A 115,343-nucleotide genomic window follows, 5' to 3' on the forward strand; every position below is an offset into this window, starting at 1 on the left:
CTTTGCACCCGCAAAACAGAAAACGCCTCTTTAGCTCAGTTGGCCAGAGCACGTGATTTGTAATCTCGGGGTCGTTGGTTCGAATCCGACAAGAGGCTCACTCATCTTTTAAACGTTTTCCGAATATCGGAAAACGTTTTTCATTTATCGAAACTTTTCCACTTTTCGTACCTATTTAGTTTCAAAGTTACAAAATCAGAACCGCTATTTCATTTATAGTGTTCATTCAGAAGCATTATACCCGACTTTTTCACCCCTCTGTTTTGTTATATAATCAGGGAAACAATAAATATATCTGCATTATGGAAAAAGCAAGAATTGGAGAAAATTCAGGCAAAGTATGGCGGGTACTTAACGAGATGAAGAAAATCTCCGTTCACGAACTATGTACAATAACCAATCTGGCTATTGAAGATGTAATGTTGGCTATCGGATGGCTGGCAAGAGAAAACTGTATCTTTATTGAAAAAAGAGAAGATACCCTCTACATCAGTAACGGTTCGGAATATTACTTCTGTTTCGGATAAGAACACGAAGAAATAATCCGCTACAAATTCAATAAAAGAAAGTGTATTCTGTTACATATTACCGTAACAGACCACTTTCTTTTTGAATAGCACCTTCCTTCTAACGACATATACCAATCACATTCAAAATGGCTGTCACATAGCAATGAAGTGGTATTTGCACAAAATTACAGGTAATTCACACAAAATTGATAGCTTAATAAACATTCCATTGAACAAAAAGGACATAAATATCAATCCAAACAGACAAAAAAGAGTAACTTAGCAATCAGGAAAATAATCCTCCCAAAGATGATTTATTTATCAAAACTAAATAACATGGTAAAACCTATTTCAATGAAGTATCTGGCATCACTCTCTTTGTTATGCCCCTCTGTGGCTTTTGCCGCCGAACACCCCAACATTATCTACATCTTCACTGACCAACAAACAGCCAATGCCATGAGTTGTGCCGGAAATCCGGATTTACATACTCCTAATCTTGACAGGTTGGCTGCTGCCGGTGTGATGTTCAACAATGCTTATTGTACCTCTCCCCTTAGTGGCCCTTCACGCGGTGCAATGTTTACGGGCCACTATCCCGGCGCAGTAGGATTATCCGTAAACGGCTCACCAATGCCCGATTCACTCAAGAACCAAACATTGGGTACATTGATAAAAAATGCCGGATACGATTGTGCTTATGGTGGCAAATGGCATATCCCTTTGCTTGATATACCCGATAAGGAATATGGCTTCGACAATATATATAAACATAGCGATGACGGATTGGCGGAAGCTTGTGCCGAATACCTTTCACGCGAACACAAGAAACCATTCTTTTTGGTCGCTTCGTACGATAACCCGCACAACATCTGTGAATATGCACGAAGTCAGAATTTACCTTATGGAAATATAGACACACCCGACATTCGGGATTGTCCGGGCCTACCCGCCAATTTTGCAAAAAGTCCTTATGATGCTGATATCATAGAAAACGAAAGAGCAAATAACTATAATGTATATCCTACAGCTAACTATACCCCCGAAGACTGGCGCATGTATCGGTATAACTACTACCGCCTGGTAGAAAAGGTAGACAAGGAAATCGGAAAAATTATTGATGCTATCGACAAGAACAACCTTTGGAAGAATACAGTCGTTATCTTCTCCAGCGATCATGGAGATGGTATAGGTGCTCACCACTGGAATCAGAAATCTGCCTTATATGAAGAAGTGGTTAATATTCCTCTCATCATCACATTACCAGGTAAGAAGCATGCAGGTAAAGTACTGCCTCAGCTCATCAGCAATGGTATAGATTTCTTTGCTTCTATCTGTGATTGGGCAGGTGCTGAAATGCCAAAGGGTGCAACCGGAAAATCATTTCGTAAAATTGTGGAAGAAGGAAACCCGCAAAGCCCGCATCAAGACTATATCATCACCGAAACACAGTTTGATGGCAGCAAAACCAGAGGTTGGATGGTACGTAGCAAACGTTATAAATATGTACTTTACGATAAAGGGAATCATCGTGAACAACTATTTGACATGCAAGAAGATAGAGGCGAAACAAGAAACCTGACAATGGAAAATACTTACAATAATGAGTTACAAAAGCATCGTGATATTCTTGAAAATTGGATGAATACCTATAATATCCGCCCAACTCGTCCGAAATTACACGATGTCCCCGGAAAGAAACTTAAAAAATAAAACCAATATCATATAATCTCTTACATTCAGGCTGAAAGCTGAGCACAATGTTTTTTTGTGTTCAGCTTTTAATCTTTAGTATTTGGCCACCGTTTCATAAACAAATGAAAAAAGCAAGCAATTAGATGTTGACCTCATCTTCCTATTTTATAGCTTTGGAACTCTACAATTCGAACCATTTTTTTTATTTATAACAAAGGATAAGCAACTATCTTCACTCAAAAAATTCTATATACAAGGCTCGTAAACTACTTAAAAACAGCACTTACCGAAGTTAGTGCTGTTAAAGATACTAATTTGAAAGCTAATCACAACTTTGCTTTCTTTGCCAATAAGATGCGTAAGGCTGTTAAAGATACTAATTTGAAAGCTAATCACAACCAGATGCGTCATGTTCATGCGCTTTACTCCGCTGTTAAAGATACTAATTTGAAAGCTAATCACAACTATTTGCAAGAGGTGTACCAGTCTTTACAGCTGTTAAAGATACTAATTTGAAAGCTAATCACAACGTGTTTGTGTTTCCAAGTGGACGGTTCGTGGCTGTTAAAGATACTAATTTGAAAGCTAATCACAACTATAGTAAATCCTCTATTTCTTTATTTATTGCTGTTAAAGATACTAATTTGAAAGCTAATCACAACTAAATCATGGGTCACACCGCAAGAGGAAGCGCTGTTAAAGATACTAATTTGAAAGCTAATCACAACACAACATTGAACAGTTCCGGAAAGACTTTGGCTGTTAAAGATACTAATTTGAAAGCTAATCACAACCATTTGGATCGTATTCAATTTAGAAGTACTGCTGTTAAAGATACTAATTTAAAAGCTAATCCCCCTGGTTATTGATACTTTTACATCTTCAGTTGTTAAAGCATGATCCCAAATGGCCCCCACAAAGAAAAATCCCTTGAAAGTTAAGTACTTTCAAGGGATTTAGAGTAATAATTGAGGTTCCTGGCGGATTCGAACCGCCGTACACGGTTTTGCAGACCGCTGACTAAGCCACTCATCCAAGGAACCTTATTTCCTCGTTTGCGGTTGCAAAGGTAATACTAATTTTCAAATCTCCAAACTATCCGCAGCAATTTTTCTTTGGACGACTTTTGGTTTCTTTACATTCCTGTTGCTTCTTTTCAAGCTGACGCTTTAATTCACAGCCACTTGCACAGTTTGCACAAGGATTCTCATTATTTTTCGTGCGACGAAAAAAATTATAAATTCCATACACAATGCGAATCACACAAAGAACTAATAATACAGCAACAACGCATTCCTGCCAGTTCAAAGTCATAAAAATAATCCTCCTATCTGATAAACAGCAAAAGTTAATACCCATGCTAACACAGTAGTATATCCGGCTGTGAAAAATGCCCATTTCCAACTTCCAGACTCTTGCTTAATAGCTGCAAATGTAGCAATACATGGAAAATATATCAGTACGAACAACATATAGCAGAAAGCTACAAATGGCGTAATAGGGATTCGTTCGCCCAAAGTGGTATCATCCACATTAGCATCATTTGTATAAAGTACACCAAGCGTACTAACAACCAACTCCTTTGCACCAACTCCGGAAATCAGTCCAATACCTAATTTCCAATCAAAACCCATAGGTTCGATAACAGGTTCAATGGCTTTTCCAATCCGCCCGATATAAGAATTTTCCTGTTGTTCGGCTACGGTTTCATAGGCATCGTGATTGGGATAATATCCCAGGAACCAAATAACAACGGATGCAATCATAATAATTCCTCCCATTTTACGAAGATATTGTTCGCCTTTATCCCAGGTATGCCGGAAAATAGATTTCATAGTTGGCATACGATACGGCGGTAATTCCATCACAAACGGGGTATCATCTCCTTTAACCAGAAACTTACTGAACAGACGTGCCAATAACACTGCCAACAATATGCCAATACAATAGATAGAAAACAATACCAGCCCCGCATTGTTCGGAAAGAATGCACCCACCAACAGTAGATAAATAGGGAGACGAGCACTACACGACATCAATGGGTTAACAAGCATGGTAACAAGACGGCTCTTCCGGTTCTCAATGGTACGAGAGGCCATAATAGCAGGCACATTACACCCGAATCCCATAATCAGAGGAATAAACGATTTACCATGAAGTCCCATCTTATGCATTATCTTATCCATAATAAAAGCTGCACGAGCCATATATCCGGAATCTTCCATCAGAGAGATAAAGAAATAGAGAATAAGAATATTAGGCAGGAAAACAATAACTCCTCCTACTCCACCTACAATACCATCGACCAACATGTCTTTCAACGGACCTTCGGACATGTTATTATTTATAAGATTTCCTAATGCCTCTACCAACCACTCAATCCCCATCATCGGATACTCTCCAAGTACAAACGTACCCTCAAACATGATATACATGAAAAGGAAAAAGATTGGATACCCCCATATACGATGTGTCACAATAGAATCAAGCACTTTCGTCATCTGTGCCTTTTCCTGGTGGTTATCTGTGAAGGTTTCTTTCAGTGCACCACTGATAAAACCATACTTAGCATCGGTTATAGCAGATTCACTATCCTCATTCAATGCAGTCATCACACGTTTCGCCGCTTTTTCGCGTATACGGATAATCTCTTCTGCATTGGGCAAGGTTCGGATAATCCGTTCAACATCCGGATCATTCTCTAAAAGTTTGATGGCAAGAAAACGGGTAGAATATTTAGACCGGATGGCTTCATTTTTTGAAATCTCCTCTTTTACCGCATCAATGGCCTTTTCCAGATCGGGCCCATGATTAATATGTATATGGCGGAAAACACGTTCACCCGATTTATGAGGATGAATATAATCTTCAAGATGTTCCTCATGATGAGTTTCATCGACATGCGTACGATGCCAATCCTGCAATTCTTTAACTACCTCAGGATTAATATTACCATTTTTATCAAAGAAATCCCCCCCTTCATAAAGATTAATAATCACATGAAACAGATGATCAATACCTAAATTCCTCTTACAAACAGTGGGAACCATAGGTACGCCGAATAGTTTACTCAACAGACGATAATCGAGGGTATTGCCACTGGCTTCAAGCTCGTCATACATATTAAGAGCAATTACCATACGGACATTCATATCGATAAGCTGAGTCGTAAGATAAAGATTACGTTCCAGGTTGGAAGAATCTACAACGTTAATAATTACATCGGGAGTTTCGTCAATAATATGACGACGTACATATATTTCCTCCGGTGTATATGCCGAAAGTGAATAAGTACCGGGAAGGTCGACTATTTTAAAATGATAACCTTCAAAGTTGAAATAACCTTCTTTTGCATCGACAGTCACCCCGCTATAGTTGCCAACATGCTCATGGGCACCGGATGCAAGATTGAACAAAGAGGTCTTTCCACAGTTCGGATTGCCAACCAACGCAACATTGATTGTTCTTCGCTTACCAAGGGCCAGACGCTTCAATTCCTCTTCACCCGGATGAACATTCTCGCTGATACTCTGGTGATAATTCTCTTGTCGCTGTGCCTGTTCTGCCGCTTCTTGTTCACCTATAATTTCGATCATCTCAGCTTCTTGCCGACGAAGCGAAATTTCATAACCTAATACTTTGTATTTGATGGGATCTTTCAAAGGGGCATTGAGTAACACTTCTACGGTCTTACCTTTAATAAAGCCCATCTCGACAATACGTTTACGGAAACCTCCGTGGCCGAGTACTTTGACGATAACGCCCTTCTCTCCTGTTCTTAATTCGGACAAACGCATACTTTGTTCTCTTAATTTTCGGCAAAGATAACAGATTAGTTCCGAGGAGACAAATTATTTAGAATGTTTTTAAATAGCGCCCCGCATAGGGAAGTACCCGGATGATGGAAAAGAATATTTAATTATTAATTATTAATTTAATCACATTGTTTATCTTTGCGATATGATAGAAAAAAAGATTGCACAATATATTGATAATGAGAGGTTGTTCCCCTTAAATGCCCGGATAATAGTGGCGTTGAGCGGTGGCGCTGATTCGGTAGCACTATTACGTATACTTCACACATTAGGATATGACTGTGAAGCCGCCCACTGTAATTTTCATTTGCGGGGAGCAGAATCAGACAGGGACGAAATGTTTGTCCGAAAGTTATGCAAAACAATGAGAATTCCATTATATACCATTGATTTTGCAACAGAACAATATGCTATTGAAAAGAAAATATCGATAGAAATGGCAGCGCGCGAACTACGTTATCAATGGTTTGCGGAAATAAAAGAGAAAACCAAAGCGGATGTAATCGCTGTAGCCCACCATCAGGACGATAGTGTAGAAACTGTATTACTCAACCTCATACGAGGAACGGGTATCAACGGATTATTAGGAATACGCCCTAAAAACGGAGATATTGTACGTCCGCTCCTATGCATCAGTCGCAAAGAAATTACAGACTACCTGCAAAATGCCGGACAAGAATACGTGACGGACAGTACAAACCTACAGGACGAGTATACACGCAATAAGATACGTCTAAACCTACTGCCACTGATGCAGGAAATCAATCCTTTAGTCAAAGAGCATATTATTGATACAAGCAATTATCTGAATGATGTAAATCGGATATATAATAAAGGTATAGAAGAAGGAAAGCAACGGGTTATAGAGAAAGGAAATATCCGTATCGTCCCCCTTTTAAAAGAGCCTTCACCAGGAGCTTTATTATTCGAGATACTCTATCCACTTGGATTCAATGCAGCACAAACAAAAAATATTCTGGCTATACTGGAAGGGCAAACCGGAAAACAGTTTATCAGTAAAGACGGCTGGAGAGTAGTCAAAGACAGAGAGTTATTATTAATCGACAAGAAAGAAAAGCAAGAAATCCCTCCTTTCTGCCTGATTAAAGAAGAGAAAGAATACACAAGAGATTTTATTATTCCCCATGAGAAACATATTGCCTGTTTCGACACCGACAAACTAATCGGAGAACTTAACTTAAGAAAATGGCAAACGGGAGATATATTTATTCCCTTCGGTATGAAAGGCAAAAAGAAAGTCAGTGATTATCTGACAGACAGGAAGTTTTCAATTATCCAGAAAGAAAACCAATGGGTATTATGTTGTGGAGACAAAATAATCTGGATCGTAGGAGAACGAACTGACAATCGCTTCCGGATAGACGAAAAAACCAAGAAAGTAACAGTATTCAAGATGAGTGAGAAAGCAACAGATAACCCACTAATAATCAACACTTAAAAGAATGTACACTTTTGTATAACAAGAATGTACAACCTTGCACCACAAAGGTGTACACTCTTGTATGACAGAAGTGTACACTCTTGCAATATCTATTATTCGAGCCTTTTTGCAACCCTTATTACAAGATTGTTCTTGGCTCTTTCTGACGGGTAAAACATTGGGAAAGCAACACAGCAAACGGAGTATCATAAACCCTCGCCTGTTGTGTACATGATTTGACACAGGCACAGCACTTAATACATTTTTCAGCATCCGTATGCACTTCATCTCCTTTTACAATAGCGCCAACAGGACAATGACGTACGCATGTACCACAATGCGTACAAAGACTTTCATCATCCAGCCACGGAGTACGTGGCAAGGGTACCCCACTCTTACGTAGTTTTATTACTTTACGTAAAAAACGGAATAAAGGGAAAAAAGGTTGTTGCGGACGAGGAATAGAACGAAGATTAACCGGATACAGAGTCTCCAGGCAAGAGGCTGCCTCAACTTTTGCCCTCAACTTCTTACCAAAATCTCTGGCAAGCTCTAAATCATGAGTATCAGGACGGCCTGCTGCAATGGGACATTTAGTACTGCTATAAGAATGCTCTCCAATAAAAGTAGCTCCAGCTATTACTTTAAAGCCATTCAGTAAAACAAAAGCATCCAACTCCGTCAGCGCATTTTCGTAGGCACGATTCCCATAAACTACTACCAAAGCTACCGGAGTATCCGTACCACGGATATTCTCCAGGCGCTCCATAGCCAAAGGAGCTACATGTCCACCATATACCGGGACAACAACAATAGCCAATGCCGAAGTAGGAAGTTCCATTTCATCAACCGATTTTAAGGTCAAATCCGTCGTCAACACATTTGTTGCCCCCGTTCCATGAACAATTGCCTCTCCTACTTGTTTAGAAGTATGGGTAGGTGAAAAATAAATAAGATGAGCTTCAGTAATTATCATAATGTTATAATTTGAGTAACAAAGATACACTTTATAAATGAAAAAAATGATGATTTATTTATGAAACCAAAATTATTTATTATCTTTGCGCCGTTGAAATACTTTGCCATCTCTCATAGGAGAGAAACAGGTAGATATCCAATTCAACAGAAACATCCCTGATTCATAATAATTAAAGCATATGTTCGCATAACCAATGACTGGTGAAGTTGTGTTGTGACGTCCGTATTCCAGCTGAACAAAAAATATTAATAACTTACTATACTGTATGTATAACATTATCCAATTAAACGACAAAGATTTGTCGGAACTACAAACTATTGCCCGCGAACTGGGTATAAAAAAGACAGACTCACTAAAGAAAGAAGAACTTGTTTACAAAATCCTTGACGAACAAGCTATCGCAGGCGCTACTAAGAAAGTTGCCGCAGATAAATTGAAAGAGGAGCGTAATGAAGACAAGAAAAAACGTTCACGGGTAGCAATGAAGAAAGAAAACAAAGTATTCTCCGCTACCAAAAATGGTGAGATAACCAAAACTGAAACAACTGCTCCCACTCCGACTCCGGCAGCCAAAGTACAACCTAAAGAAGCTGAGCCTGTAAAAGCAGAAGTTATAAAAACTGAAGTTACTACTCCTGCAACAGAAAAAACAGCAGTAACTCCCAAAAAGAAAGTAGGTCGTCCTCGTAAAAATGCTACAGAAAACAAGCCTAAAGAAGAGCAAGTAGCTCCAGTTGCAGCAGCCGAAACTGAAAAACCGGTTGAAGTAAAAAAGACAGAGGCAAAAAAGGTTGAGGTAAAGAAAATAGAGACAAAACCTATTTCAAAGCCCATTATTAAACCCAAAGCACCAGCAGTTATCGATGAAGAAAGCAATATCTTATCCGAAGGTGCTGATGACGATTTTATCCCAATAGAAGATCTCCCTTCTGAGAAAGTAGAATTACCAACAGAACTTTTCGGTAAATTCGAATCAACCAAAACAGAGCCTGTGGTTACTCCTGTTCCTGAACAGGCACAGAACCAACAGCGTCCCCGCGTTATCCGTCCCCGCGATAACAACAATAATCCTAACAACAATAACGCACCAAGAAATAATCCCCCCCGCCTGCCTATGCAGAGACCTGCCCAACAGCAGAATATGGGAGAGAATGCTCCGGCTCCGGAACGTAAAGTGATTGAGCGCGAAAAGCCTTATGAGTTTGATGATATCCTCACCGGTACAGGAGTTCTGGAAATCATGCAGGATGGCTATGGTTTTCTTCGTTCTTCTGATTATAACTACCTTTCATCTCCGGACGATATCTACGTATCTCAATCACAAATCAAATTATTCGGTCTAAAAACCGGTGATGTAGTAGAGGGTATCATTCGTCCTCCTAAAGAAGGAGAAAAATACTTTCCGCTGGTAAAAGTATCTAAAATAGATGGTCGTGATGCCGCATTCGTACGTGACCGTGTACCTTTTGACCACCTGACTCCCCTCTTCCCGGATGAGAAGTTCAGACTCTGTAAAGGCGGATACTCCGATTCGATGTCCGCACGCGTAGTAGATCTGTTTTCACCAATTGGTAAGGGGCAACGTGCTTTGATCGTGGCTCAGCCTAAAACAGGTAAGACCCTGTTGATGAAAGATATTGCTAACGCCATCGCAGCCAATCATCCGGAAGTATATATGATAATGCTATTGATCGACGAACGCCCGGAAGAAGTAACCGATATGGCACGTAGTGTAAACGCCGAAGTTATCGCCTCTACTTTTGATGAACCGGCAGAACGCCACGTGAAGATTGCAGGTATCGTACTTGAAAAAGCAAAGAGACTGGTAGAATGTGGACATGACGTAGTTATCTTCCTGGACTCTATCACACGCCTGGCACGTGCTTACAATACCGTTTCTCCGGCATCAGGTAAAGTATTGTCCGGTGGTGTGGATGCCAATGCATTGCACAAACCCAAACGCTTCTTTGGTGCTGCACGTAATATTGAGAATGGCGGTTCGCTAACCATCATCGCAACAGCATTAATCGATACCGGTTCCAAAATGGATGAGGTTATCTTCGAAGAATTCAAAGGTACAGGTAATATGGAGCTGCAGCTTGATCGCAATCTATCCAACAAGCGTATCTTCCCAGCTGTCAATATTGTGGCTTCAAGTACACGTCGTGACGACTTGTTACTTGACAAGACAACACTTGACCGCATGTGGATCCTACGCAAATACCTGGCAGATATGAATCCGATAGAAGCTATGGATTTCGTAAGAGATCGTCTTGAAAAGACAAAAGACAACGACGAGTTCCTGATGAGTATGAATAGCTAAACATATAATCTCTTAGTACTCAAATGCCGGACCCAAAATGACTATTACAGCCTAAAAGTAGACACAGATAAACACTGGCGTAGTCACCTTCGGTTATCCCAATCATGAAGGTCCTGGAGTACAGAACCTGATAGACAGAAAATAAATAAGTAAAAAGAGTGAAGATATCGTGATATCTTCACTCTTTTTACTTATTTTTGCACCAAACATCGCGAACAGGACATCAAACAGTGAGAATTTATATCTATTACATATTAGGAATGCTGGCCGGTTTTCTATATTCTGTCCCAGTCTATTCTGTGAATAACACTTCGGAACACCTTGCCGACTTACAAATTCTCATAGACAACAACTTACCTTATGCAAAAAATATAACTGCCGACAGTATTATTTTATGGGAGAAAGAGCTTGATCCACAACTAGAAAAAAACAAACAATATAGTAGCCTTTTTCATCTGAGACAATTGGTATCCAGTGCATATGCTATTCGTGGTGATATTACAATAGCTGTAGATAAAGCACACACCATGTATGAGAAAGCCAAGGAAATGAACTATGATAAAGGCATTGCCCTTTCCCTTCGTGCTATCGGAGACGCCTATCTGGGTGCAAATATGAGACAACAAGCCATCGATTCTTACACAGAAGCATTAAATATTCTAAACACTTCGGAAGATGCAGATCATCTGAAAATACATATTTTCCCAAATCTGATTCTCACACTGTTAAAGATAAGAGATACAGATAAGGCACTTACATATTTAAAACAGTTCGAAGCTCTTTTCGACAAATACCCAACTACTTCCACTCTTTTTTACGTTTCGATATGCCGGGCCTACTATTATGTCGCAATCAATCAACCAGACAAAGCACTCATATATATCACACAGGCTACAAAAGCAAACTCTGAACATAACAATCTATATATGCGTTTTGTTTTGAATTACCTGTATGCCAGCTATTATAAGCAAAGTAGTCAATATGATCTGGCTCTAGAGAAATATAGCAATCTCACCAAAGAGATAAATCCAGCCTACTCTCCTAACCAGCACATACAGTTAAATCTTCAGCAAGCCCAACTTCTGTCCAAATTAGGACAAACTGACAAAGCATGCCTCATTTACCAAACGACCAATATATTGCAGGATTCTTTGGATAATCTTAGCTATGTGCGTCAGATTAACGAACTGCGAACCATTTATCAAATAGATCAAATGGAAATTCAGAACCAACAGGAACGTAACCAGACTATCCTATGGGGTATTCTGGTAGTACTTTCTCTATCAATTCTTATCACAGTACTCATTTTCCACATACGAACAGAAAACAAACGCTTGCGCCATTCAAAAGAAGAACAGGAAAAAGCACAGAGACATGCAAGAAATTCCATCAAAACCAAAAGTCTGTTCCTTTCAAATATGAGTCATGAGATTCGCACTCCATTGAATGCTCTATCGGGGTTCTCCGCCATTCTCACAGATGATTCTATTGACAATGAAACACGGCGGCAATGCAATGATATCATACAGCAAAACTCCGAATTACTATTAAACCTGATCAACGATGTAATAGACCTGTCCAATCTGGATATGACTAAATTGGTATTTAATTTTAAAAAGTGTGATGCAGTAGTCATATGCCGTAATGTTATCGACACCGTAAAGAAAGTAAAGCAAACGCAAGCCGATGTTCACTTTGTCACCACACTGGAATCATTGCCATTGTTAACCGATGATTCACGCCTGCAACAGCTACTTATCAACCTACTAATTAATGCTACAAAGTTCACTACGGAAGGTTCCATTACTCTTGAGATACAAAAAGAATCAGATGATACCGCCATCTTTTCGGTCACTGATACCGGTTGCGGTATTCCTCTGGAAAATCAAAACCGGATATTCAACCGCTTCGAAAAGCTGAATGAAGGCGCCCAGGGTACAGGTTTGGGACTTTCTATCTGCCAGCTTATTGTTGAACAGATCGGAGGAAAAATATGGATTGATCCGGAATATACAGCAGGTGCCCGTTTCATGTTCACCCATCCTATAAAACCAGATGCAGCAACCAAAAACAAAAAGCTACAATGAAACGACTGATCTTCATATTCGCTTTATGCTGCCATATCCTGATAAGTCTGGCAGTTCCGTCAACAACCAATGCTGATAGTCTGGAAAGACTGTTGCCCGACATGCCGCATGATTCTCTACGCCTGCACACTATACAAAGCATAACACGGATGGAACAGACAAGCCCCAAATGCATCTATTACTCAAATATGTTGTTAAAGGAGGCTATCACTCAAAACAATCCCAAGTATGCCGGAATCGCACTCTACTTTCAGGTTATTTATTACTATAATCAGAATGAGCTGGATAGCGTAGTCAAAAAGATATCGGACATGGAGCCTTACGCCCGGCAAGCTGGTTTGTGGGATTATTACTTCGATTCACAAAGATGCCAGATAGATCTATACTCCTACAGAGAGCAAATCGAGCTTGCTATCAACAAGTCGCTTGAAATGTATAAGAAAGCACAAGAGGCCAAGAACATACGTGGTCTGATAGGCGCCAAGCAATGTCTCGCCAATGCCTATATGGGTACAGGCCGATGGAAAGAAGGTAAACAAGCTTTGGAAGAAGCTCATAAACTTCTTCCTCAAATGAATAATGTGATTGTAAGAAACTCCGTACTTTGCCAACTTATCTCACTCAGCAAAGCCAACAAAGATCTCCAGGATCAGAAAAAGTATCTGGATGAACAAAAGAAAATTCTTTCTGATTATATCGCAGAAAATCCAACGATGAAAGAGGCTTTTCAGGATCCGATGATTTTCAATGATATCTACTATACATATTATTATGTAGAGATGAAACAACCTCTGCTGGCCCTCCAACATCTTGAAAAAAGCACCGAATACCTCACTTCCAATACTTATTTTATGTATCGGGTACTTTATCACGATGCATATTCCTCTTATTACCGTCTTTGCAAAGAATACAACCGTGCTATCAACCAATTGGATTCTACTGTTGTACTATTAAAAGACGCTTTCAGCAGCGATTACGTCAATCAACTGTCCGCCAAAGCTGATATTCTAACCGAAGCCGGACGTAGTCAGGAAGCAATACCAATCTACGAAAAGGTTATACAGATGAAAGACTCACTGATTACCGAACTGTCCGATAAACAAATGAATCTGATACAAAGCAACTACCATATAGATAAAATGGAGCTTGAAGAAGAACAGTTGAAGAGTAAAATCCAACTTCTGGTATTCTGCATTATCGCTATTGCCCTGATCATATTAATCTTCTTCACGATACGTGCCTACCAGGTGCGAAAAGCTTTGAAGATAGCAGAAAGCGAAACCCGTAAAGCCACCCTGATGATTGAGAAAGCTAACGAGACTAAAAATCATTTTCTCTCTAATATGAGCTACAATATCCGTATCCCTCTCAACGGAGTTGTTGGTTTTTCACAACTTATAGCTTCGGAACCCAATATGGACGAAAATACGAGACAAGAGTATTCGGCCATCATCCAGAAGAATTCTGAAGAACTGATACAACTGGTAAATGATGTACTCGATCTATCCCGCCTCGAAGCCAATATGATGAAGTTTCAAATACAGACTTACGATGCAATTGCACTTTGTAATGATGCCATCTATATGGCACAGATGAGAAACGAGGGAGTCATAGAAATTCTGTTCAAGGCTAATATCAGCACACAGGACATCACAACAGATACCGGACGGATAACACAAGCCTTGCTCAGCACATTGATCTATCCGGACAAAAGCAAAGAAAGAAGAAAAATTACCTTTACAGTAAACCAGAGCGATACTTCAGGAATCATTCATTTCCAAATTATCAATAGCCCACTGGCTGATCCGAAATACCATTCACAACAAGCAAGCATCCGCCATGAAATAAATAAGCTGTTATTGAAACATTTCGGAGGTGATTATATCGTCACTACCGATAAACACGGCAAACACACAATTGATTTAACTCTTCCCCCCGACAGTATATCCGGATAAAAGCGTTATCTTTGCAAATTGCAAACCTAAACGCTCATTTATGTACACTAACAAGCAAATTTGGAGTGTCAGTTACCCGATACTTCTTAGTTTACTGGCACAAAATGTTATTAATGTCACTGACACCGCCTTTCTCGGACGTGTAGGTGAAGTAGCACTCGGAGCTTCGGCTATGGGTGGACTTTTTTATATCTGCATCTTTACTATTGCTTTCGGTTTTAGCACCGGTTCGCAAATTGTGATTGCCCGCCGCAATGGCGAAGGTCGCTATTCTGACGTAGGACCGGTAATGATACAAGGTGTTATGTTCATGCTGCTGATGGCATTGCTATTATTCAGCTTTACAAAAGCTTTTGGGGGCAATATTATGCGGATGCTGGTTTCCTCCGAATCCATATACGATGCCACAATGGAATTTCTGGACTGGCGTATCTACGGATTCTTCTTTTCGTTTATCAACGTAATGTTCCGGGCACTTTATATCGGCATTACGCGTACAAAGGTACTTACCATCAATGCCGTCGTCATGGCACTGACAAACGTAGTGATGGACTATGCAATGATATTCGGACATTTCGGCTTCCCGGAAATGGGTATCAAAGGCGCTGCCATTGCCTCTGTAGTAGCAGAAGCCAGTTCCATTCTGTTCTTCCTCATTTATACGTATATCACCGTCGACCTGAAAAAGTATGGCCTGAATAAATTACGTTCTTTCGATCCTCAGTTACTGATGCGTATACTTAGTATCTCCTGCTTCACTATGTTGCAGTACTTCTTGTCAATGGCTACCTGGTTCATATTCTTCGTAGCTGTAGAAAGGTTGGGACAACGTGAACTTGCCATTGCCAATATTGTGCGAAGCATATACATCGTAATGCTCATTCCGGTAAACGCACTGGCCACCACTACTAATAGCTTGGTCAGTAACGCCATTGGCGCAGGAGGAATACAATACGTAATGACACTCATCAATAAGATAGCCCGTTTTTCATTCTTCGTTATGCTGGCATTGGTCGTCATCACCGCAACATTTCCGCAAGCTATGCTCTCCATCTATACAAATGAAGCTGCCCTGATAGCCGAGTCTGTTCCATCTGTCTATGTCATCTGCATTGCCATGCTCATAGCCTCCGTAGCCAATATCGTATTTAACGGAATATCCGGTACCGGTAACACACAAGCTGCCTTGTTACTTGAAGTAATAACCATCGTCATTTATGGTTCGTATATAATCTTCATCGGAATGTGGTTGAAAGCTCCCATCGAATGGTGCTTTACCATTGAGATTGTGTACTATACATTGTTACTTACCACAAGCTATATTTACTTCAAAAAAGCAAAATGGCAGAATAAAAAGATATAAATACAAGAGATTTTTGTACATTTGCATCCCGGTTTACCACAGAGGATACAGAGGGTACAGTTTTTTAGTGAGTAGTGATAAGTGATTAGTGATTAACTGACTGCACTATCATGCTGCATGATACTAAATTACTTATCGCTATTCACTGCTCACTAAAAATTTTGTATCCTCTGTGGTAAACCGGTCTATAAGTTTAGTAATCAGTAATTAGTATAAGATATGTTCGATAATTTAAGCGAGAGACTAGAGAGGTCGTTTAAGATTTTGAAAGGTGAGGGTCAAATCACCGAGATCAATGTAGCAGAAACACTGAAAGATGTGCGTAAAGCCCTGTTGGATGCCGATGTTAACTACAAGGTAGCAAAAACTTTTACCGATGCAGTAAAAGAGAAAGCACTGGGACAAAACGTACTTACTGCCGTGAAACCAAGCCAGTTGATGGTGAAAATCGTTCACGACGAACTTACTCAGTTAATGGGTGGAGAAACTGTTGAAATTAACACAGATGGTCATCCGGCTGTTATCCTGATGTCTGGTCTGCAAGGTTCAGGTAAGACTACCTTTTCCGGAAAGCTGGCCCGGATGCTCAAAACTAAAAAGAATCGCAAACCGTTGCTCGTAGCCTGTGACGTGTATCGTCCTGCTGCTATCGAACAGCTCCGTGTACTGGCTGAACAGATTGAAGTACCGATGTACTCTGAACCGGATAGTAAGAATCCGGTAGAAATTGCACAAAATGCAATTAAAGAAGCTAAAGCCAAAGGATACGATCTTGTAATCGTCGATACAGCCGGTCGTCTGGCTGTAGACGAAGAGATGATGAACGAAATTGCTGCTATTAAAAAAGCCATCAACCCGAATGAAATCCTTTTCGTGGTAGACTCCATGACCGGACAAGATGCTGTTAATACTGCAAAAGAATTTAATGATCGCCTCGACTTCAATGGTGTAGTATTGACAAAGCTTGACGGTGACACCCGTGGTGGTGCAGCACTCTCCATCCGTTCGGTTGTCAACAAGCCCATCAAGTTTGTAGGTACAGGCGAAAAGCTGGATGCTATTGATCAGTTCCACCCTGCACGTATGGCAGACCGTATCCTAGGTATGGGTGACATCGTTTCACTGGTAGAACGTGCACAAGAACAGTACGACGAAGAAGAAGCAAAACGTCTGCAAAAGAAAATTGCCAAGAATCAGTTCGACTTCAATGATTTCCTTAGCCAAATAGCTCAGATCAAGAAGATGGGTAACCTCAAAGAGCTTGCATCTATGATCCCTGGTGTAGGAAAGGCCATCAAAGATATTGATATTGACGATAACGCTTTCAAGAGCATTGAAGCCATCATTTATTCTATGACTCCTGCAGAACGTTCCAATCCGGAAATACTGAATGGTTCGCGCCGTACCCGTATCGCTAAAGGTAGTGGTACAACTATTCAGGAAGTAAACCGCCTGCTGAAACAATTTGATCAGACTCGTAAAATGATGAAGATGGTAACTGGCAGCAAGATGGGTAAAATGATGCCAAAAATGAAACGCTAATCTTTTAAGGAGTAAACGTTTGACTTTGGTCTTTTTATTTTGTGCCCTTGGCATCGTTAATCATAAAGTAGATTGAAACAAAACCAGTATATAAGGAGAGAGCTATGGCTTTCTCCTTTTTTCGTACCATTAATTCACAAAAGAGTTCCAATCAAGCCGATTTCAAATAAAAAGTGAGTGAGTTTCACATATAACCGTTATTTTGATGAAATACCGACTCCTCTTCTCCAAGCTTTTCGCTCCATTAATAATCTATAAATCGGCTATTGACAAAAAATGAATTCCTTTTGGCTGATTCAGTTATTTATTTTACTTTTGTCCTTCACCAAAATACTATTGAACATGACCCTTATAGATGGAAAAGCCATTTCCGAGCAAGTAAAGCAAGAGATTGCAGCTGAAGTGGCAGAAATTGTAGCCCACGGTGGCAAACGTCCTCATCTGGCTGCTATCCTTGTTGGCCACGATGGAGGTAGCGAAACGTATGTAGCTGCCAAAGTAAAAGCCTGTGAAGTTTGCGGCTTCAAATCTTCCCTCATCCGCTACGAAAGTGATGTGACAGAGGAGGAGCTGTTGGCCAAAGTACGCGAACTCAATGAAGATGCGGACGTAGACGGCTTTATCGTACAATTACCCCTACCCAAACACATCTCCGAACAAAAAGTAATCGAAACCATCGATTATCGGAAGGATGTAGATGGCTTTCATCCCATCAACGTGGGACGTATGTCCATCGGATTGCCTTGCTACGTGTCTGCCACCCCGAACGGTATTCTTGAACTGCTGAAACGCTATAAGATAGAAACCTCAGGGAAGAAGTGCGTAGTGCTGGGACGCAGTAACATTGTCGGTAAGCCCATGGCTGCCCTCATGATGCAAAAAGCCTATCCGGGCGATGCTACAGTGACTGTCTGCCACAGTCGATCCCGCGATCTGGTAAAAGAATGCCAGGAAGCTGATATCATCATTGCCGCTTTAGGACAACCGAACTTCGTAAAAGAAAATATGGTAAAAGAAGGTGCAGTAATCATCGACGTAGGTACCACACGTGTACCCGACGCTACCAAAAAATCCGGTTTTAAGCTGACAGGTGACGTTAAATTTGACGAAGTAGCACCCAAATGCTCATACATCACTCCTGTGCCGGGAGGTGTAGGCCCGATGACTATTGTTTCTTTAATGAAGAATACATTGTTGGCGGGTAAAAAAGCCATCTATAAATGAGAAATATCTCTTTGGTAATCCTCTTCTTTCTCTCCTACTCCTGCACATCCATGTCGCAGGAAAGGAGAGATTCTGTTATTAATACTTCGGATTCTATTTCCTGCCCAAAAGATAGTATTACCACCTCACGGATCACCCTCCTCTTTGCCGGAGACCTTATGCAACACCAGGCGCAGATTAATGCCGCCCGTACCTCTACAGGATACGATTACTCAGATTGTTTTAAATTCGTTAAGGAAGAAATAGACCGGGCAGACATTGCAATTGCAAACCTTGAAGTAACATTGGGGGGGAAACCCTATCGTGGCTACCCTGCCTTTAGTGCACCGGATGAATATCTTTTCGCCATTCGCGATGCAGGTTTCGATGTTTTGATAACAGCTAATAACCATTGTCTTGATAAAGGTAGAAAAGGATTAGAGAGGACCTTGCTAATGCTCGATTCATTACAAATTCCACATGCAGGAACTTATGTCAATACTGAATCACGTGACCAACAATACCCTTTATTACTGGAAAAGAATGGCTTTCGCATTGCCCTTTTAAATTATACTTATGGTACAAACGGTATCAAAGTAACCTCTCCCAATGTGGTAAACTATATCGATAAAGCAGTAATGGCACAAGATATTGAAGCTGCCAGGGCACAACATCCCGATGCCCTCATTGCCTGTATGCATTGGGGTGATGAATATCAGTCACTTCCCAATAAAGAACAAAAGAATCTCACAGACTGGTTATTACAGCAGGGAGTTACCCACATTATCGGTTCGCACCCACACGTAGTGCAACCCATGGAGCTCCTTACGGACAGCATAACCGGAAATCAGCATGTGATAGTCTATTCTCTCGGAAATTTCATCTCTAATATGTCTGCCCGGCGTACTGATGGTGGTTTACTATTTAAGTTAGAACTCGAAAAAGACAGTGTCACTCGTGTAGCCAATTGTGGTTATAGCTTAGTGTGGACATCACGTCCCGTTCTCTCCCGAAAAAAAAATCATATATTATATCCCATTAATTATCCTGCAGACTCACTTTCTGTTACAGAGCGTAACCACCTGAAAATCTTCATAAATGATGCTCAATCACTATTTAGGAAGCATAACAAAGGAATAAAAGAGTACACTTTTTATTAAAAAAATCTCATGGAATATTTGCAGATTAAAAGTTTATATCTATCTTTGCACCGCGTTAGAGAAACGCAAACATGGTGGATGTAGTTCAGTTGGTTAGAGCGTCAGATTGTGGTTCTGAATGTCGCCGGTTCGAGTCCGGTCTTCCACCCCCCAAAGAAAGAGGAATTTCAGTAATGAGATTCCTCTTTCTTTTTGTTTATAAGACATTTGCGGATGTATTTCTACTTTTTCATACTTTCGTAGATTAGATTCAACAACAATTATTAGATATGATAAAGACCAAACTACTATTGAAGCTTCTATGTTGCCTTCTTTTCCTATCAATTCAGGCACAAAACACAAAAAGAACTCTTCTCCCGGCTCAATATACCTCCATAAAAACGGGTGATACTTTGACATTACGTCAGATGTTGAATGAGGGAGTCCCGATGGATGCTGCAGAGGAAGACGGAAAAACACTGTTGATGAAAGCTGCCGCCAAAGGCGATTTAGTACAAATAAAATTCTTACTCGAAGCCGGTGCCGATGTGGAGCAAAAAAGCAATAAGGGGTATACTCCATTATATTATGCAGCCAGTGAAAACCAGAAAGAAGCCATTGATATGCTACTGAAGGCTGGTGCCGACCTGAACAAAAAAGGACCATTAGGATTATCCATCACTGCAGAAATCAGTTTTTTCCACAACCTTACTATGACGCGTTATCTGTTGGAAAAAGGAGCCAAAGTGGATGAAAAGGAGATAAAAGAGTTATTGTGTTACCTGACCTACCAGCATAATGAAAAAAAACACATGAGAGCAGATGTTTACACGCCGGCATTAAAACTCTGGTTGCAACAGGGTGAAAAAATAACAGTCAGCCCACAGGACATTAAAAACAGTAAACTTCTGAGCATGTATGCTATTTCTTCCGAACAAGCTACGAAACTTAGCCTTAAGTTCAGATTGTTTCGACTGCAATTCATAGAAGAGGCCAAACAAGAACAACAAAAAGAGCAACAAAGAAAAGAACGAAAACTGGCAGAATTGCGCGAACAGGATAGCTTGCGCAATCTGATGGAAACCGGAAACTATGATCATAAAAAGTGGGAACTAAATACATCTATCCGCATTATCATAGAAGAAGACGGGACGAGCAGGACGGGAAGCTGGATCCATGCTTCTCCCCGGGTAGATTACCTGCACAATCATATTGGAGAAGGTGCTGCGCCAACGCTCGTGCTACTTTCAATACTCGTTGCAGTCATCTTTGTCTGGGTGATGTCCAAAAAAGTATTCCCTTCTATCCGCAAAGAAGAAGGCATGTTTTTTCTCATGCTATACTTTGTCGTCATACAAAGTATCATACTTTATTTTATGTTTTCTTCCCTATATACTGATTTTGACGAACTAATCGTAAGGAATACAGGAAAGGAATATGCCGCCAAGTATGATTACACTGGTTTCCACTTTATCACAGCAGACAGTATCGCTGTTGTAGTAAAAGGAGTATGCACATTCGATGGCGGAGTAGACTCAGAGACATGCATTCCCATTCGTTACGATGATACAGCAATGAAGCTGGTTGTCGATATGCAGAAATACACGCTTCGAAATTGGAACCAGATACTCCTTACTGGTATTCTCCTGCTGCTGAACTTCCTGTTGTGCTATGGTAAGTTCAACTTCCTATTAAAGAAGGTATTTCGCACCCGGCATTCAAAACATGATACTCCCTATCAAGATTATATCTATTTCCCATGGCACTTCAAAAATAAGAAGTACGAAACATTCGACCAATTCAAGAGTGAACTGGAACATTGCCGTGCAGAATGGGACATGGAGGATTATTCTGATAAAACATATGAGACACCCTGTATTCTAATCCGATACAATAGAATGACTGAAAAGAACTCACCTCACTTTGAAATAGAAATCCTTCCCGATAACGGAAAATACATTTCTATGGACGAATGGATATATAAACTTCAGAATGAACTCGCTCCTTATATGGAAAGCCTGGGAGAACCTGACAGTGCGAATGTATGGATTCTTAAAGGATGGACAGCAAGAAAGGAAATGAAATGCGATTTATCACTCTTCTCGTCTTTGGAAGATAGTGATGTGATATTGGCAGATGTCATCTGGAAGTTTACAGAAACGGAATATACGGATTACCGCACCTTTATAAGAGAAGTAATCGTATTTCAATCGGAACACGGAAACCATTTCTGGAATCCGGATGTTGTCGTGATTAAACAACCATCCTTCACCCTTTGCTATTACAGCCCGCAAACAAGGCACATGGAGGTATATGATATGGAAGCAGATAACGGTGCAACCTTCACAGAAGGAGAAATTCTGTATAAAATACACAACCGGATGAAAGATATACTGCCCGGTCAGGAGTTTTGCTATCTCCAGTATCTTATCTTCAGATCGTTCGAAGCAGATACGCTGGAAGAATTAGAAAAAAAACAAAACGAAAAGGAACTTTATGACCTGTTTACGACAAATGAGATATAAGCATCTGATGAATTGAAAGGGACGTTTCTAAAAGTATGCAACTCTACAAAGCAGCATTAAATGTAATGCCCCGTTACATATATTATTATCCATGATAACATATATTGTAACGGGGCATTACATATATTGGCTTAATCTTTACAACTTACACTAATATAATTCCAACCCGAACTCCTCCTTCAAATGCAACAGCGCTTCGTTTTTCTTTGCCATCATCTGGAACTTCTCCACACGACTAAACGCCCGTACATTTTCTGCCGCCTCACTGACACGGACTGTCATTCTCACTTTCCGGTTCTTTAAACGGCTTCGAAGATAGTTCTGTACATCCGGAATCATAGAAGTGAAATCCTTTGCTACAATCTCATTATCTACCACAACCTCGAAAGTAATAGCATCACTAAGCAATGTCAAACGTATATTCTGCATACGCATAGCAAGTGCTTTATGCTCCACAGGAAGACGACCGGCATACTCCTGCCAGTAATAATTCAAATCCTTTTCATTGAATATATAATCCTCTTCAGGTTGAACCTGTGCGTGAGCAGGTGTCTGGACAGCTGTTGTACTCTGCGCAGCAGCTTCCTTTTGAGGATGCCTGATAGACACTCCAAGACTGGACTTACTCATTACAGGAATTTTCTTCTCTTCCTGCACAGCGGCTTTCACCACAGCATCAGGTACACCCGCAGGAGACGAAGTAGAAGATCCGACAGCAGAAACAGGTTGAACCGGAGCAGCCTGAGCCGGTTGAGCAGTTGTAGTTTGTTGCTGAGTTTGAGGTGCAACAGGAGCAGTCTGTGGTTGCTGAGCAGCTACAGATTGCGTAAATATGGGTTTTATAGCTTGTTTAGGGCCACGCCCACCACCCACATCATCCCCCTCGATGGTAAGCTGGGCAACCTGTATCAAGGTCAGTTCTACCAGCAAACGCTTATTTTTGCTGGCCCGGTAATTCAGATCACAATCATTACAGAGCTTCATAGCCCGATACAAAAAAGGTAACGGACACTTCTGTGCCTGCTCCTGATAACGCTGACGAATACTTGCTCCCACTTCAAGCAATGCCAAAGTAGCGGGATCTTTACTCACAAGCAAATCACGAAAATGTGACGAAAGCCCTGTTATGAAGTGACTGCCATCAAAGCCTTTATTCAATACATCGTTGAACAACAGCAATGCATCACTTACTTTATTTTCGAGAAAACAATCGGTCAGCCTGAAATAATATTCATAATCCAGCACATTGAGATTCTCAATAACACTTTTATAGGTAATATGCCCACCGGTGAAACTAACTACCTGATCAAAGATAGAAAGAGCATCACGCATACCACCATCTGCTTTCAGTGCTATTACATTCAGCGCTTCGGGTTCGGCTGTTATATTCTCTTTGGAAGCAACATAAGTTAAGTGTTGTACCGTATCGTCCACACTGATACGATTGAAATCATAAATCTGGCAACGCGACAAGATAGTAGGAAGTATTTTATGCTTCTCCGTTGTAGCCAAAATAAAAATAGCATGACGGGGAGGCTCTTCCAGCGTTTTCAAGAACGCATTAAAAGCAGAAGCAGACAACATATGCACCTCATCAATGATATACACTTTATACTTACCTATCTGAGGCGGGATACGCACCTGCTCTACCAACTGACGGATATCATCCACCGAGTTATTGGAAGCTGCATCAAGTTCATGAATATTATACGAACGTTGCTCATTGAAAGCCACACAAGATTCACAAGCATTACACGCTTCTCCATCCGCAGTAAGCGACATACAGTTGATAGTCTTGGCAAAAATACGGGCGCAAGTTGTTTTTCCTACTCCACGGGGACCACAAAACAGATAGGCATGAGCCAGTTTCTGTGTGGCGATGGCATTTTTCAGTGTAGTAGTCAATGCCCGCTGACCTACCACCGACTCAAAGGTGGACGGACGATACTTACGGGCAGATACAATATAGTTTTCCATACGTCAGAATCTCTCTGTTTTTTTTGAGTTTATACAAAAATAGCGCAATGAGAACAGAGGCAAGCCTGCCTGAGCTATGTCAAGTGAACCTATTTTTGCTTTCACTGCAAATGTACGCAAAAAAAGTAAGAAGTAATAAGTGACGAGTGAGAAGTTTTAGGCAAGAAGTGGCAACTTTTAAGTTATAAGTTTTATCTTTGCATTCAGAATTAAAGGAGAAATCATGGGCAATTTACTAACAATCTGGGAGTTCATCGGTAAGCATAAATACCTTATCACTATTCTGATTTTTGCAGCCATCATTGGTTTTCTGGATGAGAACAGTGCCATTCGCCGTATTGGATACACGCGTGAAATCAGCCGCTTGCAGAGTGAAATTGATAAATACCGTGCCGATTACGAAGAGAATACAAAGAAGCTCAACGAACTAAGCAGTAATCCGGATGCCATTGAGCAGATAGCGCGTGAAAAGTATCTGATGAAGAAACCGAACGAAGACATTTACGTATTTGAAGATAAATAATGAAGCAACTCATACCCGCACTTTTCGCCGTAGGCGCTCTCATGGCTCTTGTTGGAGCAGCAGTATTCATCACCGGATGGGTTTATGCACCTTATATATATACCATTGGTGCAGGCTTTGTAGCACTGGCACAAATCAATACCCCCGTTCGCGGTAAAAGTAAAACACTGAAGCGCCTCCGTATTCAACAAATATTCGGAGCAATTGCACTTGTACTAACCGGAGCTTTCATGTTTTTCACGCGTGGTAATGACTGGATCGCATGTCTCACTATCGCCGCTATTCTCGAACTCTACACAGCTTTCCGTATTCCACAGGAAGAAGCCAAACTACAACAATAATATTTCCGGCATCGGAAGGTACATCAGTAATGGTCATTATTGACGCAGATTAGTGCGATTTTGATCAATATTTCACCACAGAGAACGCAGAGAACACGGAGTTTTAAATCTTTATTAAAACGCAGATGAACGCAAATTCTCGCAAAGGGAAATAACGATAAAATAAAGAACTACAGTTTTTTAATCTGTGTTCATCCACGATCATCCGCGTTTCATCAGAGAAAATAATATCTCTGTGCCCTCCGTGTCCTCTGTGGTAAACTGATTCATTTCCGGTCAGCTTTGAACTCATTACTAATAAAGAAAAAAGGCAACCCCGTTTATCACGAAACTGCCTTTAGCTCTAAGTTTTTTATCTATTACTTCTTAGCAGCAGAAGTATATCTTGCATTCAAACCGTCGATAATCTCTTGTGTGATATTAAACGAACTATCGGCATAAAGCAGATTATCAAAACCTGTATTACTTAAAATCAGATTATAACCTTTAGTCTTGTTATACTCTTTCAAGAAAACGTTGATAGAGTCACGCAACTGCAAACTATTCTTCTGATTCTCTGTAGCCAGCTGATTGGACAGGTTATTTTGTAATACCTGCAAATCCTGTTGCATCTTCATCAAACGGTTATACTCCTGTTGAGCTCTTTCCGGAGAGATGAATGCATTGTTTTCATATTTCTTTTGGAATTCTTTCTGTTCCTTATCAAGAGCAGCAGCCTTCTGATTCAACGTCATACGGATGTTCTCTTCCTTTTTCATCATGGCCTCATTCAGGTCAATGCAAAAATTATATTTGGAAAGCAATGTATCTACTTCAACGTAAGCGATTTTTAAATCACCGGATACAGTAGCAGTTGCTGCTTCTCCGCCAGTTGTCGTAGTTTGTGTGTCAGCTTTACCTGCGCATTGTGAAAATAAAACGATGATCGCAAGAGCAGCAAAACCGTTAATGAGGCAATTTATTCTCTTCATAACTTGTAAAATATAGTTTTTAATTAATTAGTTCATACTATCATTTAAGGCTTTTTCAAGATCAGCAATAGAACGACGCTTTTGTTGCGCTTCACGGTCCTGAGACTGAGCACAGCCAATTCCCTTTTCTCTCAGTGATTTATTACCACTCACATGTCCATTAGGGAATTTTCCACCCTTTACAAAAAAGACTTTGAGACCTAATAATACGAGACAAATAGCAACTATTAACAGAGTAAACAGTATTGTATTAAGCATTTCTATTAATTTTGTGGGTGCAAATATAGACTTTTGTATGGACTCAACCGCCTTTTTTATTATAAAAAAAGAGAAACGTGCTCATAAACCTCAAGAGTTTTAACCATATTTAGCAGAATGACGTTAAATTTTAATCATTCACTTAAATAAAAAGAAAAAGAATGGAAAAACAAGAACTAAAGCCGGCAGGCGTATTCAAGTATTTCGCAGAAATATGCCAAGTGCCACGTCCTTCAAAGAAGGAAGAAAAAATTATTGCATATTTAAAAGAATTCGGAGAAAAACATAATCTGGAAACAAAAGTAGACGAAGCCGGAAACGTATTAATCAAGAAGCCTGCTACTCCAGGCAAAGAAAACCTGCAAACCGTAGTATTACAATCGCATGTAGACATGGTATGCGAAAAGAATAATAATGTGGAGCATGACTTCCTCACGGACCCTATTGAAACAGAAATAGACGGTGAATGGTTGAAAGCAAAAGGTACAACACTGGGAGCAGACAACGGCATCGGTGTAGCCACCGAACTTGCTATCCTTGCCGACGATACTATTGAGCACGGACCATTGGAGTGCTTGTTCACTGTAGACGAAGAAACCGGACTCACCGGAGCATTTGCCCTGAAAGAAGGATTTATGAACGGAGATATCCTGTTGAACCTCGATTCAGAAGACGAAGGAGAACTGTTTATCGGGTGCGCAGGAGGAATTGATTCTGTTGCCGAATTCACATATAAAGAGGTAGAAGTTCCAGCCGGATATTTCTTCTTTAAAGTAGAAGTGAAAGGCCTGAAAGGTGGACACTCCGGTGGTGATATCCACTTGGGACGTGGCAATGCCAATAAAATACTAAATCGCTTCCTTAGTCAGATGAGTACGAAGTACGACTTATATCTGTGCGAAATCAATGGAGGAAACCTACGCAATGCCATCCCTCGCGAAGCATATGCCATCTGTGCTGTTCCTGAAGATGCCAAACACGACGTACGGGCAGATCTCAACGTATTCACAGCTGAAGTAGAGAACGAACTTGCCGTAACAGAACCTGATTTAAAACTTGTATTAGAATCAGAAGCTCCCCGTGCTAAAGCAATTGATCAGGATACTACCGCCCGTTTACTCAAAGCACTCTATGCAGTACCTCACGGAGTATATGCCATGAGTCAGGATATTCCGGGATTGGTAGAAACATCTACTAATCTGGCATCTGTCAAGATGAAACCGGATAACGTCATCCGCATTGAAACCAGCCAACGCAGTTCTATCCTTTCTGCCCGCAACGACATGGCAAATACAGTTCGTGCAGCTTTCCAACTGGCAGGTGCAAAGGTCAGTTTCGGAGAAGGCTACCCAGGCTGGAAACCCAACCCACACTCAGCCATCCTTGAAGTGGCAGCCGCCTCTTACAAACGTTTGTTTGGTGTAGACGCTAAAGTTAAAGCTATCCATGCCGGTCTGGAATGCGGACTCTTTCTCGACAAATATCCCTCATTAGACATGATTTCCTTTGGTCCTACATTGACCGGAGTTCACTCACCGGATGAGCGTATGCACATTCCTTCGGTAGATAAATTCTGGCGTCATCTGCTGGACGTACTGGCAAATATCCCGGAAAAGAAATAATAAACCAACGCATTTGCCGTTAATATTAGGCACGGATTCCTCTATCCGTGCCTGATTTTTATATATAAGATTAAGGTATGAAAAGAAATCTGGTACATATTCTCCTCTTTCTGTTTACAGGTCTGGCATTGTTTTCGGCTTGTGACGATGAGAACTTTTCTACCGATTCTTCTCTCAAACTGGCTTTCTCTTATGACACCCTGCGTATGGATACTGTACTTGCAGGTATCGGTACCTCCACTTATCAGCTAAAAGTGTACAATCGCAATAAGGAGTCGCTGGTCATTTCATCCATCACCTTAGCAGATGCAGCCAACTCCGGTTTCCGTATCAATGTAGACGGAGCTAAAGGCAGCCACTTTTCAGACGTTGAATTACGGGGCAAAGATAGCTTGCTTATTTTTGTAGAAGCTACGTTAGCTCCCGGAGACCGTGATGTTCCTTTTTTCAAAAAAGACTCCATCGTGTTTATCACGAATGGTAACTGGCAGGATGTTAAATTACAAGCATACGGACAAGACTTTCTTTCTTTACGTAAAAAAGAAATCACCCAGGACACACTAATCAGCTCGTCCCGCCCTATCGTTATTTATGATAGTTTAAGCATAAAAGAAGGTGCACGGCTTACTCTTGCCGCCGGAACACGCCTTTATTTCCATGGTAAATCAAGTATACAGGTACATGGACAACTTGTGGCAGAAGGCACACTGAATGCTCCTGTTGTATTCCGGGGCGACCGTACTGATAAAATGTTCTCTAACCTCCCCTACGACCGTTTGCCGGGTCAATGGGATGGTATTCGCTTCCACACCTCCAGCTATGAGAATTCACTGAACTTTGTCGATATTCACGGAGGAATATATGGTATCCGCTGCGATTCGGCTGCTGTAGACCGAAAGAAACTCACACTTACTAATTCTGTTATCCGCCAGGTATCGGGCAACGGATTGGAAATGACTTCCTGCCAGGCAACCATAGGAAACAGTGAGATTAGTAATGCCGGCAACCACTGTGTCAGCCTGCTTGGAGGTGATTATGAATTCGTACACTGCACACTGGCCAATTATTACAGTTGGGATATCAAGCAAGGGGTCGCCCTTGCCCTCAGCAACGAGAAGAAAGAAATTGCTTACCCACTGACATTAGCTGCGTTCCGTAATTGTATCATAGCCGGTTCGTCCAGTGATGAGATTAGTGGCGGACGTTCCAAAGACTCTTCTATACCTTTCAATTATTATTTCTCCTATTGCCTTATAAACTCAATAGAGGAGAAAAATGATAAGATAGTGAATGTTATATGGAAAAAAGATGATAACTTCCAATTGATAGACAAACGCGGAGAACAATTGTACGATTTCCAATTAACTCCAAAATCAGCAGCCATCAATATAGGATTGGCTGAAGATGCCCGTAACTATCCGCAGGACTTAAAAGGAATGCCCCGTCTTGAAGATGAAGCACCGGATGCCGGATGTTACGAATGGAAAGAAAAAACAGAAGAAAATGAATAAAGGGATAATTATCTTATTATTCCTTTTCTTATCCCCCTCCTTACTCACAGCGCAAAAAGAAAAGAATTTCCGTGTGATGTGCTGGAATGTGGAAAACCTGTTCGATACCCGTCATGACTCTCTAAAGAATGATTATGAATTTCTCCCCAATGCGCTTCGTCACTGGAATTACAGCCGTTACAAAAAGAAACTGGTAAGTATAGCACGTGTTATTACAGCGGTTGGAGAATGGACTCCTCCTGCATTAGTAGGACTTTGCGAAGTAGAGAATGACAGTGTCATGCGGGATCTTGTACATTACTCCCCTTTAAAAGAACATGGATATCGTTATGTTATGACTCACTCTCCCGACGAACGGGGTATCAATGTGGCCTTGCTTTATCAGCGTGACCGTTTTAAATTATTATTCCATCGATCTGTTCCAATAGACAACGTCCATTTACACAAGCGCCCTACAAGAGATATTCTCCACGTATGCGGACTTTTATCCACCGGAGACAGCCTGGATGTATTGGTAGTTCATCTTCCTTCCCGTTCAGGAGGAGCCAAAGAATCGGAACCTTATCACCTGTCTGTTGCAAAGAAAATCCGATTGGAAGCAGACAGTATACTAACCTCCCGCCATCATCCACAACTGATCATCATGGGAGACTTCAATGACTATCCGGAAAATAAATCCATTGCGGAAGTCCTTGCAGCCATTGCACCTCCTCCCTATCCCCAGGCATTAAAACTCTATCATTTATTAGCCGGAAAAGCCAAAGCCGGAAAACATACATTCGGCTCTTATAAATATCAGGGAGAATGGGGGCTATTGGATCACATGATTGTTTCCGGCACTCTTCTGAATGTTTCTGCACCTTTCTTTACCAATGAAGAAAGGGCAAACGTAAGCCGCCTGCCCTTTCTGTTATCCGATGATGATAAATATGGTGGAAAACAACCTTTCCGCACTTATTATGGTATGAAATATTTAGGTGGATACAGTGACCATCTACCTATATATACTGATTTTGAACTGAAAGAGATACATTAAGAAACTGTTTTGATTTTATTTTAGCTTTCTTCTGAGAGTTATTTTTGAGGATTTCATCTGTTTTAATGAGGAGCATAGCGGGCTATGTGACAAATGAAAACAGGTAAAAAGACCGAAAATAAACTCAGAAGGTGCTAATAAAAACTTTTAAAAAGAAAATCAAAACAGTTTCTAATATTCCATTATTCCACTCCTGCCCCATCCGGGTATTTCACAAAATCTCCGGTAGCTTTTACTACAGGCATAGTAGCATTTGTCTTCTTTAAATGGCGGGTCAAATCCTTTGCCAGTTTCAAAGCTATCTTCTGATATGCTTTTTCGCCGATAAGATTATGTTGTTCCGAGATATCTTCTTTCAGATTGAACAGAGCCGATGTCTGCGATTCATAGTAGTAAATCAACTTCCAGTCTCCTTCAATAACAGCACTTTGCGGAGCACCGGTCGTTTCGTGCCGTTCTCCCCAGTTATTAGGATAATGAAAATACAAAGGTCTCTTTTGATCTCCCTGTTTCCCTTTTAACTGTGCAACAAAACTTCTACCATCAATAGTCTGTGGAGTATGTATTTTCCCTTTCATACCGGCTAACTCCAGTATACTGGGAAAGAAATCTTCTATAATCACAGGGGTTGTATTCACAGTAGCAGGTTGTGTGACTCCCGGCCAATAAACAATCATTGGCTCACGAATCCCACCTTCTTTTAATGAACCCTTCCCTCACTCAACGGGTAATTTTTATTTGTACGTCCAATGGTATATCCCCCGTTATCGGACATAAAGATAATAACTGTGTTTTGAGTAATACCTTTTATTTCCAGATAATCCATAAGGTCTCCCAAACTCTTATCCATGCCTTCCACCAATCCGGCATACTGCGCTTCCTTATGCGATAACCCTTTGGTTACGTATCTATCATAAAACCTTTTGTCAGTAGCAAAAGGAGCATGAACAGCATAATGGCTCATGTACAAAAAGAATGGTTTTTCTTTGGCAAGTGCTTTGTCCATAAGCCCTTTGGCTTCCAAAGTCAAAGCCTCAGTCAAGAAAGTATCCGTACCGTGATATTTCTCCAGATCCGGTACTGCCCATATCTTTGCCCATTCCGGATTTCCGCTTGCACCATACCCTTCTTCTCCCAGATAGCTTCCCATAGCCCCGGCAGCATGTCCGGCGATGTTATAATCGAAACCAATAGTCAACGGATCAGCAGCCGGAGTATCCAAGGAGCCAAAATGCGCCTTACCTACCATCATGGTCGTATATCCGTTTTCACGAAGCAATTCCGGCAGACATTTAGCATAAAAAGTGTAAGGTATACCTTCCTGCGGGCACAAGCCATTATAATTCCAATCACCAAATGTCAACAAATCATCATTACGATCTGTTGAAACATCTTTTTTCAAGGTCCAGTTAGTCACCCGGTGCCTTGCTGCATTAGCTCCGGTGAAAAGGCTCACCCGTGATGGTGAACTGATAGAGTTGGCATAAGCATGAGTAAACTTAACCCCCATTTGTGCCAGTCGCTCCATATTGGGCGTATGATAAATCTGGTTTAGTTCCGTTGTCTCTGTCCAGAAAGGAACCGAAGTATCCTGCCACCCCATATCATCCACCAAAAAGAGAATGATATTAGGCTGTTGCTGGGCTGTTAGCGGTCCGGATAAAATCAAGACAGAAGCAGCAGTCCATAATTTACGCTTATCTACATTCATGGTATTTTCTTGTTTAATAGATTTTTTCTGTTACAACTTAGAAACTGCTTTAATTTACTTTTCAGCAGTTACACCAATCTCATTTATTTCCACCTTTGCAGGAGTGTCGGTCGGCGTAGTAGCTTCCAACCTGATAAAACGTGCTTTCACTTTTTCCTTAAATGGTACTGTTTGCGGAAGAGGATTGTGCATAATATTACTAAATTCACCATTTACAGGTACTTCCTGCCAATTATTTCCGTCTGTACTTACAAAGAATTTATACCTGAATGCCATAGTCGGTTTTGCCTCTGCCTTAGCAGGAGCATATGTAAAAGCACTTAATATTACCGATTTACCTAAATCAATGGTAAGTGGAGAATCAGACACCTGTTTCCAGGTAGTACGCGGCAAATTATTCCAATCCACCTCTTCACTTTCTTCTTGCAAAGGAGCCACATAGAAAGCTGCTACCCGGCTGATATTAGCAGTCAGACGACAATTTTTAATTTTAATTCTTAACTGATTGGCCTTTACATCAGGAAAGCGCAACAAACGTTTATAACCAACCGTAGTCCCTTGAGCTATCTCTTTCCAACCATCAGCAGTCTGTGCCTCCACAGAAAAAGCTTCCACACGCTGTCCTCTTGCGATATCTTCCTGCAACATCACTACATTTATTTCCGAACCGGATTTCAGTTTATAGGTACGCTCTCCATTCGGAGTAGCCTCCCATAACTTCTGCCCCTCTTTCACCCTGTCATCTGCAAAAGCCTGTTTACGATACTCGGCAAACTCTTTCAAACGAGTCACATCCGCCTCATTAATCAATCCGAGACGATCCGGCGGAATATTCAATAACAAGACAGAATTGTAACCAACGGATTGGAAATAAATATCCGCCAGATGCTTCAGACTTTTCACCTTGCTATCCTCTTCTTTATGATAGAACCATCCCGGACGAATAGAAACATCCACCTCAGACGGGTACCAGAAGAGTTCGGTTGCATTCTTCAGTATATCACGACTCCCTAAATCTTCTGCCTTACTGAACACTCCCAACCGTTTATTATTTTCCTCCGAACGGGTATAGATTCCCGGAGTAAGTACCGTAGCATTCCATTCCGTTTCACGGCCAATTCCTTTTTCATTGCCAACCCAACGTACATCATCTCCCATTATAGCCATCACAGCCTTGGGCTGCAACTTCTGAATCGTTTTATAAAATGCATCCCAGTCATAGACCTGTTTTTTCCCGTTAGGACCTTCACCATTTGCACCGTCAAACCACACTTCGTGTACTTCTCCGTAGTTAGTAAGCAACTCCGTCAATTGTTGAATAAAAAACTGATTATATTTCGGAGAATCACCATAACATGAAGCGTTTCTGTCCCATGGAGAGAGATAAACACCGAACTTCATTCCATATTTATCACAAGCGTCACGAAGTTCTTTCACAACATCCCCTTTACCATTCTTCCAAGGAGAAGAGGCTACGGAATGGGTTGTAGTTTTGGTAGGCCACAAACAGAAACCATCATGATGTTTAGCCGTTAAAAGGACCATTTTAAAACCGGCATCTTTCAGTGTACGTACCCACTGCTCTGCATCCAACTGTGAAGGATTAAACAAAGCCGGATCTTCCGTCCCGTCTCCCCATTCACGCCCGGTAAAAGTATTAATACCGAAATGCAGGAATGCTGTCAGCTCCATCTGTTGCCAGGCCAATTGCTGTGGAGTCGGCACTAACCTCGCCGCCATATCTACTTTCTCCTGAAGCGTGGCATTCTGTGGAAACTCCAGATGCTTCACATAATACCCTTTCTCATTTTGTGCCTGTCCACTACAAATCGAAGCGAACAGAATGACTGATAATAAAAGCTTTTTCATTGGTTGAATATTTACGTTTACTTCACTATATTTACCACAGCGTCTCACAGAGTACCACAGAGTGTTATTGTTGAAACTAAATTAAATAAAACTCTGTGTGACTCTGTGAAACTCTGTGGTGAATATTATCTTTTTTCTCCGAAATCAGTTTGTTGCTGTTCCACTTCTTTTAATTTATATTGATTCAGCTCCATCTGCAACTTCTTAACTTCACGGGCGCAATCTTCATCTCCCACTTTATCTGCACTTTTCTCCCGAACCATTTTAACGGCTGCGTTTTCTTCCGCTACATCAAAAATTAAAGGATAAGTGACCGGATGTGTTTCTATCTCAATCGTTTCACTGGCAGGCATCTGCTTACCTTCTATCAATACAGAAGCACGAATTTTAATTTTTCCCGGAGTGGTCGTGGACTTCACAAGCACAGGTGCCGTACCCCACTGTACAGGACGCGGATTGGCCATCACATCCTCTCCACCCAAAATTACACCTTCACCCTCTATTTCAAAACGAATAAAATAATTATTCAAACGCTTAATATTTCCATTATCATCGGCAACAGCAGCAATCACCGTCACAATGTCCGAACCGTTAGCCTCCATATTCATACCTTCATTATCAACCCATAACAAAAGCCTGGAAGGACGACGCGACGGCGACACCTTATGAGTAGCCACTACTTTTCCATCCACAAGTCCTTCTGCAAGCATATATACATCTGCTTGTTTTCTCTGACGGGACAAAGCCTTATCCTGCATAAAATCATATACATCTTTAAATGTTATCACAGGCGAAGGCATCCCTTTCTCTCTTTTTTCTTTTTTATAATTATACTGTTTACCATCCTTAAATACCGTCAGGCGAACTTCTTCACAATTGGAGTAAACCGTCACATCCTTTGGTGAGAAAGGAGTCATAGCATGCGCAATAAATACCATTGGCCCGGTTTCGGCAATCAAATCTGTCTTTTTCGGACTACGCTGTGACTTAAACATATAATATGAATATTTGGGCTGGCGGAAAGCATCCATAATCCCTCCATAAAACGGATCGGGATGATATCCCCGCTGATGATCGAATGAATGCCACAAACAGCCTCCGATATGTTGACGGGTTGTTTGGAACAACGTTTCATAGCAAGTATACGGATAAGAAGGATTAGCATATCCCTGTGCCTGGATCAACATAGGTGTTTCTCCCCAGGCACGGCTGGCGCGACTGGGAGAATTATGCGAACTCCAATCATCTACATTATCGCCCCATTCACGAGTGAAATACGTTATTTCCGGATGTTCTGCTTCCTCTTTATCTACTCCTCCCAAATAAGGATGTTTGAAAAGCACAGGGAAGTATTCATGCCCTTTAGCCTCAGAATCACAACCTGTATAGCAATAAGGGTATGGATATTCTTCCATCACAATATCTCTCACTTTCTGTGCAAAGTCGGCTGGATACCAGGTCTCATTCAGAATAGGTTCCCACATCCATACAGAAGGATGGTTACGATCTCGCCGCACCATGTTCCGGATATCCGAATATACCCGCTGAGCAAACTCGGGAGCCTCATTCCAGAACTGCCATCCCGGAGTATTGACTATCACGAAAAGTCCAAGTTCATCACAAGCATCCATAAAAGCCGGATCTTGTGGATAATGGGCGTTCCTGATCACTTTCAGTCCTGCATCTCTCAACTTCTTCGCATCCCGCCAGTGCATACTGTTAGAAAGTGCATTGCCTACAACAGCAAAATCCTGATGGCGATTGGCTCCAATCAATGGAGCATCATAAGGTTTTCCATTCAGCCAGAAACCGTCTTTTCCTTTAAATTCGATACTGCGTACACCAATACGGCGCTTATATCCATCAATCGTATTTCCGTAGTTATCCTGTACATATACATGCAGTTGATACAAATAAGGAGAATCCGGCGACCAAAGGTGAGGGTCAGAAATTCTGATCTTATTGGCAACAACCGCAGCCTTTTGTTTTCCAACAGAAAGTTTGTGAGTAGCTTCACCTACCTTTTCAGCATCTGCATCCAACAGTTCATAAACGACTCTCCCGTTAAAAGACTGTTTACGGTCATTTCTAACTTGTATACTCAGTAAAATATCTGCTGTCTGCTCTGACACTTTATCAAAAGCCACAAACAAACCACCCCCTGCTATCTGATTCTCATAATTCGGATCAGTTATATAAACATCATTGTGAGCTATCAACCAACAATCCCGGTAAATACCCCCGCAATAGGTAAAGTCCAATACATCCTGTGCCTTACCGGGAGGATAAGAAGGATCATCGCTATTATCGGCCCATACCGCTATTACATTCTCTTTTTCAAAAGTCACATAAGGAGTTATATCGGCAATTACGGGCAGAAACCCTCCGAAATGTTCATTAATCAACTGACCATTTATCCATACCTTTGACTTCCCCATAATAGCTTCGAAATGGAGAAACAGCTTTTTACTTTTAAGACTATTGTCAGGAGTGAAATGCTTACGATACCATACTTCCCCCTGATAATTTATACATCCACTTGCTTCAGTCGGTAAATATTCTATTCCGTCCGGCAATGAAACAACCGCCCAGTTATCATCATCAAAATCTACCCGATAAGCCTCCGGAACACTTCCTTTATAAAAACGCCAGACCGGATTCATCGAATATACTTCACGCCCTGTGTGCTCCAGCGGATAAAAACCTGCCACAGAATATTGAGGCTGATAAGCTGATCTCACCGGAACTGTCCATAGTAGAAACAGAAATAATAAATAAAAAACTTTTTTCATATTATTCTTGGAATTAGTTATGCTATCTATACAATCAAACCTTCAAAAATAACCTACATTTATACATTGCCCTCAGAAGTACAAAGAGAATAAAATAATTGGCAAAAGTCAACCACACTGGATAATAATTTCCAAAATATTGCTCCAAACCATAACTAACCGAAGCTGCAATACAACGGAAATTCACTACCTCACCGAGCACGTAGGCAGTAATAGAATTCATGCCATACACTTTCAACCAATTCAATCCCCGTGTATGCCCTTTATAATCAATCCAGTAATAAAACAATGCCATGAGCAAAAAGCAATATCCACCGGACAGTAACGTCATACTGGCTGTCCATAAACGCTTAATGACAGGCATTTGCAAACTCCACAATTCTGCCAGACCGATCAATAACAGACCGGTAAGCAGTAATATTTGTACCACCTTTTTCCGGTTCGTCTTGCCCTCTTTCATTATCTTTCCGGCAAAAGCTCCAAGCATCACAGTAACCCCAAATGTCAGGCTACTCCATATCCATGTATAATTGTATTGGGATGAAAAGCTCCAGGTTCCGTCTTCATTCCAAAAAACTCCATCCCGGAAACGTCCCAGAACCCATCGATCTACCTGCTCTGCAAAATTTCCTGCTGGGGTAAAATCACCCAAAAATGTCATAGGAATCCAGTAGACAAGAAGCAATAACAGCGTTATTATTATCTGCCATCTGAATGAAAAATGTAATTGGATAACTGCTGCAATAAAATAACCAACAGCAATCGATTGTAATGTATTAGAATAGAAATAAATGTGCTTGCCATCAAATCCAAGCAAATTTCCCTGGACAATCATTCCGAAGATAAAAAGTAAAATAACCCGTTTAAGAATCCGTCGGTAAACAGGCCAATAATCTACAGAAGCAGTTTTGTATTTAGATAAGGAAAAAGGCATTGAAGCCCCTGTCATAAAGAGAAAAAGCGGCATTACAAGATCCCAGAAACGAAACCCTTCCCAGACTTCATGGTCGAACTGATATAGAACCTCATCGAGAAATGGCAGATTCAACTGTCGTGCCAGTGCAACGAACACCGGCTGAAAAAAGACAAGAAGAAATAAGTCAAAACCTCTAAGTATATCCAATGAGGCTAATCGGATAAAATCATTTTCCGGTATTTTGTTCATGGTATTTTATAGATTTAACCCCGGAAGAAAAACAGAAAAACCAATGAGGTACCTCCTTCCGGAGATATCCTCATTAGTATATATCACTCTCTCTCTTTTTACTTCACAGGATAAATAGTGAAATCAAAGGTTTGCTTTGTCAATGGAACCAGATAGGAAGGCAAAACTCCCGGACCACAAGTAGCAGTACCTACTCCAGCTTGTTCAGCATCCAGATGTATTGTTATTTTGCCGTCCCGTTTCAATTCATTAATATGACGTGCCTTCTCTAATATTACATCTGAGAAAGGAACAGTGCTAAACTGGAATAAAGAATTTGCCTCTATCCAGCAACCTTTCCCATGTTCGTCAGTCAGTTGCATCCACCGGACATCCGTCCGGTTACCTGTAGACTGAGGAACAACGTAATAATGGAACATCCGTTCAGGAATTGTTTTATAAACACCTATTTTTCCCGATTGATTCCGGTCAGTATAGGTTTCATGTTCCCCACGGCCCAGATAAGTTACATTTTCGTAGGTATCCTTCATTTCAAAAGTAATTCCCAATCGAGCCATCGATTTTACCAATGAAGTATCCGGCTCAAAAGTAGTCTGCACTTTCATAGAACCATCACGGTTCAAAGCATATATAAACTCGGCATTTCCTATTTTCTTTCCTTCGGCATTCAGAATATCAGCTTTCACAGTCGTCTTATTCTTACCTTCTTTCAAAGAAACCACCTTTTGTGTCAAATGGTCCAAACCAGCCTGTCTCCAGAGTTTAGCTCCATTCTGATCGCGGTTATCATTATCCGTAGCCGGACGGAACAAGCTCAAAGTTATCGGACTTGCCAATAATTCTTCTCCATCCAGACAAAGAGACTTCAAAGCACCGGTAGCCTCATCAACTACAAACGTTGTGTTCCCCGCTTTGGCAGGTTTGCCGGACCAACTGTTTTTAGATACAGGAAGTACAAACTGATCATAGGCAACCTCCCAATCGGATGTTACTAACGGAGTAGCCTTCACCCGCGTCCAACTCAGATTCAGATAAGCCTCACGAAGCGTTTTAGGAAGTTTCACAGCTCCCAAAGTGATATCCACTACGGCATGCGGAGCACAAGTCACCTCTTTACTTCCTTCAGCAACAATCGTTCCGTCATCTCCCGTCACACTCCAATGAAGAAGATACTCATTCAAATCCGAAAAATCGAACCAATTCTTCACACGGATAGTCAGGTTCTTCTTATCAACCAATGTACTCTTGATATTCTGATAGATCTTCTTCACCTCCAACAGATGCGGATGGGGCTCACGAACGGCATTCACCAAACCATTACAACAGAAGTTGCCAAAGCTCGGCACGTCTTTAGGGCCGTAATCGCCACCGTACGTCCAATACCAGTTGCCATCCTTGTCTACCTCACGGAAAGACTGGTCCACCCAATCCCAGATGCAACCACCCTGAGCCATCGGTTCATTTTCAAAAACATCCCAATATTCCTTCATGCCACCGCAACTATTCCCCATTGCATGCAGATATTCGCAAAGAATAAAAGGACGGTAAATATCCTTACGGGCTACGTACTCTTTAATGACATCCACACTGCGGTACATACGGCAATAGATATCCGTATTGTAATTTTCTTCCGCACGTTCATATTGTACGGGACGATTCTTTTCTACCGACTTCAGCCAGTCATACGTACGCTCAAAATTAATTCCATTACCGGCTTCATTGCCTAATGACCAAATCACAATGGCAGGATGATTCTTCGAACGCTCATACATACGATGCGTACGATCCATATGAGCCGTAAGCCACGTACTGTCTTTTGCCAAAGAGGCAGGTCCGTAGCCCATACCGTGAGATTCGATATTTGCTTCATCAATCATATAAAGGCCATACCGGTCACAAAGCTGATACCAGTAAGGATGAGCAGGATAATGGGAATTACGGACGGTATTGATATTATGCTGTTTCATCAGCTTGATATCCTCTTCCATCAGTTCCTTACTTACTGTCCGCCCCAACTGTGAATGCTCATGACGGTTTACCCCTTTCACCAATACAGGCACACCATTGATGCAGAAACGACCGTCCTTTATTTCAGAAGTACGGAAACCGACTTTCGTCCCGGTCACCTCAGTCACTTTTCCATTAGCATCTTTCAATTCCAATATCAATGTATACAGGTTCGGATGTTCTGCACTCCATTTTTCAACATCCGGAATACGTTTCTCATCAAAAGTAATCAAATTGCTCAAACCACGGGATTTAACCGGTTGACTACCATTCAATACCGTTTTTCCGGCCTCATTCTGCAATTCATAGGCAATGGTAGCTATTCCGGTTGCCGCTCCTTCTACAGTCACATCAAGTTCGAAAACGCCGTCTTTATAAGTATTCTTTTCAAGGATAGAGGTCACTTTATAATCGGCAATATATTGCTTGGGAGTACTGTAGAGATACACATCCCGCTCAATACCGCTTAACCGCCACATATCCTGACACTCAAGATAAGCACCCGCACTCCAGCGGTAGACTTCAAGGGCTATTGTATTTTCCCCTTTTTTCAGTTTGTCGGTAATATCCCATTCGGCAGGGGTCTTAGAATCCTGATTGTATCCTAAAAACTCTCCATTTACCCATGCATAATAAAATGAAATGACCCCTTCACAGCAAAGTATCACGCGACGGCCTTCCCAACCGGCAGGAATCGTAAAAGTACGACGATAAGACCCCACCTCATTCTCTTCAGATGGAACCAACGGCGGATTCTTCCTGAAGTTGAACATCTTATCATCAAATTCATAAGTCTCGTTTACATAAATAGCCGTACCATACCCCTGACGCTCCCAGTTACCCGGTACATTAATATCGGCCCATCCTCCGGTATAAAACGAAGGTTTATAAAAATCTTTCGGACGGGTATCGGGATTCTTCACCCAATGGAACTTCCATTTGCCATTCAGACTCATATAATAAGGAGATTCTTCATAAGCCCCTTTCTGCACATCAGCAGCAGTTGCATACGGCCAGACATAGGTATGGGGATTCAGCTTATTCAATCCTACCGCATACTGGCTCTGCCATTCGGGCTGTTGTTGTGCCGCAGCGGGAATGATAACCAGCACTGCCAGTATCATCAGATAAATTCGTTTTAATAAGTTATTCATGGTTTTATGTTTTTATAGTACTTAACTACTAAAATACTTACTACTGGGCTACTTACTACTAAATTACTTCACTATCACTTCATCAAACATCACTCTGGATTCCTGTCCCGGGCGTACATGATCTTCCGGGCAAGCCCCTGGTCCTTTGGCAGTCACACGGATATAGCGTGCCTGTTTCCCGTTGATATTCAAAGACAGATCTTCCACAAAATTCCACTCCCGGAAGATCTCCTGAGGAGTAAAGCTTAATGTCCCCACCTTCCTGAATTTACGGTTATCATCTGATATTTCTACTTCTATCGATGCCGGTTTATGTATTGCCATTCCATAATTTGTAATACACCCTACTGTAACCGTATGGAGTGTTTCCTTTTTCAATAAATCAATAGTAAAAGATACCGTATCACTTTTTTCCCAGGAAGCCCATTCATAGTCTGTTTGTTTCAGGCTTCCCCGTATCCCGTTGGTTACTACTTCCACATTTTTATTATCGGCAAGAACAGGCTTACCGGTAGCCTTATTCCAGATAACAGGTAAAATCAATGTTTTTCCCATTTTCTTATCCCCCACAAAGGTAGCACACTTTAAAGTTTGTACGCCCCGAATAGTCAATTCTTTGATATAGCGGGGGGATTTTGCAGAAGGCTCACTATCATCCAGCGTATAACGAATTTCCACATCCGGACGTATACATTCCAGATTAACCTTTAAAGCCCCGTTTTCAGGTGTTATTGTATGCTGAATATTATACATTGAACGAGAATACCCCACTCCTTTAGCTGCAATATGGCAGTTATATACATCCAATCCTTTTAAAAAACGATTCCAATCTTTCAATTCCGGTTTAACCCAGCCCCCTTCGGCCACTGCTGCCAAACGTGGAAAGAGCAGATAGTCCACATCCTCAGGTTTATTACAAAACTCAGTCCACATGCAACCCTGTATCCCCATCAAAAGAGACTTATATTCAGGTTTCCAATCATCCTGTATCGGTTCATAATCAAATACATCCCTCAAAGTTATATTACCAAAATAAGTCACAGGTTCAAACCACTGAGGTCCCTGATAGCGTATCAGATACATAATACGCGCCGGAGTCATAATAAACCGGTGTCCCTGCTCTGCAGCTTTCAAGGCAGCAGTACCCAATCCCTGCCAACCTAAGATGATGGTTCCGTCCGGTATAGTCGTATTCGTCAATTCATCCCAGCCTATCACTTCACGGCCTTTACTCTGTACATATTCGCACATCCGTTTCATAAAGTACCCCTGCAAATCTTCTTCATTGGCCAGATGCTCTTTTTTCATTCGTGCCTGGCAAAGCGGACATTTTTCCCAGTTCGTTTTTCTGGCCTCATCACCTCCCAAATGAATATAACGGGAAGGAAACAATTCCAGCACTTCATCAATCACATCTTGTAAAAAAGTAAACACACTGTCATTCCCGGCACAATAGATAACCTCAGCATGTGCACCTCCCAACCCGGGTAATACACCTATGAAATTCTTTACTACCGGACAAGCCAATCCGGGATAAGAGGCCAAGGCAGCATTGCTATGTGCCGGCATCTCTATTTCAGGGATCACTTCTATCTGGCGATCGGTAGCATACGCTATTATCTCCTTCATATCTTCCTGAGTATAAAATCCACCAATTGGAGTAGATTCTCCTAACATCGGATTCCTTCGGGAATGAAAAGGAACGTCGGTACGATCTACCCGCCATGCACCTATATCTGTCAGACGAGGGTGTTTCTTTATTTCCAGGCGCCAACCGTTATCATCACACAAATGAAAATGCAATTTATTTATTTTCAGCATTGCCATACAATCTATGATGCGCAATACATTCTTTTTGGGTATAAAAAAGCGGGCAGCATCCAATAATAACCCGCGATAGCCAAAGCGAGGTTCATCACTGATTTTTACCGAAGGAATGGCCCAGTCAACATCTCCGCCTACATTTCTTGCATTCTCTATAGAAGCCGGCAGCAACATACGGATCGTCTGCAAGGCATAGAAGAAGCCTTTTACATCCGAAGCATTAATCACAATCTTATCCGAAGTGACATCCAACCGATAGGCCTCACTCTTCAAGCTACGATCTGTTATAAAACAAACATCCGCGGTGTTACTTCCTTCTTTCAACAACGGAGTGAATCCGCCAGCACAAGTAAAAAGACCGATAAAATTACGAGCGATTTCTGCTTGCCCTGCATTCTCTACAGCAAATACCGTATTCTCCGAAAAACGATAGCTCCCCTCCCCTGGCACAACTTGCACAGGGGTGGGTACTATAGAGATCGTTTGTGTTAAATCTTCAGCCTGTACTGCTATCATAGGGGAAAACAGTAACGCTATTATAATTGATAAGGTGTATTTCATCATAAATCAATATATTCCTTTTTTTTACTCTTTATCTCTTTCCGGTGAAAAACGAACCGGATCGTTGTATTGCTCCTGCAACTTCAGCATTTCTTCTTTAAGTTCTCCCACTACAGGTTCATACTCTGCTTTTCCATATAAGTTATGCATCTCAGCAGGATCTTTCTGAAGATCATACAACTCCCACCAGTTTATATCATTATAAAAGTGAATCAACTTATATCGTTCCGTGCGAACACCGTAATGGCGTTTTACCATGTGTTCGGCAGGATATTCATAAAAGTGATAATACAACGCTTTTCTCCAATCTTTGGGATGCTCTCCTCTCAGCAAAGGCAATAGAGATACTCCCTGGATATCATCAGGAACAGGAGCACCTGCCAACTCAAGAAAAGTAGGTGCATAATCGATATTCTGTACCATTTCCGTTATATCACCTTTCCGGTCGAATCCTTTAGGTAAACGCATTATAAGCGGAGTACGCATAGATTCCTCATACATAAAGCGTTTGTCAAACCAGCCATGTTCGCCCATATAAAATCCCTGATCGGAAGTATAAACCACCAACGTATTGTCCAGCATTCCCTTTTCTTTCAGATAGTCGAGTACACGCCCTACATTATCATCCAGAGATTTCACTGTCTTCATGTAGTCGCGCATATACCGTTGAAACTTCCAGTTGGCCAGTTCTTTTCCTTTTAGGTTCTGCTTATAAAAATCATCAATCACCGGACCATAAAACTTATCCCAGGCAGCCCGCTGCTCCGTATTCATACGTCCGAGGAATTTCTCATACAAAGATTTCAAACGTGAATTCTTATTCGGGCGAAGCATTTTCAGGTCATAGATCATATCCATATCCTTCACAATACTCATTTCCTGTGCAGCAGCAGCCGGACGGCCTTCATAATCATCAAAGAAGTTTCCGGGAAGAGAAAATGTCTTATCTTCATACAGTGCCAGATTACAGGTATCTGCCATCCAATTACGATGAATAGCCTTATGGTGAATCAACAGACAGAAAGGTTTATCCTTATCCCGTTTGTTCTCCATCCAGTCAATAGCATCATCTGTGATAATATTTGTGACGTAACCTTGTTTCTGAATCGTATCATTATCCTGAGTAATAAAATCCGGATTATAATAATCGCCCTGGCCTGGCACTATCTCCCAGTAGTTGAACCCTGTAGGCAGACTCTCTAAATGCCACTTCCCTACCAAAGCAGTCTGATAACCAGCCTTCTGTAACAACTTCGGAAAAGTTTGTTGTGCACTATCAAAAACACAAGTCGTGTTATCATAGAATTTATTGGCACAACTATGCTTACCGGTAATCATACAGGCACGGCTTGGACCACTCAGCGAATTAGCAACAAAACTATTGGTAAAGCGTACACCATCATTGGCTATACGATCCAGATTAGGAGTTTCCATATAACGGGTATCATAACAACTCATCATTTGAGCCGTATGGTCGTCCGTCATAATATATACAATATTATATGGTTTTGCTTCTTCCTTTTTTTGTTGTTGACAAGAAGTTACGACAGCCAATGTTGCCAATCCGGCAAAGGGATAAACTATTTTTAAGTCTGGTCGGTTCATGGTAAAACAAGATTAATATAAATACAATAATTTCTCTACCCTTTATTATTTAGTAGTTCTATGTTTCTTTTAAATACAAATTTACGACAGCAGGTACTAATCCAATGTTCGAAAATAATTTTATATATTCCAAAAATGTCCCAAATATGTCTTTTTTTGAATTTTATTTGAAAGAAAGAACAAAAACAATAAACGATAGCTCTTAAATAGAGTAGTAGCAAACCATGCTACTACCCCTGTTGCAGAAAACAAAACTCTTTCGGATGTTTCTGCTGCTTCATTACAAATCAACAGAATAATAAAATTAGTATCCGTAATTTTGATCGCTGGCAGATATTGACTCGTTAGTATTCAATTCTTCCTGTGGTATAGGTAACCGCAAATTTTTCTTCAAGAAATTTTCCGTTAAATCTCCATTATTAAACAGACGTTCTTTAAATCGATGTTCACCTAATTCCTTGTTCTCAACAATAGCTCTTGTAATATGATGATTATTCTGAATTTCCAAAACCTTCTTCAAATATTCAGTTCCTCGTCTGCGTGCATCACAATACATCGTTTGTTCACCAGCCAATTCAACCAAACGTTCCCAGAATATTTTATCTCTCACCTGATCTTTAGTAAGATTAGTTTCCCAGTCCTTAGGGTAAACAGCATTCGGCGTACCTGACTGCCGCGCTCTCTGTAATACTTCTTTCACCAGACTAATAGCCTTTCCTGTTTCACCAGATTCATTCAGCACATCCGCCATCATCAATAAGAAATCAGCATAACGATATACAATAAGATTCATATGCGAATTTTGAGCAGTAGAATTCAAGTCCATCGCTTTCTTATAATAAGACCATCCGTAATGTTCTCCGGTAGGCTGTACAAAACGTTTCACCAACTTATCATCAACCGCCTCTAACTCTTCAACTGTAGGATTGGTAGGATCGTTACATATACTATAATTTATTTCTACATTATGAGTAACCCGACCCTCTTTGTAACTCAATTTCGGATAAGCAAACTGATTTTCACCATTACTCTTATTTACCCATGTTGAAAGAACAGTTGCACCATATCTCGGATCGTCCGGATAGGTACCTTTCAGATAGTCATGAAAAGCTTTTGAAATACGAATACGTCCCCATGATATACCGGCTGTAGAGTTTTGAGGAGCAAATATCCAACTTCCACGATTACCGGTAGTAGAAGATTCTGTTGAAAAATTGAGTTGGAATATAGATTCTTTCGAGTTTGAATGTTGTACAAACAAGTTTGAATAGTTTGGTTCCAATTGAAATTTTCCATATACAAATTCACATTGTTCCAAAGCTAACTCCCAATAAGTCTTGCTACCCGAAGCTTGTTTTCCCTGGCATGCCAAATACCAATATAGTTTAGCCAAATAAGCATGCGCTGCAAGTCCCGAAGCTTTTCCGGCATCTGCGGTTTCAGTCAATCCACCAATAGCATCTTTCCAATCACTTTCAATCTGTGCTGCAATCTCTTCTTCAGTAGCTCTCGGAATAGAAAGCGACTTGAGAGATGGAATTGTATTACGCAAAGGTACTCCACCAAAAGTAGTCAACAGATGGTAATATGAGAATCCCCTCAGAAATTTAGCTTGTGCTACTAATCCGTTTTTAAAGTCCTCGTCCAATGGGCTCTCTTTCATATTCTCTATAAAAAATGTTGTCTCTGAGACCGTTTTATATAAACTTCTCCAAAACATCTTGGTTATCACACAACCAGAAGATACGTTCAGAGATACGTAACGGTCCTGATCACTGGCATTTGTCTGTGCCCATCCCAAACCGGATGCTCCCACCAGTAATTCCTGAGCAGCCTGCCCAAAACCATCATAAGTAGTCAACTGTCCATAACAGGAAAGCAATGCCAACTGAGCTGTATTCTCATCCAAAAACACAGATTCACTATTCAAAGCATATTGCGGATCTTCATCCAGGCAGGAAGAAAAAGTACAAATAGCTAATAAGAAATATATTAATTTTAATTTTTTCATAATACCTGATTAGAATGTTACACTTAAACCAAAGATATAAGAACGTGACTGAGGAAATGAGTTCATATCAACGCCTCTTTTTAAACCATCGAATGCAAAAGTATTCACCTCCGGATCATATCCAGAATAATTGGTAATAATGAATGCATTTTTTACAGAAGCAAAAATATTTATATTCTCGAAACCTATTTTACTGACAATACTTTTCGGCATAGTATATCCCAATGTTATATCCGAACATCTCAGGAAGCTACCATCTTCAATATATCTGTCAAGTACAGCTGAAGACGGATTTGTACTATTTACTCCCGGATAAAGGTTTGTAGGATTATCAGCCCTCCATATATTAGCATAAACCTCTTTACGAATATTATTAGATGAATTCTTGGCAGGCATAGCTTCATAGCGCAGATTACTATTTAATAAATCATTTCCGTAAACTCCATTAAAGGAAGCTGATAAAGAAATGTCTTTATAAGTCAATCTGGTTTGGAAACCATATGTAAAATCCGGATTCGGATCTCCCAGAATTACTTTATCATCTTCAGTAATCATACCATCACCGTTACTATCGACAAATTTAATATTACCCGGGTCCGTACTACCTGCAATCGTATTCTTGTTTTCACTTTTCTGAGGAACATCATCTCCCTCCTGAATTATACCATCTGTTTTATATCCCCAAAACAAACCCGGAGCTTTTCCTTCAATAAAGATATTTGCAACACCAAAATGGTCACCTATTGAGTTCCCTAAATAAGCTGAATATTGATTATTGCCATAAAAAGCAAGAGGTAATCCTAATTTTCTGATCTTAGAACTGTTAAAACCGATATTACCCGATACATTCCAAGTGAAATCTTTAGAACGGATAACATCTGCATCCAAAGAAATTTCAAACCCCCTATTTGACAAAGAACCTTGATTCATCAGGATATTCGCAAAACCTGTAGTGAAAGAAACAGAACGATCGATGAGTAAGTCATCTGTACGTTTATAATACCAGTCTAATGTACCGGACAGGCGATTATTGAATATAGCAAAATCAAGACCAATATTATAGGAAGTTGTCGATTCCCATTTCAATTCAGGATTCTGCAAATTACTTACAGCCAAAGCCAACTCTTTATTACCGTTAGCATCTGCATAATCAATTGTCTTTTTATAATTATAAAAACTATTGTATGGATCTATAGACTGATTTCCTGTCTGTCCATATCCTAAACGAAATTTCAACTGATCAATCCAAGGAGTATTTTCTCTGATAAAGTCCTCTTGTTCCATACGCCATGCCAAAGCTGCGGAAGGGAAGTATGCCCAGCGGTTGGATTTCACAAACTTACTTGTACCATCCGCACGGAATGTAGCCGTCAGCAAATAACGTCCTTCAATAAAAGATAAATTTAAGCGTCCCAGATAAGAGAGCAACTGATAGTCTTTCTGAATGGGTTGCTCTTCATTAATGGTACCTGCCATATGTAACCCTTTGGTACGGAACGAATGATTTTCAAAATTACGAGCCGAAGTAACTTTGTTCAAATATCCATAGTCATCATAAGTGACACCTACAGTGGCTGCAATATCAACAATGTTTTTAATCTTCGTATTGTAATTTACAATATTCTCAACCGTATAATGGTTCTTTTCCAAATTTGTCAGACCAAGAGAACCATTATCATTTTCTCCTTTAAATAATTGGAGTCCAAACCAGCGTCCGCGATTTTGTGTAAAGATATCACCTCCTACACGTGCATTATATGAAAAACCTGCACCGATATTCCATGTCAGATCTGCCGAAGCTCTGAATGTTTTCTCTGTCGTAATATCATCATAATCATTAATCCAGCTCCATACAGTTGTTTTTTGTTCTGCCGACAGATTTTGCTCACCCGATGGAGCCACATAAGGTGCCGAGTCAAGAGCTGTACGAGTAACAGATCCGGTTGCTCCCCCTCTGGTATCTCCTCCCGACATCATATCATTCTGTTTGATAGAGCCATTCAGTGCCAAATTAAGTTTCACGCTCTTAGACAAATCCATCGAAAGATTTGTACGCAGGTCACCCTGTTTTAAACCTGTATTATAAACAATACCATTGATATCTTTAAAAGAAGCAGAAACATAATAAGTAGTTTTATCGTTACCACCATTAATAGTGGCTGAATAATTCTGAGAAAAAGCACTCTGATAGATCTCTTTTTGCCAATTATGATAAGTTAATACATTGTAAGATTCCGGATTTTCAGGATCATACTCTCCACCGGAATAAATATAACGCACTTCATTGTTTTCAAAAAAGAATTGTGCAGCCTTTTCTCCCAGTTGCTCGTTACGAAAACGTCCATACTCTTCCAGATTCAACATATCCTTCAGTTTCGTAGCATTCGCTATTGTAAAGTTGGCACTTAAACTTACTTTTGGTTTCCCGCTCTTTCCTTTCTTCGTCGTGATAAGGATAACTCCATTAGCACCGCGCGAACCATAAATAGCCGTAGCCGATGCATCTTTCAGAATCTGGATATCTTCAATATCCTGTGGATTCAAACTGGTCAATGGATTTTGAGCTGTCTGAAAATCACCATCACCAAATGCACTGGCAGCAAACTCACCGGTTGAAGCCTGCGGTATGTTGTCAATTACATACAAAGGCTGATTATCACCACGCAGAGAGTTGGCACCACGAATTGTCACCGAAGAAGCTGCACCTGGAGTAGCTACAGTGGCTCCTACATTTACACCAGCTATTTTACCTTGTAACAGATTATCGATAGAAACAACTTTTGCTGCTTCATTCTGATCAGGTTTCAAAGAAGAGATAGCACCGGTAACATCTCCCTTACGAACTGTTCCGTATCCTACAACTACTACTTCATCTAATACTTCTGAATCCTCAACCAATTTGATATTAATAGTTGTTTGATTACCAACTTTTATTTCCTGGGTTTTATATCCGATAAATGAAATTACCAAAACAGCATTACTGCCAGATACAGAGATTGAATAATTACCGTCAATATCTGTAATGACTCCATTTGTAGTCCCTTTTACCAAAACATTTGCACCAATAACTCCCTCATTTGACTCGTCTGTGATCTGTCCTTTCACTACCTTAGACTGCTGTACATCGTCAACAGCAGCATGTAACGATAGAAAAGGAATAATCATAAACAGAGCAAAAGCCAATAAACTAAATTGCCATTTGTTTTTCATACGTTATTATATTAAGTTTCACTGTTATTTTATCTGTACTTTCGCTGTAGCTCCACCCGTAGAAGAACTTACTTTCAGTACGTATAATCCCTCCCAAAGGGAATCTAATGAAAATCGAATTTGTTTTTCACCTACTGTACTATATACCTTATTACCGGATATAGAAAACAGATCACACACAACTTTACCTTCAAAAGGTACGTCTACCTGAAAATTACCATCAGAAGGATTGGGATATACATTGATCTGAGCTGATTGGGAATATTTTTCTTTTATTATGCCTACAGGGCCTTTATCCACCTTTGTTACTAATGTATCTACATTGGAATGAATAGCCATACTCAAAGCACGCACCAGACTCAACTCATTCTGTACACTCAAATCATTTCCCATATCAAAATACATACACCCACCAGTATTATTATCAACCAATAACTGCATTTTCTTTTGTACTTCCTTCACTCCATTAAATGTATAACTCACACCACTGATAGTGCCTGTATTCGATTCCGGTGTCACTGTAGAAAAATCCAAGTCTTTATATCCTTTTACATTTTTTGCAGAGTTATCACTCATAACAGCCGTTGTTGCCATAGAAAGACGAATCTTTTCTGCAGGATAACCATAATTCACAGCAGTAGTATAAAAAGAAGAATAAGCATCCCATACCAAACTGCTCTTTCGTGGTCCATAATTCTGGAAAGTAACAAAGTCAACTGCTTCAATAGCATCCAAAGGCATTGTGTATGAAACCGGATGCAAACTTACACTAAAAATTTTATTATCCGGCATTACTGCACGTATAGCTTTTACCATTGCTCCATAAGATGCCCATTTAGAATTATTCGGATTATTATCCAACCACTCCAAATCAATATCCACACCATCGCAATAAGGAAGTAACGCCTCAATTCCTTTAGCTATATTAGTACGCCAGAATTCATTACCTATATAGTTAGGCCAGTTTTTATTTCCACTCGCGTCACTATCCGAACTGATCAGGCCTATTCTTATTTTAAATCCTCTGTAACCTTCATATAAATTCCGGGTCTGTTCGATCATCGCTTTCCAACCTCTGGAATTATATCCAATATTATTTTCCCGGTCAAATCTCCAATAACCATCAAAGTATATCGCATCACTTCCACCACCCGGAAATTTTGCAGCAGATAATGTTCCATCCATATCTGAAGCAAAAGAAGTACGCGCATTTCTCCAAACCATCAAATCATCCATTTTCCCTATAAAACCAGAACCTGCTATAGCATCAGCATCTATATCCTTAAGAGTATACATCGTACCATCAGAAGGCTTTGTAATGGTTCCTTTAGCATTTTGATTATTAACATAAAGACGAATCGGATTACGGGATGAATTGGGATCCATTGTCACAGCAATATGTTGCCATTGACCTACATTGAAGATGTCATTACATTCCATCTGCCATCCATCTGCTTTAATAATCAACTGTTTGTTTTCCTCTTTTCCCAGATATATACCAAATAAATTAGCATCACTCTCTTTTTGCTCAAATAGAACAGCATTCTCTGCCCATTCTTTCACATTAAACCAGCCTTCAATAGTTGCCGCTGCACTTGCTGGTGCCCCTTCACGAAGCGCTTTACCTAAATTCACTTCGCCGGTGCCATCTAAAACTAAAACGCCCGAACGTTCTCCATCCATAGCCAGATAGGTAGCTCCTCCTGTCACAGTAGCATCGTCTAAAGCTGTCATCGTCACTTCACCGGTTTTTCCATTCACCGAAGCATTCAAAAAAATCAGATCATTTGTCAATAAATGCATATCCTGATCGATCTGTAAACGGTCGGAATGACGATTAAAATCAGAATATCCACTCACAACACGATAACGGAAATAATCGTTATCTGTCACTTTTTCACGTTGAGCAATACCATTTAAAGTACCATGATGTGTAAATTTGTAATCCACAATATCCGGACACTGCTCCTGGTCAAACTTGTAATACAAAACAAGGTGTTCCCACTGCGGATGAAATTTATTAACCGTATTCTGAAACATCAAAAGTTCCTTACTATCACTCGGCATTGCAGTATTCCACAAACGAAATTCATCCAAACGCCCTTTAAAACCTTGACCTAATACCAGATTTTCATTAGATGAAGGCATTTGTAGTTTATTATTGGCATTCCACGTCTTCACTCCATTCACCCAAGTATCTGCTCCGTTTGCAAATACTCCGAACGAAACCTGTGTCCATCCATTAACAGAAATTCCTGTAACCGTAATTTCCTGATCTGCTACTTTGAAAATGATATTTCCCTGAACAGAGGATAATCTAACTGAAAATTCACTGGTCCCAGAACCCCGCTTAAAAATATAAGCACCCGTACTCCACTCCTGTGGAGACATCAGAAACTGAACGGCATATTCATTTTTTCCATCCACTTCAGATACTTGTCCACAAGTAACATAATCACTTCCAGAAAGTCTTAAAGCATAATTAACGACTTGTGCCTGTACCCAAGAGAAACAGAAGCAACAGCCCACAACCAATGAAAATATCTTCCCTACCTGTCCCATAGTTATATTAAATTTAAAGAAATAGAAATTAAAAGAGGCCGGAACTATACCGGCACCCTTTTTCTTTGTCACCTGAAATAATATTCAACTGATTACAATACTACTTTGGTTGATTTAGTACCTACTTTTACAATATAAGCTCCTGAAGTCATTGGAATTTCCATAAATCCGGGTGTTGCTTCAGCACTATAAACTAACTGTCCAACCAAATTATAGATATGAACCTCTTCACCGTTGTTTGCATTATTTACATAGATTGAATGACGATCCCAGGCAACAAACGGAGCATTTGTATCTTCCATTGAGCCAATACCTACAGAACCACCACCTTCTGCCCCATTCGGTTTGTCCATACCATGCATAGAGTCATCTGAATTTGGAGTACCTTCTGTATTTACAAAGTCTCCTTCCGGATTTTTTATAAAAGTAATTTCATAAAGATACAAAGCGGACTCTCCCATCATTTGCCCATCAAAGCCAACACGAGCACGGAAAGGATCTGTAGTACCAGTGACTGCACCAACCTGGAATTGCCACCAACCGGTATCTCCAGTATACAATACTTCATTTTTTGATCCAAGCAGTTTATTATTACCACCACCGGAAACTAACTCTAAATTTATTTTTTTAGCACCTACCGCCAGACTGGAAGCTAATTTCATCTGAAAAGTAACACGATAATTGTTTCCTCCCTCAGCACTTGCCGGTCCAACAAACGCCAAGTTAAACCAACCCATAGATAAATTTCCCGTAGAAGCCGGGCCTGCTACAGACGCAGGGGCATCCTTCCCTTTTAATAATAAAAGATGTCCAAACTCACTATCAACAATGGAGAGACCAGAAGATATGGCTTCTTCAGTTGTAATGTTCGCAGGAGCCACACCTGCAACAATAGAACCTGCTACATTCAATTCTGCAACACTGGGATTAGCCCCGGTTCCCCAATACATCTGGACGGGTCCTACCGGAAGATCTTTAAACTTAAATGATGCAGGAGTTACATCTTCTTGTGCGAAAACATTAGCAGCCATCATCAGTGCGACTGCTGAAAGGAGTACATTTCTTCTCATAATAATAGAAAATTAAAAGTTAATAATTTGACTCCAATCGTTCTTTACTGATTTTCACTAATCAAATACATAACGACTTTTGTCTTTGCAAACATATGACTTGAATCACAAATCAATGTTCAAAAACAACTTTTTATACTTCCAAAAACATCTAAATTACCCATTAATAGCAAGTTTTAGATATTCCTGGAAGTGAAAATAAGAAATAGTGGAGATACCACAAATACGTATCCTTAAATCTCCTGCCCCTAATGTACTTATGTTGAATAATCAAAGCCTTCCGGAATGATTATATCATGACAGCAAACAGTATAATGAGGCAATCGAATACAACAGAAAGTAATGAAGAATGCTGGGCAGAAGGATTAATTTACCGAATAACCCTCTAATAGTTGTTTTTTCAACAACTATACTATATTCTGTTTTTTCCCAATGAAAGCTATTTTATCTGGAAATCCTTTAAGAGAAGTAGCTTTACTGCTTATAATCAACACTATAAACAATACATAATTTAGAATGAAAAAGTACGTATTTAATAGTGTATTAATTACTATCTTTTAGGATACAAAGTAACGCTACTTTGTATCCTAAAAGATAGTAGTTTTACATTGCTAAGGTTGTATATTTAAATTTCCCATTAACAATGTTAACAGATTTTCTATTTTCATTTTTCACAAAAACATTACATACTACAAACTACTCATATTCTAAAATTATAAATTAATCATTATTTTATAGGCAAAACATAAATCATTATCATACTCTGTTAATAAAATAAATATGACCAAGATTTACTCCTTTGTCCGAAAACAATAATCGATCAGGGATTGTTGGTTGAACAGAGAAAGCAAAAGTTTTCAATCAAAAAAATAGTATTAACTAAACGCTTCAATTATGAAAAAATTATTTTTAGCATTTATGATAGCGATAGCAGCTACTGGATTAAATGCCCAAACATTAAAAGGTGAAGGTTCTCTTCTTGGGAATGTAGGTTATCAGACCAATTATGAAAGGTTTGGATTGGGAGTACAAGGACGTTATGTAATAGCAAAAAATCTTCGGATAGCCCCGGATCTTACATTTTTCTTTCCTAAAGATAAAGTTACGGGATTAGATGTAAATATCAATTTTCATTATGTCTTTAATTTCAGTAAAGACGGGCAGGGATTTTCTGTTTATCCCCTTGCCGGGTTTGGTATGCAAAACAATTTTTATGGGAAACAAGATACTGAAATTGATGGGCAGCATGTAAAAGTAGGCAGAGACAATACAAGTAAATTTGCCTTCAATCTTGGTGGTGGTATAACGCTGCCATTGTCTGAACACAGTTACTTAAATGCAGAAGCGAAGTTCATGTTTGCCCACGATGACAATGTCGTTATCATGTTGGGATACGGATATAAATTCTAAATACTGATAACTAAAGCTACACCAATCGCTTTCTATACTTATAACTATGAGGCTATTTCCTTACGGGAGACAGCCTCTTTTTTGTGGTAAAGCTCCTATGGAAAAATGCATAAGGGAAAAGGGGGGCATCCTTTTAGCATTCTGTCAAAATGATATTCTTAATCCTGTAAAATAAGATATTTAAGGCATAAGTATGGGGTAGTGTAAAAAATACCCGTATTTTCCCGGTTAGATAATTCAGATAGTTTGTATCATATTTCACTTCGTGTTAATATACTATGTATATCGTCTATTTTTATTACATTTTATTTGCAAACAATTTACATATCAACCATCTTGCTATTTTCCACTTATACACATACCGAGGGCAACCAGCAAAAAAGAGCCTCTTTTGAGGACAAATAAACTTTTCCCGTAGAGCATCGGGGTGATCTCCGTAGAGTTTCGAATCGTTCCTCGTAGAGGAAAAAACTTATCCCGACATCATAAGAGAGATATGACACCGGGATAAGTAGAATATATATTCAAATAGAATCAAAATATACGAAACAAGATGTATTTTTTTGCACTCTTTTGCATAATTAATTTTCTTGTTGCATCTATTTTCGTTATTCACCTGTCAGGAGAATAGATAGATTCCAAACAAAATAATAGTATATCTAAAGTTTATACAGCTTTATGTAATCTTCCTTTTCAGAGATTATTTTGATTCATCAATCGTACAGATACTTACGCGATTCCAGTCCGGTTCTGAGAACATATCACCAATCCCCTGACCTTCGGCCGTAATTCGTGCAGCATCAATCTTATACTTTTTCACCAAAATAGTCTTAATAGCTTCGGCACGTGCTTTTGCCAGTTTCTCATTGAATGCCAGATTTCCTTCAGGAGAAGCATATCCTTTGATAACGACAGTTGTATTCACATGCTTATTCATATAAGAAGCTACTCGTTCTACATTGGGTAACTGCGATGCATCAACGACTGATTTACCCTGTCGGAAAGTAATGATAGATTCAGGAATCCGGTTGGTCTTTACAACCGTTTCAACAGGAACAACCTTATTGCGACATTCATTCAGCTCACTTTGTAACTCGTTGACCTGCTGGTTGGCATTGATTAACTGGTTATCCTTGTTGTTTACCTGTGAACGAAGATCATTAATAGCAGAATTCAGATCGGCTATCTCAGCAGGATCATAAGGTTTGACTTTCGTAAAATGATGTGTCCCGTTACTTGTCATAAAATGGTAAGTGATTCCGGCTGTCAGTTCAAAAGCAGCGTTATTTACGTTAAAGCGGCTCTTTGCTGTATTAAAATCGCCTTCCATATCATATACAATAACTGGTCTTACTCCTAATGTCCATGCCTTAGTCTCTCCTAAATTGAAGTTTAAATTCATGCCGAAACGAGTAGACCAGGAATTCTGATCTCCAGGGCCGTTCATATAATAATGCAGCCAGCCCATACCAGCCAAAGCTTCAATCTCAAATAGACGGGGAGTTCCCTGATATCCTCCAAACAAATTCATCAAATTGACTTTACCTAACAAGCTGACATCAGAAGCATCGAATGCTGTCTTACTTTGGGTCGTGTTCACATATCCCATACCCTGAATACCCAAACCGAAGACAGGCGTAAGTTGCTTAGTTATTCCGAATCCGAAAGCCGGACGGGCATCTTTAAAGAATGAACTGTGAGTCAGAGGGGTCACAGCACCAGCATTAATTCCTATAGACCAGTTATCACCAAATTTAGTTCCCTGAAGAGCAGTCTCGCCTGTTTGAGCATTTGCAGTAAATGCTCCCAGTACAAAAGCAGATACAATAATAAATTTTTTCATAATTAAAATGCGTTAAGTTGGTTATAAAATAAACATATCATACATTTCATGTTGAAAGTTTATTTATGAAAGTAAAGTCCATATATTTATAATTCATGTATCCAAAACATTATCAAGCAGATACATTGTTTCAAATTAAGAGACTAAACTTTCTTTTTAATTCAATATTTAAAACAATATTCAATATCGTTTTCATATTAAAGAACATAATATATTTAATTTTAGTTCAGGGTATTAAAATGAAATTAACAACTATTTTGTTTTAAGAAGATACAGAATCAACCTTCTGTACTGCAAGAATACTTATTTCTACTTGTATTTAATCATGATTTGTGATGAATCAACTATCTATCAAACACTGGTTAAAGTTATAGTTCTTTAATAAATTATCGGTTAAAATAAAACACATTATTAACACTCGATATTAACAATTACTTTTGTTATGCAAGAATGTACACTTTTGCTACACAAACTTGTACACTTTCACATAGCAAAAATGTACAATTAACACAATAAAAAGTGTACACTCTTGAATCCAATGAAACAGCGCCTTTATTTCAGTTGATAATCAATAATTTAGACTAACCACAACATTCAAATATCACTTTATATCTTGTTTATATAAAAATCCATACTTACTTTTTTAGCAACTAAGTAACTTCTCTAATTATTTTCAACAATAATTTTATAACAATACATTGAAACAAAATTTTAGAAAAAATAAAAAGGCTCCCAACGTATGGAAGCCTTTTTATTAAAGGTGTGTTTTATTCAAATCAATAGCAATCTCAGTACAGCGGCAACCCATATCGCCCATCTACCACCTTTTCCAATTCAGTACTTAACTGTTGTACGCGTTTGGGCTGCTCTTTTGCCAGATTATTCTTTTCACCGACATCCTTTTTCAGATCATACAATTGTGGTTCCATACTGTTACCTAATTCGATATTCACAGTCTTATTATAAGCAGGGCCCTGACCGGGACGAACATATTTCCAACGCCCGTCTGTAATAGAGAGGTTGTTTTGTGCATTCTGCAACACCAGATAGTCACGTCCTTTTTTCTCTTTTCCCATCCAGGCAGCTTTCATTGGACGACTGTCCGGTGCTGCACCTTCGGGAAGAGACTGATTCAGCATCTGGGCAAAGGTAGCAAACCAGTCAATCTGGCAAAGCAATGCGTCGGATACTCCCGGCTTAATCTGTCCCGGCCATCTCCAAATACAGGGAACACGTGTTCCGGCTTCATAAATACTGTATTTACCACCCCGATATTCACCTCCGGGTTTATGATCGCCCAATAGTTCTACGGCCTGATCTTTATAACCGTCATCAACCACAGGACCATTATCACTGGAAATAATGACCAATGTGTTCTTATCCAATCCCAACTCTTCAAGAGTATTCAGAATTTCACCCACACTCCAGTCAAATTCCAATAAACAATCGCCACGAGGCCCCATGCCACTCTTACCTACGAATTGTGCTCCGGGAACACGAGGTACATGAGCATCTTGTGTGGCAAAATAAAGAAAGAAGGGAGCATCTTTGTGCTTTTCAATAAAAGATACGGCTTTCCCGGTCAGTGTTTCGGCTATTTTATCATCTTTCCAAAGTGCCGACTTTCCACCTTTCATAAACCCGATACGGGAAATCCCGTTGACAATGCTCATATCATGCCCGTGCGAAGGGTGCATAACCAACAACTCCGGATTATTCTTACCGGTAGGTTCACCCGGGAAGTTCTTTTTGTAACTCACCTGGATAGGATCGGCAGGATCAATATTGATCACCTGATCGTTTTCTACAAATACACAAGGCACACGATCACCGGTGGCAGCCATAATAAACGAATAGTCAAAACCAATATCATTGGTACCCGGTTTCAAGGGTTTATTCCAATCCTGTTCGCCTCCCTTATCTCCCAGGCCAAGATGCCATTTACCTACCACTCCGGTTGCATAGCCGCTTTGCTTGAACATATCCGGCATAGTATAACGCTCCGGACGGATGATTGAAGCAGCGTCACCATCGGCAATACCTGTTCCGGCTTTACGCCAGGCATATTCGCCCGTAAGCATAGCATAACGGGAAGGTGTACTCGTAGCCGCCGCGCTATGTGCATTGGTGAAACGCACACCTTGAGCAGCAGCACGATCTACATTAGGAGTGTGGATCGTTTTTGCACCATTACAACTGAAATCACCGAAACCAATATCATCGGCATAAATAAAAACGACATTGGGACGCTGAGGTTCGTTATTTTGCGCAACAATCTGTTGAGCCAGACAAGGGGTTAAAACAAGAGGAAGTACAAAATATCTTTTTTCCATAATTAATTAATATTAGATTCCGAAACAAATATCGTCATTTACAAAGAGATTTACATCCTATATCAGTCAATACTTTTTCCGTACAATGAAAAAAAAGACGTTTATGGACATATTGATAGACAAATTTGGAAACAGAGAAAGGTTGTTTTTGATAATCTTGGAAATGGATAAACAAATACTTATCTTTGGACGTTAGATAGTTAACCACTAAAACTATATAAGTTATGAAATTTTTTATCGACACAGCCAATCTGGAGCAGATACGCGAGGCATATGCACTCGGAGTGCTCGACGGAGTTACTACCAATCCTTCGCTCATGGCAAAGGAAGGAATCAAAGGTTCCGAAAATCAACGTAAACATTATGTTGAAATATGCAATATTGTAGGCGGTGATGTAAGTGCGGAAGTGATAGCCACCGATTACGAAGGAATGATTCGCGAAGGTGAAGAACTTGCAGCACTCAATCCGCATATTGTAGTAAAAGTGCCTTGTATTGCCGAAGGTATTAAGGCTATTAAATATTTTACAGAAAAGGGTATCCGTACCAACTGTACACTGGTCTTCTCTACCGGGCAGGCACTATTGGCAGCCAAAGCAGGAGCTACCTACGTATCTCCCTTTGTTGGTCGGCTGGATGATATTTGTGAAGATGGCGTAGGCTTAGTTGCCGAAATCGTACGAATGTACAGATTTTATAACTATAAAACTCAGGTACTGGCTGCTTCGATACGCAGTACAAAAAATATTATGGACTGTGTAGAGGCCGGTGCAGATGTAGCCACTTGTCCGCTAAGCGCCATCAAGGGGTTGCTTAACCATCCATTGACAGATTCCGGACTCAAAAAGTTTCTGGAGGACTATAAAAAGGTAAACGGATAAGAGCCTATTTAAAATTTTCCTCAAAAGTTTTTTCTTCAGCTTCTTTTGAGTTTATTTTCGGTCTGTTTTCCCGTTTTTATTAGCTTCGCACAAAACCTCTTTTGATCATTTCATTAAGGTATAGTCATCACATAGCCCGCTATGCTCCTCATAAAAACAGAAAAACATCCTCAAAAATAACTCTCAAAACAATGCTGAGCAAAATTTAAACAGGCTCTAAAAATCCGGGGTAAACAATTTCCTGAGTCTGCCGTTATACTTATAAAAACAAGATATAACTATGGACTTAGGAAATTGGATGAATAAGATTCTCATCGGATGGGGAGTAGACCCAAAGATAGCTAACACTTTCGATGAGGCTATTATCGCTGTTTTAATGATTTGTATTGCTGTGGGGCTTGATTATCTCTGCCAAAGTATTTTTGTTGGCGGGATGAAGAAGTACACCAAGCACTCTCCGCATGTATGGAATACATTATTGATGAAACGACGTGTATTTCATAACCTCATACATACCATTCCAGGCATATTGATATATGTAATGCTTCCGATGGCTTTCGTCAGAGGAAAAGAGTTACTGCTCATTTCGCAAAAGATATGTGCTATTTACATTATCATGTCTTTGTTGCTCGCTCTGAACGGGGTTCTGCTAATGATACTGGATGTATATACAGAGAAGGCGACAGCGAAAAACCGTCCGATGAAAGGCTTCATCCAAGTATTACAGGTTCTTCTCTTCTTCGTTGGTGGTATTATCATGATTGCTATCCTCGTTAATAAATCTCCTGCCAGCCTGTTTGCCGGATTAGGTGCTTCGGCAGCCATTCTAATGTTGGTATTTAAAGATACAATTCTTGGTTTTGTAGCAGGTATTCAGCTTTCTGCCAACGATATGGTACGTCTGGGCGACTGGATCACTCTCCCTTCAGGAAATGCCAATGGAGTGGTGCAGGAAATCACATTAAATACTGTAAAAATTCAGAATTTCGACAATACGATCTCTACAGTTCCTCCATACAGCTTGGTGAGTAACCCGTTCCAAAACTGGCGTGGAATGGTAGAATCGGGTGGACGGCGTGTTATGAAGAATATCACACTCGACCTCACCACTCTGAAGTTCTGTACCCCGGAAATGCTGGATAACTTTCGGAAAGAGATTCCTTTATTGGCCGACTACCAACCGGAGGAAGGGGTAATACCTACAAACTCACAAGTTTACCGCGTCTACATAGAACGTTATCTATGCAGCCTGCCTGTAGTCAATCAGGACCTGGACCTGATTATCAGCCAGAAAGAAGCAACCGAATATGGTGTACCCATCCAGGTATACTTCTTTTCCCGCAACAAGATATGGAAAGAATATGAACGAATCCAGTCTGATATCTTCGACCATCTGCTCGCAATGGTTCCGAAGTTTGAACTCAAAGTATATCAATATTCAGATTAAGAGGTCCGCTTATGGCTCTCTTTATACTGAGTAGGTGTCTCTCCTGTGTATTGCTTGAACGCTGTACTAAAATAACGTGAGGTAGAGAATCCAGTACGCTCTGCTATCTCTGTAAAGTTGAGGTCAGTAGTAGTAATAAGCTGTATCGCCCTTTCCAGTCTGAACTTATTGATGTAATCATTGGCTCCCATATCCGTCAAGGCTTTCAGCTTATTATACAATGTAGCGCGACTCATATACATCTCTTTACAGAGAAATGCAATATCCAGTACTGAACTATCCAGATTTTCTACAATAACTTTATTCAGCTTCAGAAGGAAAGTTTCATCTGCCTGGCTGAAAGTACTTTCCTCCGGTGCCGGCAATAATCCTGCATTGAGATAACGTACTTTAGTTTGCTCTCTGTTGCGCAAACGACTGCGAATCAGTTCCAACAACATTTCTTCCTCAAACGGTTTGGTCAGATAACCATCTGCGCCAATCTTGTATCCGTGCAACTGACTTTGTTCGTCATCACGTGCAGTGAGCAAAATAACCGGTATATGGCTGATGTCAATATTCTCTTTTATCTGTTTACAGAGTTCATATCCGTTCATACGTGGCATCATCACATCACTGACTACAATGTCGGGCTGGTACTTCCGAACGATTTCCAAAGCCTCTACACCATCTGCAGCAGTATATACTTGCTTGAAGTGTACTTTCATCGTATCTCTCAGGAAATCAATCAAATCCTGATTATCATCTACTACAAGCAATGAATAATCCTTCGTTTGGAAAGTATTTGTTTCTGTATTCTTTTCTTCGTTATCATCCGTTATCAATTCGTTCAGATAGGCTTTGGGCTGACAAATAATCTCTTCTGATACTACCTGAAGCGGAAGTTCAAAGAAAAAAGTGGCACCTGCTGTATCATTGTCTCTGGCACCAATACTACCTCCATGCAACTCTGCCAATATTTTAGAATAAGACAAACCAATGCCCGTACCATTCCTTTCACCACTTCCCTGGTAGAATCGGGTGAAGAGTTTACGTATATTTACCTGCTTCAATCCACAGCCCTGATCGGATACGGAAACGCGAACCGACTGCTCATCCGGCAGAAGTTCCGTTTGAATCAAAATTTCACCACCCTCCGGACTATGTTTTAAGGCATTAATCAATAAATTGGTAAGGATGATCTCACATTTCTCCCTGTCAAAACTAACCACTGTAATCTGTTCATCCAACTGATAGCGTATATGTACGTTCCGTGCTTCTCCTTCACTTATAAAATCGGCAGAAACCTCTAATACCCAATCATTCAACTGCTGTGGGTAGACCTGCAACTTACTGACTCCAACCTCCATTTTTCGTAAATCCAACACCATGTTAAGTAAGTCTCTCATACGCTGTGACTGCCTGTAAATTCCTTTAAGCGGAACATAATTGGAATCTGTAGGTGCCAAAGATTTCAAAATACGATTGAGTGGTGCATGTATCAATGTCAATGGTGTACGGAGCTCATGACTGATATTAATAAGAAAACGTACTTTTTCTTCATACATTTGCTTTTCATGCTCCTTCATCGCCCACTTTAGCTTGTTTTCTTTACGGCGCATAGTGACCAGAAAAACCTGAATAATAACGCCGGATACAAGTAATATACAACATAGGATAAACCACCACGTCTGATACCACGGTGGTAATATGGTCAAGCTCAAAACTTGTTGTAAAGGAGTCCAGTTTCCGTCTTTTGTACTACATGAAGCCATAATCCGATAATCTCCGGGAGGTAACGAACGAATGACTAACTCCGAACTATAGGAATCAATGTACTGGTTATTCAATCCGACAATCTGGTAACGATATATTTTCTGACGGAAAATATCTTTCTCACAAGACATTACACGAACCGCAATAGACTTACTGCTCCAGGATACGGAAATACCGGTGGGATTTGCACTTAACGCATCATTTACCGACTCTCCGTTAATCAGTACATCCGTCAACTGCATTTGTGGATACTCTGAACTTTCTACCGGCAAATTCTTGTCTATCCTCAACAGTCCTCTGATGCCACCCATATAAATATTTCCCCGGGTAGAAATCAATCTGGGTTTAGACAAATATTCGTTTATAAAAACTCCGTCCGACTCACCAAACAGAATAAACCTCTTTTCATTGACAAGCCATGCAAACAACATATTGTCCGCACCTATCCATATTTTACCTCTCTGATCACACATTATGGAGGTGATCTCACCAAAAAGCGAGGTAGGTAAATGATTGTACTGACGGGTTGCCGGGTTATAACTGCTCAACCCCTGGTTGCTGCCAATCCAGAAGACACCGCGTTCGTCCCGTGATACGGCATTGATAAGCGTATCTTTGCCACAGGTATACACCGTATGTAGCTTATTAGTAGAGTGATTTAATACATAAATCCGTCTCAAATCACAAAAATAACTTACATCTGCTTCATGAGCTACCGGAAGAATTGTCCCAACCAAATCACTTCCTTCCTCTTCGATAGCTGCTTCAACCTTTCCGGAAGCGATATCATACCGGTAAATATGAGAGCCAAGCAATAGCACAGAACCCGAAGATACCTGACAAACATTTACTGTCTTCCCACTATACCGGAGCAGATTGTTTATTTCTTCGTTGTCAATGACCAACGGTTTGAGAGTTCCCGTCGATTTGTTAAAGACAAATAATCCTTTGGAGAAAAGAGAAAGTAACAATTCATTAGACGTATAGCCGGTAACAGAGGCAACCTTAGCCTTCCAGGTAGTAGGATAATGCCGGAATTTCTCTGATTCAGGATTTAATCTGTTCAACCCACCTCCATCCGTACCAATCCATATATCATCGGATACAGAATCCTGGTATAAACTAAGAACAGCATTATCACTTAACCCGTCATCATTCCCTGGTACTACATCCGTATAGGTTTTCATCGATATTTCACGAATATTGATCAGACCACCCCGGATACTACCTGCCCACATATTATTATTGACATCATTGTGCAGATATAAAATAGAATTTACAGGCAGGGAATAGCTATTACCGGGAATATGCTCAAGAATAGACATTTCTTTTGATTCGGGATCTAATATATTAATTCCTCCCCCATCGGTCCCTATCCAGAGATGATCATCTCTTTCGGTCATACATAGAACAACATCGTTATTGAGCTGAGAATTCTGAGTTGTATAAGAGGCCAGTAAAGTACCGTCTTTTGAGAAACACCGGATTCCATTATTATAGGGAGCCACCCAAATACGCTGCCGGGAGTCTATCATTATTTCCATAATCTCCTTGCCACAATCAAAAGGAGGAGAAGTTACTTGCCCGGAACGGAGATTAAGCAGTAAGACACCTTGCCAGCGACTGGCACAAAGCAGTGTTTCTGCATCCCACATGCCAATAAACGAAATGGAGAATTGAGTATCGGAAGTAAAATCCTGAAGAAGAGTGAAGGAATCATCTTTATAGCTATAAAAGTAGATTTTATTTCGTGCACCAAACAAGATCCCCTGATTTATTCTACATGAAGCATTAACTATTATATTCTGATTGTTCCGGTTTTTAATAACATCAAAATCATCGCTTTTGCGTCGGTAACGGGCTATTCCTTTATCTGTCATAATCCAAATGTTATGCAGACTGTCCTCCATGATCTGATGAACATGATTATGAGGTAATGAATTGGGATTGTCAGACTGATGTATATAACGTTTTAACTCATGCCCGTCGAAACGCCCCAAACCAGCTTTTGTCCCGATCCATACAAATCCTTTCTTTTCGGCATAAATACACCGCACCGTAGAGGGTAAACCCTCATTTAAGGATATCTGTTTGAAATAATAATGACTGGCTTTCAGATTATTAGAATAAAGAAACAAGCCTATTATCAAACAAAAGAGACGAAAGTTATTAGATATTTTCATAAGTAAGATTCGTATGTGATCAGGGCAAAAATAAACGTTTCTTTCTCTTCTACCAAAAAAAGAGTATTAAAAGAGCGGCCAGTTCGGATCATCCGTATGAGCTTCCAACATGATAGCTTTCAATTCTTCTGCCTTTTCCGGATATTTATTCAGTAGATTATACTTCTCAGAAGGATCTGACGCCAGATTATAAAGTTCATAATATGGCTTTTCACCACGGATATTCATATGCACTAATTTCCACGACCCTTTACGTACCGCCTGACGCCCATTCAGTTCCTGAAACTCGAAATACAGGTATTCATGCTCTTTCTGCCCTTTTCTATTTTCAAGCAAAGGAAGCATGCTCACACCATCCATCTCTTTGATAGCAGCTTTTGGATTCAAAAGCTCTTCAAAAGTAGGCATAAGATCCCAAAAAGAACACATAAAATTTGTTTCCGTACCCGCCTGGATATGTCCCGGCCAGGAAATGATCATAGGAACACGAATTCCTCCCTCATACAAATCGCGCTTATAGCCACGCCAGATACCGTTACTATTAAAGAAATCCGGATCGGCTCCCCCTTCTCTATGAGGCCCGTTATCACTGGCGAAGATAATAATCGTATTATCGTATATTCCTTTATCCTTCAGCTTTTGTACCAATTGACCAACGTATACATCGAGCCGGTAAATCATTGCAGCAAATGTAGCACGGGGATTGAGTTGGGTACAATATCCTCCTTTACGAAATGCAGGACTTCCGGGTTCAAAGCCTTTGTATGGAACCTCCGGAAATTTACCACGAAATTTATTTATAATACTATCTTCGGGTACAATCAGTTCGGCATGTGGAATGATAGTAGGATAAAATAAGAAGAAAGGTTCTTCCTGCTTCCTGTTATCTAAAAAAGAAAGTGCTTTAGAATGAATCAAATCCTGAGAATAGGTTCCTTTGCCATATTCCACTTCCAACACATTATCTTTGAGTTCAATACGTTGATCGTTTTCCCATAAATGATCGGGGTAATAACTATGAGCCAGTAACTGACAGTTATAACCATAAAAATGATCGACACCTTGTTTATTGGGGTCACCTGTGGAACCTACGAATCCCAACCCCCACTTACCAAACGTACCGGTTTCATAACCTGCATCTTTGAATAAATGAAAAATAGTACGGGAGTCTGCCGGTAAAGGAAACTGCCCTTCGGGATTCAATTCCTTATTCCCCCGGATAGCCGTATGACCGCTATGAGTACCTGTCAACAGGCATGATCGTGAAGGAGCACTGACCGTTGTACCGGAATAACATTGCGTGAAACGCATTCCATTCTGAGCTAACAGATCGATATTGGGAGTATCAAATTTTTCTTGCCCGTAACAGCTCAGATCACCATAACCCAGGTCATCAGCCAGAATAAAAACAACATTAGGACGTTGGGAAGTTTTTGATTTCTTTTTCTGTGCAAAGCCCGGTTGAATTCCGGAAAAACCGATAAGTAATACGCTTCCGTATAAAATTTTGTTTCTCATTATGTACTAATATTTAAGATTCTCGTCACAAAGATAAGGTTTTCCATGAAAAGGCTTTTCCATTTTTGTCTTTTGATATGTTCGAATTTGTCTAAAGTCGTCCAATCCGGATTTTATTATCCGTTTTTCAAAGAAAACCTGATACTAAGAAAATAAATCACACGTTATTATTACAATTGAACAATCATCTTTGCTAAATTATTAATCATATTTATATGAAAAAGCTCTATTTATCTATTCTAGCTGCCCTATTCATTGTAGGTGCCCGCGCAGAGAAGCCGGATAACACTCCCTCTCTTTCCATCTGGTTTGATACTCCCAACAACCTTGACGGACGTGCTATCTGGCAAAGAGCCGATGGTAAAGGTGAAAACCCGGATAAAGCCTGGGAAACAAGTTCACTGCCTTTGGGAAATGGTAGTCTTGGAGCCAACATTATGGGTTCTATTGCTGCCGAACGTATTACATTAAACGAAAAGACCCTATGGAAGGGTGGACCAAATACTTCCGGCGGAGCAGACTATTATTGGAATGTAAATAAACAATCGGCACCAATATTAAGAGAAATACGCCAGGCATTCACAGATGGTGACCAAAAACGGGCAGAGATACTGACCCGTAAAAATTTTAATGGTCTGGCAGCTTATGAAGAAAAGGACGAGACTCCCTTCCGTTTCGGCTCGTTCACTACCATGGGAGAGGTATATGTGGAAACCGGATTAAGTGAAATCGGCATGAGTGATTACAAACGTATTTTGTCATTGGATTCAGCCATGGCAACAGTCTGTTTCCTTAAAGACGGAATTCAATATCAAAGAAACTATTTTATCTCTTATCCGGACAGTGTGATGGTGATGAGATTTACCGCGGACAAACCGGGAATGCAAAATCTCACATTCAGCTACAGCCCCAATACTGAGGCACAAGGAAAGATAGAAGCAGATGGAACAAACGGTCTTTACTACGCCGGAAAGCTAAATAACAATCAAATGAAGTTTGCGCTTCGGTTCCGCGCCATAAACAAAGGAGGAACAGTAAGAGTTGAAAACGGAAAACTCGTGATAAAAGATGCAAACGAAGTTGTGTTTCTACTCACAGCCGATACGGATTATAAAATGAACTATAACCCGGACTTCAACACTCCGGAAACGTATGTGGGAAATAACCCGTCAGAAACTACCCGGAACATGATGAAGCAAGTGGAAGCAAAGACTTACGAAGCACTTTACCTTCGCCACCAAAATGACTATACTGCACTCTTCAACCGTGTAAAATTGAGCCTGAACCCTCAAGTGCCCATTGCAGACCTGCCTACTGATCAACGGCTGAAGCACTATCGCCAGGGAACTCCGGACTATTATTTAGAACAACTTTATTATCAATACGGACGTTATCTGCTAATAGCCAGTTCACGTCCCGGAAATATGCCGGCAAACCTGCAAGGCATATGGCACAATAACCTGGATGGCCCATGGAGAGTAGATTATCATAACAACATTAACATCCAGATGAACTACTGGCCTGCCTGCTCCACCAATCTGGACGAATGCATGTTACCTTTAATTGACTTTATACGTGGATTAGTGAAACCCGGAGAAAAAACAGCAAAAGCGTATTTTAATGCGCGTGGGTGGACGGCTTCTATTTCTGCAAATATCTTTGGATTCACCGCTCCCCTATCCAGTGAACAGATGGAGTGGAACTTCAACCCAATGGCCGGTCCCTGGCTGGCTACACACATTTGGGAATATTATGATTATACGCGTGACAAAAAATTTCTTTCAGAAATAGGATATCCATTGATAAAAAGTAGTGCACAGTTCACTGCTGACTACTTGTGGCATAAACCGGATGGAACATATACAGCAACCCCTTCTACTTCTCCAGAACATGGTCCGGTGGATCAGGGGGCTACCTTCGTACATGCGGTCGTACGGGAAATCCTTTTAGATGCCATTTCAGCAAGTAAGATATTAGGAGTAGACGCAAAAGAACGCAAACAATGGGAAAATATATTAAAGAACCTGGCTCCTTATCAGATTGGACGATACGGACAACTGATGGAGTGGTCAGTAGATATTGATGATCCTAACGACAAGCACCGCCACGTTAACCACTTATTCGGGTTACACCCGGGACATACTCTATCTCCCATTACAACTCCGGAATTGGCTCAGGCTGCCAAGGTGGTATTGCAACACCGGGGTGACGGTGCTACCGGTTGGAGTATGGGATGGAAGTTAAATCAATGGGCAAGGTTACAAGATGGAAATCACGCCTATATGTTATTCGGAAATTTATTAAAGAACGGAACTTTGGACAATTTGTGGGATACCCATGCTCCCTTCCAGATTGATGGAAACTTCGGAGGGACAGCAGGCATTACAGAGATGTTGTTACAAAGCCATATGGGATTTATTCAATTGTTGCCGGCACTTCCTGATGCCTGGAAAGAAGGTTCAATCAATGGCATTTGTGCCAAAGGTAATTTTGAAGTCTCTATCGCCTGGGAAAATAACCAACTAAAAGAAGCAACTGTCACATCAAAAGCCGGGGCACCTTGTACTATTAAATATGGTGACCAAACTCTCTCATTCAAAACTCAGAAAGGACAGAGCTACAAAATTGTAGGAGAAGGGGGGAAAATTAGGAGGGAGTGATGAGTGAAGTGATGAGTGATGAGTGATGAGTGATGAGTGGCTGCGCTATTATGCCGCATGGCACTAATCACTCATCACTAATCACTCATCACTATTTATCACGCTATCGTCACCGCCGGATCAAGATAAACATCCTGAATGGCATTCAATAATTCGACACCTTTATTCATCGGTTTCTGGAAAGCTTTACGTCCACTAATCAGCCCCATACCTCCGGCGCGTTTATTAACAACAGCTGTAACTACGGCATCTCTTAAATCGGAAGAGCCATGAGATTCTCCACCGGAATTTATTAATCCAACGCGTCCCATATAGCCATTGGCTACCTGATAACGGCAAAGATCAATAGGATGTTCCGAAGCTAACTGTGTATACATACGTTCGTCTGTTTTACCAAAACCAATAGCAGTAAAGCCACCATTGTTTACAGGAAGTTTCTGTTTTACAATATCAGCTTTGATAGTCACACCAAGACGGTCAGCCTGTCCGGTAAGGTCAGCAGCAGCATGATAATCCACACCATCTTTCTTGAAATCGCTATTACGCAAATAACACCACAAGATAGTTGCCATACCTAATTCATGGGCGTAATCAAACGCTTCGGCTATCTCCACCAATTGACGGCGGCTCTGCTCAGAACCAAAATAAATAGTAGCACCTACAGCTACAGCCCCCATTTCCCACGCTTCTTTCACAGTGCCAAACAGTACCTGATCATACGTAGTAGGATAACTTAACAACTCGTTATGATTCAACTTCACCACAAAAGGAATCTTATGTGCATACTTACGTGCCACAGCACCCAATATACCAAAGGTAGAAGCTACGGCGTTACATCCTCCTTCAATAGCCAGTTTCACAATGTTCTCCGGATCGAAATAAATCGGATTCGGAGCAAAAGAAGCTCCCGCTGTATGTTCAATATCCTGATCAACAGGAAGAATAGAAACATAACCGGTATTGGCCAGACGACCATGTCCGAGAATCGTTTGTAAACTACGTAAAGTCTGTATATTACGGTCAGAATCTATCCAAATACGATCAATCGTTTCGGAAGAAGGGATATGAATCATCGATTTATCTATAGTCTTGCAAGTATGGTCAAGGTAATATGCAGCCTTGTCACCCAATAAATCTGTTATTTTACTCATAATGTTGTTTTTTAAAATTAATAAAACCAGTAGTTGAAAGTTAGTATCCCAACTACTTTTTCTTGCCCTGATTAGCCACTGCTTCCATCAGTTTTTTTATCTCTTCAGGATCACCCAGAAAATAATCATTCACCAGATTGAGATCATCGTCGAACTCGAAAACATAAGGCACTGCTGTCGGAAGATTTAAATTCACAATATCTTCATCAGAGATATGTTTCAGATGTTTGATAATCCCCCGTAAACTGTTTCCATGAGCTACAACAAGTAACTGATCAGCAGTTTTCAGATTTGGAAAAATGATACACTTCCAGTAAGGCATAATACGCTCAATGGTTTCTTTAAGAGACTCCGTACGGGGTAATTCGGTATCAGGAACTTCCTTATAACGATTTTCAAAACGAGGATTGCGCGAATCATCTTCTGCCAAAGCATGAGGAGCCACATCATAGCTACGACGCCAGACCAATACTTGTTCATCACCATATTTAGCAGCTGTTTCGGCTTTGTTCAATCCTTGCAATGCACCATAATGTTTCTCATTCAAGCGCCAGGTTTTCTCCACCGGAATCCAGTCCTGATCCAACTTATCTAATGCGCAATTCAATGTTTTCACTGCCCGTTTAAGATAAGAAGTGTAGGCTTTATCAAAATTAAAACCATTTTCTTTCAACAACTCACCTGCTCTGTTGGCTTCAGTAATACCTTTCTCTGTAAGATCTACATCTGTCCATCCAGTGAAACGATTCTCTTTATTCCACGCACTTTCTCCGTGGCGAAGCAAAACTATTTTTTTCATCTGTCATTACTCCTTTCTATTTTAGTATACAACACTTTTAGCAAGAGCAAAGTTCACAATAAGAGATAAAGTTGTCAATACCCAAAAATACTGATTTATTATTCTCTTTCTCAATTCAAATGCGTATTTTTACAGCGTTAAAAAATACCGAATAAAAAGATACCACTTTGAATACAAACAAACAGTCAGACAGCGAATTTATCTTTAAACTGATGAACAAAGCAAATATGGGATGGTGGGAAGCCGATTTAAAAACAGAAAGTTATGTCTGCTCCGAATTCATTTCCAACTTACTAGGACTCGACAGTGACGGAATCATCAGTTTTGAAGATTTCAACAAACGCATTTTAAAAGAAGACCAAAATCATACCAGTCCACTTTCTTCCATTGAAATACAGCAAACGATTGAAGAAGTATATCTTCTTAATACCCCCAAAGGCAGTGTGTGGATACGTAGTAAAAAATGTTTTGAGGAGACTGATGAAGAGGGGAATACAAAAATATATGGTATCGCCGAGGCACAAGACGGGCCTAATATGACTACTGCCTATCAGGCACTAAAGTATAGCGAACGCATTCTGCATAATATTTATAAAAATCTTCCGGTAGGAATCGAACTATACAATAAAGAGGGTTATCTGATAGACCTCAATAAGAAGGAGTTAGATTTATTTCATATCCCCGATAAACAGCATGTTCTGGGAGTTAATATTTTCGATAATCCCATCTTTCCGGAAGAGATAAAAGAAAAAGTAAGAAATCATGAAGACGCTGATGTTACATATCGCTACGACTTCTCCAAATTGAATGGATATTATAAATCTCTGCAAACTCAAGGTACAATAGATTTAATGACAAAGGTTACTACTTTGTATGATAATAACGGGAGTCCCACCAACTTCCTGTTAATCAATGCAGATAAGACCGAAGATACAATGGCATATAATAAAATCCAGGAGTTTAAAAGCTTTTTTGATCTTGTGGGCGATTATGCCAAAGTAGGTTATGCACATTTTGACGGACTAAGCCGGGACGGCTACGCACTCAAAAGCTGGTTTCGGAATGTAGGAGAAAAAGAAGGTACGCCACTAACACAAATTATCGGTATCCATTCTCATTTTCATCCTGAAGACCGTGCCGTAATGATCAACTTCCTTGATGATGTAGTGAAAGGTACTGCTTCAAAACTATGCCGGGATGTCCGTATTCGCCGGGAAGACGGACATTACACATGGACACGCGTGAATGTTCTTGTCAGGAATTATCGTCCACAGGATAATATCATTGAAATGTTATGCATTAACTTTGATATTACCGAGCTCAAAGAAACTGAAATGAAACTTACTAAGGCCAAAGAAAAAGCAGAAGAGTCTGACCATCTGAAATCAGCCTTCCTTGCCAATATGAGCCACGAAATACGTACACCTCTAAATGCAATTATAGGTTTTTCAAGTTTACTGCAAGAAGCTACCAGTCCGGAAGAAAAAAAACAATATGTAGACATCATAGAAGAGAACAACCGACTACTATTACAGTTAATTTCAGATATTCTTGACCTCTCCAAAATAGAATCGGGTACCGTTGAAATGTGTCCGGGAAAAATGGAAATACGACAACTCTGTACGGATCTGATAAGTACATTGCGAATCAGGGCTGAAGAGAATGTAGAATTACGTATCGCCCCAAACTTACCGAAACTACACATTATAAGTGACAAAAACAGGATACATCAGGTATTAATGAATTTCGTAACCAACGCTATGAAATTCACCTCTGAGGGAAGTATTACTTTAGGATATGAAATTCATGAGAAAGAAGTAAAGTTCTATGTAATAGATACAGGCATCGGAATTGAACCGGAAAAACAAGAAGAAGTATTCGAACGTTTCGTTAAACTCAACTATTTTATTCCGGGTACTGGTTTAGGACTTTCTATCTGTCAAAGCATTGCCACACAATTGGGTGGTAAAATTGGTCTTGAATCAGAACCGGGTAAAGGCTCCTGTTTTTGGTTCACTCACCCATTAAACTAAATAACGCTCGTCATATTTTAGTGGATAGAGGTTGCAAATGTCCATCATACCTGAAAGAAGGTAAACATTGCTCTTCTATCCACTAAAATTTCATTTATAACTTGAATAATTAAAAATAAAACCTTGCTCTTATCTATTTCTTTTCAAGAAAATACGATTTGAAATTACATCCGGTAACTCAGATTCATAATGTGTCACCATGATCATCGTTTTGTCCCGCCGACGGCAAAAAGCTTCAATCACCGTCTTCACTCGCCGGCGATTAAATGTATCGAGTCCATGAAGTGGCTCATCCAGAATCAGTAGCTCAGGATCCTTAACAAATGCACGTGCCAATAATGCCAAGCGTTGTTCACCACTCGATAACTGTAGGAAAGGTTTATCTTTTAACCGGACAATGCCGAAAATATCCATCCACCACTCACATATCGCTATCTGCTTCTGCTGCGGACGTTTATAAAGTCCGATACTATCATGCAATCCGCTTGCCACAATCTCAATAGTAGGCAGATTTTTCAAATAAGCCCGGTGCATTTCAGGACTCACATAACCAATGTGCTTTTTTATCTCCCAAATACTTTCTCCCGTACCGCGTTTACGCCCAAACAAGCTGATATCGCAAGCATACGATTGCGGATTGTCGGCACAAACAAGACTGAGCAAAGTAGACTTTCCTGCACCATTCTCTCCACTGAGCGCCCATTTTTCACCCCGACGTACAACCCAGTCAAGCTCCTTAAGAATGATACGGTCTCCATAACGAATACTGACTTTGTTTAATCTTACGACCTCTTCCGAATCATAATTCGTACTTTCGTAAGGTAAATCAATAATACGTTGCTGTAGTTCTGTGAACGGTTCTTCCATCACATGTTCGCGATATCTCTCCAAATAGTCTTCACGAGGTATTTTATCATACACAGTCAAATGATCTACAGGAATAACATGAGTTATAAATGAAGGCACATCGTCCAACATTGATAGTATGAGAACGATCTGTACAGACGACAACTTCGTAAGACGTTCGAGCAGACTGAAAAGCAGTTCACGCGTAGGTGCATCCAATCCTATAAAAGGATTATCCATAACAAGTACCCGTGGAGAAGTAAGCAACGCTTTTGTCAGCTGAAATTTTCTTAATTCCCCACTCGAAAGCAGAATTATCTTTTTATCCAGCATCGGTTCAATGCGAAACAGTTCAAACAGTTCCTGTTTCAGAGCCTCATCTTTTATCTCTCCCAACATTTCACGAACTTCGGGTGCATCATCCTGATCGTGCGCATTCCAACGCTGCTGATAGTAATAATTAGCATCCGCTGCCCCATAAGTATCACGAAAAGCAATATATTTTACATTGTCATATACCGTATTGGTAACAGACGGGGAGAAGTCGTACACTAAACTTCCTTCCTTTAGCGGATACTTTCCCAAAAGCGTATCCACCAACAAACTCTTTCCACCTCCATTAGGTCCCACCACAGCAACATGTTCTCCTGCTGACAGTGCCACCGTTACCGGTTGTGCCAAACGAATAAGCGGGTTGCGTGTTACGCCCCCCGCTATACTAATAGTATTCTGTATCATCTGTTTTATTTATACATTATCAATGCCGACTGTGCAGGAACAGTAATTTCTGGTCCGTACAACATTCCCATACCACGGCTATCAATTGCTCCATCACGGCAAAGTACTGTATATTTACCTTCCGGTACCGTCAACTTCGCCGGAGTATTACGTGAATTATAGGCCACAACAATCTCTTCCCATTTATCTCCGTTAGCATAATCTTTCAAACGGAATGCCACCAGGTTACTACCTTCTACAGGAATAAATTCCAGATGCTTACGTACCAGATCAGCATCTCCCATACGAAAAGCAGGATGTGATTTGCGTAAGTCTATCAACCGTTTGTAGTACGTAAACACATCGTTATTTGTTGTTTTGCGTTTCCAGTCGATAGCATTAATAGAATCCGGACTCTCATAACTATTGTGTACTCCCTTTTTATCACGCATGACTTCTTCGCCTGCCTGAATAAAAGGCACACCTTGTGAAGTAAATACTACTGTCTGAGCCAGCTTGTCCAGACGTGCCAATAAATCCGGAGTGATTTCCGGGACGCTTGATTTCAAACGATCTACCAGACACATATCATCGTGACAAGATACATAGCTAATCATTTGAGTAGGCTGTAATGCCCACGGTGCCTTACTATAATTCACCGAATCATAATTAATTTGCGGATGTTGGATAGCTCCCACGATACCAAATTTCAGACTTTCTTCTCCTCCGGGTAGCCCAGCGAGGAATGCACCTTTATGGTTATCATTGAACGGCCCTCTCAACCCATCGCGTAATTCATCTGAGAATGCAGCAATGCCTGGCATCTCATGCACATTTGCCTTCATAGCCAACGAATCAGCCAGATATTTAGGAGCTTCTGCTGCCCATCCTTCTCCATATATATAAATAGAAGGATCTACCTTATCCACCGCTTTACGAATCTCGTTCATTGTCTCTATATCGTGGATTCCCATCAGGTCAAAACGAAAACCATCGATATGATATTCATTAATCCAGTACAATACCGATTCAATCATATACTTACGCATCATAGCACGGTCACTTGCAGTCTCATTCCCGCAACCGGAACCATTGGCCAATGTTCCGTCTTCCTTATGACGATAAAAATAGCCAGGCGCAGTACGTTCAAAGTTACTGTCGGCCGTGTTGAATGTATGATTGTACACCACATCAAGTACTACACGGATACCTGCTTTGTGCAGAGCCTGCACCATCTGTTTGAATTCCTTGATACGTACAGCTGGATTGTATGGATCAGTAGAGTATGAACCGTCCGGTACATTATAGTTCTGAGGATCATATCCCCAGTTATATTTATTCTCGTTCAGCTTTGTTTCATCCACGGAAGCATAATCATAAGATGGCAACAGGTGTACATGTGTCACTCCCAACTCTATCAAATGATCTATTCCCGTCAACAATTTATCAGGATTCATTGTACCACGCTCTGTCAATGCAAGGAATTTTCCCTTGTTCTTTATACCCGAAGCAGAATCTACTGAAAAATCCCGGTGATGCATCTCATAAAGAATAATATCTGCCGGTGACTTTAATTCCGGACGGGTATCTGTATCCCATCCTTCAGGGTCGGTATCCCTCATATTGATAATTGCAGCACGTTTACCATTCACCCCTACTGCTTTGGCATTGATTCCAGGTGTATCACCCAACCACTTATCATTCACTTTCACATTGAAAGTATAAAATTTCCCCAGTAAGTCCTTATCCACTGTAACCGTCCAGGTACCTTCTTCGCCCGATACTAATGGCACTGTTTCATAAGCATGCCCACCTTCTCCGGCCTCAAACAACATCAACCGTACTTCATCTGCGGTTGGAGCCCAAAGAGAAAACTTTGTAGCAGCAGGTGTATATTCCATCTCCGTCAGATTTCCCGAACGTACGGGGTACAGTTCATAAGAAGTATATTCCTTTTTTGCAGGAGTACAACTCATTGCCACAACTGTTGTCACTCCAATTATTGCCAGATAATTAAACTTCATAGCATCCTTAATATATTTAAAATTCAAATTTCCTGTTTTTAAAACAATTCACCTCACCTTGTCCGGATTCTTAGCTATAAAATCTTTCCATCCGTGGTAACCCTTCTCTATCGTAGGGCGTCCCATCTGAAGGAAATGACAATAAGCTGCTGCCAATCCGTCTGTAGCATCCATAAAAACAGGCATCTCTTCCTTTGCCAAATGGAGCATTCGTTGCAACATATCCGCCACCTGCTCTTTCGACGCCTGACCATTACCTGTAATTGCCATTTTTATTTTCAGCGGAGCATACTCCGTAATCGGAATATCTCTGCTCAATGCTGCTGCCATTGCCACTCCCTGTGCACGTCCAAGCTTCAGCATCGACTGTACATTTTTCCCAAAGAAAGGTGCCTCAATAGCCAGTTCATCCGGCAAATAACTCTCAATAATGCTTAATACACGTTCGTGTATATGTCTAAGCTTCAAATAGTGATCACCAAATTTACGCAAGTCGATAACTCCCATAGCAACCATTTCAGGCTTTGTGCCCGTTACCCGCAAAATCCCATACCCCATAATGGTAGTACCAGGATCGATGCCCAGAATTATCTTTTCTTTGACCGGTTGTATCACTCTATTACCTCCATCAGTGTAGGAAATCCAATTGCCTTATCTTTAAATGTTTTTGATAATTCTTCATTCAGTTTCACCCCTTGCTCCAAGTGCCAGCGATGCAACACTCCACTACTCTCCACTTCCCACTGTAAAGAATAAGATGTACCCTCATCCCGATGGCTTAGTATCCGACAAAGACGTGGTGACTTCAACGCTCCATATTTCTCTATTTCAGGGATATAACATTCTTTGATCCATATCAAAAAATTATTGTGAATCTCATCATCCACTTGAAAGGTTGTATTATAGATAAGCATATTTTCTTTTTTGATTATTATTTACCGCAAACATAGCAATTATTTCAGAATAATGCATTATATTTGCGCCACGAAAACGGAACAAAGCCTGCAATCGTTGACGTAACTTAATTGGGGGGTTAGCTCATCTGGCTATTTTTTCGACCCATATAAAACTCTACAAATCAACAATATACGATTAAATCTTATTTTTTCATAGCAATTTTATATCAATTCTTGTATAAGGCTGTCCGGGTCGTCTGTTTCTTCGGGAATTAAATCAGGAGTCCCCTCTTCCTCTGGTTCCGGTATCATTTCTTCCGGTATTTGTAATTCCGGATTTAAGACCCATTCAGGAACCTCCAATTTGTTTTTCGAGATAAAATCGTTCATTTCCGATTCGGTATCGAATTCTGCGTATTCGGAATTCGCGGAAGGATATACCTTGCCGCTATTCTCTTTAATGATCGCTTGTACTGTCCCATCGTTATAGATAAGAACACAAGGTTTTGTTAATACTATCATAGTTTTATTTTTTTTAATTAGTTTGTACCGTAAATCCTTTCTGTTGCAACGATGTGATCGCCGCTTGTGACGCTTCGGTAGGTGCAGCACATGAGCCAGCCAATGTTATAAATCTCGTTCCCGTAATAACCTCCGCTTTTGCATCAAGAGCAATGAGGATTTTATCAATCGTCGATGAATCAATAGGGAAATTAGCATCAGGGGTCAATCGAAAACCATAGAATCCACTCGATAAAGGAAATTCTTTATCAAAAGTAATATCAATATTACCAAAAAGAGCTAAATTGACAACACTCTTATTAGGAATATCACCTATATCGCCAGTTATTTTCTCGCCATTCTGACTGCTATATAAAATAAAATAACCTATAGTTGGTGGCATTTCCGATAAATTGCCATATATATTAGAGTCCGGATTTAATGTTATAGTTTTAATAGTACGGGGGATATCTGCTATATTTCCTGTGATAGTAGAATTGCCAGATATCTGTAAGGTAAGTAAATTTGAAGGAGCATTCTTTATGTCTCCAGATACATTAAAATTATTTCCAGATAATAGAACCTCAGTCAGATTGGGCGGCAAATCCTTTATGTCTCCCGTAAATCCTAAAACTAAATTATATAACCGTACTTGGGTTAACCCACGTGGTAAATCAGCAACATTACCAGTAATCTTAGAACCGATACCAGTATGCAGATAAATGTACTCTAACTTTCGTGGCAGATCTGCAACATCACCATTTATTAAAGATTCTGTAGATACTATTTGTAAAAAGGTCATTAATCGAGGAAAATCAGAATAATCTCCTTTTATAGTATTCTTTGCAACATCACCTCCTCCAATCATCAGATAATTAACGTCTCTCGGTATATCATAGATATTACCAGATATATTATTGTTGTATTGGGAAGTAATATTAGTTATTCCTTTCCCAAAATCTCTTATATTTTGAGAGATATAGGAATTGGAAAAATGAGAACCGCAAGATAGGGCATACACTCCTTTTGCTTCTATAATGGCGTAAGGTTCTACTACCCTGAAATATATATTTGTTGGTTTTCCCTTTTTTATACTTATTGACATTAGTCTAAAATCCGTAGGATCAAGAGAAACACGCCCTCCTGTTATTTTTACATCTGTATCAATCAAAGAAGTCATGTTAATGTTAAGATACCCCCCGTCAGCGTATTTTTTCAACTGAATCACCGTAGTAGGAATACTATCATACGTCAACTTCGCAATTTCGGATGTGGTTCCAGGAAGTCCATTAACCGTATAATTATCACAGCGAAGAACCGCCGTTTTTGTATACTGGTTGATCCAACCTACTAATACAGAGTTATTCATTTGTGCGGCTTGAAGAACCAACTCGTACTGAGAGGTACTTAAATTATAGATCAGGTATTTGTACCGGTTATCTGTCATAGGATCGGTTATCACTTGCCCATTGGAAGTAGCAGAGTCGATAATTCTCGCATTACCGTAAGATAGTAATAATGTAGACGGTAAGGATATGGTTACCGATTGATCGCTGTCACTAAAATCTATGCTAACCGTTCTGTCTCTGCCCAAAACTTGCATCATACCGTTTTGAGTAGCTAACTGAATAGCCTGATCCGCTCCTAATACCTTATTTGCGTCAGTAGTCTCTAAATTATGGGAGATATCGGTTTTGGGGATATAGTCATCAATAGAGCAGGAAACGCCATTAACACGGTATCGGTTACACTTCAGTATAGCCTCCTTAAGATATTGGTTAATCCACCCTACCAATACTGAATTAGTCATTTGATTGATAGAATCAACCAATTTATACTGGCTTTCGCTTAAATCATAGACCAGATACTTTAGTTTACCACTTGTCATTAGATCAGTTATTACCTGACCGTTAGTGGTGGCTGAATCTGCGATTCTTGTATTCCCGTATGATAAAAAGAGGCCGGAAGGTAGAGATATAGTAACAGATGTATCAGTATCACTAAAATCTACGTTAACGACTTTATTACCCGCTATCAACTGCATCATGCCGTTTTGAGTAGATAGAATCCTACCCATATTCGCGGACAAAGGTTTATCCACAGAAGTAGATATTAATCCATCTACGATGTCAGACGCAAGAAGATAATTAGCCGGATTCATAGATTTACCGTTAACGGTGTAATCGCTACACTTAAGGAATGCGGTCTTAACTTCGTTACTGATCCATCCGAGTAATACGGTTCCGTTCATCTGGTTCTGCGCCGTGACAACCTCCACTTTCCCTTTGCTAATATTGAACACAAGATACAGATTCTTAGTAGCTGCGGGAACTTCTATCATACTTATACCCATATCGCAGATAACAGAGGTATTACCGTATGATATGACTGTTTGCTCAGGGAATGCAATAGAGGTGTTTCCATTGTCTTTGAAAACGATCTCTACCTTAGTACCTGCAAACGTCCAGATAAAGCCGTTCTGTGTAAACGCATTATCCATGTCCCTTTGTAGATTATCTACCTCTTCATTTATATTGAATAGCTCTTTTTCTGTAACAACCGCTACCCAATTATCTATTACATTCCAGTCCTCGTCATCGATAGTAGCCCCGATATATTTATATGAGCGCCAACCTTCTTCTGATAAGAATGTACACGTCATTCCCTCTTTTCTTATGTCTTGCGGTATCTTAGCCACAGCCGTATTCAAAGTATATACATTAGTACCGTTCTCGCCCTCCGTCGGGTGCAGATATGACACGATATAGTCCGTTAAAGAGTTCACATCATTTTGATAGATAATTTGCGCAGACTCCTGTCCGGTCATTCCTTCAGTAATTTTTTTTAGTGCATCCATATTATTTTTATTTTTTATAATTCCATAAACCAGTATTGTACCAGAATCCCAATTCGTTCCACGTCCCGTCCTCCAATATCCACGGTCTTCCGTCAATATTTGCTATATATACAGTCGCGGTTTGCATGGTAACCTCATTTTGGAAAGTAATATATTCCCCACCTAATTTTATACCGGTAGCCGTTATTAGAAAATCGCCGGCGTTTCCCTCTGTCTGATCCAGTGTTACAAACTGTGGAACGCCACTTATCAGTTTCCAGGGGTTTGAACTTTCCAATATAAAAGATAAATTATCAACGGGCTTTTCTATAATCATTCGCGTAGGTACGATACGTATATAATTTCCCGTTTTAAAAGAAGTCTCAAAAAGAGGATAGCAAGACAAAGCGCTAAAGGTTACTAAGGCCCCGAATCCGTCGGAGGTTTGGCAGGCGTATGTAACACCCGCACCAGCCTCTTTACCAAATACGAAATAACGTCCGCTCGTACCGCGGAATTGAACGATATACCTCCTTTTCGTAGATAAATGAAGATCGGATAATAAATCAGCGGATATATCCGAAATAAATGTCTCGACAGTATGAGTATAGATACTATTTTCTAAAGTTGAATTGTATTTTGTGTTTTCCAAAGAAGACGCCACCTCTACAAAATCCCCTGCCCTTAGAATATCGGATACAAGGCAATTGGAGTAAAGTCCGTCTCCTTCAAATCTGAAACCTCTAAAGTCTTCGAAGTCCAGTACACGAACATCGGTAATTCCGTCCGGGCTGTAGCTGCACGGCGGTTTCATATTATGTATTCTACATTTCATATCATAAAGACAAAAAAGGGCGATATCATCTACCGCCCTTTTTTTAATTGTCACAAGTTACTTATTCCGTAATAGTCTCCTTATAAATCGGGGTAATGACGCTCCGATCTTTTACAAAGGGGGCGATCTCAGTAGATGCACCCTGTAATATCGTAGTCCATCCGGTAGCGTCCGCTTCGGCTGCGCCGCTTGCGTAATCAAATCCACCTGCCGGGGCGCTTAGACCACCAGTACGCCCGAGTACTTTAATGGACCCGTTAACGGTAACGACAACAGCGATAAACCGTCCTAAACTCAACGCGTCCCCCTCATTAATAATATCTACATCATCCTGTTCAATTACGGTATTAAGTGTGTGTTGACGGTATTTCCCTCCATTCCCACCGACTAACAAGGCGTCAGCGTAAGAGGTTGTATTGTCCGCCCCCTTTATAGGAAAGAAACTTTCACCTTCCGGCAAAAAAATCCCTTCTATATCTCCGTCGGTACCGAATTTATAAGCGATCGCACCGTCTACCGCCGCATCCCCGTTTGCCGGGGGATAGTAATTGGCTAAGAAAGTTTCCCGTACGCCGGATAATACGTACTCGCATTTCTTTCCGCCCAACCCTTTTGTCAATTTACAGTTTCCCATCTTTATACTTTTTATTTCTATTTTTTACGGATTTCCAAATGCCCCAGGCGTACCAAGCGCCCCGTTCATTCCAACGCCCGGTTTCAAGTACCCAGGGCCTTAAGGGAAAACGGTGTCTATATCCTCCGTACGTTGGTTAAGGGTTACTACCGCGCCCCGATCACTGTCCGGGAGATTTACACGCACTTGCCCTACGCGTGGATTAATTCCACTTGAATTGTCGGCAGCAGTCACAGTTACGGTAGTTACGTTAACGCCGTTGGCTTCTGATGTTTCACCAGCTTTTACGGTAAAGCCATCTACTGCGGTATTAACTTCGGGAGTCACACCTTTTTTAGTTACTACCGTGAATGTCTTTGCCTCTCCCGCCGCTGAGAACACAAGCGAGTTAGGAGTTATCGCCAAGTCGTTATTACCGGGTCCCGCCTCCTGTGCGGTCTTAACCTTGTCAGACCAGATAACAGCCTCATCCTCAAACGGTATCACAAAGCCTAAACGCATACGCCCCTTAATCCACACCTTACTATCGTTAGGTTTCGGGAATTGGCCCATTTCGATCTCGTCCAGATCGCTAAGAAGGTCCGTTAACAGGAAGGCGTTAGTACCATCGATACAGATAAGGGTATTCTTCCCGATACCTTTGACCGGTACAAACTCTACTCCCAAATAGTATATACGCGGATTGCGTTTGTCGGTATCGTCCACCGTCCAGGCTTCCGCCAACACTTGATTATTTTTGTCAGCGAGCGCAGCACGTAAGATACGTCGGGTGCTATACGATCCGAAAATATAGAGGGTACCAGCGTCTTCACTTTGTAACACGTCTTCCGATACGGCGTTATATACGTCTTCAAAAGTTTGCAACACATTCGCTTTCGTGATAACAGCGCCGACCAGTTTAGCTGCCTGAGTAGAATCCAAAAGCGTTTTCTCCATACCGTTAAACTGGTTCGGGTCTACACTTTCATCCCCTCCGATTATCATTTCCTCGATTTCGTTGCTAAGACCGATCGCGATAAGTTGTAAGGTAGCCTCTTCCAGTTCTGGCGGCAGGCTTTCATTCTTTGCCCCCGGGGATAGCATGTAAAGAGTACGCTTATTTTCCAATTCGTCGATGCACTGCTCGAGATTGATTTTATAGGTCTTTACTTTAGCCTTCTTGTCAGACAGTTTAATAATCTGATTAGGGGTCCAGGCGCAGTCTTTACCGTCGATCTGCAAAATTTTATTATCGAGATCGATCATACTCAGAAGCTCATCCCCTTTAATGCCGGTCAGCACGCGAATATATCCGCCCTGTACCAGGCGGCCACCGAACATTGCACGGGTGAACCATTCGGGATTCTCCTGTGCGTTGTAACTAAGGCCGTTAATATTATACATGTTTGCCATTTAAATACACTTTTTTTCGGTTATTATTTCTTTTTCCTTCTCTCATTCCGGCTACGGATAACGGCGGCCATCTTCTCGGTGTACGTCATCTCTTCGGGCTTTTTACCACCACCATCTACGAGGGCCTCCGCAGGCGTTGTACTCGGCTGTTTTTCCAATTCTGCGATTTGCGCCTTAAGGCGTGCGATTTGCGCTTCTTTCCCCCCGATTTTTGATAGGTATTGTTTTGCTCGAGCTTTAGCCATCTTAGTTTTTTTAGCCAGTTCGGCCGCAGCAGCTTCGGGTTCTACTCCGTCGGCTTCCGGTTGTGTAACTACCATCATACCGCTATCATCGATGACGAGAAAATTACCGTCCGATAATGCATGTTCCCCCGCTGGCATTTGCTCACCATCGAGTGTCGCGAAACCATCAGCGTCTACCCACACTTCGCCCCCGTCCGCCAGGTCGAAAATAAGGTAAGGATCGCCCGCGTCTACCTCATCTTTGGCGGCTTCGTCTACTAAATCTTCGGCGGCAGCTTCGGTTTCACCTTCCATTAGTACGCCAAACATAGCCGCGAGCGCGGCAGCTAACTTACCCTTCGGCTTTTTCTTTGCCGCGGCCTGCTCTTTTGCAAGCTGGGCGGCCGTTTTTGTCTCTTTTTTCATTTTTACACTATTAAAATTAAATATTCCCTCTAATGAGAAGCCTTTAACGTTACCAGATAAGACCTCTGTACGCCAATATACAGAGTCTTCGATCTTATAAGAAGCTACGAGCGTACCCGGCGGGAGTTCACCCAATCCCAATGCCGCCGCTTTGTCTCTTTTTGAGTCGGAAACAAGCCATATCTCCGTTAGATAATTGCCCTTTAGCGGTTTTTCATGCTGGTGAGTAGTAGTACTTAAAGCTAAACCGGTTTTCATCATTTTTTGGGCTATCTTTTCGATATCCTGCGCAGTGAATTTTATATAATACTCCCCTAACGCATCATCGTATCGGTATATTAACTGATCGGGTATGAGGACAACGCCCGTTAAAATCTGCTTTTGCCGGTCTAAAGCGAGTTTTACGGGGCGTTGCTTGTGAAGAGCTACAAAATTGCACTCATTGGCGGGTATGTCGACAAACGATATGGCGAATATCCCTGTATTGTCCGTACCCATTATTTTACACTCGTATACTGGTATCTTAGATTTCATGCAATAAAGACAATTTGCGATAAATTCGTCTTAAAACCCTGCTAAATCACGAACGGTTACTACCTCGTCCGTCGCATCAATTATATCGGTTACAGACACAACCGGTTTTATCTCCATATTTTCGATCGCGTCTATTATTCGGTATTCTTGTGACAGGGGCGCATCAGAAACCACCGACGGAACTGTATTACCCGGTAACACTCCTATGAGATCGGAGAACAACAAAGGGCGAGGATTGTCATTTATGAAATTTACCAATGACTTATTGGCGCGATAACTTTTATCGTTTATCATAAACTCGCCCCCCTGGGCCTCATAGGTAGGAACACCGCTTATCAATATAGGAACACCACCGTTTGCATGGCTGGGCCCGTTGATCTCACCCCCTTTTTCCAGTTTGGATAGTTGTTCCGACATAATACCTACCTGTGCAGCTCCCATAGTACCAACAAGACTGGCGAGGGCTATATTCCATATCCCCCACGGTTTATTACCCAATGCGCCTATAACGGCCGAAGCGGTATCCGCGATCCCCCGCGCTATGTTGGAAATAAGATCGTTACGTCGCATCTTCTTCTCCTTCTCGGCAATTTCCGCTTCTCGTTTTTCTTTCTCCTTTGCTAACTTTTCTTCTTCCCTCGCCGCCTTTTCCCGTGCACGTACCTCGTCGTTAAGTTGTTCACGCAATGCCGCGGCCGTACTCCCGGTGGCATTTCTTAAGCGTTCTTCTAATTCTTCCACTTTTTGCGCGGCTTTTTCCCGTTGTTCTTGCGCTTGCTCGTATTTTTCATTTATGATATCCAGTTGTTCATTAAGTCCGTCTAACTGTAGTTGCAAATTAGCGTTTAGAGTGTCGGTAACTGCGCTAACTGCCTGAGAAACCTCCTCTGCATACTTCCCTATCTTTTCTAACAGTTCTTTGTAATAATCGGCTTGTACTTCCGTAGCCTGCTTAGTGTTGTCCGATTGGGATTTGAGCGCAGTCTTGATACGGTCAGATACGTTTTCCATTGCACGGGCATAACTCTGAACCTCCCTCTCATATTCGACAGACCCTTTTTGTAGGCCGGTCAATGCGATTTTATGTGAGTCAGTTAAAGACGCCTGGTAAGCTGTGAGATGTTTTATGTACTCATCTAACGACGAATTTATCTCTCTTAGATTGTTCTTAGTGGCGTCCACGTCGATAAGTCCTGTATCGTCCTTATCTCGTACAATCTTTTGTTTTTTCTCTATCTGTGCGTACATATCGTCTATAGCAGACAATTCGAGATCGGCACGTACCGCGAGTTCATCGGAAGTCAGCTTTAACAGTTCATTCGCGCGTGCGTCCTGCGCATTGAGAATAAGCTCATTTATTGCTTTCTGTTGTTCTTCCGTTAAATCCTTTTCCTTTTCCAAACGCTTTTTCAGGTCCTCAACTTCACGATCGTATTGCAAGTTAATTTCGGTTCGGCGACGTTCTGTTTCATCCTGTATCAAAGCTATCCGGCTATCCTCTACCTGCCTTTCTAATTCTAACGTCTTTGCCGTTTGTTCGTCTTGCAAATCCTGTAATTCCTTATTCTTCTGCTTTTCCAAACTGACGATCTGGTCGTTAATCGCTTCGCGAGCTTTTTTAGTAAGGTCTGTCTCTGTGCTGAGACGTTTACGCAAGTCTTCGATTTGACGGTCGTATGTAACCTCTATTTTCTTAACACTGTTTTGCATTAAATCCAGCCGAGCGTCTTCGGCCGCTCTTAGTTCGTCGAGTTCTTTTTCGGATGCGTTTTTTGCGATTTCCTTAATTTTATCGGCAAATTCTTTACGGGCAACCAAAATATCAGCGTTCAGTGCCTCCTGATCCGCTTCTATTTGTAATGGTACGACTAACTCACTTTCGAGCGTCTCTATCCGATCCTTAACCATCTTTATAGCTTTATCCACTTCAAGCCGCATTTTTTTACCATCTATGGGTATCGTAACTTCCAGATCTGTATTAGAATTCCATTCCGCCTGTTTTTTAGTTAGTATAGTGAGAATGTCAGAATACTCCCGTAACTGCTTTTTATTTTTTTCCAGATTATTGTAACTGTTTTCTGCGGTTTTTTTCTGCCCATCTAAAGCGCGTTGACGTTCTTCGAATATCTCTTTCTCTTTTTTCCATATCTCCGTCAGTGTCGCCCCCTGTGCCTCCATTATACGTATTTCCTGCTGAATGCGTTCTATTCTACGCTCTGAGGCATCCTTTATCACACCTGCCTCTTTACCTACTGCATCCATATATTCCCTTTGAAGCGCGTTTAACCGTTCCTGTTCTTTCGCAGCATTATTTGTATTTTTAGCAAAAACAAGCAATGCGGAACCTACAGCGACTAAGGCCAACGCCAAAAGCACATAAGGATTAGCGGAAGCAACCAAATTAAAGGCCTTCTGCGCTACCGTCGCAGCGATCGTACCTTTTGTACTTGCAACCTCGGCGGCCGTTTTTGCCTTTAACTGAGCGGCCCGTATAGAATCCGTAACAGCCGCAAGTTTATTTTGCACGATACTCTCCCGTATAAGGTTCGTGTTAACCTGTTCGGCGATGGAAAGAAGAGCAAGTATTTTATTAAGCCTTTCAGCCTGTTCCGCGCTTTCTTCATTTTCTTTACCGAATAGCCCCATCAACGTATTGGATAATAAAAGGGTTTGAGCCAATCCCATAGTAGACTTTGTAATGCCATCTACGCCATCAGACAGTTTGCCCAACCCGTTTAACGCCTTTTCATAGTTTCCTACACTGTCGCGAAAGTTTCCCGTACTTTCTCTCAGGGATTTATATTCTGCGTCTAACTCCTGTATACGCTGTAGTAATTCCCCGCCTACGGTCACATCGTCCCTTTGCGCTTTACTCAGGCTCTCATATTCGTTACGTAGATCGGTTAGCTGCATCCCCATCCGCTTTATACTATCTTCCGCCAGTTGGTCGGCCTGTATTTTCCGCGATTGTTCCCGAGTAGCTTCTCTCAACTCCTGGTTAGCCCTTATCTGCGCATCGGTTGCCCCGTCTCGTACGGCCTGTATTTTACGCTCGGTATCTGCTAACTTCTTAGCCGCCTTTTCCTCTTCCGTCAGGGCTTTCGCACGCCCTTTACTGACTGACAGGGCGGCCCCCGCACTTCCCGACACACCCTTTACAGTCGTATCCAGATTCTTTAACAGGTCATTTAACGTGGTTACATCCTTAATATTTTTTTCTACCCCATTAATGATTAGAGTATATTCTTTCTTTCCAGCCATATCTAAATTTTTTTTATCAATTTGACCTTTGTTTTATTACGTCCCGTCGGGTCATATCCTGATAGCTCCGCTACATAATATATGTCGTGATTAAATAGCGCCTTTTTATAATTTTTCAGCATTTCGTAGTGAACAGGACTTAAGTAACATTCTATCTCAGTATAGTGAGAATCCGCGTTTACAAGGGTGGCAAAATATAAATCCAGAATAGTAAATTTCTTGTTCTCATAACTTAATATTAACCCTTTAGTATTAGTTACTTTAGCAAGAAATACGCTTTTTCCGTTTATATCTGCACTAAATATACCACCATAAAACCAGAATCTTTGTGCCAAATCGGTATATTTTTCTTCCATTGCGTCTTTATACGCCCTGTCTTCCGTCCAAACCTCATGTTTAGATATCACGGGTAAATCGAGAAAGGCCTTATCTTTTTTAATTCTCTTAAACCAGTTATATGAAAACGGGCTCTTTTGTTCTGTAGGGTTTCCCTCGATCGCGCCAGTAGTAATAGAGCCGGAAACGCCCGTATTTCCATTAACGTAATACCCCTCTTCGTCTTCGTTTACTGTAAACGATAGGATAAATTGAGATGGTAGATTCAATGCCGAATTACTTCTCTTTGCCACCGCCCCTATTCCATCCAAATCTACATACTGGTTCCAAATCTTAGGGACACCCTTCTCCAAAAAGAAAGTATTATCTCCGGCGTCCACTATGCGGAGATTAAATGTCGTACACAGATTATCTATGAAGTCCGATACCTTCTCATTTTGCGGCATGAACTTAAACAAGTCAATGCGATCACTTTCAAAAGTCGGGGCGTCCTCCCAATTTAATATCGGTAACGTCCCGTTTTCCAGATTAGAGGCCGGTATCCACCCTCTATCGGAACGATACGGGATCAGCTCTATCCTATAATTGTATCGGTGAGATGATACCGCAGGAACTGACTCACTTCCGATTATCGTATCATGGCATTCAACTACAGATATAAGAGACAGCCTTTCTCCCTTATCCAGCCAGGCGATAACCTCCACAGTTCCCGACGCGTCAGTATCAGATAAAGATGGGGAAAAATTTCCTGGCCCATTGACAACCTCTATCTTAAACTTATCCGAGCTTTCTGTTATTCCGTTTTCCACCAGGTAATACCCCTCGTTAGGGAAAAGGGAGAATGCCCGTTTATCGGCTTCCAGTATTCCATCCTCTGACCAACTTAAGAAAGGACTTTTCAAAAGTACCGCGCTTTGTATACCACTATAAGTAGGATTACGATATACGCTATCATGTTCCCCGCTTCCGGTAGTCACGCCGAAAACTAACTGTTGATCCTGCATCTCATCAACAATTAGAGACGTTCCGTTAACAGGGTAATACCTTTTCGGTGAATTAGGTTCTTGTGGAAGATTGTTCCGATATAAGGTGCTATCTAAGGCCAAGTCAGACAAATCGTTAAGACTATTAATACCCCGCATCAATCGCAATTCAAAGACACGTCTTTGAAGTGACCCGACAGTTACATGGCATACACCCGTATCCGTGTCTACTTGTCCCAGCATTTGCCCTCCCGTATGAAGTTGTAAGTCATACGACAATCGCACTTTATAGTACCCGGACACGGGGACAGTTATCGCCCCATCGTCAACGACACCAACGTTATCTATTACCTGAGTTATCTCGTTATTCGTTCCCCCCGTTACCATCGCAGAGACCGACTCTTTGTTATCAGTGTACAATAGATTCTTTTCAAAATTGCGATACTCTCCGCCTGTCGTATCGACACTAAACCATTTTCCGGCTACAATAATTGAGCTGTTACGGTAATTCCACGGTAATTCATAAGTCGGGTCATTCTTATAGCTTACATATATATCGTTTAAATACTTGTCCGTTTGATAATCCCCGGTCAATAGCATCCCCTTTATTTCAAAGACCTTTTTTAAAAGGAGTGAAACATTTAACGAGGGGGGCACATCATCCCAGGACAATGATACCCGACTGTCCCATTCGTCGCGCTCTCCGTATCCGTCACGATCGACTTTCGGAAGTAAACCGTATAATACATAAGGGAATATAGCAGGCTGTGCCCCTTCTAACGCTTTAGTATTCGCTGCGGTTACCGACTCGCTGAAAAGCCCGAAATCTATATAATAGCCCGTCATATCCTCCCATTTTTCAGAGGGGAATATATCTTTTGAAGTTTTAGAATTAGGTGTATATAAGTTTCCTTTGTACCCGGTAGCCCCTATTTCTGAAAGTCTGAAATACCCTTTGAAAATACGTGCCCCATTAACCGATAACTCAGCGTTATACCGCCTATTAAATTTATTAACGACCTCCTCTACTCCAATGAAACCGAGTATCGAATTATTATTGAAAGTGGGGGGTAAAGTAATACTATAACTGTATTGGGCGTCTTTCAAAGTGAGCTGCTGCGGATTTATAAACTGACGATTTATACGGATATTAAAAGTACCCGGCAAATCACAGAGTTTTCCATTTATATATAATTCTATTACTATCATTCGGTCAAATGGTATTTAATAGTTGGTCTTTGCATATTAAAATTATCGGCGGTTTTCGATAGTGTGAATTCTTCCACAATGATATAGTTACCGTCATTGTCAACGACGACCGTAGACGCGGCCATCTCTTTAAGCCACTTCGCCACCTCATCACTAATCGGTGCCCCCTCTACTGTAAAGGTATTCGCTAAGTTAGCGTTATATACAGTTTCTAAACTGTCTCCTTTTTTCATGTATGGCGTTAAGGTCTTATCGTAGGTTTCTACCTCATTTCGAAGCTCATCCTGAACGGGCGCATCAAAATTCACGTTATCCCATCCCCCTAAACGATTGATGAAAGAAAATTGGGTGAGCCTGTGTAAGCACTCCGGTATAATCTCGTATTCCAAAAAATCGGAAATTAGGGAGTCTCCTTTTGCGAGTGCTACCTTTACAATCCCCGCATTAGGATACCGGTCCAAAGCAGCATCTATGTCTAACCGACATGTCCGAACCAACGTATTATCTATACTTTCCTGACCGTATACGGTACCGAGGTATAAATGGCCGGTACTGTATACCTGATATGCAATACGAAACCGTATACCAATGAATTTAGAGTAGCACACAAAGTTTAAAAACTCCCTTTGCCCTCTAACATATTTCGTCAATGGCTTATTAGTTAACAGCTTAACGACGTCCCCGTTGTACACATATGGAGTAAGGTCTAATTCCTCAAAGACTGGACCGTAACCGTTAATCACATACAAGACGCTCGAGCAGTAGAAATAAAAAGAATTGTTTCCCTTTACTTTTGCCAAGAAACGGTATTTATGATGGGTTCGCGTACCAAACCAGCCGGGAGACTCCGGAAAGGTAGAACGTTCGGCGTATTGAGAAAAGAGGGAATTTAGTTCAAACCATAAAGGGGTACCCGAATAGGTTTTACTCAAACTTGTTATGTACTCCCCCATCGACGTTGCATTGGTCGGAGGCGTTTCCACCCCGAATAAATCGGAAGGACTATCGTATATATCTAACTCGATCTCAGCTGTAGCATTATCTCCACTGATACTATCGTTACTGTATGAATCCGGGATCATACGGTCGATAGTATAACCTGTACTGTTTCCAGATATTGTCATATTATACTCTTTTCCGGCGTCCTTACTCCGTATGGTTATGCGGCTCCCATTAGTAACACCGTCAACAGAAGACACGAAAGGAATAACTATTTCAAAATTCGTTTTAAGCCAATCATCGGACATCATAGCCTGCCTTAGATTCTCTGCCGTATCAGAAGTATCGTCCGAAACAAAAAAGACGTATCCACCCACTTCTTCCGCAGTAGTAGTACCTTTAAAAATACGTGTGTTACCGTAAGAGTCAGATATTTGTAATACGGATACCGAAGACAGGTCCATCGAAGGGATGACCTTTACCCCTATCTCTATCCACAAATAACGTTTTGTGACTGGCTTACTTTCAAATATCACAAAATTAGGCGAGCCGGTAAGTGATATTTTTTTGGGTTCGGTTATTACCGCTATGTCTTTAGAAACGTATCCCATATATTTAATTATCATTAAAGAAGTTATCTAAATCATCCACTATTGAGTTAAACAGTTTGTCTGCCCAGTCTCCCATAAACAAACCGTCTAACTCCTTGTCGATCGTAGCGAAGATAGGGCGCCCCTTATGTCCGTCCCGCCATATTGCGTACGATATCCGGTACAAGGTATCAACGTCGGTCGGTATACCGTTTTTAGCCGCCCAGTTTTTAAGAACGCTTATAGGAGGCTTCTTTTTATACTTCGGGGGCCGCGTCCATTCCAGATATATGACGTAGTGATTAAACAGCGCCTTTATTACAGGATCGTTACCGGCTACCGCATTTACCGTTGTTTCCAGATCGCCTTTCAACGCGCTATCACGTAATGTGTTTCTACCCACTTTATCGTTAGTACTTATCGTATCATCTTCTAAGATAGCCGCTGCCAGGGCTAACAAATCGTCGGCTATCTTATTAATCGCCAGCTGTACCCCCTCCCTGCTCATACCTTTATTTTAAAATTGGGAAGCCCCGTCTTATCGTTAAATATGGCGCACCCGTCTGGGTTATCCACTTCAAAACAGGGTAACGCCTCTCTCTCTGGAAAAACTTTGTCCGGGTCGAAATCATCAGCACATCTGTCAACCGGGTTTGCCTGCACGATCGTGTAAGTGAAGCGAAAACCGGCAGCGTTATTATCATAGTAATCCCGCAGAGATAAAAAGCTAAAATCGTCTATACTGTACCCGGTTTGTCCTCGGGTCTGCTTGATCTTTTCCGCGATTGACAGCCCCACGTTGAACGCCCCCGTTTGTACGTCTACTACTTCCTTATCCGTATTCGGAATACCGAGTATATCCACATTGACGGTATAACGGAGGGTCTGATTTACCGACTGACCGTATACGGGATCGTCAAGCCACATTAACGGGTGTGCCTCGTTTGCCGCGCCTTTCTCGTAGTTCTTTCCATACATAAACCCTTTAATCTGTTTATGCTGCCGGGCTAACTCATAAAAGAAATTAACTATCTGCATTCTTAGAATTTTTTGAAATGAACCTGTCTAATTTTCTTTGCGCTTCTTCCGCTCTTTCCTTATCCCCTTTGTATAAAAGGAAGTTGAACGCCGTCGTAAGTGGTAGCGAAGTGATATCGTCAAAGCGTAATATTTGATCGCCGGCCAGATCAGCGATAATTTTATACCACCCCCACGAACGCGCGAAAGAAGTATATTCCGCGGCAACCGGTCTACTAACTCTACCAGGTTTGTATAGGACTGAGTACGTCGATGTAACACGTTGCTGTAGTGTAAAAAAAAAGCCAGCACGCCTAAAACCTTACTTACAGGGAGTGCGGCAAACATAGCCGCCCGCTTTTCGTTATTCTCGTAGTTATACTCTTCTCCTACAGGACGGCATACTATAGCCAGTATGTTAGAGATCACGTTCTCCCCTTTCTTTTGTACCTCTTCCGCATCTATCCACGCACCTAAACTTAATTTATCCTCTACAGGCACGACATAAGTAACTCCGTCTATTTCTAATGTAGGATCGGGCGCGGCAGGATTATCCGTAAAAAGAAAACCCATACAGTCCACTATCGTATTAAATATTTCCGCGGGCCAGCTTAATAATAATTCAGCGTCAACCATACAGATACGTGCAACCCATGCAACACGTTCCCGCGTCGTTTCTGGGATATCTGTACTGAATGTCTCGTACAATCCCAACGTGATATCATCCCAATTTTCAGGGACAGATACCGTAACCCCATTATATTTTATCGTAACCATACACTAAAGACAAAAAGCCCCCGAATTGTCTTTAGGAAAAAAGACTATCGATGGAAAAAGAAACATTAAAATGTACGGTAATAAATCTCAGCGCGGCAGACGAAAGCCCAGCGTATCCTACACTATCGCTTAACAAGTCTAACCGGTGGGTATCATTCGGAAGTAAAAACCTATTCCCGCAAGAAGTAATAAATTACAATAGTAAAAGTCCTGTAAACGCTTCGATAATAGAAAGTACAGTAACATATATTTGCGGCAAGGGGGTAAGGGATACGGAAGCCAACGCAGACAAATACGTAGGCGTTCCTAACCCGGGTGAAACCTGGGACGATGTGATAGAAAAAGTAGCAAAGGACTATAAAACATTCGGAGGTTTTTACCTGCAAATAATAGTAAACAAAAAAAGTACAACCGTATCACTGTTCCATCAAGACTTTAGCCAGGTACGTATCGGAGAGATAACCGAAACAGGAAAACCCGTAACATTCCGAATATCGAAAGACTGGACGAAGACAAGTGGAAAAAACAAGCCGTTAGAACTTCCGGTATGGCCCGGAAGCATAGATAAAGCCAAAAGAGGAATCGCCTATATCTTCTACCACTGGGATTACACCCCGGGGCTTAACTTCTACTGCATACCCGGATATTACCCGGCTATAGAATACATTAAGGCTGACGGTACGCTGGGCCAATTCTATAATAACAGCATAGATAACGGGTTTACGCCATCCGTAGTCATCAGCATGCCGAGTAATCCGTCAGAGGAGAAAAAAGCAGAGTTTCAAAAGCAGATGGAAGAAGCGTTCGCAGGTGCAAAAGGCGCCTCCTCCATCGTCATTATGTGGGGCGAAAACGACGAGATCAAACCAGTAATAACCCCATTTAATGCAAGCGCGAACGCGGATATATACAATAACGTGGAAGGTATCGTATTTCAAAAGATCATAAGTGCACATCGGTTAAGCAGCCCTACATTAGCGGGCGTATCCGGTTCCGGGAATCTCAGCGGAAACGCCGCCGAAATCATTGACGCGTATGTACTCTATAACTACACCGTAATTGAAAAGATGCGGCGTAAAATATTGGATAAGCTAAACATTTTCACGTCAATAAACGGTACTGCCCCGTTGTTTATCGACGATCTGGATGTACTTCCGAAAATACAGGAGACAGAACCTACCCTCGAAAAAGCTGAAATCGTGGAAGAAGAAAAAGCAGCCACCCTTTCTAAAAAAGATAATGCCTTAATAAGGCTATTGAAACGCTTGTTGTTCCGAAACGCCGCTTAATAAAAAAAGATATGGAAATAGTACTAATAAATGAGGAACTGTTCAGAGAGAACGGTCCGATAAAAGAGGATACGATTATAACAAAATTCGTACCATATATCAACATCGCGCAAAAGATGTACATAGAGCGTATTTTAGGTAAGTCTCTCACCGATGAACTGAAAGACCAAATAAAAGCCGCGAGTCAGAAAGACGCAACAGGTGAAGAGATCACCCCGGAAAACCAGGCATTAATACTTAAGATCGCTCCCGCATTGTCGTTCTATGCCGTATATCAGGGCTTACCGTTTCACTGGGCCAGTATCGTAAACAAGGGTATTACTTTGCGTAATTCAGAAAACAGCGACGCGGTAACGATAAATGATATTGCACAGCTTCGAAGATGGATCAAAGACGACGCGGAAGAATTAGGGCGGGATTTGATAGAATACCTCTGTAGCTGTAAGGAGTCTTACCCGCTATGGAAACCTGGAAAGGGCTGCGACTGTGGCCCATTATGGAACGGCGGAGAAGGGTCGGTAGTCAGTCCTTTCGACGCTGGTATATTCATCCCTAAACGTCGTAGATAATATGGATTGGTCGGCTATTGCAACGATAATAGGGGCGTTAGGCGGATTGGAATTTGTAAAATGGTTGGTAAACGGCAGGGCCTACGCACGGAAGGAAAATGCAAGCGCGAGAGACGCCGAACTGGCAGTACACGAAAAACAGATAGACCGCTACGAACAAAGGTTAGCACAACGCGACGCTAAAGTAGACGCGATATATAAGGAGTTACGCGAAGTACAAGCAAGAGAGTTGGAGCATATAAAAGAGATTAATCGGCTAAAATTTGAAGTAGATTTACGTGAGTTACAAAAGTGTGAGGTACGCGGATGCGACAAAAGAGAGCCGCCCAGTTCATACTAAAAAAGCCCCCCATATAATACGGGAGGCCGCCGAACAAAAAATCTAAAGGTTGTAATCAAAGCGACATTTGCCCGACTTATACCGCTATTTCTTCATACTCCAAACGACGCGCAAAACGTTTTAACCCTTTTTCTATTTTATCCGCTGTTTCTTTCCGCGGACTTTTATACCCGTTTGCATACTGCCAAAGTTGTTTTTGATTTACCCCCGTTAAACTTTCCATAGCGGGAAGCGTTATAAACTGGCTGTAATACTTAACCAAGCCTGTCACATCAAAAATTAATTCTATTTCAGGGTTATTCTTTAACACGTCAGGGGCGTTCTCATTATATTCTAAATATAAAGCTATCGCCTTTTTTACGTCATCCTTTACCTCGTCTAACGTATCCCCGACTCCGTAAATACCTTCCACATCTTTGGCCCATGCCCCGTAATGGTCTTTGCCGCCCGAAACAATAACTTTTAAAGTATCCATTTTAGTAAAATATTAGTTAGTAAAAATAAACAAGCGATACCGACGCGAAAAAAAACGAAATGAAAGGTAGGGGCTTAAAGCCCCATTTCCTTTGCAATTTTCAACCTAAGCGGCTCCGGTATCTCCTTTGAGCCGTGATTAGGAACGGGGTAACGTATTCCGTCTTTCTCGTAAATAACGTGGCTACCCGTTTGCCTGACTGATAACCAGCCTTTCTGCTTTATCAGTCTGTGAAACTCGTTGTACTTCATGTCAAATATCGCTTTGTTTACCCTACAAAAATAGTATATAAATATATACCATCCAAACAAAACGGTATATATTCATATACTATTTATACTTTTTAACTATCTACCTTTAAAACGGGCCCCGGCCCACAATACGCCACCGCCCAGGGTGGCTATACCTAAATACTGTAAGATACGTTCGTACCACCTTAACGGCATACGCACAGGCCTATCTACAGGTACTTCCACTTCTACAGGATAGGGAGCAGGTACTTTTACTTCTACCTCGTGATCTATGTACTGGATACGTACGGGTATACCGTTCTCTTTATTTTCTATTGTATGCTCGAGTATCCCACTATTGCCATGCCATACGGCCGTAGACTTTGCGTACTTTGTTTCTACTGTACTTATGGTATCCTGCGTATTCTCTCGCACATACTCTTTTTCTGTTTTGACGATAACAACAGTATCCCGTACCGTCTCTTTTATGGTTACTTTCGTCTCTACAGGAATATATTTTCGGGAACACCCGCACAGAGATAATAGAATAAGGAATATCAAAATAACTCTTTTCATAGTCTTTCCCCTTTATATGTTTTATTGTACAAAACTTGGCGACGGTTAGGACGCACGACGGTATATGAGAGGTGCACGAACGACGGATATACTATCGCCTGGTCGAAGTCCAACCCAGACGCCAACAAAGTACGTATCACCTCAATGGGAACGATATATCGTGTCACCCCGTTTACCTTTCGATAAAACTTATTGTCTGCGGCCTCGCCCCTACAATGTTGTGAGGTATCTACCCCTCCTACTACACGGTTAAGTTCTTTACTCCTGTATCCGCTCGTTATTAGGTCAGACCATCCGGTATGATCGCACAACGGTTGTAACAAGTTTAACACCAATGCCCGTACAGCAGGCTTTACATTTTCCGGTATCTCATTATTTATGCCGCGTGCCGAAGCTGTGGCACTCGCTGAAAACTCAGCATACTTAAAGTTCTTACTTATCATAGTTTTTATTATTTACGCCTTGTCGTTCCGACTGTCACGTCAAAGCCGGTTGAAATGTTGCTGAGCCGGTTTAGGAACACATACCGTTCAGCATCTTTCGCATGATTGAATTTATCTATTGGTTTTCCGGTATAGTTTCCGTCCGGGTCTTTCGTGTAACAATATTTCCGGTTCTCGTCTATGCTATTAACGGACCTTTTCGTATAATGCTTTTTATAACGGTTCATCACTTTAATTCCCAGTTCTATATCCTTATTATCGGACGGTACCGCGTTAATACCCGCATTTTTCAGCTCCTTAATACTCTTTGGTTCGGCCTTATCGCAAATCGTTTCAACGCGGGAAAACCCCGCAGAAGTAATCACTCGCGCTATATCAGGGTTATCCAGATTAGTAGCATACGCCAATTCGTCTACCCATACCTCACCGCCTTCGCCCAGAACTACCAACATTATTGCCGTAGGCGCGGACCATCCGAAGTCTACTCCGATCCAATATTTTTTCCACGTTTCACGAGGAGGCAGCCCTTCTACGATATCCCAGTTTCTTATGATCGCCCCCTCGTATATACCCGTCTCACCGAGTACCATAACACGGTAATAGTTCTCGTCTATACTTCCCTGGTATTCGATCTCAGAAACCTGTGCCTCCGTCAGCATGTCATTGTCTTTGTAAGTACTGTGTATAAGTACCGTATCTGGGCGATTCAAAACCTTTGTATCTACCCAAAAGTCATGCAGGGGGTTATAGTCGAGGAAAACCCATTCGCGGGTACGGGATGTTAATTCGCGGTACACGTCATACTGGATGTGTATACACTCGTTTATGAACAGTATATCGCGTGCCGGGCCCGTTACCTTATTCGGCATATCCACGCTAAAAAATTCGATAACGCTTTTATTTACGCAGTATATAAAGTCCGTCGCGTTCCATTTATTATCATCCCACAGCCCGTCATCTTCTAAAAAAGTCCTAAAGTCACGTATACACCCTCTTTTTAGATGCGGCATGGTCTCCGACACAATGGATATTACACGTCTTCTTGGCGACTTCACCGCGATAAGGTATAGCAACTGCAGTATAGACCACGTTTTAGACGAACGCGTCCCGCCTTTGTTCACGATATTACGTATCCCGGGGCGTTTGAATTCACGAAGATTACGACTGAACACGTTCGTAGTTTCCATTACATTAGCACACCTATGAAGACGCCTACGCACATACCTACAATGAAGACAAGCCCCACTGCGGCATACAGTTTGCCATATACTTCTTCGTCCATCATAATAATTCATTTAGTTCGTCGATATCCTCTTCCGTCTCTTTGTCTCTCACGTTCACGCGAATAGAGGGCATTCCGTTAGAAGTAATATCCTGTCGATCGACAAGGCCGTTAATACGCGCCACCAGATTGGCGGAAAATACCCCTACAGCCGCACCCTCGATCTGCTGCGTGCGTATAGCCTGCTCGATCATCTCTATCGCTTCGAGCAAATCCACTTCATCAGAAGTGGCTCTCCCCTGCTCTATCTTTTCCTTTAGATTATTCTTTGCAGACCGAAAGTAACTACCGGATACACCGAGATAATAGGTCAGCCCTTCCACCGTATAGGGCCTGCCTAACGGTATATCCGCTTCGTTATAGTCTCCTTTGTATTTCACCAGCTCCACCTTTTCCCACGGATGGCGATCGCACCAGTCAAAATACATGTAAGCCTCCTCGAGCAACACGGCCGCGTCGCTGAATATCTTATCGCGGCCGTGCTTGGTGCGTAACTTCCAGAAATGATTACCCGTTAATCGCGAAGACATAATTACAACAGCTCATCGTCTGGGTTAGTCACTTCGCCGCCTTCCTTTATCGTCGCTTTACCACCGGGCTGCACGGCGATAACTCCCTCATCAGTGGTATATGTTCCCGCCTTTACCGCCGTTCCATCCGCATGCGTTACTGTCCCCTTTTTAGGATTCTCAGGGCTGGGGATAAAATTGAATTGCTCTCCTTCGGGGGTAGACATAAGTAACGCCGGAGGTTCCGGATCGGCTTTTACTGGCGACTCATTATTATCGTCGTTTTGCCCGTTTTCCGGCTCTTCACGCGATTCTGTACCCTCGTCCTTACTCTTATCTGTTTCGGGGGTTGGATTGTCCTTTTTTACTTTTTTCTTCAAAAATGCTTCGTATCCGTCAAGCCACTTACGCAACTCCCGTACGCGGTTACGTAAACAGCTACTGCAAGACTGCGGTATATCCTTTTTGTTGAGAGCGGTGTTATAAGCGGAATACACGGCGGAAACACTATAACGGTGTTTGTCCGCTTCGGAAATTACGTTACGGACCTGTTTTACTAAGGCGGGGGTAACATTACTGTAGTTTGTCCCGCCGGCTTTTACTTCATTCATAAACTCTAAATTTTAACTTTATATACAAAAAACATATCAATCCCATCAACATGCCTACACCTATAAGGCCGAAACGAATTACGGTACATATATCCGGGCTATCGGACCCCGGGAAATACGGCGTAATAAGAAACGCCAATGCAACACCTAACAAAACGTTAAGCCAGAACGTCAGGCACGGCCGGCAACTAAAAGGCTTGAACTTTAACGGAAGTGGAAATACCTCCGTAAACAACCAACCTAATACAAAGGCCAGCAACGAGTTAACCACGATCAGCGCGGCAACTCCGATCAAAAAAATAATCGTATTCATACTATAAAGACAAAATAGATCAAATTCATATCATAGATAGCAAAAAGTCCTTTCGTTCCTCGAAACGTTTTACAACCTCTTTTTTCACATTTCCGATAGACTGCCACACCGTAACAAAGGGAATCCCGAGCATTTCGGACAGCCTTTTGTACGATATGTCGGGCGACAGTCCTACGTACATCTCGAAAAGTGAAACACTCATTTCGTCAAAATTCCCGCGTACGTACTCCATCACTTCTACGTTTATCCGCTCTACCGCTTCTTCATATTCCCGGCTATCAAATTCGGCCGCGGGTGTGTCCGTCTCATTCGTAACGGGAACAAAGCGGGCGCGAGCGTTTCTTTTCTCACGGTTAATAAGTGCGGCACGATACGAGAATAGGAAATACTTCGTATAATTAACCACCTTCGCGCCTTTCAACGCGATCGCATCGTATATACTTAACATCGTATCGCTGAACAAATCATCGTCCACTTCATACCCTCCACCGTACACGTATCTCTTCAACATGGATACATTATCCACGTACCATGACATAAACTCAGCGGCGCGTTTCTCGTCGCGTTTCGCGGGGGTCTCGCCTCCGTGTAACTTGATATACTTCTTTCCTGTGTTCATTGGTATTTCTTTTTTAAGTCCTTAATCTCATTCATTAAAAAGGTCTGGTTTGTATCCTTTGATGCCAGGCGACGACGTACACGTGTATCCCGCGTCCCCTTTACTATCAGACGATGCACGTAGATTTCTTTCAACTGTCCGCGCCGCAACAACCGCGCAACGGTCTGTTGATAATGTTCTAAATTCCAGGTCATAGAAAACCACACCATGCGCCGGCCCCCGAATTGCAAGTTAAGTCCGTGCCCGGCCCCGGCAGGGTGTATAAGCAAAAGACGTATACGCCCGGCATTCCAGTCACGAAAATCCTCTACCGTTCCCTTTCCTTTACGCAACTCACGCGCGAACGGGAATGCCGCGCATATACGCTCTACTTCATGCCGAAACTGGTACACGACTATAAAACTTTCATCCGGGTATTTTTCAAGCAAACCGCGTAACGCGTCTATCTTAACCGTATTCACCTCATGCCATACACGCGGTAACTTCTTTTCGTTATCGTCGTATTTCTGTTCCTCATATATCGCCCCGCTACTTATCTGTAGTAACTTATTCGTTAGATCAGCAGCGGTTTTTACCGTCACATCGTTACCGTCGATAAAGTCCAATACGTACGCCTCTTCCAACGTGTCGTATACCTCGCGGTCAAAGGGAGACATTTCTAATTCGATATCATCCGTATGTAGCTCAGGGAGTACGAGATAATCGCGTGTCTGCATTGTTAGTACGATATCCTGTAACTTATGTGCTATGACTTTAGGCGCACCGGGACGGGGGATATACTCATAAACCACCATGCCGTTACCGCGTGTAGTGAAGTACTTGTCTACGAATTTGCCGAACGTATCCCCCAGGCGTTCGCCGTCGTCGATCAGCAGCATTTGCGCCCACAGGTCAACGTAACCGTTAGGACTGGGCGTACCAGTCATGCCTACACGGTAATCTATCGTCTTTATAGCGCGGCGGAGTTTCTTAAACCGTTGGCTGTCCCTTGATTTGAAAAGGCTCAGTTCATCGAGTACAATACAGTCGTACGGTATCTTCCCCACATAACGTCCGCTTTTTTTCGTAACGTACTTATCTATCAGCCACACGAGATTGTCTACGCCGATTATATATATTTCCGCTTCTGCGGATAATGCTTTTTCCCGTTGTTTCCTGTCGCCCTGTATGACGCTGTATTTCATTCCCTCCAAATGTCCCCACGTTTCGATCTCGTCCGGCCAAGTTATACGGGCCACCTTGTCGGGTGCGACTACCAGCGCTTTGACAATAGCAGCTTCTTCATAGATCATGTCGTACAGATAAGAAAGGGCGATCACCGTCTTACTGAGGCTCATACCGAGAAACAACGCCGCACGCGGATTGAAGATCAGATGCTCGTAAGCTTCCACCTGGTGAGGATCGGTTCTGTAGTACTCTCCCTTACGCTTATTGTATAATATTTCTGGTATCATAGTGTTAACATGAATTCGTCTATACTTTCCTTACGGTCCAGGACTTCTACGCGAAAGCCCATCCCCTTTAATTTCCCGTGTATTCTTACCTGTAGAGCCGTAGGTTTCTTACCTTTGTCTTTCGTTTCTACGAAAATTATACGCGCCCCGGGTAACAGGACTATGCGGTCGGGAAAACCCGCAAAGAATAGAGGAGGGAACTTTACGCAAAGTCCGCCCATCCTTTCTACCCTGTTCACTAAATATCGTTCTATCTTTTTTTCCATTGTGTAACCAAGTAACCAAAAAACCAAAATTTCTATAACCTTTTATACGCGTGTGTAAATTGCGCAAATTGTGCATTTTACTCCTATTTAATCTATTTATATACTGTTTTATACTGTTACCTATTTTTTGGTTTTTTGGTTTTTAAGGGGTGTAACCCACTGTTAATTAAGTACAACCAAAAAACCAAATGCCTAATTTTATACTATGTTTTTGGTTTTTGGTTTTCACCTATAACGAAACCAAAAAACCAAAAACTACCGAACATACGCCTTTTGGTTTCCGTAGTGTTTAAACTTTAAAGTACTTCCGTACGGCGCCCACCCTTTTACGGTCTTCATTATTCGCCCCAGTTCGATACTATCGCGACGCGTAATACTATTCGGGTCCTTACCTAAACACTCCGCCCATATTTCCAGGATACACACCCTATCCCGTTTTACCGTTCCCTCATTCTTTTCGTCTGCCAACCAATTACGCCGTTGATACGTGTCGAGGTCATCCCAGTTTTCTGGTAGTGCCCGATCTAAATACACACTGATAATGCCGCTACGTTCGTCTTTCTCCAAATGTTTATCCTGTATTACGCGGGCTTCTTCTTCTAAGCCCTTCTCAGCCAGGTACAGCGGTTCTCCTTGTTTAAAACGTTCCTTCGCTTCCGCCCATAATTGAGCTACAGTTTCTGACGTCAAATACTCTTTAAAATCCTTACTGCCTTTGCCCCCTTTACAATTAACTACCCAGAAGCGGCGATTACCCGTTACGTCTCGTAAAAAGTCTTCTTCATTAGTAGTACCGAAAAATACGCAACGACGCGGAAAGTGTTCTACGCGTTTACCATACGCCACCCGATAACGGTCTTCCCGTTTACTTATGAAGTGCTTAACGGCATCTACTTCTGCCTTACGAAGGCCCGCGAGTTCACCCAGTTCAATAATCCAGGACCCCTGTATACTTTCCAGAGCTTCTTTACCTACTAATGTAGGCATACTGTCGCTAAACCAATCTCCACCCATCTTTGCGAGGGTAGTACTTTTCCCTACCCCCTGATCTCCTACCAACACCAATACATAGTCGTATTTGCAACCGGGGTTATAAATTCGTGACACGGCCGCGGTAAAAGACTTGCGTGTAACCGCTCGTGTGTATAACGTATCCGGTGCGCCGAATAAATCAATAAAAAGATTATCCAGCCTTTCTATACCATCCCAGATTAGCCCGTCCAGGTAGTCGCGTACAGGATGGTACCCGTTATTCTTTATCACTACTGTAAGCCCATCCATTATTTGTCCCTTACTTGTAACCTCATATACATTTTCAAGATACAATCGTAATTCTGCATCATCTGAATCGCATAATGGGCGGGGATACTTTGATACATTTTTATCCCACGGAAGAGGTTTTACTGCTGTTTCTCTCTGCTCAAATTCATTAAATCCGAAACACCCTTTCAGATTTTCATCGTTTTGTAAGATCAGTACTACATTATTAATTGTATTCTTTATCTTCCCCCGATTACCTTCCGTCTCTAACTCTTCTACCCAATCGTCCGCCGTGGCCGTTTTACGTGCTTCCCCCTCTATCTCGTCATAGTCATCTGCAGTCGCCATCTCGCGGCGTTGGCGTACGATCTCTTTTTTGACGGGGCCCAGTTTCCCTGCGAATTCAGTCATAGCCTTGTAACTGGGTAACTTCGTAACCTCTGTGCCGCTCTTCGCCTTTTCGTCCAGATCGGCAAACTTATGCAGCCGTACAAGGTCGAACGCGTTACAGAGTATCCCACTCGTGGCGTCGGTGGCGTGATGAGAGAATGCGAACTTATTATCGTAAACTACTAACCCGCCAGATGTAGATGCCCCGATAAGACTATACCGATTGTTTCCCATTTCCGTACATGGTTCGTACACGTCGTCGAGAAATTCGGCTATCGCCTCTTCGATCGTGTACGCCCGGCAGAAGGCGCCAACTATGCCGCCCTTATCTTCCGGGTCCTCCATCATCTTACCGGACGTCTCATGGTGTACTCTCTCTTTTACCCGGGAAGAAACCGGCCATGTTGTCGGGTCTTTCCAGTTAGGTAGTTCGGCCAGTACTTCGTCAGGGTCCATTATCTTATCGTCGTTGTACTGGAATATGAATTCGCCGTCTTTCGATGTTGACGGGTAATACATAAGGCGCGTAGGTTGGTATGTTGTGTCGTCGAAATAGTCAATACCGAGCCATGACGCGATAATACGCGAAATAGCTTCGTACTCTTCCGGGGATACTTTGCGGCTGAGCGGGATTACAATCCTAAAGCGAGGATCTTCCGGCCGGTGTTTGTGCGTTGTGTACATACAACCCGCATACCCTAACATCCCGAAGTCGATCCACATGTCTATAGGACCAAAATCGACATCCAGGCTAACCGTTTGAAGGTATTCCACGTACCCTTTTTTACGCCTCCCTTCCCGGAGGTATCCACCCACAAAGCCACCTACGTCCTTAATTTCACACTGGCGATCTTTCGTGTAGCTGAAATATTGTTTAAGGGTTTCGGGCGTCCGTTCAGTCTGTGACAGGGTGTTAACTATATCCTGCCAAGTCACGCGTTTGTTCTGCCACTTCGCTGCACGCCTGGTACTGGCGGTGGCTATATCTAACGTTATGTTGTATTTTAGACTTATCATAAAAAGCGGTTATCTAATTCGTTACACTTTATGGCTGTTATTATAGGGTTTGCCCATTCTCTTTGTAGCCTCCGCCAATCTTTGTCTATTTCGCCTTTCTTATCACGGTATAACATAGCCATAGGGAAAAAACCTTCGTCCCAGGTTGCCGTTAACCGGGCTATAGCTTTTTCAAACGTATCGCCCTTATATCCGATTAGGACGTAAGCCCTAAGTATATGGGAAGACTTCTTAAAACCAGCGTTTAATAAATACCTACCAGCCTGCACTAAAGGGTCGAAGTCGTCGGGGGTATCATAAGCAAAATAAACAGATTTAGGCCGAAGATTATACAATTTTTCGGCATATTGCGGAGTAAGTAATTTAGCCTCTAACCCACCGGTAAATTGCGGACGTTCTTTTTGCCTGGAAAGCATATTAAAAACCGCGTCTATATGTCCCGGACTACAGGCTAATAAATTATCATCCGTTAGTATATGGCCTTCTGTTATAGGAAGTTCTCGTAATTTATAGCCTTCTCGTTTTGGTACGGCACAAAACCAACATCTATTAGGACAACCGCGCGAAGTAATTACGTAACCCTTCTTTAAATACATTCCGGGTATAAAGTCTCCGCCTGGATTATTATAAGCGGGCCCTCCAATTGTAACGGGAGCTACGTGTCGCCATAATTCAGCTATCTTTTCCGCGATTGGTATGTCCCATGTAAAGGCCGTAGATATGTGTACCTCTTCGGGCTCGTCCGATATCGTAGGTTTGACAAGTCCAATACGTACGTTTTTATCATCGGGAGTAGCTTTTGTTTTACGTGGAAATATTCGTATAATATTATCGTATACCATTTTTATTCGTATAATGATTGGCTAAAATAAAAAACAGTATTACCAAAATAACCGCGGATACTAAGGGAGCCCACAGCGGAGCGGATATCCACCACCACGAACAGGTGATAACGCCCGTAAGTTTCAGTGCTACAAAAATCAGGAAAAGGACTACGGCCAATACTACCCCGTAACGTCCTACATTATTATTCTTCATATAGTTCTAATCTTTTTTATAATACTTACTTATATACCCATCCCCCTTAAGTGGTAAGCCTTTAGCCCAGTTGGGACCAACGGCCATAATATCATACATAACTGTAAGCGCGTCTTCCGCCTCATTGTCGGGAACTTCGCTCACGATCTCGTCGTGTATGTGCATAAGAATAGGTAAACCCGCATCGTAATATATCCGGTACATCGTATCGCAAAGACAATCACGGGCGATGGCCTGAGTTATATTTTCCACTAAAGAGCCGCCGTATGTATCTGTTTTCACCCATACTTTCTTAGTCTGGTCCACGCCCCAGTACGACAGCCGTCCTTTCTCTGCGGAAGCGCCATAATAAGATAGCCGACGGCCGCTGGGTAACTCTATAAACATGTATCCGCGATCGTATGAAAACTTAAGGCTACAATATTTTTTCTTTAGTACATAACTCGTCTTATTCTTTATCACATGTTTAGCCGCGTTCTCTACCTCACGCCACAGCCTTACTATCCCCGGATTGGCTGAGCGCCAAGCCTTAACAATCGCAGGCAATTCGGATTCATCCAATCCCTCGCGTAAAGCTCCCATCGCAATGAGTGCGCCCGCACCTCCCTGATATCCTAATGCGAGAGTTGCTACTTTCCCTTTAGCTCTCAAATCGCTACCGTGAGATATCATATCCAGTGGTACGTTAAACATGTTCGCCGCGGTAGCCTCGTAAATCTTACCGTGTGTGCGAAAAACATCTAATACCCACTCTTCACCGGCTTCCCACGCCAGTACGCGCGCTTCGATCGCGGAAAAATCTGATACTACAAGGCTGTGGCCTTCTGCCGCCACCAGAGCCGTACGGGTTAATCGGCTAATAACGTCCGGCACGTCTTCATAGAGAAGATCGGCAAAGCCGTATCTCACCGCTTCACGTGCTACGTCTAAATCTTTTTTGAGAGTCTTTTTTAAATTCTGAGGTTGTACTCCACGTCCGGAGAAACGTCCTGTACGATTGGCTCCATAAAACTGTATCTGCCCGCGGATACGCCCGTCTCTCTGCCTGTAGGCTAACATGGTATCGTATTTGCTTATTGATGTCTTTGACGCGAATTGTCGTAACCGTAACACCTTCTTCACTTGATCCGGGAGAAATTCGTCGTCGAGCGCGTCAGACAGATACTCTTTACCCAAGCTGTGTACCTCGTGCCCCAGCTCTTTGAATAGCCATTTCTTTAACTGTGTAAGGCTGTTCGGATTATCCACACCTGTTATACTTACTATCTCGTCGTGTACCTTCTTTGTAAAATATTCGTTAGCCTCAATAGCGGCATTTATAAATTCGCTGTCTACGGTTATGCCAGTCTCATTTATTATCTGGTCCAAAACCCAGTACTGGCGTTCTCGTTCAGGAAGACCGGGAAACCGGGATATGTATTTATAAATTTCTTTTTCCGTGCGTACGTCCTGTGCATTGTATTCTTTAAACTCGGCCCATTTTTCCGGATCGTGTTCAGGTAGGTTCTGAGTACGGCCGCCGTTCTTTTTAGTCGGTTTACACGGTTTACAGAAGTACGTTATTAAGGCTTTACCGCGAGCGTCTTTCTGCTGGCTAAGTCCTAATACCTTACTCACCTCTCCCAAGCTAAGAGGGAGGCCCAGATACGCCGCTGCAATCATAGTACAATACCATTGTTTAAGGTCAAGACATATACCGAAGTATGTACCTATACAGACGTATTCAAAATTCGCGTTGTGGGCGATCTTTAGTACATCAGAATCGATAAATGCTAACCAGACATCGGCGGGCATACTCTCTCCCGGATAAGTGTCATTCGTCATGTCCAACGCGGTTGTCGGACCGTCGTCCCAACTATAGGCGAAAAGTATAATACTAAACGTAGGGTCCTCGGCGTAACGATATACCCCTACGTCCCCTACGTCTAACTTACAACGTGTCTCTATGTCTATATGTAAATGCCTCATAATGTTATGTAATTAATTTCAAATACTCGTTTTACGCTCTTTATTAATCTTCTGTGCTCTCCGTTCATAATCCCACCCATTGAGTCGGTATACTTCCTTTAACGCGTCCTCTTTCGTTTGTCGGTCGTCTACCTTTGTCGAACTTCCGTCCCCGTCATCACGGTAGATATTATAATGCCCGAAACGTGGGGCACAATAGTATTTAGGTTTACTCATTTTTGTATTGTTATGAATTAAGTTGATTAATCATTTCATTGGCGACTGCAATGCAATATTTGCAAAATGTTTCTTTGTCAAATACAGTTTGTGGTATATTCCCCTGCATTGCAGCTTTTACAAGCTGAAAACGTCTTTCTTCCCAATCAATAAGGCTTTCTTCTGTAGATAAATTACATTCTTCTACATCCTCAAAGTCCCAAAACCGATTCATTTTTACGTCAACGCATTCATTACCTTTGCTGTCAATATAGGACACAACATCAATATCACTTCTGTATGTATGACCGGAGTAAGTTATTATATCTACTACCTCACCTGTCTTTCTTATTTTTACTTTCATTTGATTCCTTTCTATTTATGTTATTAGCCAAACTTCGGGATCGACATCCAATGGGTTATTCCTAATCTTTCTTCATTAACGTTTCCCCCAGTTTCCCATTCTCCTAAAATTGAAAGAAAACAAATAAGGAATCCATAAGCTCCTTTGGTTAGAACCATAGTATTAGCTTCCGGCATCCTATCTTTCACACTTATCCACGGTGATTGCTTAGCCTGCCATTCTGCACCAGCCTTAAAAAGAGGAACAGCATATTTTTGAATTATTGCACTGGATATTATGTAGTGTTTCTGGTCTTTATGAATTTTATAGGCAACATGAAGCTCCTGTATAACTTTATCACGTTCAATTCTTGACGCTACTTCTATATCTTGTTTCATCTTTATTTTTATTACGAGGGTTTATATTTTTGAATTATTCTATCTTTTACAGTTTCATACTTATGACTTATCCAATCACTAATCCTATCCAATATATAAGTGATAAAAATAATTGGAAGTGCGGGTATAGTGCAGATACAGTATAAATACCACAGTATTCGATATTTATATATTTTCTTCATTGCTTTTTTAATATACATCCATAATAGCAGTTTCAGAAACAGAGCCGATCTTATAATCAGCCATTGTCCCCTTCATTCCTTCGTCGAGCTTTTTCACCGCGTCACGAAGATCGGACGCCTGTACCAATACCTGCGTGGATGTTCTTTTTTCCGCGCCGCTTTTCTCGTCCAGAGTGATAAAGATAAGTTTACACTTAAACCAACGATCGGCCGCCTCTTCTTCACAAAAAAATAGTTCGCTATAGTTAGCCCGTTTTATATCGGAGATAGTAAATTCACCGGAGATAAACGGGAGCATTTCTTCTACTATGTTATTTTCAGCTTCCGTAAAAGTAAGGGCTTTAACGATATAAGGTTCGGTCACCTTTTTCGTCGTTCCGTTGTCCTGTACCTTCTCATATTTTATTTTACATTCAAACAGTGTATTCATATTTATAGGGTATTAAAGAGGGCGACAAACCGCCGCCCGTTATTTTATAACATGTCGTCGTCTTCGTCGTCATAATCGTCGTCGTACTCGTCAGGGCTAGCAGAAACACCACCCAGCTGTTCGCCTTCTTTCATTTTCATAACGCTGTTTAGGTAGAAGCTAAATCCACGAGTTTTATAATCTGTGTTATGATAAGCGTTACCAACGATTACCCCACGACAATAACACCCGCTATAAACTTCGTCCAGGTCTAATATGTCCTGTTTGTCGCTATCGAAGGCTTTAGGCTGTGAAATAGAAGTAGCCTTTAAATAATAACAGCCCCTATATGCGTCGGCGTTTACTCCTTCCGCTTCTTTTTCATCGGCGTATTCATCCCCGTCCCTTAAAGGGTTCCAGATTTTTTGGCTAGTGATCGGTAAACCTTTAAATTTGCTTTCTTTGTTTGCCTTGTACATCTCATTCAAAACTTTCTTAATACGTGCCACGTCTGGGCTATCTTTCTGAATAAGAAAAGTAACGCTATATTTTGGCGTCTTGTCGTCTTCGAAGGCTTTAGGTTCCTTCAAAGTAACATACGAAACACGGTGCGACCCTAGCACCAATTTAAACGGGTCCTTTTTTTCTTTATCCTTTGCCATATCGTTTAATATTTAATCTTTGTACGGTAATCTTATTTCTACCGGATGCGCAGGTGGCCGTACAGTAACCTTTACATCCGTTATCACTACGCTACGCTTACGTACCCATTTCACGGTACCGGCGTACTGCCCGAACGTACCAGGCTCTAAATACCTTACCCGGTAGCTTTTTTCAGTCTCACCAATTATTTCTACCTTAATGGAATGAGACGTATATCCGCCCTGATAATTGCTTAGTCTGTAATGGTACGTTGCTGTTTTCATAATAAATCGTTTAATTCTTTTTCCTCGTCTGTCTCAAAGTTGCGGTTAAAACGAATATCCGATATTAAACGTATTTTGTACGGTCTATCGGAGTCTCCTGTAGGTAAGTAGTTACCGTTCTCGTCAAGTTCATAGCAAGCGGCGATACGCCCGCCAGGATACACCTCAATACATTCGTACTTTTGTCCGTCCAGTTCGAAAGTCTGTAGCGGCTCTAAATCATTAAGTTTCATTTTTTCCCATCTTTTTCCTTTTGTGCACGTTTCCGCGCGGTTATTAACCGGCCTAATTGTATCCCCACATGTACCAGGTCTTGCGAGGTTTGCAGGGCCATATCCAATATATATCCGAATTCCTCCCCGGATATATCCGACTGGACGTATGCCCGTCCCCCGTCCGGAGCTTTAGGTTGGCGGTCCACTACCCCGAGAAAGTACTTAACTCCCTCGGCTTTCAGTGCTTCGCCCGCATCATCTAATATTTTATTAATCCGTTCTTGCTTCGTCATAATAATTCGTCATATTCATCGTCGTACTCGTCAGCAGCCGAAGCGCCTACCGCCGGGCGATCATCGTCTACGGGTGCTATTTGTACCTTTCCCGGGATAGTCATTACTTCATCTGCAAAAATCTCTTTAAACCGTTTAGGACCCATCAGCCTTTCGATCGCGGTAAGGGATTTTAAGGAGCTGTCGAAAATTTGATCTTCGTAGCCCTCCCCTATCAGAATATCTACTACATCGTCTTCGTTTTTAAAGACTCTCCTCCCGCGCCCGGCTACCAGTTTAAACCCTTTCAATGAATCACCGCTTTCCAGGCGTTTAACCGTATCCTCTTCTACTTTCTTAACCCATGATGTGATAAGGGGACCGTAGGTTAGTACAGTTGCGATATCCGCATCCGTCATGACCCGTTTGTCTTTAATCTTCTTCACATCAGAGAAACGATCATAGTATGCTTTACATGAGATACGAGCTTTGCAGAACTGGCAGTGCTGACCCGGAACAAAATCGCCCATACCTGCTATAGCCAATTCAGCCCGTGGTCTTACTTCAGTTTCTGCCCACTTCAGCAGATCGGTCACACTTATATCCCACGAAGAGGAGCCGCCCGCCCGAGGCTGGAATATAGAAAGGCTAATCGTTTCAGGTTTTATTCCCTTTAAGACGGCCGCTTCATAGGCGCCTAATCCGTAACACATCATCTGTTTGTTAGCCGTAGCACCTACCCGGACACCGGCACCATACTTAAAGTCAGTTACGTATATAACTTTTGGCGTAATGTTGGTGGCGTCTGCGGTTCCGTAACCTAACGGTATGTACTTAGTAAGATCGTAGGAATGTTCTATTAATATCGTGCCTCCCTTGTCTAACACGAAACCCGCATAAGCCTCACAGTAATCTAACATTTCCGAAGTATACAGATCATTAGATATAATCTTATCTAACATATCGTTGTACGCCTTTTGCGGTCCTTTAAACAATCCGGAACGAGCACTGAGGAGTAATGCTGCTAATTCGTGAGCAAGCGTACCCTCAGCCGAATACACACTCTCCTCTTCGGGTATCTGTTCCTCGAATCGAGCAGATGGCGTACAGGCTAACCACCTGTACGCAGCTGACGGACTTAATATAGCATGCCTATCCGCCATTAGTCTAACTCTTCTTCGGGGAATATATCGGTAAGCGCCTCTCCTTTTCCATACCTCGTAAGGGCCTCGTAAAAGTCGTCGTAGCTTTCCGGGGAAAGAGGATTTGTTTTAGAAACACTCGCAGCGTCGAATTGCCCTAATATCCATTTAACATCGGCCCCCTTACGGTTTTTCGTTAGCTTCGTCACTTCCGCTTTAATCTTTTCCAGTTTGGCGTCGTCGTCAAGTTCGGAAAATTCAGGTTCAGCAGATTTTGCCGATGTAGCGGGTTTCTCTGTTTTTGCAGACATAGCCGGTTTCTCTGTTTTTGCGGGTGCAGCTGTTTTTTCGGGTACAGCCGGCTTTTCAGATTTTACCGATTCTGTAGGTTTTACTGGTCCAGTGGGTTTCAGCTCTTTTTCAAGCATTGGCTCTACAGGAATTACGGATTTCATTAAACCGAATAAAAGGGCTTTGATTGATTCGCCCGCTTCAAATGTTACTGTTACATTAAACATGATTGTAAAAATTTAAATGGTTAATTACTTGCGCTTTTGCGCGTTATTAATGATTCTCATTACGTTCATCAGATTAGCTACTACGAACAGGTAGTATACAATGAAGCCTATTTTTGGCAGTGCGGACGCATCCACAAAAAGCGGCAGTATACTGACTGACAAATACGCTCCTATCCATTTGTTCTTTCTCATATCAGCCTCGCTAATTCCCGTTCAGCCTTTTTTGTCGCGGCTATATCCATACGACTGTAATAGATGGGCGAGTTTTTCGACGTACCGCGACGTATGGGAACGATGTTACCTCTTTCGATATGGTATTTCAACCATTGCTCACTGCCTGCGATCTTTACCGCTTCTTTATACTTCACCTCGTCCATCGCAGGATATAACTGACGTGTGATCGCCAATGCCGACAGCTCGGCGGCTTCTGTTATCTGCTGTTTAAGGGTAAATAAATCCATCATAAGTCTAAAGAATTAAGATATTCGGCTAACTCTATCGCTTTATCAATTTCGTGCACGATATCCTTGAAACGATCGGTTGGGGGAATATACTGTTGTATAGCGCCATAGCCCCTTTTGAATACGGTCGGAATGGCTACTTCACGCTCACCCAAAAGCCTTTCATCCTCTTTGGAAGTACCCTCCATCTCTTTACATATTATACCCACATAGAAACGGGGCTTTCCAGATAATTCGGCTAAAAGGCGTTCGGCATCCTCACGCTCATGCGGTTTAAATTCCTTGAT

At 41.4% G+C, this 115,343-nt stretch carries 89 protein-coding genes, 3 tRNA genes, 1 pseudogene and 1 CRISPR repeat array (1 of these 94 running past the window's edge); of the genes and pseudogenes, 26 read left to right on the top strand and 67 right to left on the bottom strand.

From position 1 onward, the window contains the following. Nucleotides 1-24: 24 nt before the first annotated feature. The 3 genes from QX565_RS03475 to QX565_RS03485 all read left to right on the top strand — a co-directional run bounded on the left by QX565_RS03475 (nt 25) and on the right by QX565_RS03485 (nt 2,222). Nucleotides 25-98: transfer RNA gene (locus QX565_RS03475), tRNA-Thr, on the top strand. Nucleotides 99-302: 204 nt separating this feature from the next. Then, complete coding sequence (locus QX565_RS03480; RefSeq protein WP_221650438.1) at nt 303-527, top strand: winged helix-turn-helix domain-containing protein; 225 nt, start codon at nt 303-305, stop codon at nt 525-527. 318 nt (nt 528-845) lie between these two features. After that, nucleotides 846-2,222 (top strand): sulfatase family protein, encoded by a 1,377-nt coding sequence (locus tag QX565_RS03485; RefSeq protein WP_289291281.1) that lies wholly within the window; start codon nt 846-848, stop codon nt 2,220-2,222. 279 nt (nt 2,223-2,501) lie between these two features. Continuing rightward, nucleotides 2,502-3,064: a CRISPR direct-repeat array (repeat unit 36 nt; unit sequence GCTGTTAAAGATACTAATTTGAAAGCTAATCACAAC). Nucleotides 3,065-3,175: 111 nt separating this feature from the next. Here the strand turns inward: QX565_RS03485 and QX565_RS03490 are convergent. From QX565_RS03490 to feoB, 3 genes are all read right to left on the bottom strand, one after another. Next, nucleotides 3,176-3,247 (bottom strand) — tRNA-Cys (locus tag QX565_RS03490). A gap of 52 nt (nt 3,248-3,299) precedes the next feature. Further along, entirely contained in the window at nt 3,300-3,518 is a 219-nt protein-coding gene (locus QX565_RS03495) for a hypothetical protein (RefSeq protein WP_007486464.1), read from the bottom strand. Continuing rightward, a complete protein-coding gene (gene feoB, locus QX565_RS03500; protein WP_289291284.1) occupies nt 3,515-6,001 on the bottom strand; it encodes a ferrous iron transport protein B in 2,487 nt (828 codons plus the stop codon). The genes QX565_RS03495 and feoB overlap by 4 nt, the downstream gene beginning before the upstream one ends. Before the next feature lie 163 nt (nt 6,002-6,164). On the opposite strand from feoB, the gene tilS reads away from it, so the two are divergent. Beyond that, complete coding sequence (gene tilS, locus QX565_RS03505) at nt 6,165-7,478, top strand: tRNA lysidine(34) synthetase TilS (protein WP_289291285.1); 1,314 nt, start codon at nt 6,165-6,167, stop codon at nt 7,476-7,478. Nucleotides 7,479-7,599: 121 nt separating this feature from the next. Here the strand turns inward: tilS and QX565_RS03510 are convergent, their stop codons facing one another. Beyond that, complete coding sequence (locus tag QX565_RS03510; protein WP_221650442.1) at nt 7,600-8,436, bottom strand: 4Fe-4S binding protein; 837 nt, start codon at nt 8,434-8,436, stop codon at nt 7,600-7,602. A 268-nt stretch (nt 8,437-8,704) separates the two neighbouring features. Here QX565_RS03510 and rho point away from each other — a divergent pair, with 268 nt between their 5' ends. The 9 genes from rho (at nt 8,705) to QX565_RS03555 (ending at nt 22,576) form a co-directional block, all read left to right on the top strand. Further along, on the top strand, nt 8,705-10,762 hold the full coding sequence (rho, locus tag QX565_RS03515) for a transcription termination factor Rho (protein WP_289291286.1): 2,058 nt from the start codon (nt 8,705-8,707) through the stop codon (nt 10,760-10,762). A gap of 260 nt (nt 10,763-11,022) precedes the next feature. Continuing rightward, nucleotides 11,023-12,849, top strand: a complete 1,827-nt coding sequence (locus QX565_RS03520; RefSeq protein WP_221650468.1) for a tetratricopeptide repeat-containing sensor histidine kinase — start codon at nt 11,023-11,025, stop codon at nt 12,847-12,849. Then, nucleotides 12,846-14,804 (top strand): ATP-binding protein, encoded by a 1,959-nt coding sequence (locus tag QX565_RS03525; RefSeq protein WP_289291288.1) that lies wholly within the window; start codon nt 12,846-12,848, stop codon nt 14,802-14,804. The genes QX565_RS03520 and QX565_RS03525 overlap by 4 nt, the downstream gene beginning before the upstream one ends. Before the next feature lie 40 nt (nt 14,805-14,844). Next, nucleotides 14,845-16,167 (top strand): MATE family efflux transporter, encoded by a 1,323-nt coding sequence (locus QX565_RS03530; protein WP_289291290.1) that lies wholly within the window; start codon nt 14,845-14,847, stop codon nt 16,165-16,167. Nucleotides 16,168-16,386: 219 nt separating this feature from the next. After that, nucleotides 16,387-17,709, top strand: a complete 1,323-nt coding sequence (ffh, locus tag QX565_RS03535; protein ID WP_221650446.1) for a signal recognition particle protein — start codon at nt 16,387-16,389, stop codon at nt 17,707-17,709. 342 nt (nt 17,710-18,051) lie between these two features. Continuing rightward, nucleotides 18,052-18,933 (top strand): bifunctional methylenetetrahydrofolate dehydrogenase/methenyltetrahydrofolate cyclohydrolase FolD, encoded by an 882-nt coding sequence (gene folD / locus QX565_RS03540; RefSeq protein ID WP_221650447.1) that lies wholly within the window; start codon nt 18,052-18,054, stop codon nt 18,931-18,933. Beyond that, a complete protein-coding gene (locus tag QX565_RS03545) occupies nt 18,930-20,072 on the top strand; it encodes a CapA family protein (RefSeq protein WP_221650448.1) in 1,143 nt (380 codons plus the stop codon). The genes folD and QX565_RS03545 overlap by 4 nt, the downstream gene beginning before the upstream one ends. Nucleotides 20,073-20,145: 73 nt before the next feature. Next, nucleotides 20,146-20,221 (top strand) — tRNA-His (locus QX565_RS03550). 120 nt (nt 20,222-20,341) lie between these two features. Further along, nucleotides 20,342-22,576, top strand: a complete 2,235-nt coding sequence (locus QX565_RS03555) for an ankyrin repeat domain-containing protein (protein WP_289291294.1) — start codon at nt 20,342-20,344, stop codon at nt 22,574-22,576. Nucleotides 22,577-22,726: 150 nt separating this feature from the next. Here the strand turns inward: QX565_RS03555 and QX565_RS03560 are convergent, their stop codons facing one another. Then, nucleotides 22,727-24,553 (bottom strand): DNA polymerase III subunit gamma/tau, encoded by a 1,827-nt coding sequence (locus tag QX565_RS03560; RefSeq protein ID WP_289291296.1) that lies wholly within the window; start codon nt 24,551-24,553, stop codon nt 22,727-22,729. A 223-nt stretch (nt 24,554-24,776) separates the two neighbouring features. Between QX565_RS03560 and QX565_RS03565 the strand changes: the two genes are divergently transcribed. Together QX565_RS03565 and QX565_RS03570 are read left to right on the top strand one after the other, a co-directional pair. Next, nucleotides 24,777-25,076: an FtsB family cell division protein gene (locus QX565_RS03565; RefSeq protein ID WP_002561156.1), complete on the top strand. Its 300-nt coding sequence runs from the start codon at nt 24,777-24,779 to the stop codon at nt 25,074-25,076. Beyond that, nucleotides 25,076-25,417 carry a hypothetical protein gene (locus tag QX565_RS03570; protein WP_221650451.1) on the top strand — a complete coding sequence of 114 codons (342 nt, stop codon included), beginning with the start codon at nt 25,076-25,078 and terminating at the stop codon, nt 25,415-25,417. The genes QX565_RS03565 and QX565_RS03570 overlap by 1 nt, the downstream gene beginning before the upstream one ends. 359 nt (nt 25,418-25,776) lie before the next feature. Here QX565_RS03570 and QX565_RS03575 read toward each other — a convergent pair whose 3' ends face one another. After that, nucleotides 25,777-26,388, bottom strand: coding sequence for an OmpH/Skp family outer membrane protein (locus tag QX565_RS03575; protein WP_221650452.1), 612 nt, complete (start codon nt 26,386-26,388; stop codon nt 25,777-25,779). Nucleotides 26,389-26,415: 27 nt separating this feature from the next. Further along, nucleotides 26,416-26,646, bottom strand: a complete 231-nt coding sequence (locus tag QX565_RS03580) for a hypothetical protein (RefSeq protein WP_221650453.1) — start codon at nt 26,644-26,646, stop codon at nt 26,416-26,418. A gap of 161 nt (nt 26,647-26,807) precedes the next feature. On the opposite strand from QX565_RS03580, the gene QX565_RS03585 reads away from it, so the two are divergent. The 3 genes from QX565_RS03585 (at nt 26,808) to QX565_RS03595 (ending at nt 30,815) form a co-directional block, all read left to right on the top strand. Continuing rightward, the gene (locus QX565_RS03585) at nt 26,808-28,268 is read left to right on the top strand and encodes an aminoacyl-histidine dipeptidase (RefSeq protein WP_289291302.1); all 1,461 of its coding nucleotides are present in this window, start codon (nt 26,808-26,810) and stop codon (nt 28,266-28,268) included. 77 nt (nt 28,269-28,345) lie between these two features. Next, complete coding sequence (locus QX565_RS03590; protein WP_221650455.1) at nt 28,346-29,779, top strand: hypothetical protein; 1,434 nt, start codon at nt 28,346-28,348, stop codon at nt 29,777-29,779. Further along, entirely contained in the window at nt 29,772-30,815 is a 1,044-nt protein-coding gene (locus QX565_RS03595) for an endonuclease/exonuclease/phosphatase family protein (RefSeq protein WP_289291304.1), read from the top strand. Before QX565_RS03590 ends, QX565_RS03595 begins: the two co-directional genes overlap by 8 nt. A gap of 182 nt (nt 30,816-30,997) precedes the next feature. Here QX565_RS03595 and QX565_RS03605 read toward each other — a convergent pair. From QX565_RS03605 to QX565_RS03655, 11 genes and pseudogenes are all read right to left on the bottom strand, one after another. Then, nucleotides 30,998-32,526: pseudogene (locus tag QX565_RS03605) on the bottom strand (sulfatase). A 54-nt stretch (nt 32,527-32,580) separates the two neighbouring features. Beyond that, on the bottom strand, nt 32,581-34,395 hold the full coding sequence (locus QX565_RS03610; RefSeq protein ID WP_289291308.1) for an alpha-L-fucosidase: 1,815 nt from the start codon (nt 34,393-34,395) through the stop codon (nt 32,581-32,583). Nucleotides 34,396-34,520: 125 nt separating this feature from the next. Further along, the gene (locus tag QX565_RS03615; protein ID WP_289291311.1) at nt 34,521-37,187 is read right to left on the bottom strand and encodes a glycoside hydrolase family 2 TIM barrel-domain containing protein; all 2,667 of its coding nucleotides are present in this window, start codon (nt 37,185-37,187) and stop codon (nt 34,521-34,523) included. A 34-nt stretch (nt 37,188-37,221) separates the two neighbouring features. Beyond that, nucleotides 37,222-38,352, bottom strand: a complete 1,131-nt coding sequence (locus QX565_RS03620) for an acyltransferase family protein (RefSeq protein ID WP_221650460.1) — start codon at nt 38,350-38,352, stop codon at nt 37,222-37,224. A 98-nt stretch (nt 38,353-38,450) separates the two neighbouring features. After that, nucleotides 38,451-41,513 carry a glycoside hydrolase family 2 TIM barrel-domain containing protein gene (locus QX565_RS03625; RefSeq protein ID WP_289291313.1) on the bottom strand — a complete coding sequence of 1,021 codons (3,063 nt, stop codon included), beginning with the start codon at nt 41,511-41,513 and terminating at the stop codon, nt 38,451-38,453. A 63-nt stretch (nt 41,514-41,576) separates the two neighbouring features. After that, nucleotides 41,577-43,901: a glycoside hydrolase family 20 protein gene (locus QX565_RS03630; protein WP_414429704.1), complete on the bottom strand. Its 2,325-nt coding sequence runs from the start codon at nt 43,899-43,901 to the stop codon at nt 41,577-41,579. Nucleotides 43,902-43,922: 21 nt separating this feature from the next. After that, on the bottom strand, nt 43,923-45,503 hold the full coding sequence (locus QX565_RS03635; protein WP_289291314.1) for a sulfatase family protein: 1,581 nt from the start codon (nt 45,501-45,503) through the stop codon (nt 43,923-43,925). Nucleotides 45,504-45,807: 304 nt separating this feature from the next. Further along, nucleotides 45,808-47,514 carry a RagB/SusD family nutrient uptake outer membrane protein gene (locus QX565_RS03640; protein ID WP_221650464.1) on the bottom strand — a complete coding sequence of 569 codons (1,707 nt, stop codon included), beginning with the start codon at nt 47,512-47,514 and terminating at the stop codon, nt 45,808-45,810. 9 nt (nt 47,515-47,523) lie between these two features. Next, nucleotides 47,524-50,724, bottom strand: coding sequence for a SusC/RagA family TonB-linked outer membrane protein (locus QX565_RS03645; RefSeq protein WP_221650465.1), 3,201 nt, complete (start codon nt 50,722-50,724; stop codon nt 47,524-47,526). Nucleotides 50,725-50,748: 24 nt separating this feature from the next. Further along, complete coding sequence (locus tag QX565_RS03650; protein ID WP_289291318.1) at nt 50,749-53,358, bottom strand: LamG-like jellyroll fold domain-containing protein; 2,610 nt, start codon at nt 53,356-53,358, stop codon at nt 50,749-50,751. A 20-nt stretch (nt 53,359-53,378) separates the two neighbouring features. Continuing rightward, a complete protein-coding gene (locus tag QX565_RS03655; protein ID WP_289291320.1) occupies nt 53,379-54,356 on the bottom strand; it encodes a T9SS type A sorting domain-containing protein in 978 nt (325 codons plus the stop codon). Between the two features lie 894 nt (nt 54,357-55,250). Here QX565_RS03655 and QX565_RS03660 point away from each other — a divergent pair. Next, complete coding sequence (locus QX565_RS03660) at nt 55,251-55,766, top strand: outer membrane protein (RefSeq protein WP_002561137.1); 516 nt, start codon at nt 55,251-55,253, stop codon at nt 55,764-55,766. Nucleotides 55,767-56,466: 700 nt separating this feature from the next. Here QX565_RS03660 and QX565_RS03665 read toward each other — a convergent pair. Beyond that, nucleotides 56,467-57,609 (bottom strand): OmpA family protein, encoded by a 1,143-nt coding sequence (locus QX565_RS03665; protein ID WP_289291323.1) that lies wholly within the window; start codon nt 57,607-57,609, stop codon nt 56,467-56,469. Between the two features lie 788 nt (nt 57,610-58,397). Next, nucleotides 58,398-59,942, bottom strand: coding sequence for a sulfatase family protein (locus QX565_RS03670; protein ID WP_195448894.1), 1,545 nt, complete (start codon nt 59,940-59,942; stop codon nt 58,398-58,400). A 224-nt stretch (nt 59,943-60,166) separates the two neighbouring features. Between QX565_RS03670 and fsa the strand changes: the two genes are divergently transcribed. Together fsa and QX565_RS03680 are read left to right on the top strand one after the other, a co-directional pair. Beyond that, nucleotides 60,167-60,823: a fructose-6-phosphate aldolase gene (gene fsa / locus QX565_RS03675; RefSeq protein ID WP_289291326.1), complete on the top strand. Its 657-nt coding sequence runs from the start codon at nt 60,167-60,169 to the stop codon at nt 60,821-60,823. 280 nt (nt 60,824-61,103) lie between these two features. Beyond that, nucleotides 61,104-62,270, top strand: coding sequence for a mechanosensitive ion channel family protein (locus tag QX565_RS03680; RefSeq protein WP_007486414.1), 1,167 nt, complete (start codon nt 61,104-61,106; stop codon nt 62,268-62,270). On the opposite strand, the gene QX565_RS03685 is transcribed toward QX565_RS03680, so the two are convergent. Together QX565_RS03685 and QX565_RS03690 are read right to left on the bottom strand one after the other, a co-directional pair. After that, a complete protein-coding gene (locus QX565_RS03685; RefSeq protein ID WP_289291329.1) occupies nt 62,267-66,208 on the bottom strand; it encodes a response regulator in 3,942 nt (1,313 codons plus the stop codon). The two genes, QX565_RS03680 and QX565_RS03685, sit on opposite strands and share 4 nt — an antisense overlap. A gap of 66 nt (nt 66,209-66,274) precedes the next feature. Next, nucleotides 66,275-67,726 carry an arylsulfatase gene (locus tag QX565_RS03690; RefSeq protein ID WP_221649803.1) on the bottom strand — a complete coding sequence of 484 codons (1,452 nt, stop codon included), beginning with the start codon at nt 67,724-67,726 and terminating at the stop codon, nt 66,275-66,277. 215 nt (nt 67,727-67,941) lie between these two features. On the opposite strand from QX565_RS03690, the gene QX565_RS03695 reads away from it, so the two are divergent. Next, on the top strand, nt 67,942-70,386 hold the full coding sequence (locus QX565_RS03695) for a glycoside hydrolase family 95 protein (RefSeq protein WP_289291331.1): 2,445 nt from the start codon (nt 67,942-67,944) through the stop codon (nt 70,384-70,386). Between the two features lie 98 nt (nt 70,387-70,484). Here QX565_RS03695 and QX565_RS03700 read toward each other — a convergent pair whose 3' ends face one another. Both QX565_RS03700 and gpmA read right to left on the bottom strand, forming a co-directional pair. After that, nucleotides 70,485-71,537, bottom strand: coding sequence for a class I fructose-bisphosphate aldolase (locus tag QX565_RS03700; protein WP_007486405.1), 1,053 nt, complete (start codon nt 71,535-71,537; stop codon nt 70,485-70,487). A 52-nt stretch (nt 71,538-71,589) separates the two neighbouring features. After that, entirely contained in the window at nt 71,590-72,336 is a 747-nt protein-coding gene (gene gpmA, locus QX565_RS03705; protein ID WP_289291334.1) for a 2,3-diphosphoglycerate-dependent phosphoglycerate mutase, read from the bottom strand. 212 nt (nt 72,337-72,548) lie between these two features. Between gpmA and QX565_RS03710 the strand changes: the two genes are divergently transcribed. Then, complete coding sequence (locus QX565_RS03710; RefSeq protein WP_289291426.1) at nt 72,549-74,369, top strand: PAS domain-containing sensor histidine kinase; 1,821 nt, start codon at nt 72,549-72,551, stop codon at nt 74,367-74,369. Nucleotides 74,370-74,498: 129 nt separating this feature from the next. Here the strand turns inward: QX565_RS03710 and QX565_RS03715 are convergent, their stop codons facing one another. From QX565_RS03715 to QX565_RS03790, 16 genes are all read right to left on the bottom strand, one after another. Beyond that, complete coding sequence (locus QX565_RS03715) at nt 74,499-75,953, bottom strand: ATP-binding cassette domain-containing protein (protein ID WP_289291336.1); 1,455 nt, start codon at nt 75,951-75,953, stop codon at nt 74,499-74,501. Between the two features lie 5 nt (nt 75,954-75,958). Next, complete coding sequence (pulA, locus tag QX565_RS03720) at nt 75,959-77,956, bottom strand: type I pullulanase (protein WP_289291428.1); 1,998 nt, start codon at nt 77,954-77,956, stop codon at nt 75,959-75,961. A 48-nt stretch (nt 77,957-78,004) separates the two neighbouring features. Next, the gene (gene ruvC / locus QX565_RS03725; RefSeq protein WP_002561125.1) at nt 78,005-78,571 is read right to left on the bottom strand and encodes a crossover junction endodeoxyribonuclease RuvC; all 567 of its coding nucleotides are present in this window, start codon (nt 78,569-78,571) and stop codon (nt 78,005-78,007) included. Beyond that, on the bottom strand, nt 78,568-78,870 hold the full coding sequence (locus tag QX565_RS03730; protein WP_289291338.1) for a DUF4286 family protein: 303 nt from the start codon (nt 78,868-78,870) through the stop codon (nt 78,568-78,570). Before QX565_RS03730 ends, ruvC begins: the two co-directional genes overlap by 4 nt. Nucleotides 78,871-79,074: 204 nt before the next feature. Next, nucleotides 79,075-79,374, bottom strand: a complete 300-nt coding sequence (locus tag QX565_RS03735) for a hypothetical protein (protein ID WP_289291340.1) — start codon at nt 79,372-79,374, stop codon at nt 79,075-79,077. Between the two features lie 13 nt (nt 79,375-79,387). Then, the gene (locus QX565_RS03740) at nt 79,388-82,210 is read right to left on the bottom strand and encodes a hypothetical protein (RefSeq protein ID WP_289291342.1); all 2,823 of its coding nucleotides are present in this window, start codon (nt 82,208-82,210) and stop codon (nt 79,388-79,390) included. A 7-nt stretch (nt 82,211-82,217) separates the two neighbouring features. After that, nucleotides 82,218-83,003 (bottom strand): hypothetical protein, encoded by a 786-nt coding sequence (locus QX565_RS03745; RefSeq protein WP_289291344.1) that lies wholly within the window; start codon nt 83,001-83,003, stop codon nt 82,218-82,220. Between the two features lie 82 nt (nt 83,004-83,085). Then, on the bottom strand, nt 83,086-83,658 hold the full coding sequence (locus QX565_RS03750) for a hypothetical protein (RefSeq protein WP_289291345.1): 573 nt from the start codon (nt 83,656-83,658) through the stop codon (nt 83,086-83,088). A gap of 99 nt (nt 83,659-83,757) precedes the next feature. Further along, nucleotides 83,758-85,050, bottom strand: a complete 1,293-nt coding sequence (locus tag QX565_RS03755; protein ID WP_289291347.1) for a hypothetical protein — start codon at nt 85,048-85,050, stop codon at nt 83,758-83,760. A 23-nt stretch (nt 85,051-85,073) separates the two neighbouring features. Further along, complete coding sequence (locus tag QX565_RS03760) at nt 85,074-86,234, bottom strand: XkdF-like putative serine protease domain-containing protein (RefSeq protein ID WP_289291348.1); 1,161 nt, start codon at nt 86,232-86,234, stop codon at nt 85,074-85,076. Nucleotides 86,235-86,264: 30 nt separating this feature from the next. After that, nucleotides 86,265-89,495, bottom strand: a complete 3,231-nt coding sequence (locus tag QX565_RS03765) for a coiled-coil domain-containing protein (protein WP_289291350.1) — start codon at nt 89,493-89,495, stop codon at nt 86,265-86,267. Nucleotides 89,496-89,497: 2 nt separating this feature from the next. Next, a complete protein-coding gene (locus tag QX565_RS03770) occupies nt 89,498-92,023 on the bottom strand; it encodes a hypothetical protein (protein WP_289291352.1) in 2,526 nt (841 codons plus the stop codon). Then, a complete protein-coding gene (locus QX565_RS03775) occupies nt 92,020-93,573 on the bottom strand; it encodes a hypothetical protein (protein ID WP_289291354.1) in 1,554 nt (517 codons plus the stop codon). Before QX565_RS03775 ends, QX565_RS03770 begins: the two co-directional genes overlap by 4 nt. Nucleotides 93,574-93,577: 4 nt before the next feature. After that, complete coding sequence (locus QX565_RS03780) at nt 93,578-94,060, bottom strand: hypothetical protein (protein ID WP_289291355.1); 483 nt, start codon at nt 94,058-94,060, stop codon at nt 93,578-93,580. Beyond that, complete coding sequence (locus QX565_RS03785; RefSeq protein WP_007486379.1) at nt 94,057-94,590, bottom strand: hypothetical protein; 534 nt, start codon at nt 94,588-94,590, stop codon at nt 94,057-94,059. The genes QX565_RS03780 and QX565_RS03785 overlap by 4 nt, the downstream gene beginning before the upstream one ends. 27 nt (nt 94,591-94,617) lie before the next feature. Continuing rightward, a complete protein-coding gene (locus tag QX565_RS03790; protein ID WP_289291358.1) occupies nt 94,618-95,346 on the bottom strand; it encodes a hypothetical protein in 729 nt (242 codons plus the stop codon). A 50-nt stretch (nt 95,347-95,396) separates the two neighbouring features. Here QX565_RS03790 and QX565_RS03795 point away from each other — a divergent pair, with 50 nt between their 5' ends. From QX565_RS03795 to QX565_RS03805, 3 genes are read left to right on the top strand one after another with little or no spacing between them, the layout of a single operon-like run. Further along, on the top strand, nt 95,397-96,635 hold the full coding sequence (locus tag QX565_RS03795) for a phage portal family protein (RefSeq protein ID WP_289291359.1): 1,239 nt from the start codon (nt 95,397-95,399) through the stop codon (nt 96,633-96,635). A gap of 11 nt (nt 96,636-96,646) precedes the next feature. Then, entirely contained in the window at nt 96,647-97,204 is a 558-nt protein-coding gene (locus QX565_RS03800) for a DUF6712 family protein (RefSeq protein ID WP_007486374.1), read from the top strand. 1 nt (nt 97,205) lies between these two features. Beyond that, nucleotides 97,206-97,544 (top strand): hypothetical protein, encoded by a 339-nt coding sequence (locus tag QX565_RS03805; RefSeq protein ID WP_289291360.1) that lies wholly within the window; start codon nt 97,206-97,208, stop codon nt 97,542-97,544. A 76-nt stretch (nt 97,545-97,620) separates the two neighbouring features. On the opposite strand, the gene QX565_RS03810 is transcribed toward QX565_RS03805, so the two are convergent. The 27 genes from QX565_RS03810 to QX565_RS03935 form a co-directional block, all read right to left on the bottom strand. Then, nucleotides 97,621-98,019 (bottom strand): type II toxin-antitoxin system HicB family antitoxin, encoded by a 399-nt coding sequence (locus tag QX565_RS03810; RefSeq protein WP_007486370.1) that lies wholly within the window; start codon nt 98,017-98,019, stop codon nt 97,621-97,623. Nucleotides 98,020-98,093: 74 nt separating this feature from the next. Further along, nucleotides 98,094-98,270, bottom strand: coding sequence for a type II toxin-antitoxin system HicA family toxin (locus QX565_RS20580; RefSeq protein ID WP_044166607.1), 177 nt, complete (start codon nt 98,268-98,270; stop codon nt 98,094-98,096). A gap of 96 nt (nt 98,271-98,366) precedes the next feature. Continuing rightward, complete coding sequence (locus QX565_RS03815) at nt 98,367-98,825, bottom strand: hypothetical protein (protein WP_289291362.1); 459 nt, start codon at nt 98,823-98,825, stop codon at nt 98,367-98,369. After that, a complete protein-coding gene (locus tag QX565_RS03820) occupies nt 98,822-99,268 on the bottom strand; it encodes a D-Ala-D-Ala carboxypeptidase family metallohydrolase (RefSeq protein ID WP_289291365.1) in 447 nt (148 codons plus the stop codon). The genes QX565_RS03815 and QX565_RS03820 overlap by 4 nt, the downstream gene beginning before the upstream one ends. Nucleotides 99,269-99,276: 8 nt before the next feature. Next, nucleotides 99,277-100,455, bottom strand: a complete 1,179-nt coding sequence (locus QX565_RS03825) for a PBSX family phage terminase large subunit (RefSeq protein ID WP_007486364.1) — start codon at nt 100,453-100,455, stop codon at nt 99,277-99,279. Between the two features lie 94 nt (nt 100,456-100,549). Then, complete coding sequence (locus QX565_RS03830) at nt 100,550-101,080, bottom strand: terminase small subunit (protein WP_007486359.1); 531 nt, start codon at nt 101,078-101,080, stop codon at nt 100,550-100,552. Between the two features lie 2 nt (nt 101,081-101,082). After that, nucleotides 101,083-101,472 (bottom strand): hypothetical protein, encoded by a 390-nt coding sequence (locus QX565_RS03835; RefSeq protein ID WP_289291369.1) that lies wholly within the window; start codon nt 101,470-101,472, stop codon nt 101,083-101,085. A gap of 536 nt (nt 101,473-102,008) precedes the next feature. Next, nucleotides 102,009-102,494 (bottom strand): hypothetical protein, encoded by a 486-nt coding sequence (locus QX565_RS03840; protein WP_237977289.1) that lies wholly within the window; start codon nt 102,492-102,494, stop codon nt 102,009-102,011. Between the two features lie 104 nt (nt 102,495-102,598). Beyond that, nucleotides 102,599-104,056 (bottom strand): SNF2-related protein, encoded by a 1,458-nt coding sequence (locus QX565_RS03845; RefSeq protein WP_289291370.1) that lies wholly within the window; start codon nt 104,054-104,056, stop codon nt 102,599-102,601. Beyond that, nucleotides 104,053-104,322 (bottom strand): PDDEXK family nuclease, encoded by a 270-nt coding sequence (locus QX565_RS03850; protein WP_289291372.1) that lies wholly within the window; start codon nt 104,320-104,322, stop codon nt 104,053-104,055. The genes QX565_RS03845 and QX565_RS03850 overlap by 4 nt, the downstream gene beginning before the upstream one ends. 255 nt (nt 104,323-104,577) lie before the next feature. Next, nucleotides 104,578-106,989 carry a virulence-associated E family protein gene (locus QX565_RS03855; protein WP_289291374.1) on the bottom strand — a complete coding sequence of 804 codons (2,412 nt, stop codon included), beginning with the start codon at nt 106,987-106,989 and terminating at the stop codon, nt 104,578-104,580. Beyond that, nucleotides 106,986-107,831, bottom strand: a complete 846-nt coding sequence (locus QX565_RS03860; RefSeq protein WP_289291376.1) for a radical SAM protein — start codon at nt 107,829-107,831, stop codon at nt 106,986-106,988. Before QX565_RS03860 ends, QX565_RS03855 begins: the two co-directional genes overlap by 4 nt. After that, nucleotides 107,818-108,027: a hypothetical protein gene (locus tag QX565_RS03865; RefSeq protein WP_289291378.1), complete on the bottom strand. Its 210-nt coding sequence runs from the start codon at nt 108,025-108,027 to the stop codon at nt 107,818-107,820. The genes QX565_RS03860 and QX565_RS03865 overlap by 14 nt, the downstream gene beginning before the upstream one ends. A gap of 6 nt (nt 108,028-108,033) precedes the next feature. Continuing rightward, entirely contained in the window at nt 108,034-109,995 is a 1,962-nt protein-coding gene (locus QX565_RS03870) for a DNA polymerase (RefSeq protein ID WP_289291380.1), read from the bottom strand. Between the two features lie 18 nt (nt 109,996-110,013). After that, nucleotides 110,014-110,211, bottom strand: a complete 198-nt coding sequence (locus QX565_RS03875; protein ID WP_007486293.1) for a hypothetical protein — start codon at nt 110,209-110,211, stop codon at nt 110,014-110,016. 10 nt (nt 110,212-110,221) lie between these two features. Beyond that, entirely contained in the window at nt 110,222-110,554 is a 333-nt protein-coding gene (locus QX565_RS03880) for a hypothetical protein (protein WP_289291382.1), read from the bottom strand. A 23-nt stretch (nt 110,555-110,577) separates the two neighbouring features. Beyond that, a complete protein-coding gene (locus QX565_RS03885) occupies nt 110,578-110,931 on the bottom strand; it encodes a DUF551 domain-containing protein (protein WP_289291383.1) in 354 nt (117 codons plus the stop codon). Between the two features lie 189 nt (nt 110,932-111,120). After that, nucleotides 111,121-111,549: a DUF4494 domain-containing protein gene (locus tag QX565_RS03890; RefSeq protein WP_289291430.1), complete on the bottom strand. Its 429-nt coding sequence runs from the start codon at nt 111,547-111,549 to the stop codon at nt 111,121-111,123. A gap of 38 nt (nt 111,550-111,587) precedes the next feature. Then, on the bottom strand, nt 111,588-112,184 hold the full coding sequence (locus QX565_RS03895) for a DUF2815 family protein (RefSeq protein WP_289291384.1): 597 nt from the start codon (nt 112,182-112,184) through the stop codon (nt 111,588-111,590). Between the two features lie 12 nt (nt 112,185-112,196). Beyond that, nucleotides 112,197-112,448 carry a hypothetical protein gene (locus QX565_RS03900; protein ID WP_289291386.1) on the bottom strand — a complete coding sequence of 84 codons (252 nt, stop codon included), beginning with the start codon at nt 112,446-112,448 and terminating at the stop codon, nt 112,197-112,199. After that, entirely contained in the window at nt 112,445-112,681 is a 237-nt protein-coding gene (locus QX565_RS03905) for a hypothetical protein (protein WP_289291388.1), read from the bottom strand. The genes QX565_RS03900 and QX565_RS03905 overlap by 4 nt, the downstream gene beginning before the upstream one ends. After that, complete coding sequence (locus QX565_RS03910; protein WP_007486282.1) at nt 112,678-112,956, bottom strand: hypothetical protein; 279 nt, start codon at nt 112,954-112,956, stop codon at nt 112,678-112,680. The genes QX565_RS03905 and QX565_RS03910 overlap by 4 nt, the downstream gene beginning before the upstream one ends. Next, nucleotides 112,953-114,098, bottom strand: a complete 1,146-nt coding sequence (locus tag QX565_RS03915; RefSeq protein ID WP_289291390.1) for a DUF2800 domain-containing protein — start codon at nt 114,096-114,098, stop codon at nt 112,953-112,955. The genes QX565_RS03910 and QX565_RS03915 overlap by 4 nt, the downstream gene beginning before the upstream one ends. Continuing rightward, complete coding sequence (locus QX565_RS03920) at nt 114,098-114,595, bottom strand: hypothetical protein (RefSeq protein ID WP_289291393.1); 498 nt, start codon at nt 114,593-114,595, stop codon at nt 114,098-114,100. Before QX565_RS03920 ends, QX565_RS03915 begins: the two co-directional genes overlap by 1 nt. Before the next feature lie 24 nt (nt 114,596-114,619). Next, the gene (locus tag QX565_RS03925) at nt 114,620-114,787 is read right to left on the bottom strand and encodes a hypothetical protein (protein WP_289291394.1); all 168 of its coding nucleotides are present in this window, start codon (nt 114,785-114,787) and stop codon (nt 114,620-114,622) included. Beyond that, a complete protein-coding gene (locus QX565_RS03930) occupies nt 114,784-115,059 on the bottom strand; it encodes a hypothetical protein (protein WP_232302063.1) in 276 nt (91 codons plus the stop codon). The genes QX565_RS03925 and QX565_RS03930 overlap by 4 nt, the downstream gene beginning before the upstream one ends. Continuing rightward, nucleotides 115,056-115,343, bottom strand: partial view of a hypothetical protein gene (locus tag QX565_RS03935; protein ID WP_289291399.1) — the 3' portion only. Its footprint extends 108 nt past the window's final position; 288 of the gene's 396 nt are visible here — the last part of the coding sequence; its start codon lies off the right edge, out of view; it ends in the stop codon at nt 115,056-115,058. Before QX565_RS03935 ends, QX565_RS03930 begins: the two co-directional genes overlap by 4 nt.

Origin of the sequence: Bacteroides sp. 41_26 (assembly GCF_949740115.1) — a bacterium.
GTDB lineage: Bacteria > Bacteroidota > Bacteroidia > Bacteroidales > Bacteroidaceae > Bacteroides > Bacteroides nordii.

Excerpts from the sequence above, each read along its gene's own strand:
- QX565_RS03480 (WP_221650438.1), top strand. The coding sequence starts at position 303 with ATGGAAAAAGCAAGAATTGGAGAAAATTCAGGCAAAGTATGGCGGGTA.
- QX565_RS03695 (WP_289291331.1), top strand. The coding sequence starts at position 67,942 with ATGAAAAAGCTCTATTTATCTATTCTAGCTGCCCTATTCATTGTAGGT.
- QX565_RS03670 (WP_195448894.1), bottom strand. The coding sequence starts at position 59,942 with ATGGAAAAAAGATATTTTGTACTTCCTCTTGTTTTAACCCCTTGTCTG.
- QX565_RS03685 (WP_289291329.1), bottom strand. The coding sequence starts at position 66,208 with ATGAAAATATCTAATAACTTTCGTCTCTTTTGTTTGATAATAGGCTTG.
- QX565_RS03530 (WP_289291290.1), top strand. The coding sequence starts at position 14,845 with ATGTACACTAACAAGCAAATTTGGAGTGTCAGTTACCCGATACTTCTT.
- QX565_RS03570 (WP_221650451.1), top strand. The coding sequence starts at position 25,076 with ATGAAGCAACTCATACCCGCACTTTTCGCCGTAGGCGCTCTCATGGCT.
- QX565_RS03850 (WP_289291372.1), bottom strand. The coding sequence starts at position 104,322 with ATGGAAAAAAAGATAGAACGATATTTAGTGAACAGGGTAGAAAGGATG.
- QX565_RS03510 (WP_221650442.1), bottom strand. The coding sequence starts at position 8,436 with ATGATAATTACTGAAGCTCATCTTATTTATTTTTCACCTACCCATACT.
- QX565_RS03900 (WP_289291386.1), bottom strand. The coding sequence starts at position 112,448 with ATGAAAACAGCAACGTACCATTACAGACTAAGCAATTATCAGGGCGGA.
- QX565_RS03820 (WP_289291365.1), bottom strand. The coding sequence starts at position 99,268 with ATGATAAGTAAGAACTTTAAGTATGCTGAGTTTTCAGCGAGTGCCACA.
- QX565_RS03810 (WP_007486370.1), bottom strand. The coding sequence starts at position 98,019 with ATGGATACTTTAAAAGTTATTGTTTCGGGCGGCAAAGACCATTACGGG.
- QX565_RS03845 (WP_289291370.1), bottom strand. The coding sequence starts at position 104,056 with ATGATACCAGAAATATTATACAATAAGCGTAAGGGAGAGTACTACAGA.
- QX565_RS03760 (WP_289291348.1), bottom strand. The coding sequence starts at position 86,234 with ATGAAATCTAAGATACCAGTATACGAGTGTAAAATAATGGGTACGGAC.
- QX565_RS03645 (WP_221650465.1), bottom strand. The coding sequence starts at position 50,724 with ATGAAAAACAAATGGCAATTTAGTTTATTGGCTTTTGCTCTGTTTATG.
- QX565_RS03640 (WP_221650464.1), bottom strand. The coding sequence starts at position 47,514 with ATGAAAAAATTAAAATTAATATATTTCTTATTAGCTATTTGTACTTTT.
- QX565_RS03690 (WP_221649803.1), bottom strand. The coding sequence starts at position 67,726 with ATGAGAAACAAAATTTTATACGGAAGCGTATTACTTATCGGTTTTTCC.
- QX565_RS03860 (WP_289291376.1), bottom strand. The coding sequence starts at position 107,831 with ATGGTATACGATAATATTATACGAATATTTCCACGTAAAACAAAAGCT.
- QX565_RS03590 (WP_221650455.1), top strand. The coding sequence starts at position 28,346 with ATGAAAAGAAATCTGGTACATATTCTCCTCTTTCTGTTTACAGGTCTG.
- QX565_RS03790 (WP_289291358.1), bottom strand. The coding sequence starts at position 95,346 with ATGGTTACGATAAAATATAATGGGGTTACGGTATCTGTCCCTGAAAAT.
- QX565_RS03750 (WP_289291345.1), bottom strand. The coding sequence starts at position 83,658 with ATGGGAAACTGTAAATTGACAAAAGGGTTGGGCGGAAAGAAATGCGAG.
- QX565_RS03875 (WP_007486293.1), bottom strand. The coding sequence starts at position 110,211 with ATGAGTAAACCTAAATACTATTGTGCCCCACGTTTCGGGCATTATAAT.
- QX565_RS03740 (WP_289291342.1), bottom strand. The coding sequence starts at position 82,210 with ATGGATGCACTAAAAAAAATTACTGAAGGAATGACCGGACAGGAGTCT.
- QX565_RS03805 (WP_289291360.1), top strand. The coding sequence starts at position 97,206 with ATGGATTGGTCGGCTATTGCAACGATAATAGGGGCGTTAGGCGGATTG.
- QX565_RS03700 (WP_007486405.1), bottom strand. The coding sequence starts at position 71,537 with ATGAGTAAAATAACAGATTTATTGGGTGACAAGGCTGCATATTACCTT.
- QX565_RS03620 (WP_221650460.1), bottom strand. The coding sequence starts at position 38,352 with ATGAACAAAATACCGGAAAATGATTTTATCCGATTAGCCTCATTGGAT.
- QX565_RS03545 (WP_221650448.1), top strand. The coding sequence starts at position 18,930 with ATGAGAAATATCTCTTTGGTAATCCTCTTCTTTCTCTCCTACTCCTGC.
- QX565_RS03865 (WP_289291378.1), bottom strand. The coding sequence starts at position 108,027 with ATGAAGAATAATAATGTAGGACGTTACGGGGTAGTATTGGCCGTAGTC.
- QX565_RS03630 (WP_414429704.1), bottom strand. The coding sequence starts at position 43,901 with ATGATGAAATACACCTTATCAATTATAATAGCGTTACTGTTTTCCCCT.
- feoB (WP_289291284.1), bottom strand. The coding sequence starts at position 6,001 with ATGCGTTTGTCCGAATTAAGAACAGGAGAGAAGGGCGTTATCGTCAAA.
- QX565_RS03830 (WP_007486359.1), bottom strand. The coding sequence starts at position 101,080 with ATGTCTTCGCGATTAACGGGTAATCATTTCTGGAAGTTACGCACCAAG.
- QX565_RS03775 (WP_289291354.1), bottom strand. The coding sequence starts at position 93,573 with ATGGGATACGTTTCTAAAGACATAGCGGTAATAACCGAACCCAAAAAA.
- gpmA (WP_289291334.1), bottom strand. The coding sequence starts at position 72,336 with ATGAAAAAAATAGTTTTGCTTCGCCACGGAGAAAGTGCGTGGAATAAA.
- QX565_RS03895 (WP_289291384.1), bottom strand. The coding sequence starts at position 112,184 with ATGGCAAAGGATAAAGAAAAAAAGGACCCGTTTAAATTGGTGCTAGGG.
- QX565_RS03625 (WP_289291313.1), bottom strand. The coding sequence starts at position 41,513 with ATGAATAACTTATTAAAACGAATTTATCTGATGATACTGGCAGTGCTG.
- QX565_RS03770 (WP_289291352.1), bottom strand. The coding sequence starts at position 92,023 with ATGATAGTAATAGAATTATATATAAATGGAAAACTCTGTGATTTGCCG.
- QX565_RS03485 (WP_289291281.1), top strand. The coding sequence starts at position 846 with ATGGTAAAACCTATTTCAATGAAGTATCTGGCATCACTCTCTTTGTTA.
- QX565_RS20580 (WP_044166607.1), bottom strand. The coding sequence starts at position 98,270 with ATGAAGTACAACGAGTTTCACAGACTGATAAAGCAGAAAGGCTGGTTA.
- QX565_RS03715 (WP_289291336.1), bottom strand. The coding sequence starts at position 75,953 with ATGATACAGAATACTATTAGTATAGCGGGGGGCGTAACACGCAACCCG.
- QX565_RS03525 (WP_289291288.1), top strand. The coding sequence starts at position 12,846 with ATGAAACGACTGATCTTCATATTCGCTTTATGCTGCCATATCCTGATA.
- QX565_RS03855 (WP_289291374.1), bottom strand. The coding sequence starts at position 106,989 with ATGATAAGTCTAAAATACAACATAACGTTAGATATAGCCACCGCCAGT.
- QX565_RS03665 (WP_289291323.1), bottom strand. The coding sequence starts at position 57,609 with ATGAAAAAATTTATTATTGTATCTGCTTTTGTACTGGGAGCATTTACT.
- QX565_RS03870 (WP_289291380.1), bottom strand. The coding sequence starts at position 109,995 with ATGAGGCATTTACATATAGACATAGAGACACGTTGTAAGTTAGACGTA.
- QX565_RS03765 (WP_289291350.1), bottom strand. The coding sequence starts at position 89,495 with ATGGCTGGAAAGAAAGAATATACTCTAATCATTAATGGGGTAGAAAAA.
- QX565_RS03660 (WP_002561137.1), top strand. The coding sequence starts at position 55,251 with ATGAAAAAATTATTTTTAGCATTTATGATAGCGATAGCAGCTACTGGA.
- QX565_RS03635 (WP_289291314.1), bottom strand. The coding sequence starts at position 45,503 with ATGAACCGACCAGACTTAAAAATAGTTTATCCCTTTGCCGGATTGGCA.
- pulA (WP_289291428.1), bottom strand. The coding sequence starts at position 77,956 with ATGAAGTTTAATTATCTGGCAATAATTGGAGTGACAACAGTTGTGGCA.
- QX565_RS03880 (WP_289291382.1), bottom strand. The coding sequence starts at position 110,554 with ATGAAAGTAAAAATAAGAAAGACAGGTGAGGTAGTAGATATAATAACT.
- QX565_RS03755 (WP_289291347.1), bottom strand. The coding sequence starts at position 85,050 with ATGGCAAACATGTATAATATTAACGGCCTTAGTTACAACGCACAGGAG.
- folD (WP_221650447.1), top strand. The coding sequence starts at position 18,052 with ATGACCCTTATAGATGGAAAAGCCATTTCCGAGCAAGTAAAGCAAGAG.
- QX565_RS03680 (WP_007486414.1), top strand. The coding sequence starts at position 61,104 with ATGGACTTAGGAAATTGGATGAATAAGATTCTCATCGGATGGGGAGTA.
- QX565_RS03780 (WP_289291355.1), bottom strand. The coding sequence starts at position 94,060 with ATGAGCAGGGAGGGGGTACAGCTGGCGATTAATAAGATAGCCGACGAT.
- rho (WP_289291286.1), top strand. The coding sequence starts at position 8,705 with ATGTATAACATTATCCAATTAAACGACAAAGATTTGTCGGAACTACAA.
- QX565_RS03555 (WP_289291294.1), top strand. The coding sequence starts at position 20,342 with ATGATAAAGACCAAACTACTATTGAAGCTTCTATGTTGCCTTCTTTTC.
- QX565_RS03930 (WP_232302063.1), bottom strand. The coding sequence starts at position 115,059 with ATGATGGATTTATTTACCCTTAAACAGCAGATAACAGAAGCCGCCGAG.
- QX565_RS03495 (WP_007486464.1), bottom strand. The coding sequence starts at position 3,518 with ATGACTTTGAACTGGCAGGAATGCGTTGTTGCTGTATTATTAGTTCTT.
- QX565_RS03655 (WP_289291320.1), bottom strand. The coding sequence starts at position 54,356 with ATGAGAAGAAATGTACTCCTTTCAGCAGTCGCACTGATGATGGCTGCT.
- QX565_RS03815 (WP_289291362.1), bottom strand. The coding sequence starts at position 98,825 with ATGAAAAGAGTTATTTTGATATTCCTTATTCTATTATCTCTGTGCGGG.
- QX565_RS03785 (WP_007486379.1), bottom strand. The coding sequence starts at position 94,590 with ATGCAGATAGTTAATTTCTTTTATGAGTTAGCCCGGCAGCATAAACAG.
- QX565_RS03520 (WP_221650468.1), top strand. The coding sequence starts at position 11,023 with ATGCTGGCCGGTTTTCTATATTCTGTCCCAGTCTATTCTGTGAATAAC.
- QX565_RS03565 (WP_002561156.1), top strand. The coding sequence starts at position 24,777 with ATGGGCAATTTACTAACAATCTGGGAGTTCATCGGTAAGCATAAATAC.
- QX565_RS03710 (WP_289291426.1), top strand. The coding sequence starts at position 72,549 with ATGAACAAAGCAAATATGGGATGGTGGGAAGCCGATTTAAAAACAGAA.
- QX565_RS03615 (WP_289291311.1), bottom strand. The coding sequence starts at position 37,187 with ATGAAAAAAGTTTTTTATTTATTATTTCTGTTTCTACTATGGACAGTT.
- QX565_RS03885 (WP_289291383.1), bottom strand. The coding sequence starts at position 110,931 with ATGAAACAAGATATAGAAGTAGCGTCAAGAATTGAACGTGATAAAGTT.
- QX565_RS03800 (WP_007486374.1), top strand. The coding sequence starts at position 96,647 with ATGGAAATAGTACTAATAAATGAGGAACTGTTCAGAGAGAACGGTCCG.
- QX565_RS03560 (WP_289291296.1), bottom strand. The coding sequence starts at position 24,553 with ATGGAAAACTATATTGTATCTGCCCGTAAGTATCGTCCGTCCACCTTT.
- QX565_RS03920 (WP_289291393.1), bottom strand. The coding sequence starts at position 114,595 with ATGTTTAATGTAACAGTAACATTTGAAGCGGGCGAATCAATCAAAGCC.
- QX565_RS03910 (WP_007486282.1), bottom strand. The coding sequence starts at position 112,956 with ATGACGAAGCAAGAACGGATTAATAAAATATTAGATGATGCGGGCGAA.
- QX565_RS03585 (WP_289291302.1), top strand. The coding sequence starts at position 26,808 with ATGGAAAAACAAGAACTAAAGCCGGCAGGCGTATTCAAGTATTTCGCA.
- QX565_RS03745 (WP_289291344.1), bottom strand. The coding sequence starts at position 83,003 with ATGAAACCGCCGTGCAGCTACAGCCCGGACGGAATTACCGATGTTCGT.
- QX565_RS03825 (WP_007486364.1), bottom strand. The coding sequence starts at position 100,455 with ATGGAAACTACGAACGTGTTCAGTCGTAATCTTCGTGAATTCAAACGC.
- QX565_RS03735 (WP_289291340.1), bottom strand. The coding sequence starts at position 79,374 with ATGATAGTATTAACAAAACCTTGTGTTCTTATCTATAACGATGGGACA.
- QX565_RS03610 (WP_289291308.1), bottom strand. The coding sequence starts at position 34,395 with ATGAAAAAGCTTTTATTATCAGTCATTCTGTTCGCTTCGATTTGTAGT.
- QX565_RS03575 (WP_221650452.1), bottom strand. The coding sequence starts at position 26,388 with ATGAAGAGAATAAATTGCCTCATTAACGGTTTTGCTGCTCTTGCGATC.
- fsa (WP_289291326.1), top strand. The coding sequence starts at position 60,167 with ATGAAATTTTTTATCGACACAGCCAATCTGGAGCAGATACGCGAGGCA.
- QX565_RS03905 (WP_289291388.1), bottom strand. The coding sequence starts at position 112,681 with ATGAAACTTAATGATTTAGAGCCGCTACAGACTTTCGAACTGGACGGA.
- QX565_RS03795 (WP_289291359.1), top strand. The coding sequence starts at position 95,397 with ATGGAAAAAGAAACATTAAAATGTACGGTAATAAATCTCAGCGCGGCA.
- tilS (WP_289291285.1), top strand. The coding sequence starts at position 6,165 with ATGATAGAAAAAAAGATTGCACAATATATTGATAATGAGAGGTTGTTC.
- QX565_RS03730 (WP_289291338.1), bottom strand. The coding sequence starts at position 78,870 with ATGCTTATCTATAATACAACCTTTCAAGTGGATGATGAGATTCACAAT.
- QX565_RS03580 (WP_221650453.1), bottom strand. The coding sequence starts at position 26,646 with ATGCTTAATACAATACTGTTTACTCTGTTAATAGTTGCTATTTGTCTC.
- ffh (WP_221650446.1), top strand. The coding sequence starts at position 16,387 with ATGTTCGATAATTTAAGCGAGAGACTAGAGAGGTCGTTTAAGATTTTG.
- QX565_RS03925 (WP_289291394.1), bottom strand. The coding sequence starts at position 114,787 with ATGAGAAAGAACAAATGGATAGGAGCGTATTTGTCAGTCAGTATACTG.
- QX565_RS03595 (WP_289291304.1), top strand. The coding sequence starts at position 29,772 with ATGAATAAAGGGATAATTATCTTATTATTCCTTTTCTTATCCCCCTCC.
- QX565_RS03915 (WP_289291390.1), bottom strand. The coding sequence starts at position 114,098 with ATGGCGGATAGGCATGCTATATTAAGTCCGTCAGCTGCGTACAGGTGG.
- QX565_RS03840 (WP_237977289.1), bottom strand. The coding sequence starts at position 102,494 with ATGTTGAAGAGATACGTGTACGGTGGAGGGTATGAAGTGGACGATGAT.